General features: G+C 39.5%; 89 protein-coding genes and 3 tRNA genes. 43 read left to right on the plus strand and 49 right to left on the minus strand.

Annotation, left to right across the window (positions count from 1 at the left end; genetic code table 11):
- The first annotated feature begins 48 nt into the window (after window positions 1–48).
- The 9 genes from OA91_RS15735 (at window position 49) to OA91_RS15775 (ending at window position 12,418) form a co-directional block, all read left to right on the plus strand.
- Window positions 49–1,578, plus strand: coding sequence for a CoA-acylating methylmalonate-semialdehyde dehydrogenase (locus OA91_RS15735; protein ID WP_063339491.1), 1,530 nt, complete (start codon window positions 49–51; stop codon window positions 1,576–1,578).
- 61 nt (window positions 1,579–1,639) lie between these two features.
- Window positions 1,640–2,449: a 5-deoxy-glucuronate isomerase gene (iolB, locus tag OA91_RS15740; RefSeq protein WP_063339490.1), complete on the plus strand. Its 810-nt coding sequence runs from the start codon at window positions 1,640–1,642 to the stop codon at window positions 2,447–2,449.
- A 60-nt stretch (window positions 2,450–2,509) separates the two neighbouring features.
- The gene (gene iolG / locus OA91_RS15745) at window positions 2,510–3,502 is read left to right on the plus strand and encodes an inositol 2-dehydrogenase (RefSeq protein ID WP_063339489.1); all 993 of its coding nucleotides are present in this window, start codon (window positions 2,510–2,512) and stop codon (window positions 3,500–3,502) included.
- Between the two features lie 236 nt (window positions 3,503–3,738).
- A complete protein-coding gene (locus OA91_RS15750) occupies window positions 3,739–4,899 on the plus strand; it encodes an ABC transporter substrate-binding protein (RefSeq protein WP_063339488.1) in 1,161 nt (386 codons plus the stop codon).
- Between the two features lie 355 nt (window positions 4,900–5,254).
- Window positions 5,255–7,132, plus strand: coding sequence for a propionyl-CoA synthetase (locus tag OA91_RS15755; RefSeq protein ID WP_063339571.1), 1,878 nt, complete (start codon window positions 5,255–5,257; stop codon window positions 7,130–7,132).
- Window positions 7,133–7,292: 160 nt separating this feature from the next.
- Window positions 7,293–8,303, plus strand: a complete 1,011-nt coding sequence (gene ltaE, locus OA91_RS15760; protein WP_157203869.1) for a low-specificity L-threonine aldolase — start codon at window positions 7,293–7,295, stop codon at window positions 8,301–8,303.
- A 746-nt stretch (window positions 8,304–9,049) separates the two neighbouring features.
- Complete coding sequence (locus tag OA91_RS15765) at window positions 9,050–10,384, plus strand: NCS2 family permease (RefSeq protein ID WP_063339487.1); 1,335 nt, start codon at window positions 9,050–9,052, stop codon at window positions 10,382–10,384.
- A gap of 171 nt (window positions 10,385–10,555) precedes the next feature.
- Entirely contained in the window at window positions 10,556–11,005 is a 450-nt protein-coding gene (locus OA91_RS15770; protein WP_046017988.1) for a YaiI/YqxD family protein, read from the plus strand.
- Between the two features lie 123 nt (window positions 11,006–11,128).
- Window positions 11,129–12,418: an NAD(P)/FAD-dependent oxidoreductase gene (locus tag OA91_RS15775; RefSeq protein ID WP_063339486.1), complete on the plus strand. Its 1,290-nt coding sequence runs from the start codon at window positions 11,129–11,131 to the stop codon at window positions 12,416–12,418.
- Window positions 12,419–12,486: 68 nt separating this feature from the next.
- On the opposite strand, the gene OA91_RS15780 is transcribed toward OA91_RS15775, so the two are convergent.
- Window positions 12,487–14,250, minus strand: a complete 1,764-nt coding sequence (locus tag OA91_RS15780) for an alpha-glucosidase (protein WP_063339485.1) — start codon at window positions 14,248–14,250, stop codon at window positions 12,487–12,489.
- A 528-nt stretch (window positions 14,251–14,778) separates the two neighbouring features.
- Here OA91_RS15780 and OA91_RS15785 point away from each other — a divergent pair.
- The gene (locus OA91_RS15785; protein ID WP_046017985.1) at window positions 14,779–15,933 is read left to right on the plus strand and encodes an MFS transporter; all 1,155 of its coding nucleotides are present in this window, start codon (window positions 14,779–14,781) and stop codon (window positions 15,931–15,933) included.
- Here OA91_RS15785 and OA91_RS15790 read toward each other — a convergent pair.
- The gene (locus OA91_RS15790; RefSeq protein WP_063339484.1) at window positions 15,930–16,832 is read right to left on the minus strand and encodes a LysR family transcriptional regulator; all 903 of its coding nucleotides are present in this window, start codon (window positions 16,830–16,832) and stop codon (window positions 15,930–15,932) included. The genes OA91_RS15785 and OA91_RS15790 overlap by 4 nt on opposite strands.
- A gap of 188 nt (window positions 16,833–17,020) precedes the next feature.
- Here OA91_RS15790 and leuC point away from each other — a divergent pair, with 188 nt between their 5' ends.
- The 9 genes from leuC (at window position 17,021) to OA91_RS15835 (ending at window position 28,001) form a co-directional block, all read left to right on the plus strand.
- Entirely contained in the window at window positions 17,021–18,448 is a 1,428-nt protein-coding gene (leuC, locus tag OA91_RS15795; protein WP_063339483.1) for a 3-isopropylmalate dehydratase large subunit, read from the plus strand.
- 9 nt (window positions 18,449–18,457) lie between these two features.
- Window positions 18,458–19,105, plus strand: a complete 648-nt coding sequence (gene leuD, locus OA91_RS15800; RefSeq protein WP_063339482.1) for a 3-isopropylmalate dehydratase small subunit — start codon at window positions 18,458–18,460, stop codon at window positions 19,103–19,105.
- Between the two features lie 45 nt (window positions 19,106–19,150).
- Window positions 19,151–20,230 carry a 3-isopropylmalate dehydrogenase gene (gene leuB, locus OA91_RS15805; RefSeq protein ID WP_063339481.1) on the plus strand — a complete coding sequence of 360 codons (1,080 nt, stop codon included), beginning with the start codon at window positions 19,151–19,153 and terminating at the stop codon, window positions 20,228–20,230.
- A 132-nt stretch (window positions 20,231–20,362) separates the two neighbouring features.
- On the plus strand, window positions 20,363–21,481 hold the full coding sequence (gene asd, locus OA91_RS15810) for an aspartate-semialdehyde dehydrogenase (RefSeq protein ID WP_063339480.1): 1,119 nt from the start codon (window positions 20,363–20,365) through the stop codon (window positions 21,479–21,481).
- A gap of 167 nt (window positions 21,482–21,648) precedes the next feature.
- A complete protein-coding gene (locus OA91_RS15815; protein ID WP_063339479.1) occupies window positions 21,649–22,356 on the plus strand; it encodes a hypothetical protein in 708 nt (235 codons plus the stop codon).
- 207 nt (window positions 22,357–22,563) lie between these two features.
- On the plus strand, window positions 22,564–24,348 hold the full coding sequence (locus OA91_RS15820) for an ABC transporter ATP-binding protein (protein WP_063339478.1): 1,785 nt from the start codon (window positions 22,564–22,566) through the stop codon (window positions 24,346–24,348).
- Window positions 24,341–26,092 (plus strand): ABC transporter ATP-binding protein, encoded by a 1,752-nt coding sequence (locus tag OA91_RS15825; protein WP_231870388.1) that lies wholly within the window; start codon window positions 24,341–24,343, stop codon window positions 26,090–26,092. The genes OA91_RS15820 and OA91_RS15825 overlap by 8 nt, the downstream gene beginning before the upstream one ends.
- A 93-nt stretch (window positions 26,093–26,185) precedes the next feature.
- On the plus strand, window positions 26,186–27,190 hold the full coding sequence (locus OA91_RS15830; RefSeq protein WP_157203868.1) for a hypothetical protein: 1,005 nt from the start codon (window positions 26,186–26,188) through the stop codon (window positions 27,188–27,190).
- A gap of 94 nt (window positions 27,191–27,284) precedes the next feature.
- The gene (locus OA91_RS15835; protein ID WP_063339475.1) at window positions 27,285–28,001 is read left to right on the plus strand and encodes a YebC/PmpR family DNA-binding transcriptional regulator; all 717 of its coding nucleotides are present in this window, start codon (window positions 27,285–27,287) and stop codon (window positions 27,999–28,001) included.
- Window positions 28,002–28,063: 62 nt separating this feature from the next.
- On the opposite strand, the gene OA91_RS15840 is transcribed toward OA91_RS15835, so the two are convergent.
- Window positions 28,064–30,199 (minus strand): FAD-dependent oxidoreductase, encoded by a 2,136-nt coding sequence (locus OA91_RS15840; RefSeq protein WP_063339474.1) that lies wholly within the window; start codon window positions 30,197–30,199, stop codon window positions 28,064–28,066.
- A 288-nt stretch (window positions 30,200–30,487) separates the two neighbouring features.
- On the opposite strand from OA91_RS15840, the gene hpf reads away from it, so the two are divergent.
- Window positions 30,488–30,886 carry a ribosome hibernation-promoting factor, HPF/YfiA family gene (hpf, locus tag OA91_RS15845; RefSeq protein ID WP_046017973.1) on the plus strand — a complete coding sequence of 133 codons (399 nt, stop codon included), beginning with the start codon at window positions 30,488–30,490 and terminating at the stop codon, window positions 30,884–30,886.
- A gap of 78 nt (window positions 30,887–30,964) precedes the next feature.
- Window positions 30,965–32,307 (plus strand): IS1182 family transposase gene (locus tag OA91_RS15850; RefSeq protein ID WP_442919202.1). Its coding sequence is split into 2 segments (ribosomal slippage): window positions 30,965–31,535 and window positions 31,535–32,307, totalling 1,344 coding nucleotides; the frame shifts between segments, so codons are not numbered across the junction.
- 250 nt (window positions 32,308–32,557) lie between these two features.
- Here OA91_RS15850 and argH read toward each other — a convergent pair.
- Complete coding sequence (gene argH / locus OA91_RS15855; protein ID WP_063339977.1) at window positions 32,558–33,958, minus strand: argininosuccinate lyase; 1,401 nt, start codon at window positions 33,956–33,958, stop codon at window positions 32,558–32,560.
- A gap of 183 nt (window positions 33,959–34,141) precedes the next feature.
- Between argH and hemC the strand changes: the two genes are divergently transcribed.
- The 4 genes from hemC (at window position 34,142) to OA91_RS15875 (ending at window position 38,724) form a co-directional block, all read left to right on the plus strand.
- Window positions 34,142–35,068 (plus strand): hydroxymethylbilane synthase, encoded by a 927-nt coding sequence (gene hemC, locus OA91_RS15860; protein ID WP_269447913.1) that lies wholly within the window; start codon window positions 34,142–34,144, stop codon window positions 35,066–35,068.
- A gap of 72 nt (window positions 35,069–35,140) precedes the next feature.
- A complete protein-coding gene (locus OA91_RS15865) occupies window positions 35,141–35,902 on the plus strand; it encodes a uroporphyrinogen-III synthase (protein ID WP_063339979.1) in 762 nt (253 codons plus the stop codon).
- Window positions 35,903–35,911: 9 nt separating this feature from the next.
- Window positions 35,912–37,483 carry a uroporphyrinogen-III C-methyltransferase gene (locus OA91_RS15870; RefSeq protein ID WP_063339980.1) on the plus strand — a complete coding sequence of 524 codons (1,572 nt, stop codon included), beginning with the start codon at window positions 35,912–35,914 and terminating at the stop codon, window positions 37,481–37,483.
- Complete coding sequence (locus OA91_RS15875; RefSeq protein ID WP_046018888.1) at window positions 37,480–38,724, plus strand: heme biosynthesis HemY N-terminal domain-containing protein; 1,245 nt, start codon at window positions 37,480–37,482, stop codon at window positions 38,722–38,724. The genes OA91_RS15870 and OA91_RS15875 overlap by 4 nt, the downstream gene beginning before the upstream one ends.
- 41 nt (window positions 38,725–38,765) lie before the next feature.
- On the opposite strand, the gene OA91_RS15880 is transcribed toward OA91_RS15875, so the two are convergent.
- Entirely contained in the window at window positions 38,766–42,722 is a 3,957-nt protein-coding gene (locus OA91_RS15880) for a CHASE domain-containing hybrid sensor histidine kinase/response regulator (protein WP_063339981.1), read from the minus strand.
- Between the two features lie 286 nt (window positions 42,723–43,008).
- On the opposite strand from OA91_RS15880, the gene OA91_RS15885 reads away from it, so the two are divergent.
- Window positions 43,009–44,220: an ammonium transporter gene (locus OA91_RS15885; protein ID WP_063339982.1), complete on the plus strand. Its 1,212-nt coding sequence runs from the start codon at window positions 43,009–43,011 to the stop codon at window positions 44,218–44,220.
- 75 nt (window positions 44,221–44,295) lie between these two features.
- On the opposite strand, the gene yjjG is transcribed toward OA91_RS15885, so the two are convergent.
- Complete coding sequence (gene yjjG, locus OA91_RS15890; protein ID WP_063340021.1) at window positions 44,296–44,988, minus strand: pyrimidine 5'-nucleotidase; 693 nt, start codon at window positions 44,986–44,988, stop codon at window positions 44,296–44,298.
- 117 nt (window positions 44,989–45,105) lie between these two features.
- On the opposite strand from yjjG, the gene OA91_RS15895 reads away from it, so the two are divergent.
- The gene (locus OA91_RS15895) at window positions 45,106–46,035 is read left to right on the plus strand and encodes a LysR family transcriptional regulator (protein WP_063339983.1); all 930 of its coding nucleotides are present in this window, start codon (window positions 45,106–45,108) and stop codon (window positions 46,033–46,035) included.
- Between the two features lie 13 nt (window positions 46,036–46,048).
- Here OA91_RS15895 and OA91_RS15900 read toward each other — a convergent pair whose 3' ends face one another.
- Together OA91_RS15900 and nadE are read right to left on the minus strand one after the other, a co-directional pair.
- On the minus strand, window positions 46,049–46,723 hold the full coding sequence (locus OA91_RS15900) for a hypothetical protein (RefSeq protein ID WP_063339984.1): 675 nt from the start codon (window positions 46,721–46,723) through the stop codon (window positions 46,049–46,051).
- A gap of 135 nt (window positions 46,724–46,858) precedes the next feature.
- A complete protein-coding gene (nadE, locus tag OA91_RS15905) occupies window positions 46,859–47,677 on the minus strand; it encodes an ammonia-dependent NAD(+) synthetase (protein WP_063339985.1) in 819 nt (272 codons plus the stop codon).
- Window positions 47,678–47,943: 266 nt separating this feature from the next.
- Between nadE and OA91_RS15910 the strand changes: the two genes are divergently transcribed.
- The gene (locus tag OA91_RS15910) at window positions 47,944–48,417 is read left to right on the plus strand and encodes an FKBP-type peptidyl-prolyl cis-trans isomerase (protein ID WP_046018894.1); all 474 of its coding nucleotides are present in this window, start codon (window positions 47,944–47,946) and stop codon (window positions 48,415–48,417) included.
- A gap of 106 nt (window positions 48,418–48,523) precedes the next feature.
- Here OA91_RS15910 and OA91_RS15915 read toward each other — a convergent pair whose 3' ends face one another.
- The 3 genes from OA91_RS15915 to OA91_RS15925 all read right to left on the minus strand — a co-directional run bounded on the left by OA91_RS15915 (window position 48,524) and on the right by OA91_RS15925 (window position 50,967).
- Window positions 48,524–48,922 carry a hypothetical protein gene (locus tag OA91_RS15915; RefSeq protein WP_063339986.1) on the minus strand — a complete coding sequence of 133 codons (399 nt, stop codon included), beginning with the start codon at window positions 48,920–48,922 and terminating at the stop codon, window positions 48,524–48,526.
- 551 nt (window positions 48,923–49,473) lie between these two features.
- A complete protein-coding gene (locus OA91_RS15920; RefSeq protein WP_063339987.1) occupies window positions 49,474–50,217 on the minus strand; it encodes a substrate-binding periplasmic protein in 744 nt (247 codons plus the stop codon).
- Window positions 50,218–50,487: 270 nt separating this feature from the next.
- Window positions 50,488–50,967 (minus strand): DUF1203 domain-containing protein, encoded by a 480-nt coding sequence (locus tag OA91_RS15925; protein WP_063339988.1) that lies wholly within the window; start codon window positions 50,965–50,967, stop codon window positions 50,488–50,490.
- A gap of 322 nt (window positions 50,968–51,289) precedes the next feature.
- On the opposite strand from OA91_RS15925, the gene OA91_RS15930 reads away from it, so the two are divergent.
- Window positions 51,290–53,086 carry an FG-GAP repeat protein gene (locus OA91_RS15930; protein ID WP_082827972.1) on the plus strand — a complete coding sequence of 599 codons (1,797 nt, stop codon included), beginning with the start codon at window positions 51,290–51,292 and terminating at the stop codon, window positions 53,084–53,086.
- A 265-nt stretch (window positions 53,087–53,351) separates the two neighbouring features.
- On the opposite strand, the gene OA91_RS15935 is transcribed toward OA91_RS15930, so the two are convergent.
- Both OA91_RS15935 and OA91_RS15940 read right to left on the minus strand, forming a co-directional pair.
- Complete coding sequence (locus OA91_RS15935; RefSeq protein ID WP_063339989.1) at window positions 53,352–54,110, minus strand: hypothetical protein; 759 nt, start codon at window positions 54,108–54,110, stop codon at window positions 53,352–53,354.
- 34 nt (window positions 54,111–54,144) lie between these two features.
- Window positions 54,145–54,981 (minus strand): glycosyl transferase family 90, encoded by an 837-nt coding sequence (locus OA91_RS15940; protein WP_197477827.1) that lies wholly within the window; start codon window positions 54,979–54,981, stop codon window positions 54,145–54,147.
- A gap of 715 nt (window positions 54,982–55,696) precedes the next feature.
- Between OA91_RS15940 and OA91_RS15945 the strand changes: the two genes are divergently transcribed.
- On the plus strand, window positions 55,697–56,845 hold the full coding sequence (locus tag OA91_RS15945) for a TRAP transporter substrate-binding protein (protein ID WP_063339990.1): 1,149 nt from the start codon (window positions 55,697–55,699) through the stop codon (window positions 56,843–56,845).
- Window positions 56,846–57,117: 272 nt separating this feature from the next.
- Here OA91_RS15945 and OA91_RS15950 read toward each other — a convergent pair whose 3' ends face one another.
- Window positions 57,118–58,704 carry a leucine-rich repeat domain-containing protein gene (locus OA91_RS15950; protein WP_063339991.1) on the minus strand — a complete coding sequence of 529 codons (1,587 nt, stop codon included), beginning with the start codon at window positions 58,702–58,704 and terminating at the stop codon, window positions 57,118–57,120.
- A gap of 577 nt (window positions 58,705–59,281) precedes the next feature.
- Here OA91_RS15950 and OA91_RS15955 point away from each other — a divergent pair.
- Window positions 59,282–59,656 (plus strand): hypothetical protein, encoded by a 375-nt coding sequence (locus tag OA91_RS15955; protein WP_063339992.1) that lies wholly within the window; start codon window positions 59,282–59,284, stop codon window positions 59,654–59,656.
- A 28-nt stretch (window positions 59,657–59,684) separates the two neighbouring features.
- Here the strand turns inward: OA91_RS15955 and OA91_RS15960 are convergent, their stop codons facing one another.
- The 11 genes from OA91_RS15960 to uvrB all read right to left on the minus strand — a co-directional run bounded on the left by OA91_RS15960 (window position 59,685) and on the right by uvrB (window position 68,602).
- Complete coding sequence (locus OA91_RS15960) at window positions 59,685–59,972, minus strand: hypothetical protein (RefSeq protein WP_063339993.1); 288 nt, start codon at window positions 59,970–59,972, stop codon at window positions 59,685–59,687.
- Window positions 59,973–60,103: 131 nt separating this feature from the next.
- Window positions 60,104–60,517 (minus strand): hypothetical protein, encoded by a 414-nt coding sequence (locus OA91_RS15965; RefSeq protein WP_063339994.1) that lies wholly within the window; start codon window positions 60,515–60,517, stop codon window positions 60,104–60,106.
- Between the two features lie 145 nt (window positions 60,518–60,662).
- On the minus strand, window positions 60,663–61,001 hold the full coding sequence (locus tag OA91_RS15970) for an antA/AntB antirepressor family protein (RefSeq protein WP_063339995.1): 339 nt from the start codon (window positions 60,999–61,001) through the stop codon (window positions 60,663–60,665).
- 271 nt (window positions 61,002–61,272) lie between these two features.
- Window positions 61,273–61,974 (minus strand): HNH endonuclease, encoded by a 702-nt coding sequence (locus OA91_RS15975; protein ID WP_063339996.1) that lies wholly within the window; start codon window positions 61,972–61,974, stop codon window positions 61,273–61,275.
- On the minus strand, window positions 61,971–63,377 hold the full coding sequence (locus OA91_RS15980) for an ATP-binding protein (RefSeq protein WP_063339997.1): 1,407 nt from the start codon (window positions 63,375–63,377) through the stop codon (window positions 61,971–61,973). Before OA91_RS15980 ends, OA91_RS15975 begins: the two co-directional genes overlap by 4 nt.
- A 31-nt stretch (window positions 63,378–63,408) precedes the next feature.
- Window positions 63,409–63,951: a hypothetical protein gene (locus OA91_RS15985; RefSeq protein WP_063339998.1), complete on the minus strand. Its 543-nt coding sequence runs from the start codon at window positions 63,949–63,951 to the stop codon at window positions 63,409–63,411.
- A gap of 25 nt (window positions 63,952–63,976) precedes the next feature.
- Window positions 63,977–64,873: a DUF4747 family protein gene (locus OA91_RS15990; protein WP_063339999.1), complete on the minus strand. Its 897-nt coding sequence runs from the start codon at window positions 64,871–64,873 to the stop codon at window positions 63,977–63,979.
- Between the two features lie 119 nt (window positions 64,874–64,992).
- Window positions 64,993–65,544, minus strand: coding sequence for a hypothetical protein (locus OA91_RS15995; protein ID WP_063340000.1), 552 nt, complete (start codon window positions 65,542–65,544; stop codon window positions 64,993–64,995).
- 263 nt (window positions 65,545–65,807) lie between these two features.
- A tRNA-Val gene (locus OA91_RS16000) sits at window positions 65,808–65,884 on the minus strand.
- Between the two features lie 141 nt (window positions 65,885–66,025).
- Window positions 66,026–66,469 carry an acyl-CoA thioesterase gene (locus OA91_RS16005; protein WP_063340001.1) on the minus strand — a complete coding sequence of 148 codons (444 nt, stop codon included), beginning with the start codon at window positions 66,467–66,469 and terminating at the stop codon, window positions 66,026–66,028.
- Window positions 66,470–66,571: 102 nt separating this feature from the next.
- Window positions 66,572–68,602: an excinuclease ABC subunit UvrB gene (gene uvrB / locus OA91_RS16010; RefSeq protein ID WP_063340002.1), complete on the minus strand. Its 2,031-nt coding sequence runs from the start codon at window positions 68,600–68,602 to the stop codon at window positions 66,572–66,574.
- A 191-nt stretch (window positions 68,603–68,793) separates the two neighbouring features.
- Here uvrB and OA91_RS16015 point away from each other — a divergent pair, with 191 nt between their 5' ends.
- The gene (locus OA91_RS16015) at window positions 68,794–69,666 is read left to right on the plus strand and encodes an MBL fold metallo-hydrolase (protein WP_063340003.1); all 873 of its coding nucleotides are present in this window, start codon (window positions 68,794–68,796) and stop codon (window positions 69,664–69,666) included.
- A gap of 14 nt (window positions 69,667–69,680) precedes the next feature.
- Entirely contained in the window at window positions 69,681–71,390 is a 1,710-nt protein-coding gene (locus OA91_RS16020) for a SulP family inorganic anion transporter (RefSeq protein ID WP_063340004.1), read from the plus strand.
- Window positions 71,391–71,509: 119 nt separating this feature from the next.
- Here OA91_RS16020 and OA91_RS16025 read toward each other — a convergent pair whose 3' ends face one another.
- From OA91_RS16025 to ihfB, 5 genes are all read right to left on the minus strand, one after another.
- The gene (locus tag OA91_RS16025; protein WP_231870389.1) at window positions 71,510–71,866 is read right to left on the minus strand and encodes a ComEA family DNA-binding protein; all 357 of its coding nucleotides are present in this window, start codon (window positions 71,864–71,866) and stop codon (window positions 71,510–71,512) included.
- Between the two features lie 144 nt (window positions 71,867–72,010).
- On the minus strand, window positions 72,011–72,727 hold the full coding sequence (gene pyrF / locus OA91_RS16030; RefSeq protein ID WP_063340005.1) for an orotidine-5'-phosphate decarboxylase: 717 nt from the start codon (window positions 72,725–72,727) through the stop codon (window positions 72,011–72,013).
- A gap of 42 nt (window positions 72,728–72,769) precedes the next feature.
- Window positions 72,770–73,942, minus strand: coding sequence for a lipopolysaccharide assembly protein LapB (gene lapB, locus OA91_RS16035; RefSeq protein WP_063340006.1), 1,173 nt, complete (start codon window positions 73,940–73,942; stop codon window positions 72,770–72,772).
- Window positions 73,943–73,947: 5 nt separating this feature from the next.
- Complete coding sequence (locus OA91_RS16040; protein ID WP_046019663.1) at window positions 73,948–74,271, minus strand: LapA family protein; 324 nt, start codon at window positions 74,269–74,271, stop codon at window positions 73,948–73,950.
- 72 nt (window positions 74,272–74,343) lie between these two features.
- On the minus strand, window positions 74,344–74,679 hold the full coding sequence (gene ihfB, locus OA91_RS16045; RefSeq protein WP_269447917.1) for an integration host factor subunit beta: 336 nt from the start codon (window positions 74,677–74,679) through the stop codon (window positions 74,344–74,346).
- Window positions 74,680–74,859: 180 nt separating this feature from the next.
- Between ihfB and ppa the strand changes: the two genes are divergently transcribed.
- Window positions 74,860–75,390 (plus strand): inorganic diphosphatase, encoded by a 531-nt coding sequence (gene ppa / locus OA91_RS16050; RefSeq protein ID WP_046019665.1) that lies wholly within the window; start codon window positions 74,860–74,862, stop codon window positions 75,388–75,390.
- 75 nt (window positions 75,391–75,465) lie between these two features.
- On the opposite strand, the gene trxB is transcribed toward ppa, so the two are convergent.
- Both trxB and OA91_RS16060 read right to left on the minus strand, forming a co-directional pair.
- Window positions 75,466–76,416, minus strand: a complete 951-nt coding sequence (trxB, locus tag OA91_RS16055) for a thioredoxin-disulfide reductase (RefSeq protein ID WP_046019666.1) — start codon at window positions 76,414–76,416, stop codon at window positions 75,466–75,468.
- Window positions 76,417–76,660: 244 nt separating this feature from the next.
- Window positions 76,661–77,401, minus strand: coding sequence for a HesA/MoeB/ThiF family protein (locus OA91_RS16060; protein ID WP_063340007.1), 741 nt, complete (start codon window positions 77,399–77,401; stop codon window positions 76,661–76,663).
- 86 nt (window positions 77,402–77,487) lie between these two features.
- Between OA91_RS16060 and OA91_RS16065 the strand changes: the two genes are divergently transcribed.
- Window positions 77,488–78,786 carry an inosine/guanosine kinase gene (locus OA91_RS16065; RefSeq protein ID WP_046019668.1) on the plus strand — a complete coding sequence of 433 codons (1,299 nt, stop codon included), beginning with the start codon at window positions 77,488–77,490 and terminating at the stop codon, window positions 78,784–78,786.
- Window positions 78,787–78,877: 91 nt separating this feature from the next.
- Here the strand turns inward: OA91_RS16065 and OA91_RS16070 are convergent, their stop codons facing one another.
- The 7 genes from OA91_RS16070 to OA91_RS16100 form a co-directional block, all read right to left on the minus strand.
- Window positions 78,878–79,384, minus strand: coding sequence for a chemotaxis protein CheW (locus OA91_RS16070; RefSeq protein WP_046019669.1), 507 nt, complete (start codon window positions 79,382–79,384; stop codon window positions 78,878–78,880).
- Between the two features lie 99 nt (window positions 79,385–79,483).
- Window positions 79,484–80,332: a Tim44 domain-containing protein gene (locus OA91_RS16075; protein ID WP_063340008.1), complete on the minus strand. Its 849-nt coding sequence runs from the start codon at window positions 80,330–80,332 to the stop codon at window positions 79,484–79,486.
- 15 nt (window positions 80,333–80,347) lie between these two features.
- Window positions 80,348–81,358: a tryptophan--tRNA ligase gene (gene trpS, locus OA91_RS16080; RefSeq protein ID WP_046019670.1), complete on the minus strand. Its 1,011-nt coding sequence runs from the start codon at window positions 81,356–81,358 to the stop codon at window positions 80,348–80,350.
- A 163-nt stretch (window positions 81,359–81,521) separates the two neighbouring features.
- Window positions 81,522–83,573 carry an exodeoxyribonuclease V subunit alpha gene (recD, locus tag OA91_RS16085; protein WP_197477828.1) on the minus strand — a complete coding sequence of 684 codons (2,052 nt, stop codon included), beginning with the start codon at window positions 83,571–83,573 and terminating at the stop codon, window positions 81,522–81,524.
- Window positions 83,560–87,297, minus strand: a complete 3,738-nt coding sequence (gene recB, locus OA91_RS16090) for an exodeoxyribonuclease V subunit beta (RefSeq protein WP_063340009.1) — start codon at window positions 87,295–87,297, stop codon at window positions 83,560–83,562. The genes recD and recB overlap by 14 nt, the downstream gene beginning before the upstream one ends.
- Window positions 87,287–90,661: an exodeoxyribonuclease V subunit gamma gene (gene recC / locus OA91_RS16095; protein ID WP_063340026.1), complete on the minus strand. Its 3,375-nt coding sequence runs from the start codon at window positions 90,659–90,661 to the stop codon at window positions 87,287–87,289. Before recC ends, recB begins: the two co-directional genes overlap by 11 nt.
- 231 nt (window positions 90,662–90,892) lie before the next feature.
- Window positions 90,893–92,440, minus strand: coding sequence for a methyl-accepting chemotaxis protein (locus OA91_RS16100; RefSeq protein WP_082827977.1), 1,548 nt, complete (start codon window positions 92,438–92,440; stop codon window positions 90,893–90,895).
- Window positions 92,441–92,840: 400 nt separating this feature from the next.
- Here OA91_RS16100 and OA91_RS16105 point away from each other — a divergent pair, with 400 nt between their 5' ends.
- Window positions 92,841–93,305 (plus strand): YHS domain-containing (seleno)protein, encoded by a 465-nt coding sequence (locus OA91_RS16105; protein ID WP_063340011.1) that lies wholly within the window; start codon window positions 92,841–92,843, stop codon window positions 93,303–93,305.
- A 34-nt stretch (window positions 93,306–93,339) separates the two neighbouring features.
- Here the strand turns inward: OA91_RS16105 and OA91_RS16110 are convergent, their stop codons facing one another.
- Window positions 93,340–94,791, minus strand: a complete 1,452-nt coding sequence (locus OA91_RS16110; RefSeq protein WP_063340012.1) for a sensor histidine kinase — start codon at window positions 94,789–94,791, stop codon at window positions 93,340–93,342.
- On the minus strand, window positions 94,769–95,449 hold the full coding sequence (locus tag OA91_RS16115; protein WP_063340013.1) for a response regulator transcription factor: 681 nt from the start codon (window positions 95,447–95,449) through the stop codon (window positions 94,769–94,771). The genes OA91_RS16110 and OA91_RS16115 overlap by 23 nt, the downstream gene beginning before the upstream one ends.
- A gap of 177 nt (window positions 95,450–95,626) precedes the next feature.
- On the opposite strand from OA91_RS16115, the gene OA91_RS16120 reads away from it, so the two are divergent.
- Window positions 95,627–96,163, plus strand: a complete 537-nt coding sequence (locus OA91_RS16120) for a hypothetical protein (protein ID WP_063340014.1) — start codon at window positions 95,627–95,629, stop codon at window positions 96,161–96,163.
- A gap of 115 nt (window positions 96,164–96,278) precedes the next feature.
- On the opposite strand, the gene OA91_RS16125 is transcribed toward OA91_RS16120, so the two are convergent.
- Window positions 96,279–96,354, minus strand: a tRNA-Ala gene (locus OA91_RS16125).
- 230 nt (window positions 96,355–96,584) lie between these two features.
- Here OA91_RS16125 and OA91_RS16130 point away from each other — a divergent pair.
- The 3 genes from OA91_RS16130 (at window position 96,585) to OA91_RS16140 (ending at window position 98,927) form a co-directional block, all read left to right on the plus strand.
- Entirely contained in the window at window positions 96,585–97,499 is a 915-nt protein-coding gene (locus OA91_RS16130; protein ID WP_063340015.1) for an EAL and HDOD domain-containing protein, read from the plus strand.
- Window positions 97,500–97,516: 17 nt separating this feature from the next.
- Window positions 97,517–98,743, plus strand: coding sequence for an EAL and HDOD domain-containing protein (locus OA91_RS16135; protein ID WP_063340016.1), 1,227 nt, complete (start codon window positions 97,517–97,519; stop codon window positions 98,741–98,743).
- 99 nt (window positions 98,744–98,842) lie between these two features.
- Window positions 98,843–98,927: transfer RNA gene (locus OA91_RS16140), tRNA-Leu, on the plus strand.
- A gap of 90 nt (window positions 98,928–99,017) precedes the next feature.
- On the opposite strand, the gene OA91_RS16145 is transcribed toward OA91_RS16140, so the two are convergent.
- The 3 genes from OA91_RS16145 to OA91_RS16150 are packed head-to-tail and all read right to left on the minus strand — an operon-like array spanning window position 99,018 to window position 100,370.
- Complete coding sequence (locus OA91_RS16145; protein ID WP_063340017.1) at window positions 99,018–99,530, minus strand: DUF3299 domain-containing protein; 513 nt, start codon at window positions 99,528–99,530, stop codon at window positions 99,018–99,020.
- Between the two features lie 19 nt (window positions 99,531–99,549).
- Window positions 99,550–99,786 carry a DUF4437 domain-containing protein gene (locus OA91_RS24740; protein ID WP_269447914.1) on the minus strand — a complete coding sequence of 79 codons (237 nt, stop codon included), beginning with the start codon at window positions 99,784–99,786 and terminating at the stop codon, window positions 99,550–99,552.
- Window positions 99,783–100,370, minus strand: coding sequence for a DUF4437 domain-containing protein (locus OA91_RS16150; RefSeq protein WP_269447915.1), 588 nt, complete (start codon window positions 100,368–100,370; stop codon window positions 99,783–99,785). The genes OA91_RS24740 and OA91_RS16150 overlap by 4 nt, the downstream gene beginning before the upstream one ends.
- A 146-nt stretch (window positions 100,371–100,516) precedes the next feature.
- Between OA91_RS16150 and OA91_RS16155 the strand changes: the two genes are divergently transcribed.
- From OA91_RS16155 to OA91_RS16165, 3 genes are all read left to right on the plus strand, one after another.
- On the plus strand, window positions 100,517–101,470 hold the full coding sequence (locus tag OA91_RS16155; RefSeq protein WP_063340018.1) for a LysR family transcriptional regulator: 954 nt from the start codon (window positions 100,517–100,519) through the stop codon (window positions 101,468–101,470).
- 328 nt (window positions 101,471–101,798) lie between these two features.
- Window positions 101,799–103,133, plus strand: a complete 1,335-nt coding sequence (locus OA91_RS16160; RefSeq protein WP_063340019.1) for a dihydroorotase — start codon at window positions 101,799–101,801, stop codon at window positions 103,131–103,133.
- 44 nt (window positions 103,134–103,177) lie between these two features.
- A complete protein-coding gene (locus OA91_RS16165) occupies window positions 103,178–103,738 on the plus strand; it encodes a carbonate dehydratase (RefSeq protein WP_046019685.1) in 561 nt (186 codons plus the stop codon).
- A gap of 167 nt (window positions 103,739–103,905) precedes the next feature.
- On the opposite strand, the gene OA91_RS24850 is transcribed toward OA91_RS16165, so the two are convergent.
- From OA91_RS24850 to OA91_RS16175, 4 genes are all read right to left on the minus strand, one after another.
- A complete protein-coding gene (locus OA91_RS24850) occupies window positions 103,906–104,229 on the minus strand; it encodes a DUF7079 family protein (RefSeq protein ID WP_082827978.1) in 324 nt (107 codons plus the stop codon).
- A gap of 89 nt (window positions 104,230–104,318) precedes the next feature.
- On the minus strand, window positions 104,319–104,726 hold the full coding sequence (locus tag OA91_RS24455; protein WP_197477829.1) for an HAD-IA family hydrolase: 408 nt from the start codon (window positions 104,724–104,726) through the stop codon (window positions 104,319–104,321).
- A complete protein-coding gene (locus tag OA91_RS24460) occupies window positions 104,726–104,950 on the minus strand; it encodes a hypothetical protein (protein WP_197477830.1) in 225 nt (74 codons plus the stop codon). Before OA91_RS24460 ends, OA91_RS24455 begins: the two co-directional genes overlap by 1 nt.
- Window positions 104,951–105,056: 106 nt before the next feature.
- Window positions 105,057–105,473, minus strand: coding sequence for a VOC family protein (locus OA91_RS16175; RefSeq protein WP_063340020.1), 417 nt, complete (start codon window positions 105,471–105,473; stop codon window positions 105,057–105,059).
- Window positions 105,474–105,868 lie beyond the last annotated feature (395 nt).

The following is a 105,868-nucleotide window of genomic DNA, read 5'->3' on the forward strand; positions in this document are numbered from 1 at the left end:
CCCTTTTTGAGAATAAGTATCGCGAGCCTTCTCGCCATGGAGATATGAATGTCGTTTAACGTAAATAACCTTATCGGTAATTTTATCGATAACAAAATGATAGCGGTTGAATCCGATAGAAAAGCTAATGTATTTAACCCTGCAACAGGCGAAATTAGTCGTCAGGTTACGCTTAGTAGCGTGAAAGAAACACAAGATGCCATTGCTTCTGCTGAAAAGGCATTTGAAACCTGGTCACAGGTAACGCCGCTAAATCGCGCACGAATTTTATTTAAATTTAAAGCGCTTGTTGAAGAAAATAGTCATGAATTGGCCGAACTAATTTCCTCAGAGCATGGCAAGGTGTATTCAGATGCACTTGGCGAATTAACCCGTGGTTTAGAAGTAGTTGAGTTCGCCTGTGGTATTCCTCATCTACAAAAAGGTGAGCATAGCCTTAATGTTGGACGTGGTGTTGATAGTTACAGCTTAATGCAGCCATTAGGTGTTTGTGCTGGTATCAGCCCATTTAACTTCCCCGCTATGGTACCTATGTGGATGTTTCCTGTCGCCATTGCCTGTGGTAATACCTTTGTTATGAAACCGTCTGAAAAAGACCCAAGCACCATAATGCGTTTAGCTGAATTATTAAAAGAAGCGGGCTTGCCAGATGGGGTTTTCAATGTGGTAAATGGTGATAAAGAATCAGTAGATGTGTTACTCACTGACGATCGAATTGAAGCCGTTAGTTTTGTTGGCTCAACTCCCATTGCTGAATACATTTATGCGACCGCAAGTGCCCATGGCAAAAGAGTACAAGCATTAGGTGGTGCTAAAAATCATATGTTAGTCATGCCAGATGCTGACCCGTCACAGGTTGTTAACTCATTAATGGGTGCAGCATATGGTTCTGCTGGTGAGCGCTGCATGGCAATTTCGGTTGCAGTATGTGTTGGTGATGAGGTGGCAGATAACCTTATCAATACTTTGAAAGACAGCATTGCAACCATGACAGTTGGGCCTGGCCTATTTAAGCAATACGGATTAGAACAGGAACCTCATATGGGGCCTTTGATCTCTAATGAGCATGCTCAAAAAGTTCGTGCTTATATAGATTCTGGTGTTGAGCAGGGCGCTAAACTAGTTGTTGATGGTCGTGACTTTATTTGTGATAAACATGAGAAAGGCTATTTTGTTGGCCCAAGCTTGTTTGATCAGGTGACCTCAAATATGCGTATTTACCAAGAAGAAATTTTTGGCCCTGTGTTATGTGTCGTTCGTGTTGAAAGTTATGAAGAGGCGCTAGCGCTAATCAACCAGCATGAATATGGTAATGGCACGGCTATTTTTACCCGTGATGGTGATACCGCGAGACAATTTACTGAGAAAGTTCAGGTCGGTATGGTTGGTGTGAATGTTCCAATTCCAGTGCCTATGGCCTTTCATAGTTTTGGTGGTTGGAAGCGCTCTTTATTCGGTCCTTTACATATGCATGGACCTGATGGCGTACGTTTTTATACTCGTATGAAAACGATTACAGCGCGCTGGCCAACAGGCTTAAGAGCGGGTCCAGAGTTTTCTATGCCAACAATGAAATAATGTCTGATTAAGGAAAAAGGGAAGGCTTTAAAACACTCGCCTTTCCTTTTTAAAGGTATGTATGTCTTATTTATTGAGTAAAAACAAAAAAAACGATAACAACGGCTTGATTCAAAAAGTGACACCACAAAGTGCGAACTGGAAGTACGTGGGATTTGAAGTGCAAGCGCTTGCAAAAAGTGACTCTATTAACATAGAATCACTTAGCGATGAGATCTGTGTTGTGATTTTATCTGGGAAGGTTGATGCAAGTACTCGTACTGAGAGTTGGCAGAATATTGGTGAACGTATGAGTGTTTTTGAGAGAAAAGCGCCTTACTCAATTTACTCCCCCGCTGATGATTTTGTGTCTTTAACGGCATTAACTGACGTTGAAGTTGCTATATGTCGTGCACCGGGTAAAGGTGGTTATCAAGCAAAGCTTATTACGCCAGAGCAATGCCAGTATGAAACTCGAGGTATCAATACTAACACTCGACATGTATGTAATATTTTATTCGCCAATGAACCAGCAGATAGTTTATTAGTATGTGAAGTGATTACGCCAAGTGGTAATTGGTCTAGTTATCCTCCCCATAAGCATGATACGGATGCTGCACCAACAGAAACTCAGTTGGAAGAAACCTATTATCATAAAATTGATCCGCCACAAGGGTTTGTATTTCAAAGGGTTTATAACGATGACAGAAGTTTAGATGAAACTATGTCGGTTGAAGATGGTGATCTGGTAATGGTGCCCGAGGGCTATCATCCCGTTGGCGTTCCTCATGGTTATCAATCATATTATTTGAATGTCATGGCGGGACCAAGTCGTAATTGGATCTTTAATAATGATCCTGATCATGAGTGGATCATTGCTCAAGATATATAAAAAATAACCCTATGATTCACTCGTAGTGAAAACAAAAATAATACTTTAAGGACGACTACAATGCTTACTTTTGCCTTATTCGGTGCCGGTAGAATCGGCAAAATGCATGCTGAAAATATTCATGCATTCGCTCAATCAGAAATCAAATATGTATTTGATGTTTATACCCCAGCAGCACAAGAGGTCGCAGATCAAACGGGTGCTATTGTTGCTGATAATGTGGATATTGCTTTGGCTGATCCTGAGGTAGATGCCGTATTAATCGCAACCAGTACGGACACGCATGTAGGCTTAATCATCAAAGCTGCCAAGGCTGGTAAAGCAATCCTTTGCGAAAAACCAATTGATCTTGATACAAGCAAGGTAAACCAATGCCTTGAGGAAATTAAAGATTGTAACGTGCCGATCCAAATTGGCTTTAACCGTCGTTATGATCCGAGTCACAGTGCTGTTGCTAAAGCCGCTAAAGATGGCAGTATTGGTACACTAGAGCAGTTAATTATCACTAGCCGTGATCCTGGTATGGCGCCGGTTGAATATCTAAAATCATCTGGTGGTATTTTCAGAGATATGGTGATTCATGACTTTGATATGGCGCGTTTTGTTCTAGGTGAAGAAATTGTTGAATTACAAGCTTTTGGTAGCGCGCTAGTTGATGAAAAGATCACGGAAATTGGTGATGTTGACAGTGTTATGCTGGTAATGAAAAGCGAATCAGGCAAACTAATTCATATTAATGGCTCGCGCAGAGCAAGCTATGGTTATGATCAAAGAGTGGAAGCTTTTGGCTCTGAAGGTATGGTGATCTCCAATAACCAAACCCCGACTTCGGTAACACGCTATTCGGCTGATAAAACCAATGAAAAAGACCCATTGTATAACTTCTTTATTGATAGATATGAAGCCGCTTATAACCTTCAGCTTACTTCCTTCATTGAAAATGTATTAGCAAAGCAAGCTGTATCACCTAGCTTTGAAGATGGCAAAAGAGCTCAAATGCTGGCTGATGCGGCCCAGAAATCATTAGAAACAGGTCAAGTCGTGAAGTTGTAAGGGAGATGTTTTCTTAATACAACTGGATGATATTTCAACTAGATGTTAGTTTGCGTGCTTGTTTCGACTAGCACGCAATTTTGAAGTTTCATATAGAAAGCTCTAAGCTATAGTGGTTGTGTTATTAGAGCTGACCAAAGCATTGAGTGAAGGAAAAATATTTTGGTTTGAATTGTTTGTCCGTGAATTAACAAAGGGTTATTGTTTATTCTAATAAATATTAATCGGATTAATTTATGAACCTTAAGTTTCTACTGCCTAAGTGTCTGATTTTTTCACTTCTATCTTTCTTTGTTCTAATTAGCCAAAATATCTCAAACGCCTCAGAATACACAGCCCAAGCAAAGGCAACACCTCCCTATAAAGTCGCTATGTTCTATCCTAGAGATGCACCATTTTGGACAAACTTTATTAATTTAATGAATGAAGCTGCGCTTGATTTAGGTATTGAGTTACAAACTTTTTCTGCCAAGGGCAATAGAATTCTAATGAAACAACAGTTTATGTCTGTTTTAGAAGGGGAGAATAAAGTTGATGCTGTTATTTTTAACAATTATAAAAACTCAGCGGCTCAATTTATTAAGCTTGCGAATGAGGCCAAGGTATATTCATTCTTAGTAAATAGTGCCATGACGGCAAAGATAAGCAATGAGATGGGCTTGCCAAGAGAAAAATACCCTTATTGGGTAGGACAAATGTACCCTGATGAAAAGGGTGCTAACCAAAGAATCACCAATATATTAATTGATGATGCTAGAGATAAATACCCAGAGCAAGAGGTCAATATTATTGGTATCAATGGTCCTATTTCTTCTGGGGCAGCCATCATGCGGCTTGATGCTTTTAAAGAAGCGGTAGAACAACACAAAAATGTAAAATTACACCAAGTTGTGAATGTAGAGAGTTGGGATGAAACGGAAGCAAGTATTAAGTTTCAAGCGCTAATGAAGCGTTATAAACAAACTCATATCGTATGGGCTGGCAGTGCTAGATTAGTTGATGGGGTTCTCATGGGAGAAAAGTCATTAGGTTTAACCGCTGGAAATGATTATTTTACAGGGGGCGTTGGGTTTAAAAAGTCTATGTTAGACGCTATTCAAAAAGGTCAGGTTAGTGCTGCAGCTGGTGGCCATTATATTGAAGGGGCTTGGTCATTGGTGCTTATTTTTGATTACTTATCAGGTGAAGACTTTGTTGACCATGGTGTCGAGTTATTAACACCCATGGGGCTAGTCACTAAAGAAAATGTGCAGCTTTATATTGATAATTTGACCCAAGAAAAATGGACTAAGAACAATCTAAGAAAAATCAACTTTAGACAATACTCAAAAGTCATTAACCCTGAGTTGGATGAATATCAATTTAATTTTGATTCAATCATTTTCCAATTATATTAAGTGCTAATTTCATCAAATTAGTTAACTAATACCCTAAATTCCTTTGAAACTATCTTTTTATCAGAAGTGATTTTTATTGATATTTGTTAGCTTTTTTATCAAAACGATTCATACCTCCTTTCTGATTTTTAGCATTAATATCTAACTTCTACATAAATATTTTCTTCATAAGTGACTGATTAAAAAGAATAAAAATAAAACCCCTGTTGTGAGTAAGGCTATTTACTCATTGACCGTTAGACTATGGTCGAGTTGTCGAACTTAAGCTTCATGACCATGATGAAGCAATCGAGGTTATCCAAAAGGGTAACCCATTCATGACATGTTCAAAAAAGATAATAAGGGAACAAGTATTATGAGTTATGACAGCGAATATCAAGCCTCAATCGAAAATCCTGACGTTTTCTGGAAAGAAAAAGCAGATCAACTAGATTGGTTCAAGAAACCAAATACTATCTTAGCTAAAGACGAAAATGGCCTAGATAGATGGTTTGTAGATGGTGTGATGAATACCTGTCATATGGCACTTGATTACCATGTTGAGCAAGGTCGCGGTGATCAAATTGCTATTCATTATGATTCACCTGTTACTGATACAAAAGAATCCATTAGCTATAAGGATTTACGAGATCAAGTTGCACTTTTTGCTGGAGTACTTAGAAAGCAAGGAGTGAAGAAAGGGGATAGGGTTCTTATCTATATGCCTATGATTCCACAAGCCAGTATTGCCATGTTGGCATGTGCGAGATTAGGCGCAGTTCATTCGGTCGTATTTGGCGGCTTTGCCCCACATGAACTGGCTATTCGTATTGAAGATGCCACACCTGATGTCATTGTCTCAGCAAGTTGCGGTATTGAAGTTAGCCGAGTTATAGACTACAAGACATTACTAGATAAAGCGGTTGAGCTGTCTAGCCATAAAATTAAACATGCGATTATTTGGCAACGTCCTGAATCGGTAGCAAACCTTATAGAAGGTAGGGACATTGACTGGCAACTAGCATTGGAAACCGCGCAAGAAGCAGACTGTATTCCTGTGTTATCAACTGATCCTCTATATATTTTATATACCTCAGGTACAACAGGACGTCCAAAAGGCGTTGTTCGAGATAATGGCTCTCACGCTGTTGCAATGAAATACTCAATGAAAGCCATTTACGACATGGAGCCGGGCGATGTGTTTTGGGCGGCTTCAGATGTTGGCTGGGTGGTTGGGCATTCATATATTGTTTATGCCCCTCTGATTCAAGGTTTAACCAGTGTTTTATATGAAGGCAAGCCAATTGGTACGCCTGATGCGGGCGCATTTTGGCGAGTCTGTGAAGAGTATGGTGTCAAAGCACTGTTTACTGCTCCAACAGCTTTTAGAGCCATTAAAAAAGCAGATCCAGATTCGTTATGCTTAAAGCCGTATGACCTTTCAAACCTAAAAGCTATTTTCATGGCAGGTGAGAGGCTTGATCCTGCAACGTATCATTGGGTTAAAGACTTGCTTAATGTGCCAGTAATTGACCATTGGTGGCAAACAGAAACAGGATGGGCTATTTGCGGAAATTTAATGGGTGTTGAACTGAAAGAGGCGAAAGCAGGTTCGGCCACTCAACCCGTACCTGGCTTTAATGTGAAGATCTTAGATGATGAAGGTAATGAAGTCGGCGCAAATGTGCAGGGTAATGTGGCCCTAAAACTGCCATTACCACCGAGTTGCTTAGCCACTATTTGGGGGAATCATGACAGGTTTGTGGATGGCTACCTAAAAACATTTGACGGCTATTATACCAGTGGCGATGGCGGTTATATTGATGAAGATGGTTATGTTTTTATCATGGGGCGTACAGATGACATTATCAATGTTGCAGGACATAGATTAAGTACGGGTGAAATGGAAGAAGTGATCGCCTCTCATCCTGATGTTGCAGAATGTGCGGTTATTGGAATTAAATGTGATATTAAAGGGCAAAAACCTTTGGGTTTAGTCTTGCTTAAAGATGGTGTTCAGAAAAATGAAAATCAACTTGAAGCCGAACTAGTTTCGAATGTAAGAAGTGAAATTGGGGCTGTAGCAAGCTTTAAAGAAGCGAAAGTTGTACAAAGGTTACCCAAAACACGAAGTGGTAAAATACTGAGGAAGCTGATCCGTCAGATTGCGGATGGAGAAGAATTTAGTATTCCTTCAACAATTGATGACCCTGCAAGCTTAACTGAAATTGAGAGTGTGCTTTGTGCGCGTTAATAAAATAAGCTGATTAATAATGCTTATAGTTGGCCACTATAAGCATTTTTTTTGCTCTAAATTTATGACATAGCATTCATTTGTGAGATCTTTTATATTGAATACAATACCTTAGAGATATGTGAAGTTAACTCGTAATGTTAAAAAACAGGGACTTTAAATGATAGATTTACGCTCAGATACAGTAACCAAACCCACTCAGGCTATGTTAGATGTCATGTTCAGCGCTCAAGTTGGTGATGACGTTTATGGTGATGATCCAAGTGTTAATAAGCTTGAGGCTTGGGCAGCTGAGCGTCACGGTTTTGAGGCCGCTCTTTTTTGTAGTTCAGGGACTCAAGCTAATCTACTGGCTTTAATGGCGCATTGTGAAAGAGGGGATGAATACCTTTGTGGGCAACAGGCCCATAATTATATGTTTGAAGGTGGTGGTGCTGCTGTTTTAGGTTCAATTCAACCCCAACCCATTGAGAACGAATCGGATGGAACGCTTTGCTTTAAGAAATTGAAAGCCGCTATTAAGCCAGATGATTCACACTTTGCTAAAACTCGTTTGTTGAGCTTAGAAAATACAATTAATGGCAAGGTCATTCCACTTAGTTACTTACAAGAAGCACGTCGCTTTGCTGATGAAAACACGTTAAATCTACATCTAGATGGAGCAAGAGTTTATAACGCAAGCACAGCGTTAGATATAGATATTAAAGAGATAACCCAATGCTTTGATTCAGTATCAATATGCTTATCTAAGGGGTTAGGTGCTCCAGTTGGTTCCTTGTTATTAGGTAATCAGTCTCTTATTAATAAAGCTAGACGCTGGCGAAAAGTGCTGGGTGGCGGCATGCGTCAAGCTGGCTATCTTGCTAAAGCTGGTTTGTATGCTCTGCAAAACAATGTATCTAGGTTACAAGAAGATCATGATAATGCCCGTTACCTCGCTGAGTCTCTTAACAAATTAGATGCTTTCAATTTGAATACTGACTTTGTTGAAACCAACATAGTCTTTACCAAGGTCAGGGATGATGTTGATCAAGATGAGCTAGTGGCGTTTTTGAAGCAGAATAAAATCATTGTGAGTAAAGGCCAACCGATGCGTTTTGTTGCTCATAATGGTATTAGCCGTGAAGATGTCACCCGCTTGATTGATCTTTTAAAACAATATTTTTCATAGAAAAACATCCTTATTAAAGGGGAGTCTGCGTAGGCTTTCCTTTCTCTTCTTGTCTGACAATTTGATTCAATTAGGTCAAATTTTGCTCATTCTGAAATTTGATTCATATTACAAAAACGGCTTGTTAAGGACATAGAGCTAATTAATCTAGTCCATTCATTAGTGCTTATTTCTTGGTTAATAAATTAGAAAGTCAATTGGTTTAATTTATATAAATAAAGTTTTAAGCTGATGATTTATAAAGATTAAATAATCATTCTTCATTTCAAATTTATAACTTCTATTTTTAATTATTTGACTTTAAAGCAAGGAAAATAAACTTGTACTAAGCAGAAGAAATGTGCAAAAAATTAGTAAATGCGTATCACTTGATGAAAAATTAATCACACAAAACCTTAATGTGAAATTTATTTTGCTAATGGGGCTATGATGTCTTAGTTTGACAATGTATCCTGATCTCATTATTTCAATATCGCAATAATTGAAATTTAGTTATTAATTATGTTTTTTGTGAATACCACAGGTCTTATTTAATAACGATCTCTTCTATTTTACTCAAGAAGAGGGCAACCAAGCTCATAGTTTGAATCCAGTTTATACCTTGAGTTTGAAACATATATGAGGCTGCTATGCACCTTAATAAAAATAAAAGACTAACCTAGCTACCAAATTGGCTTAATTGGATATCAAGCAAGTTAGAAGCAGAATCCAATTCCAAATATGTTCATTAAAGAGGACTGTTCGTTATGATCAGCAGCAATTCCGAACCTAATTCAATACCTTCCAATTTTTTGGAGCGTTTTTTCAAACTTAAACAACACGGCTCTAACGTAAAAAATGAGATGATTGGTGGTATCACTACTTTTGCTACCATGGCATACATTATTTTTGTTAACCCGAGCATTATGGCTGCCTCAGGCATGGACCATGGTGCTGTGTTTGTTGCCACTTGCATCGGAGCCGCTATTGGTTGTCTTTTGATGGGGTTGTTTGCAAATTGGCCAGTTGGATTAGCGCCAGGTATGGGCCTTAACGCCTTTTTTGCTTTTACTGTCGTTGGTGAGATGGGTTATAGCTGGGAAGTGGCTTTAGGTGCAGTATTTCTCTCAGGTGTTATTTTTGTGGCCATGAGCTTTTACCGTGTTAGAGAATGGATTATAGAAAGCATTCCACAAAGCTTACGTTTTGCTATGACAGCGGGTGTTGGACTTTTCCTTGGGTTGATTGGGCTTAAAGGGGCTGGCATTGTTGTTGATAACCCTGCCACGCTTATATCTATGGGTGATTTTACTCAACCAAGTGCATTACTAGCAGGTGTTTGCTTTCTTATTATTGCTGTACTGAGCGAACGTAAGGTTTTTGGTGCCGTACTCATTGGTATTATTAGTGTCACTTTGGTTGGACTTGGGTTGGGAATTGTTGAGTACAATGGTATTTTCTCGGCACCACCTAGTATTGCTCCAACCTTTATGGCGATGGATATTATGGGGGCTTTAAACATCTCCATGGTGAGTGTCATTTTAGCCTTTCTTTTCGTTAATATGTTCGATACGGCTGGCACCTTAATGGGAGTTGCTGATAGAGCTAATCTAATAGATCCAGAAACCAATAAAATTCAGGGGCTAAGTAAAGCGCTTAAAGCAGATAGTGTTGCAAGTGTTGCGGGTGCGTGTGTAGGTTGTCCGCCTGTCACAAGTTATCTTGAAAGTGCTGCAGGTGTCGCTGCGGGTGGTCGTACTGGTCTTTCTGCTTTAGTTATCGGTGCTCTGTTCGTTTTAGCAATATTCTTATCCCCTTTAGCTGCAATGATTCCTGCTTATGCCACAGCGGGTGCGCTTATATATGTCGCTTTCGTTATGATTAGTAGCTTGCAGCATGTAAACTGGCGTGATTTTACTGATTCAGCACCTGCTGCTATCACCGCATTTATGATGCCTTTAACCTTCTCAATTGCTAACGGTATTGCCTTAGGCTTTATCACTTATACCGTACTAAAACTTGCTACAGGAAAATCAAAAGATGTTTCTGTTTGCATGTATGTTCTGACCTTAGTGTTTGTCGCTAAGCTTATGTTTTTATAAAGTTATTTAGTATCACTGAAAGCCCTTTAACTTAGGTTAAAGGGCTTTTTTTGTTTAAGTATGTAGGAAAACTGAAAAAAAATTGTGTGAAAAGAGGTAATTGACTAATTGTTACATTGTTTAGCTGGTCTATATCCTTAATAATGTCCCAATCATTTATAAGGTTTTATTATGAAAATATGGGTAGATGCGGACGCCTGTCCCAATGTAATTAAAAACATTCTATTTAAAGCGTCAGAGCGTACCAAAATAGCGTGTATTCTAGTGGCAAATCAAAAAATTAATACACCACCTTCTGCTTTTATATCGAGCCGACAAGTGAGCCAAGGGTTTGATGTGGCAGATGACTATATTGTTCAAAACATTGAAGCAGGTGACTTAGCTATTACAGCTGATATTCCCCTTGCCGCTGAAATCATAGATAAAGATGCCACAGCGATAAATCCTAGGGGAGAGATTTATACTAAGGAAAATATTAAACAAAGATTGGCCATGCGAGACTTTATGGAATCAATGCGTAGCTCTGGCATACAATCAGGTGGACCTGCTGCTTTTAGCCAGCAAGATAGAATGGCTTTTGCTAATTCGCTTGATAAGTTATTGGCCAATAAGGTTAAATAAATATGAGGGTGAATTGGTCGAGCGGTTAATATCACCCCATAAATAAAAAGAAAATTCAGCTAATAGCTTTTACTAGAGCTCATAAACCGAAAGTTATTTGCTGAATTTTATTGAGGATTAGTTATGAAACGCATAGTTGTAGTAGGTGGAGGCGCCGGTGGCCTTGAGCTTGTTACCCGATTGGGGCACAAGTTTGGTAAAACACGGCAAGCCGAAATCATTCTAATAGATAAAAGTCGTACTCATATATGGAAGCCTTTATTGCATGAAGTTGCGACAGGTTCTCTAGATATCAATACTGACGGCATTAGCTATCGTGCGCATTCAGCAAAACATTACTATCAGTTTCAACTTGGTTGTATGAATGGTATGGATGCTTCTAGAAAAGTGATCAAACTAGATGCATTGAATGATGATGAAGGGCATGAACTCTTGCCAGAAAGAGAGCTTAGCTACGATATTGTCGTATTAGCCATTGGTAGTGTGAGCAATGACTTTGGTACTCCAGGCGTTGCTGAAAACTGCTACTTCTTAGACTCTCATAAACAAGCTGAGCGCTTCCAACAAGCGTTATTGAATCAGTTCTTACGCATACAACAAGGAACGGATGAAGAGAACTTAAAACTCTCAATTGTAGGTGGCGGTGCGACAGGCGTTGAGTTATCGGCAGAGCTTTATCATGTTGCTGATCTGTTAAAAGCGTATGGTATGCCTGCGGTTTCAGCTAAACGTTTAGAAGTGGAGTTAATTGAAGCTGGTCAGCGCATTCTTCCAGCGTTACCTGATCGGATTGCAAATAGCGCCAGATCAGAACTGTCTCGTCTTGGTGTAAAGGTATCTGAATCAAAACGCATTATTCGTGCGGAAAAAGAAGGCTTCATTACAGCTGATGAAACCCTTATTAATGCGGATATGATGATTTGGGCTGCTGGTGTGAAAGCACCTGATTTTGTTGCACAACTAGAGGGGTTTGAAACAAACCGGAATAACCAAATTCTAGTTAGGCCAAGTTTACAGTCTCAGTCTTTCGATAATGTGTATGTGATTGGCGATTGTTGTGCTTGTGTGCAACCGGATGGTAGTTTTGTGCCACCAAGAGCTCAGTCTGCCCACCAGATGGCAAGCATGGTATTTAAAAACATCCAAGCCAGCTTCAGAGGGGAGCCGCTGCAAGATTATCTTTATAAAGACCATGGCTCCTTAGTGAACTTAAGCCGTTATAGTACGGTTGGAAGCTTAATGGGGAATTTGACAGCAGGCTCTATGTTTGTAGAAGGGCGTATTGCACGCTTAGTATATGTGTCTTTATACCGATTACACCTCATAGCTATTCATGGGTGGACGAAAGCCATGATAATCATGGCCGCTCAGAAAATTGGTAAAGTGGTTAAGCCTAAAATGAAACTTCATTAAAGGCTGATTATCACCTATCTAAATTTCGTTTATCTAAATAAATACGAGGTAAGTTCTTTACCTCGTATTTACCCTCCAACGCTAGCTATTGCTGCTTCTTCAATGGTTTCTTCCTCATCCATTTGCTTACTCTTACAATGGATTTTGATGCTTTCTCTCTGACGATCATGCTTATTTGATTGAGCGTGATCATTAACGACATCGGCGATAACGCAGGTATTAGCAAATAAACTGATAATCCCACCGTGTGCATTGACTGACGCTTTATATTGACCACCTGGAAGGCTTGGTGGCAAAGGACATAATTTGATATCAAAATTTAGAGCGAACTGGAAAGTATTGTCAGAAGTATTTAATGCAATTAAAGTCTCGTGATTTTCAAAAGTCCGAATAAAAATCAAACTCTTGTCATCGCTATGTATAAACTTGATATCACCAGAAATGAGCTCGGGCCTTAATTTGCGGAAATGCAAAAAATCCTGATAAGCCGTTAAAGTTGAGCCCGAATCATCTTCTTGTTTAGTGACATTGTTATCTATATGTTCGGCCGAAACGGGGAGCCAAGGTGTTGTTGAGGAAAAGCCGCCATTTTTTGAACCACTCCAAGGAATTGGTGTGCGACAACCGTCTCGACCTTTAAACTCTGGCCAAAAGGCGATACCAAAAGGATCAACTAATTGCTCGAAAGTAAGCTCGGCTTCTTTTAAACCTAATTCCTCACCTTGATACAAACAAATACTGCCGCGTAGGCACAAAAGCATAAGCATGAAAACCTTTGCTTGATTAGGATCTTGATTCCCTGATCCCCAGCGGCTAGCAACACGTTCTACATCATGGTTGCCAATTGACCAGCAAGGCCAGCCATCACCAAGAGCGTGTTCTATTGTCTCTATGGTGTGGCGGATATGATTCATTGAATTATCTTTGGTTAAAAGATCGAAGGAGTAACACATGTGAAGCTTGTCTTGACCTTGGGTGTATTCGGCCATGGTTTTTAAGGAAAAGTCACAGCCGACTTCGCCAACTGTTGTTGTACCTGGGTATTGATCCAATAAAGTCCGTAACCTTTTTAAAAAGCTGATATTAATAGGTTGAGATTTATCATAAAGGTGAAGTTGATAAGCGTAAGGATTATCAGGACGAACACCTATTCCGCCTTCTTCTATGATTTCTCTTGCAGGATTATCTTTCAATTCAATGTCATGATAATAAAAGTTGGCCGTATCTAATCTGAATCCATCTACTCCACGCTTAAGCCAAAACTCAACGGTATCAAGAAGGGCGTCAACAACATCAGGGTTATGGAAGTTTAAATCAGGCTGACTATCTAGAAAATTATGTAGGTAGTATTGACGGCGGCGGCTATCCCAATGCCAGGCGGGTCCACCAAAGACTGAAAGCCAATTATTGGGTACACTGCCATCAGGCTTAGGGTCTTGCCATACATACCAGTCATGTTTGTCGTTGGTTTTATCTTTACGAGACGCTGTAAACCAAGGGTGGGCATCAGAACTGTGATTTAATACCTGATCTATGATGATTTTAAGTCCAAGAGAGTGGGCTTTAGATATCAAATTATCAAAATCAGTTAATGTGCCAAACATAGGATCGACATCACAATAATCACTAACATCATAGCCAAAGTCTTTCATGGGCGAGGTGAAAAAGGGCGATAGCCAAACTGCATCCACGCCTAGGCTTGCAATATAATCCAGTTTTTCAGTGACGCCAGGTAGGTCACCAATGCCATCATTGTTAGAGTCAAAAAAGCTTCTTGGATAAACTTGGTAAATTACGCAACCACGCCACCATTGTGTATTCAATTCATTCATTTCTCTTATCCCTAAATCATGATGTAAATAATATATTGATAGTAAAAACCGAGTTTGTTTACGAATTAAGACGCATTATGAGCTTTAACGCAAATTCGTCTTCAGCTAGGGGGTCTGTGAATAAGGTCTCCCGTATCAGCATATGCTATAAGCGACTAGATTTATGGTGCAGAGCGCAACTTAGGAGTGACTTTATTGATAAGGCCCTAAAGATAATAGTAGCGCTTTTAGAAAATTAACTTCGGGTCTTCAAGAATACTTAAACGGTATTCATGGAAAATAACACCCTGCCTTGTCACTTTTCGAAAGGTAGCTAGATTAAGTCAAAGTTTTACTTTTTTGAGAAAACTGAGATGGGGTGGCTTAATCGCTGCTTCCTTAATAAAAACACTATAAATTTAAATTATTACTAAGATTAGATTAGTTGTGCCGCCCTTGATGGGGTAAAATAATCTATTAATCGTCTGTTACATTCATCAAGTGTTCTTAACCAAAAGTACAAGATGATTGCCTTGTTTGGAAAACATTATGTTCTCAGCCCGCTCACGTCATATTGCATGGCCCTTATTTAATTTCTATTTCTTTTTTTGCGCCATGATAGGTGTGTTTATGCCTTATATGTCAGTGTACTTTAAGTCGATAGGGTTTAATGGCACGCAGACTGGCCAATTACTTTCGCTGGTGACACTGTCTACCATTGTCGCACCGCATTTTTGGGGTTGGTTAACAAACACCTTAGGTTTACCTAAAAGGGCTCTGCAAATAGCGGTTATCGGTGCTTGCATCATGGCTATCTGTATGAACTTTGTTGAAAGTTATCAGGCTTTTTGGTGGATAATGCTGTTATATGCTGTCTTTTTTTCTGCCTTAACACCACTTAGTGATACTTTAACCTTGAGAAGTATTCGCAACCTTAATGTTCCTTATACAAGAATACGTGTCGGGGGCTCGATCGGTTTTATCGTTGCCGTAACTTTTGCTGGTTATCTGATTGAATCATTCGGACCGGTTGTTATTTTACCGAGTCTGACGGCTTTCTTACTTATCGCTGTACTGACAAGTTTTTATATCTATGAGCAACCAATAGATACCAATATTAAAAAGAATAAAGGCGACTTTGTTAATCTGATTAAAAATAGAGAAGTGATTTTCTTTTTGATTCTCGCATTTTTATCTTTTATGGCTCATGCACCATTTAACGTGTTTTTTGCTGTGCATTTAACGAATGCAGGCTTTAGTGGTGATCAAGTTGGGCTATTAATTGCCTTTGGTGTTTTAGTAGAGATCTTTGTTTTTATTTTCTTAGGAAATTTTTTCGCACGGCTTAATGTTGTATACCTAATCGCATTCTGTTTCATTTCTGGAATAGTGCGCTGGTATTTAATTGCTTGGTACGCAGACAATGTGATGATTGCACTTTTTACTCAATTGCTGCACTGCATTACTTTTGCCACTTTCCATATGGTATCTATCGCTCAGATAAATCGATTATTCCCAGAGCAATATGCTGCTCAAGGACAAGCTATGTATAGCGGCTTTGCAATTGGTTTAGGTGGTGGTGTTGGTATGGTTGGTTCAGGGTATCTATGGGATTGGTTTGGCGGGGAATGGACTTTTGCCGCAGCATCAATCGTAAGTCTCATTGCCCTGATTGTATTGATTATTAGCCAAAGAGTGCGTTAACTATCATGACCATGAGATATCTCTTTTTCCAGTAAAGACATCATGGCAGCAGCGCTACGACTTAATGTTCTTTGTTTGTGATAAATTACGCCTAGTCGCCTTTCTAGAATGAGGTCATTGGCAGCAAGTACCTTATGATGTTGATTTACTAAAGTTGAGGGGAGTAAAGACCAACCCCAACCAATGGAAACTAGCATGGTCAGCGTATCAAAATTGTTGGTACTCATTCTGACATTGGGTTTTAAACCCTGGCTCCCAAGCACCTTATCTACCATCTGTCTGGTAAAAGTATTTTGATCTGGTAATACACACGGCATGCTAGCCAATGCTTCTATATTAACTTCTTGGTTTGTTTTACTTTCATTGGTTGCCAGTTCGTGATCTTGCCCAACAACTAACATGAGAGGGTCTGACCAAATGGGTATCGACTCTATCATTGGATTTTCATCGTTCGATAGGGTAATGACGGCAATTTCTGTGTCACCCTTTAATACTTGTTGGTAAGCATCTTCTGATTGCGTGAAATCAATTTCGATTAATACATTTGGGTAATCATTCTGATATTGCTTCAGCGCTTTAGGTAGCCTGTGTAAGCCAATATGATGACTTGTCGCCATTTTTAATTCGCCGGTTATGACTTCATCTTGAGTTGTTAAACTTCGTTTAATATCACGAATGTCAGCAGTAATCTTTTTAGCTTTGGGTAATAGTTGATGGCCAGCTTCTGTCAGTTGTATCTGGCGACCAATACGATCAAAAAGCTTTAGCTCTAAACTGGCTTCTAAAGCGGCAATGCGTTTACTAACTGCCGGTTGAGTGACAAAGAGTTGTTCTGCAGCATCAGAAAATGAGGCGGTTTCTGCAACCTTTATAAAAGTCAGTAATTCTGAGATTTCCATTTGTCTATTTTCCCGAGTTCAGAGAGTCAAAATGCCAATTGAATTTGTCAATTTTGGTTTGATTTGCTCATAAATTAATCATTAATCCATCTATTCCAAAAAATAATCCAAAACATGAAAAATATGAATTTGAGTAATTTAGACATAAGCAGTAGGATTACGCAATCAGTTATGCAGGAGAGAATTCAATGTCAACGAAAACCTTATATGACAAGTTATGGGACCAACATCTTGTTAAGCAAAGAGATGATGGTAGTGCGTTAATTTATATCGACTTACAACTTCTACATGAAGTGACATCACCACAGGCTTTTGAAGGTTTACGTATGGCAAACCGTAAGCCTTGGCGTATCAGTGGTAACTTAGCTACTCCTGACCATAATGTTCCGACTACTAAGAATGAGCGTCGTGAAGGGGTTAATGGTATTGCTGATCCTGTATCAAAGATTCAGGTAGTTACATTAGATGAAAACTGTGATGAATTTGGTATTACTGAATTCAATATGATGGATGAACGTCAAGGTATTGTGCATGTTGTTGGGCCAGAACAAGGTGCGACATTACCTGGAATGACAGTGGTATGTGGCGATTCACATACTTCTACCCATGGTGCATTTGGTGCATTAGCCCATGGTATCGGTACTTCTGAGGTTGAGCATGTTTTAGCAACTCAATGTTTAGTTCAGAAAAAGAATAAAAACATGTTAGTTCGAGTGGATGGCGAACTATCACCTTATGTTTCTGCAAAAGATGTTGTACTTGCCATTATTGGTGAAATTGGTACGGCTGGTGGTACAGGTTATGTTATCGAATTTGGCGGTACAGGTATCCAAAGTCTTTCTATGGAAGGCCGTATGACTGTCTGTAATATGGCAATTGAAGCCGGTGCGCGAGTTGGTTTAATTGCAGTAGACCAAACAACAATCGATTATGTTGAAGGTCGTCCATATGCGCCAAAAGGCGAACAGTGGGATCAAGCTGTTGAAGCATGGAAAGATCTTGTGTCTGATGAAGGCGCACATTTTGATAATGTTGTTGTTCTTAAGGCTGAAGATATCAAGCCTCAAGTTACCTGGGGTACATCACCAGAAATGGTTATCGCAATTGATCAAGCCATTCCACGCTCTGAAGATCAAACTGATCCAGTGTTAAAAGAAGGTTATGCACGTGCATGGAAATACATGGGGTTAGAAGGGAAGTCAGTATTGGCTGACATTACCTTAGACCGTGTTTTCATCGGTTCTTGTACTAACTCTCGTATCGAAGATCTACGTATTGCCGCAGAAGTTGTTAAAGGTCGCCAAGTAGCAGAAAGCTTGAAACAGGCAATTGTTGTACCTGGTTCTGGTTTGGTTAAAGCGCAAGCAGAAGCTGAAGGTTTAGATGAAATCTTTACTCAAGCTGGTCTTGAATGGCGTGAGCCAGGCTGCTCAATGTGTCTTGCTATGAATGCTGATAAGTTAGGTAACGGTGAACATTGTGCTTCAACATCAAACCGTAACTTTGAAGGTCGTCAAGGCTTTGGTGGACGCACGCACTTGGTGAGTCCAGCTATGGCAGCTGCCGCAGCAATTGCTGGCCACTTTGTTGACGTTAATGAATTAGTAAAACACTAGGAGACAATTATGCGCGCTTTTACACAACACCAAGGCATAGTTGCCCCATTAGATTTAGCGAATGTTGATACGGATATGATCATTCCAAAACAGTTCCTAAAATCTATCAAAAGAACGGGTTTTGGTAAGAACTTGTTTGATGAATTACGTTATGAAGATGAAGGTCAGCCTGATCAAGAATGTACAGGGCGTCCATTGCGTGAAGACTTTGTGCTAAACCAAGCCAAATATGCAGGCTCAAGTGTTTTACTAGCCCGCCGTAATTTTGGTTGTGGTTCTTCTCGTGAACATGCACCTTGGGCCTTAGATGACTACGGTTTTAGAGTTGTCATTGCTCCAAGTTTTGCTGATATCTTCTTCAATAACTGCTTTAAAAATGGCCTTTTGCCAATCCAGCTTAGTGAAGAAAATGTAGAGCAATTATTTCAAGAAGTTGCTAACGAAGATGGTTATGCATTGTCTATTGATCTTGAAGCCCAAACAGTTACTACACAATCTGGTACAAGCTTTAGCTTTGACGTAGATGATTTTAGAAAGCACTGCTTGTTGAATGGTTTAGATGATATTGGTTTAACACTACAAGACCAAGATGCGATTAAATCTTACGAAGCAGAGCGTCAGCAATCAGCTCCATGGTTGTTTGTAAACAAAGGTTAATTAAATTTATTTAAAGCGTCCATAGGGCGCTTTTAGGGAATGATTATGTCTAAAAATATTCTAATTTTGCCAGGTGATGGCATAGGTCCAGAAATTGTTGCACAAGCGGTTCGTGTACTTGATCATGTAAATGACGCTTTTTCATTAAATCTGGCTCATGAAACAGCTCTAGTGGGTGGATCAGCTTACGATGAAACAGGGTCTCCGCTGCCAGAAGTGACATTAGACAAAGCAAAAGCCGCTGATGCTATATTGCTTGGCGCTGTAGGTGGTCCTAAGTGGGATGGTTTAGACATGGCTGTTCGACCTGAAAAGGGTCTACTAGGTTTACGTTCAAATCTAGAGCTTTTTGCTAACTACCGCCCTGCGATTTTGTACCCTCAACTAGCTGAAGCATCTAGCTTAAAACCTGAAATTGTTGCTGGCTTGGATATTTTAATTGTACGTGAATTAACAGGTGGCATTTACTTCGGTCAACCTCGTGGTATCCGTACTTTAGAAAATGGTGAACGCGAAGGATATAACACCTACGTTTACTCTGAATCTGAGATTCGTCGTATCGCTCATTCTGCTTTTGAAGCTGCTCGTCAACGCGGTAAGCGTGTGTGTTCTATTGATAAATCTAACGTACTTGAAGTGACAGTACTTTGGAAAGAAATCATGGAAGAAGTGGCAAAAGAGTACCCAGATGTCGAATTAAGCCATATGCTAGTAGATAATGCTGCAATGCAGCTTGTTAAGGCACCAAAACAGTTTGATGTAATGGTCACTGGCAACATGTTTGGTGATATCCTATCTGATGCCGCTGCTATGCTAACTGGCTCTATCGGTATGCTTCCATCAGCGTCATTGAATTCTAAAGGTCAAGGCATGTATGAACCTTGCCATGGCTCTGCACCAGATATCGCAGGCCAAGGTGTTGCAAACCCATTGGCGACGATTTTATCTGTTGCTATGATGTTGCGTTATTCACTAAATGAGAAGCAAGCTGCTGACGCTATTGAAGCGGCGGTAAGTAATGTATTAGACCAAGGCCTTCGTACGGGTGATATTGCCTCAGAAGGTTGCACAACAGTTGGTACACAAGCAATGGGTGACGCAGTACTTGCGGCACTATCCGCCTAGGGATTTAAAAACAGTCGTTTTTAATAATGGTAAAAAGACCATTTGGGTATTGTTAACCAATACCCACTATAGGCATAAACGGGTTAATACTGCTCTTGGTATGAGTGGGCCCATCACAAAAAGGTAATAAAAATGTCAAAACTTACAGTTGGTTTAGTTGGTTGGCGCGGAATGGTTGGTTCTGTGTTGATGCAAAGAATGCAAGAAGAAAGAGACTTTGATCTAATTGATCCTGTTTTCTTCACCACATCACAAAAAGGTCAAGAAGGCCCTGATATTGGAAAAGACATTCCATTATTGCAGGATGCTATGAGTATTGAAGACCTTCAAAAAATGGACGTTATTATTTCATGCCAGGGTGGTGATTATACTAAAGCTGTTTTCGGGCCTTTGCGCGAAGCCGGTTGGAAAGGTTATTGGATTGATGCTGCTTCTTCTTTGCGAATGAAAGATGACGCCATTATCGTACTTGATCCTGTCAATAAAGACGTTATTAAAAACGGTCTTAAAGATGGTGTTAATACCTTTGTTGGTGGTAACTGTACTGTAAGTTTAATGATGCTTGCCCTTGGTGGTATGTTTGAAAAAGGTCATATCGAATGGATGACTTCAATGACTTATCAAGCAGCCTCTGGTGGTGGTGCACGTCATATGCGTGAATTGATCAATCAAATGGGTCAACTTAAGCATAGCGTTTCTGATCAATTACAAGATCCAGCTAGTGCAATTTTGGATATTGACCGACAAGTTACTCAAACAATGCGTTCTAAAGAAATGCCGACAGATCAGTTTGGTGTGCCTTTAGCAGGTAGTTTGATTCCTTGGATTGATAGCCAACTTGAAAATGGCCAAAGCCGTGAAGAGTGGAAAGCACAAGCTGAAACTAACAAGATTTTAGGTAATTCTGGTGAGCCAATTCCTGTAGATGGTTTATGTGTTCGTATCGGTGCAATGCGATCTCACAGCCAGGCTTTCACTATCAAGCTGAACCAAGATATTCCAGTTTCAGATATTGAAGGCATGTTAGCTCAGCATAATGATTGGGTGAAAGTTGTACCTAATGATAAAGAATTAACAATGGCACAATTAACACCAACAGCAGCGACTGGCACACTAGATATTCCTGTAGGCCGAATTCGCAAACTTAATATGGGGCCTGAGTACATCAGTGCTTTCTCTGTTGGCGACCAGTTGCTTTGGGGTGCTGCAGAACCATTAAGAAGAATGCTTCGTATTGTGTTAGAAGCTTAATTTTCTTATTTTAAAAAGAAAGCCAATTAGTTGATTCTAGTTGGCTTTTTTTATATCTCAAATTTCTTCGAGACACTTTTAAAAAATACTTTTAATCTCTAAAACTGTCCAATAAATGCAAATTTGCCTCCTATAATGAAAAAATAAATTTTATTAAGGGGGAGTGTATGGTGCTTGAAAGGAGCATATACATATCGCAATTCGTCCTATTATCTGGGCTCGCTTTATTTATAGGCAACCCCGCAATTGCTGAAATTGATAACGAAGAGTTTGAGTTGTTAAATGATAGTGGTTCTGTAACGCTAGCCGATAGTATTGAGCCGAAAGATAATATTGACGTTGTGATAAACGCCGCAGATAAAGATGGCGAAGCTTTAGATGAACCTCTAGTGGAAGAGGGGGTATACCAAATAAAGTTTGGTGGATGGTCTGATCACTATATATCCGGTAATGCATCGAATTATGACTTCAATGAAAGTCATGAAGGTTTGGGTTTTGCCTATTCGTACTATGACGAAACAAGTGAACGCTTTTTCAATGGTTACAATTATGAATTTTGGTATATGAAAGACTCATTTTACAAAGATAATATTCAAGCCAGTTATGGGATTTTTCATCGGAAATTACTAGATAATTGGGGGGTTAAAAGCATTGATGTAGGGATCAACTTTGCTGCGATTAGCAGAAGTACAGCAGATATTGATACAAATACAGCCGAGCTTAAAAACCATGAAAGACTTCATACTTTGATGCTTATTCCTTCGTTAAGCGTCTATACCAAATATAAGTTCCATCTAGATTTTGTGTTTTTACCTGCGATTCCAAATGTCTCTGACTATAGTGTACTTTTCTTTAGAGCTGGCTTTAATCTATAAATTAGCGGCCTTGCAAAGATAGGTGTGCGCCATTCTATTTTTTGTGCCAGCTTAAGGGCTAATTAGTAGGTGAGGTCTTTTGCTTCTCCTTTTGTTCTTGTTTAGTTTAAATAAATGAAGGACAGCCAAGGTTCAGGTACGTATAATCAAAATGTATACATTTGCATGTAGCATACTCTTTATTATTCCATATAGGTTTTTATCATTTTGGCAGAACTAAGGCTGTTTTTTAGCTATGTATTAGTGCATAAGTACTCATATTTACTGGGTATTGCCTTCTTATTTTCGACAAACTGGCTCGCGGTTAATATTCCAATTTATATTGGTAATAGCATTGATATCCTGACAAAGATGACATTAGACCGGTATGATTTACTAGTTTCGAATATTTATTATGTTATTGGTTTTGCTTTACTGATGATGCTAAGCCGTACCATTTCTAGAATGTTGTTTTTTAATCCGGGACGATTGGTCGAAAAGGAAATTAAAAATCACGCTTTTACTAAGCTTACCCAGCTGCAACAAGGGTTTTACCAAAAAAATCCTGTCGGTGGTCTTATTTCAATCGTAAATAACGACATTAATGGTATTCGTGCTATGGCAGGTGTTGGCATGATGAATATTTTTAACATCATGTTTACCTTATCTATGACACCGTTAAAAATGTGGCAGATCTCACCAAGTTTAACCCTTTATTGCTTAGCGCCCATCATATTGTCATTTTTTATCGTTAATCATGCCATTAATAAAATGCGCCAATTACTTAAAGAAAGAATGCATCACCTTCAGTCATTATCGACTCAGACAGTGAATTATCTAAATGGCGTAGAGGTGATTAAGTCTCATCAAATACAGCCTTGGGTTGTTGATAAATTTGATGAAGATAACCAAGCTGTTTTAGATCTCTCTATCAGGCAACTTCGCATTCGTAGCTTTTTTATTCCTTTATTGGAGTACACAGATGCGGGCGTAAAAATATTAATCTTGTCTTTGGGCGGATTAATGCTAATCAGGTCAGAGTTAACTTTAGGGCAGATAACCGCCTTTCTAACTTATGCTGCATTATTTGCTATGCCTATGATGTCTCTTGGAAGGTTGATGGCCACGATACAAATGGGGTTAGTTAGCCTTAAAAGTATGTCTAGAATTTTATCTGAAGAAACGAAAATTGATGAAGGTTTGAATAAGTCAGCTGAGTTCAAAGAAGTCATCAAGGTGAGAAATTTAAATTTCTCCTATCCTGATCTCTCTATACCTTCCACAGAAGAAAGTGATAAAGCCAAAAAGCAAATACTTAAAAATATTAACTTTGAAATCTTTAAAGGAGAGAAAGTTGCTTTGTTAGGTCGAGTTGGTAGCGGTAAGACAACCTTAGTGAATTGCCTTAACCACTTTAATGAAGTCGATAAAGCGTCGATTTATATTGATGATATAGATATTACTAAAATCACTAAACAAGCGCTTAGGCAGCTTGTAAGAACGGTAACTCAAGACCCTTTTCTATTCTCAGATACCTTAAAAAATAATATTGAATTTGGAGCTGAAGAGCAAAAAATCAAACAGCCAATTAATCAAGTGTTAAAGCAAAGTGCAATGGCACAAGAAGTTCAAAACTTTAGCCAAGGTTTAGAAACGATAGTAGGGGAGAAAGGGATTCTATTATCGGGTGGTCAAAAGCAGCGGATCAGTTTAGCGCGTGGTATCTATACCCATAGCGAGCTTTTGATTTTAGATAATGTGCTATCAGCTGTAGATAATGAGACCGAAAGGTTCTTGTTAAATCAGCTATTAAGTAAAGAGAACGAATTAAGTTGTTTGATTGTGTCTCATAGACAGGCAGTTCTTGAAAGAGTGGATAAAATTTTAGTTATGGAAGAAGGTGAAATTGTGGCAATTGGTAGTCATGCAAACCTGATGCAGGAATCTGAATTTTATAGGAACACTTGGCAATCATTACAAACAGAAGAAAATGTTGGAGCTGCCCTTGTCTAAATTTAGCTGGTTAGGGGCTTTTGCGCACTTCCTGCCTTTTATTAAAGCCTATCGAAAAGATTATATTTTAGGGCTTTTGCCTGTACCCATTTCGGTATTTTGCAATATTGCGTTTCCTTGGCTGATTATTCAAATTATTGACCAGCAATTGGTTTTGAAGCAGTGGGAAGGAATGAGTTATTGGACAAGCCTTATTGTGCTTGTTCTTATCTGTAATTATTTATCAAGTTCTTTCTATAACTACTTTGTTCAAAAAGCCGCTTTGCAAACGATTACCGATATACGTAAGGACCTTTTCGATCGTGTTTTGCATTTTCCGAAATCATTTTACGATAAAACCCCAATGGGAAGTGTATTGACACGAATCACTAGTGATCTAGAGGCGATTACTGAGTCTCTAGCGTCTGGGGTTCTGGCAATGGTTAAGGATGTTCTAGTTACCATTGCACTCTTTATTTTCTTAGCCAGTATTAGTTGGAAACTAACATTGCTGACTTTGATTATTGCGCCACCTATGTATTGGATTACAAGTCGTTTGAGACGTAGCCTGCAAAAGTCTCAGCTTGGGTCTAGGCGTGTTTTGTCGAAAAGTACGGGGTATTTGCAAGAAAGCTTACAGGGGATTAAAACGGTTCAGTTATACAATGCTGAGAGTGAGAGCCAAAGCAAATATCAAGGTTTTACTAAGATTTTCTTTAAGCATCAGTCTAAATCTAACTTGATTGATGCAAGTCTTTTTTCGATTATTGAAGGCATTACAACCATTAGTATGGGCCTTATTATTTGGTATGGTGCGAATGAAATTCTGTTAACCTCATTGTCAGTGGGGGTCTTAATTGGCTTTATACAAACACTAGATAAAATATTTGTACCTATCCGTGATTTCACTTCGCAAATCGCCTCTATTCAAAGAGCTGTTGCCGCTTTAAACAATATAGAAGGGCTTTATCTACAAGAAACTGAATCATCCAATAATAAAGTGACAACTTCAGAAGAAGGGTTTAATGGACGTGAGTTTCAAAGCCTAGTTTTTGACAATGTTTTTTTCAGGTACAAACAGGATATGCCATATGTGTTAAACGGAGTATCTTTTAACTTGAATAAAGGTGAGAAAATAGCGCTTGTCGGTAGCACTGGTTCGGGTAAGTCAACCATTATCCGCCTTTTAACGAAAGTCTATGTTGGTTATGAGGGCAGCATTAAACTTAACGGATTTGAACTAAAAGATATCAATAAAAACCAATTAATGGACTTTTATTCTTTGATGCAGCAGGAAGTGTATCTTTTTAATGAAAGCATCGAATTTAACATTTCCTTAGCAAGAAAAAATATCAGCCTTGATAAGGTCAAAGAAGCTGCTGAATATGTATTTGCAGATGGTTTTATTCGTTCATTACCTAGCGATTATCAATTTCAAATTACAGATAATGGTGGCAACTTATCAGCTGGTCAAGGCCAGTTAATTGCGTTCGCAAGAGCAATGGCAACACAAAGCCATCTTGTGTTACTGGACGAGGCGACAAGCTCAATCGATTCAGTTACAGAACAGATGATTCAAAAGGCAATTGAGCAGGTGTTTAAAGAGAAAACCCTTATCGCAATTGCTCATAGATTAAGTACTATTCAAAACTCGGATCAGATTCTGGTGCTAGATAAAGGTAAGGTAATAGAAGTCGGTGACCATAAGAGCTTAGTTAAGTTAGAAGGAACCTACGCAAATTTGGTAAATGCTGAGAAAAAATAAAATTACATTTTTTGAAGATTTCTTTCATTATTCGAGCTAGATATCATTCCATTATGTTCTATATTTCTAGAGAGTCATTCGGCTTTTAATCAAATGATTAAAAGGATTGTTATCTTTGGAAAAATGGACTTAGCCATGCGCAAAATTTTCAATAAAAAGCTTCATCGCTATACTCTTGTGATTAGCATATCTCTATTTTGTGCTTTGATTTTTCTACAGGTAAGGGAATCAAAGCTTGGAACCTCATTTTTTGGGAATGAAAGTCCTGTTCTCGATAATATTTATCAAGGTTTGACTAGCTCGCCGTTGCTTAGTAGTTTTTTAATGGCGGTTTTAGGCTTTTTTATTGTCTCAAACGTGATATTAAGCTTGTTTGAAAAGCAAATTATCCCTGTGTTTGGTTTTCGTTCTGTTGATCAAAGTAGTGAGTCAAATATAGCCACCAAGACTCAATTGAGACATGGTATCCCATCTGGTCAAAGTGAACCCAACCTACCATTAAACTCAAGTCTTTCTATTTTTGATGCGGTAATAAAATGTGAACTAAGTCGGCTTGAAGATGAAGTGTCAAGACTTAAGGTGAATGCAACCTCTATTGCTCAAACAAACCAAGTCATTGATAGTTTAATGGTTAGGATTAATACAATTATTCTTGATACGCAAAAGAATATTGATAACTTTCACGTTAATGTTCCAGCAGCACAAACATTACTTAAAGAATTAGACTTATTATCAATAAAGGCAGATACCTTAACGAAGGAGATAGCTAAAGCTATCGACAAATTACTTTTGGAAACAGATAAAAGAACAGCAAAGGTAAATAGCATAATTAGCCAAGTATTATTGGTGCCAAAAGATGGACAGATACCCGAAATTAATGATTATCTAAATGATTTTGATGGTGCTAGTAAATTGACGAATGAGCTGGCGTTAGAGCAAGCTGAGATAGCTCAAGATGTTAAAATGAAGCTAAACGAGTTGAGTGATATTGCTAAAGAGACTAATTTAAAGTCTCAATGCATAGTGAATTCGATGCGTGATATATCAAACACTAAACAAGAACATGAATCTAAAGCTACCAATATTGACGGCCATTAAACGAAAGTTGAGAATGAAATCTTAAATAGGTTTCCTAGACAAGAGCTTATCTGTAAAATAAACGCCTTTCTATGTATATGAATAGGGCAGAATAATGGGTAGAGCCTACCAAAACCGTAAAGAGTCCATGGCAAAAACATCTGATGCCAAGGCAAAAGTTTATAGTAAATACGGACGTGAAATTTATGTATGTGCGAAATCGGGCGGTATAGACCCAAATGGTAACCTTTCTTTGCGCGGTTTGATTGAGCGAGCAAAAAAAGATCAGGTGCCAACACATGTTATTGATAAAGCCATAGATAAAGCAAAAGGTGGCGGTGGTGAAGATTTTGATACCGCACGCTATGAAGGTTTTGGTCCAGGTGGCTGTATGGTTATTATTGATTGTCTAACAGATAACCCTAATCGTACCTTTGGTGATGTTAGAACCTGCTTTAACAAGGTTAAATGTAAAATCGGTACTCAAGGTAGTGCGAGTCATATGTTTGAGCATAGCGCTATTTTGTCCTTTGCTTGCGATGATGAAGAAGCTGTTCTTGATGCGCTCATGATGGCTGATGTTGATGTTGCTGATATTGAAAACGAAGAAGGTAAAGTGACTGTCTTCGCTCCTAATACGGATTACTTCAAAGCTAAAACCGCATTACTTGAAACTTTTGGTGAAATTGAGTTTGATGTAGATGAAATTCAGTTTTTACCACAAACGGTTTCTCCAATTGCTGAAGATGCGATGGAAAACTTTGAGCGTTTTGTTGATATGCTAAATGACTTAGATGATGTTCAAAACATTTATCATAATGTAGAACTTTAATTTTTGAGTTATTAGAAATAAAAAAAACCAGCTTCGGCTGGTTTTTTTATTTATCATTTTAATTAATTTCTGCGCCAAGTATGGAAGCGTTTTAACCATGACATCGTTTTTTCTGGAATGTGAGCTCGTTTCCACTCGCCTGCCGCATACTTGTTTGCTTCAGCCATAGTTGGGTAGATATGTATTGTTCCAAGTATCTTATTAAGTCCTAAGCCATACTTCATTGCTTGAACATATTCAGCGATAAGATCTCCGGCGTGGTTGCCGACAATTGTAACACCTAAAATTTTGTCTTTTCCTGGTACTGTGAGCACTTTCACAAAGCCATCTGTTTGACGATCTGCAATGGCTCGGTCTAGTTCCTCTAAATCAAATTTTACGATCTCATATGGGATTTCCTGTGCTTTGGCCTCATCTTCACTTAGTCCCACTCTTGCAACTTCTGGGTCGGTAAAGGTTGCCCAAGGAATAACACGATAGTCGACAGCAAACTTTTTAAGGCTACCGAATAAAGCGTTGACGGCCGCAAACCAAGCTTGATGGGCGGCAGTATGTGTAAATTGATAAGAGCCAATAACATCACCAACACCAAATATATTTGGAATATTTGTTCTTAAGTAATCATCGACTACTAATGCGCCGTTAGCTGTCGTTTCAACACCTAACTCTTCAAGACCTAATCCTTTAGTGTTTGGCGTTCTACCAACAGAAATTAAAAGGTTATCAAAAGGAACTCTTACTATCTGGTCATTGTGTTTGCATAGTAGGATTTTTTCATTACCTTCAAGAATCACTTCACTTGCTTCATGTAAAGTTAATAGGTTAACGCCTTCATTTTTAAACTTATTTGTTACCCATAATGATGCGTCATCATCCTCACGCGGTAGGATTCTTGGGCCTCTTTCAATCTGTGTTACCTCAGCACCTAAACGATTAAATGACTGGGTAAGCTCACTCCCAATAGGGCCTCCACCTAGGATAATAAGACGCCCTGGGTTTTCACGTATAGACCAAATAGTGTCACTAGTATGGTAGTTAACAAGTTCCAGTCCTTTTATATTTGGGATGAAAGGTCTTGCACCCGTTGCTATTACGATATTTTTAGTTGTAATTACCTTGCCATCAATTTCAACTTCGTAAGGTGAGATTATTTTTGCTGTGGCAGCGATGCATTCGACCCCAAGACCTTCATAGCGCTCTACAGAGTCGTGTGGTTCAACCTGCTTGATAACCTTGTCTATGCCTTCAAACACTTGGTTAAAGTCGATAGTAACAGATTCTGTATTAACCCCTAGATGACTCGCATCTCTTACTTCTTGGGCTGCATGAGCAGAACGAATTAAAGCCTTACTTGGCACGCAGCCGGTATTTAGGCAGTCACCACCCATTTTATGCTTTTCGATTAATGCTACTTTTGCTTTCACTGCAGCGCCGATATAAGTACTCACTAGACCGCCTGCACCTGCACCAATTGCGACTAAATTATAATCATATTTTTTTGGCTTTTTAAAATGGGCGAAGGCTTTGCGGGATTTAATTGCTTCAACAATTTTTTTAGCCGCAATCGGTAAAATACCTAATAGGGCAAATGACAAGAATAAATCAAAGGATAAAATGCCAGATAAACTGTCAATTTTAGCAAGTTGAGTGCCCGCATTTACAAATACGGCAGTGCCAGCAAGCATGCCAATCTGACTAACAAGATAGAAAGTTTTTGTTTTTATCGTAGTCAAGCCCATTAATAGGTTAATAACAAAAAATGGGAAAGCAGGTACCAATCGCAATGTAAATAAATAGAAAGCACCGTCCTTTTCAATGCCTTTATTAAAGGCCCTTAATTGATTCGAGAATTTAGTTTGGACGGTGTCTTTAAATAGGTATCTTGATGCAAGAAAGGCTAGAGTGGCACCGATCGAACTTGCAAAAGAAGCAATGAGTAAACCTTGATATAAACCAAAGATAGCACCAGCAGCTAAGGTTAATATTGCTGCACCTGGTAAGGACAATGCTGTAATTAAAACATAAGACAAGAAGAAGCCTGCTGCAATGAGAAAGGCATGCTCTTGCTTAAGTTGTGAAAAATAATCCTGTTGAGATTTTAGAGCATCAAGATTTAAATATTGTTGTATATCAAAAATAACGAAAACAGACACCATGATGGCAAAGAGTAAGAGGATTAGAAGTTTGCTTTTTTTCATGTAGGTTCCTGAAAGTAATCAATGAGATATAGCGTAAATGCTGAGTGCAATTTTACATTTTTTTTACATACCCTTTATGACTATGGCAAAGTAAACAAGTTCAAATTATGTTTGTTAAAGCAAAATAAATTAACCTTTTCATCAAAATGAAACATAAAGAGCAAAAAGAATTTAAAAAATGGGTTGAAATTGTGCCTTATAAACCATAGGTTATTAGTAACAGCATTGAAAAGGAGCAAATGGTAAGCAAAGTAAGTTTTAGTTAAATAGAAAAAGGAAATAGATTATATGTATACACTTAATATCAGTGGTCACCATGTAACATCAGGCCAAGAAGTCCAATCTCTAGTTAAAGATAAGATGGATAGTTTAAGTAAAATTAATCATCAAATTACGACAATTAAAGTCATACTCAATTCCGAAAAACATGAAACAAATAAACTAATTGTTGAAGCCAGCGTTCATATTCCTGGCCATGACCTATTTGCTACCGTTAAAACAGATAAACAAATTAGCCCAGCACTAGATATGTTGGTTGCAAAGCTAGAAAAACAACTTACCAAATACAAAGCCAGACACAGTGTCGGTAAAGTACATAAAAGCAATGCCAAAGATCACGAGTCATTATTTGAACGTGAATATCAAGCAGAATTTAACGAACTTGTTGAGAGGGAAGTGCTTCAATAAGCTTCTGTAAAAAAGTGAAAGCCCCAGACTGCTGACAAAGTCCTCGCCAACCTAGGCGGGGATTTTTTATAATAAGCCATGCTTAATTCTCGCCCCCAAACTCAGTCTTCTCTTGAGTTCGTTTGTATTGACGAGCTTGTTCCTAAAGATCATTTGCTTCGCAAGATAGATAAGCAAATCGATTTTTCATTTATTCATGACTTAGTAAAAGATCTTTACTGTCCAGATAATGGTCGTCCTGCACTTGATCCTACTCTCATGTTTAAACTCTTACTGCTTGGTTATTTGTTTGGTGTTCGAAGCGAACGCCAGCTTATACGTGAAGCGCAAGTCAATGTAGCCTATCGCTGGTTCCTCGGTTTAGGGCTCACCGATAAGTTACCTGATGCTTCTACGCTAAGCCAAAACCGCCGCAGACGTTTTAATGATTCGGATGTTTATCAGCAAATTTTTGATGAGATTGTGCTTCAAGCTATGCGCAAGAAGCTCGTATCTGGCACGGTGCTTTACACCGACTCAACTCATATCAAAGCTAATGCAAATAAAAATAAACATCTTAAAGTGACAGTAAAAGAAGAACGACAAGCTTACTTCGATCAACTCGACGACGATGTTAAAACAGAGCGAGCCCGCTTAGGAAAAAAGCCTTAGAGTCATCCAAAAAGGCGCAACCTGAAAAAACGATCAAACAAAGCACAACCGACCCTGATAGTGGCTACATGGTGCGAGATCAAAAACCTAAAGGCTTTTTCTATCTCGATCACCGTACTGTTGATAGTAAAGTCAACATCATCACGGATGTGCATGTTACATCGGGAAATGTACATGATGCGCGCCCTTATATGGCAAGATTAAAACGACAGGAGGATCGGTTTGGTTTTGATGTGCAAGCCGTTGGACTCGATGCAGGCTATAACACAGCAGCGCTATGCAAGCAGCTGGAAGATAAAGGGATCTTCCCTGCGATCGCTTATCGCCGCTTAAATCATAAAGCAGGCATGTTCTATAAAAAGGATTATCAATACGATCCTGACACGAATACCTATCAATGCCCACAGGGCCAATCTCTTATCTATAAAACAACGACAAGAGAAGGGTATCGCCATTATCAATCTAACTCGGCGGAATGTGTCGCATGCCCAACGCTGAAGCAGTGTACGAAGAACGCGAAATATGTCAAAACAATCACACGTCATCTCTGGCAAGACAGCAAAGAGAGAGCGAATTTAAAACGTCTGAGTGAACGCGGTAAGAGAATTTATAAACGACGAAAAGAAACAGTAGAACGCAGTTTTGCCGATGCAAAAGAGCTGCATGGTTATCGTTATGCACGCTTCAGGGGTCAGCCTAAGGTCCAAGCTCAAGCATTAATGACAGCCGCAGCGCAAAACATAAAGAAAATAGCCATGCTAACGGGCTAGAAAGAGAAAAGACTTGATAATGACCATGACGGCATCATTTTGCGTTTTATAAGCGTAATAGAAAGGCAAGTAAGTACATTAAAAGGGAAATAATTTAAATAGAGAGAAAAGGTTTCAAAATAACAAACCCCAGATTTTAACTGGGGTTTGTCACTAATCTGAAAAGCCAAACATAAGTTTGGCTTTTCAAGTAACCTACCTTCTTGTCCTAATTAGGGATTAAGAAGCACGAGTTTATTAGAACTTATTATTAACGCTTAGCGATTTCAGCTTGAGCGCGGGCAACTGCAGCACGTACTTGAGCAGGTGCAGTTCCACCGATATGATCACGAGCTGCCACAGAACCTTCTAGTGTTAATACATCAAATACATCTGCTTTGATCATGCCACCAAAACCTTGCAGCTCTTCTAATGTCATCTCAGAAAGGTCACGACCTTGTTCAACACCAAAACCTACCGCCTTACCAACAATCTCATGGGCATCACGGAAAGCAACACCTTGCCCTACTAAATAGTCAGCTAAATCAGTTGCAGTTGAGAAACCACGACGAGCTGCTTCATACATATGGTCTTTACGAGATTCGATTGCAGGAATCATATCAGCGAAAGAGCGTAGTGAACCTTTTAAGGTATCAACCGTATCAAACAACGGCTCTTTATCTTCTTGGTTATCCTTGTTGTAAGCCAAACATTGTGACTTCATCAAGGTTAATAAGCTCATAAGATGGCCATAAACTCGACCTGTTTTACCACGTACCAGCTCTGGAACATCTGGGTTTTTCTTCTGCGGCATAATAGAAGAGCCGGTACAGAAACGATCTGGTAGGTAGATAAAATTAAATTGAGCCGATACCCAAAGTACCATTTCTTCTGCCCAACGGGACATATGCATCATGATAATAGCTGCAGTTGAGGTGAACTCAATTGCAAAATCTCTATCACTGACTGAATCAAGCGAGTTATAAGTAGGACGCTCAAAGCCTAAAAGTTCAGCAGTCATATTACGGTCAATTGGGTAGGTTGTTCCTGCTAGTGCAGCCGCGCCCAGTGGTAAGATATTAATACGCTTACGACAATCTAAAAGACGCTCATAGTCTCGCTGAACCATTTCATTCCAAGCCATGAGGTGATGGCCGAAAGTAACAGGTTGCGCAGTTTGCAAATGAGTAAAGCCAGGCATTATGGTGTCTGCTTCTTTTTCTGCAAGGCTTAAAATACCTTGTTGTAAACGCGTTAGTTCTTCTAAAAGGAAGTCCACTTCATCACGCATGTAAAGGCGTATATCTGTAGCAACTTGGTCATTACGTGAACGGCCTGTATGCAGTTTCTTACCTGTAATACCAATTTTTTGTGTTAAGCGAGCTTCAATGTTCATATGTACATCTTCAAGCTCAACCGACCAATTGAATTCGCCTTTTTCAATTTCTTCTTTAATTTCAGCTAAACCTTGGATGATCTGGTCACGTTCTGCGTCAGTTAGTACACCCACACTGGCTAACATTTTCGCATGAGCAACAGAACCTTGAATATCTTGAGCAGCCATACGCTGATCAAATTCAACCGATGCCGTAAAACGTGCTACAAACGCATCAACAGGCTCAGAGAAACGCCCACCCCATTGCTGGTTAGTGGCTTTATTCGTGTCAGTCATTTATTCCTTCCCACATAGTAATTTAAGGCTAGCTTTAAAGACTGCAAGATTACCTGATCCAAGACCACATATAAAGCACCATAAGGATGACGCTTAGACGCATTCTTAGTATCATGGTCGCAATTTAGTTAGAGGTTTTTTAAATCTTCTAACATTCATTCTCTATCAATGTCAGGATGCCTAGTGAAAGATAAAATCATCATCGCCACCCGTGAAAGCCAGCTAGCCCTTTGGCAAGCTAATAATGTTAAAAACTCCCTAGAAGCACTTTACCCAGATACACAGGTTGAGTTACTTGGCATGACGACCAAAGGTGACCAAATATTAAACTCACCGCTTTCTAAAATTGGCGGTAAAGGCCTGTTTGTAAAAGAACTAGAGCATGCGCTATTAGAAGGCCGCGCCGATATCGCAGTGCATTCAATGAAAGACGTACCTATGGCCTTCCCTGAAGGTTTAGGTCTTGCTGTTATTTGTGAGCGAGAAGACCCAACTGATGCGTTTGTTTCTAACAAATACGATAACCTTGCATCATTACCTCAAGGTGCCGTTGTGGGTACTTCAAGTTTACGCCGTTCATCTCAACTTGCCCTCGCTCGTCCTGACCTTGTAATAAAGGACCTAAGAGGTAACGTTAATACGCGCTTACGTAAACTGGATAATGAAGAATATGATGCAATCATATTAGCCACAGCAGGTCTAATGCGTCTTGAAATGACAGATCGCATTAAAGAACGTATCTCTGACCTAGACAGCTTACCTGCAGGCGGACAAGGTGCAATGGGGATCGAGTGCCGTAGCGATGATGCTGACATGATCAAACATCTTGCGCCACTACAACACCAAGAGACCTATTACCGAGTAACTGCAGAGCGTGCAGTTAACGAGAGACTAAATGGCGGTTGCCAAGCACCTATAGCTGCTTTTGCACTACTTGAAGGTGATGAGTTGTATTTAAGAGGGCTTGTGGGCTCTGTTGACGGGTCTGTGATTTTACGTGATGAGATACGTGGATCTAAAAATGATGCTCATGCACTGGGTGTTCAACTAGCTGAAAAGCTAATCGCAGCAGGCGCAGACAAGCTACTTGCAGAGATTAATAAAGACTAAGCGATATTTTGTTCTAACTAAATGGGGGAATTGGCAAAGCCGATTACCCCATTGATATATTAAAGGCATTCGATGCAACTATCTGGCAAACACATTTTAATTACACGTCCTCAGCCTGAGAACCAAGTTAGTTGTGAGCGATTTCAACAATGGGGTGCAACCCCCTTCCCCTTACCCATGATGGAAATTTCGGCTTTAACAGATCAAAAAGCCTATATTCAATCTCAAATTTTCGATCTAGACCTTTACGACAAAGTCATTTTTATCAGCAAGAACGCAGTACGTCACGGAGTTGAATGGATAGAAGACTGTTGGCCCATGCTACCCGTTGGCATTACTTGGATAGGGATAGGGAAAGGCACGAGCCATTTTTTAAATGAGCTTGGACATGATTTAGGCATTCAAGCCTTAGCAATGGACCAATCAGGCCATACTTCGGAAAAGCTGCTCAACCAAGCCTGCATGCAAGAGGTTACAGGGCAAAAAATATTGATCATGGCTGGCGAAGGTGGCCGCAGTAAATTAGAGACAAGTTTGATTGAACGCGGTGCCCAAGTAAACCATCTCCCCCTCTATTCTCGAAATAAGATTGACTATAAAGCAGAACAGGTTGCCGAGGCCGAAAGCTGTGAAGTAATATTGATTACAAGTGGTGAAGGGCTAGAAAATCTAGTTGATACCCTCTCCCAACATGATACAAACTGGTTTAATAAGCTGATACTCACGCCTAGCCAAAGAGTGACGGATATTGCTCTGCAACTTGGTTGGAAAAATGCCGTTAATGCAAATGGTGCCGATGACGACAGCTTATACGCCACCCTAACTCAGTTATAGGATTCATAGATGGCCGACCAAATCGAACACAAAGAAAAAAGTGCAGAAGATAAAGAAACGCAATTAGACCAAGATTCGTCAGCCACAACCAGTCAAACACAAAACCAAGACACCAATATGACGCCCAATAATCAAACACCTACCAGCACATCAAACAATGCTAAAAATGGCCTTATTTATGCCACCCTTTTACTCAGTGTGGGTGCTTTTGGTTTAAGTGGTTGGCAGTTCTATCAAGCAGAATTACAAGAATACGACACCAAACTTGCTCGTATTAGTCAAAGCAATGCCAAACTAGAAACCATTCTGGCACAACAAACCCAAGCGGTGGCACAGGTTGCGCCAATTCAATCGTCTTTAAGCAAAGTTATTCCGGCGTTAAAAAAACTGGAAACTGATGGTCAGAATATTCAGGAGAATAGCGCTAAGCTAGGCTCTGAGATCACCTCAGTCAGAAAACAACTTAGCCGCTTAAAAAACACCAGCAAAGAAGACTGGAAGTTAGCTGAAGCAGAATATTTAGTACGTCTAGCAAATCAGCGCCTATTAATGGAAAAAGACATTAGTGGCGCAGAGCAATTATTAGTAAGTGCAGATACCATACTTGCAGAAATGAAAGACCCTATTCTTTTTGATACAAGACGGGCACTTGCTAAAGACATTCAAGCTCTCAAATCAACTCGCTCTTTCGATTTAGAAGGGGTTTACTTGCAGTTAGATGCACTTTCTTCCTTGGTAAATAGCCTACCTCAAAAAGAACCGAGCAAGCTTTTTAGCCAAAATACGGAGAAAGCAACACCTGAAGACATAAATGAAACAGGTGAAGTCAGCTATGCAAAAGCATTAGCGCAGGACATTTGGCAAACTCTTAGGTCTTTAGTTGTCATTAATTACAACAGCAAACCTATTAAGCCATTATTACCCCCCACAGAATATCAGCAACTTATTACTGGTATTCAGTTACAAGTCAATGTAGCTCAACTTGCGTTAATGAAGCAGGAAAGCAGTGTTTACCAGATCGCACTTGAACATATTGCCAATGCGGTTAATGAGCACTTTGATATTGATTCAGCAGCGGTATCAGGTTATCTCACCAGTTTAACTGCATTACAACAAATCAATGTGTCACCTGAATTACCTTTACCTCGCGGTTCTTTAGCAAGCATGAAAGATTTGATGCAAAACTGGAATGGCACGGGGAAAAACAATAGACAGGCAATTCAAGCGCCTGCAGAAACATTAGGCATAACACAAGAGCAAGACATAGTCGCTAAACCACAAGCTCAGGACGTACCAGAGTTAATTAAAGTCGTCCCTAAAAGCGCAGAGGCTGTAGCAGGATCGCAAGTCGAAGAGCAAAACGTGGTTGCAACAAAAGCAGAAGAGCTCACTCCTGAGCCTGATACACAAACACCTTCAGTCGATGTTCAAACAGAACAGACCACTAATCAGCAAATACCTGGCTCTTCAGAAACTAGTGCTTCAGAGACAAGTGCTACAGAGCAAACTGCAACAGAAGCAGAGACAGAAGAAGCGACTATCCAAGCACCCGCTACCTCTGAACAGGAGACTAGCCTATGAGACGCTTATTCCTAATTATCGTTTCGGTTTTAGTGGCCGGCGGTACCTTAGGCCTGTTGATGAAACAAGATACAGGCTATGTTCTAGTATCCTATGGCAACATCACACTAGAGACGAGTATCTGGGTATTTGCTTGTTTTATCTTGGTGCTGCTATTTGTTCTTAGTTGGGTTAAACGTATTTTGTTTGCTAGCTTAAGGCCTGGCAGTTCACTCGCTAAACTAACGGGCAATATGCATCAAAAACGCGCATCTCGAAATACCATTCGAGGCCTGTTAGAGCTAGTAGGTGGTAACTGGTCTAAAGCTGAAAAGCTTCTAACCAAGAGTGCGAACAATGTCTCCTATCCACTTATCAACCATATTGCAGCAGCCTATGCAGCTAGTGAGCAAGATGCCCATGAGAGATCAAAAACCCTATTAAGGGAAGCTCACCGTTCATCACCTGAAGCTGAGTTTGCTATTAGTTTTGCTCAAAGCCAAATTCAAATGCGCCAAGGTCACTTTGAAAGCGCCCTAGCAACATTACTCCGCCTTCATAAGATCCAACCAAAGCATAGACAAGTTCTCAAAATGTTAGTGCAAGCTTATAGCCAGCTAGAAGATTGGCAAGCGCTGCTAAACCTAACACCAATGCTGAAAAAAGAAGGCATTCTGAATGATGAGAACATGCTAGACCTAGAGAAAAAAGCGTTTAACGCCTTGCTTGAGCACTTTAAACATAAGTCTCTACAAGGCCACAGCCATGACGAGATTCTTAAAACGGTTGAATCTGTTTGGCAAAAGCTCGATGGTTTAGAAGATGATGAAAGCATGCGTATTACTTATGCTAAGGCAATGACACAATTTGGTGACGAGACCAAATCAGAAAACTTCATTCGTAAATGCTTGAACAAGCTTTGGTCAGATCAACTTGTCCTTGTGTATGGCCAGATTAATCACAAGAATGCGAAAAAAGCACTACAACAAGCAGAGTCTTGGTTAGGCAAGCATTCAGATAGCGCTGAACTATTGCTTACCTGCGGTCGCCTTAGCCAGAAACAGCAACTTTGGGGTAAAGCCAGAGACTATTATCAATCATCTATTGATATACAAGCCAAGCCTGAAGCTATCTCAGATTTAGGTCGCTTACTTAATGCATTAGGTGATAATGAAGCAAGCCAAGCACTCTTTTTGGCGAGTTTAAATGGCCAAGGAAAACCGCAGCAAGCTCTCCCTCTTCCAACAAGTCATCAGCACTAATAAGCTACAAACCTAAATAAAGAGGCGAAACTTTCGCCTCTTTATTCCACGTCTTCCGTTTCTAACATCTTTTGAATCGTGCCTACCAAATGGTGTAAATCAAACGGCTTAGGAACGTGGGCATTCATACCTACAGTCAAACAATGCTCAATCACTTCTGATTGAATATTGGCAGTCATAGCAATAATAGGCAGAGTTAACCCCAACTCCTCTCGAATCACAGCTGTGGTCTGATAACCATCAAAGTCCGGCATTTGAATATCCATCAAGATTAAATTGGTATCATTGTCTTGGCTCAAATAAGAAAGAGCTTCAACTCCAGACTCAACGGATACAACATTTGCACCAGCATGTTGCAACAAACCAGCCGCAACAAGACTATTTATCGGGTTGTCTTCAACTAACAGCAAGTTGATTCCCACTAGAGACGCTTTATCTTCACCTGCCAAATCATCAAGGTAAGCATAATCATCTGCCAACATATCGCAGATTTCTTGATTCGTCTTGGCTAATTTAAAGGTATTAAGGTCCATTTCACTAAGGTAATCTACCTCAAGTAAATCGGTTTTTTTCACACTTTTCAAAGTAAAAAAGAGGCGTTTAAGTGCTTTCAACAAAGCGGTTTTTGTAACAGGTTTATCTAAGGTAATTGCACGATAATTATCTAAAACCAAGGCTTTTTCTAACAAGTTCTGTTGATCAAATGCCGTCACCATTAATAAACACGCCGGCATAAGCTTATTGTCTAGTTGATGAATCTGTTCAATCACATCCAAACCATTAAATGCAGGCATATTGTAATCTAGAATAACGAGGTCGTAGTCAGTTACACTCGTCAGTTTGGCAATGGCTTCTAATCCGGTTTTCACTGAGTCTATCTGACAATCAAATTGATCCATTTGATGCTCAAGTACATTAATAGAACGCTCATCATCATCGACAATCAAAACCTTGTGAATACGCTCTTGCAAAGAGGTAGATACCAAGGTTTCTCTTTGCACTGGATGCACCTGTAACGGCAATAGCACATGAAATGACGTTCCCTTGCCTACCTGACTTTCAACTCGGATGCTTCCACCCATTAACTCAATCAACTTTTTAGTAATCGCAAGACCGAGTCCGGTACCACCAAAGCGTCGATTAATTGAAGCTTCAGCTTGCTTAAAGTCAGTAAAAATATGCTCTAGTTGATCTGAGTTCATCCCTATACCAGAGTCTTCAACACAAATTGCCAGCTCTTTTTCTGACACCATTTTCAGACTGATTAATACATGGCCTGATTGTGTAAATTTAATCGCATTACTGCCCAAATTTAATAATATTTGTTTTAGCTTAAGAGCATCTGTCTGCACCTTATTGGGCAAGCTTTTATCTATATCGAATAAGACTTCTATCTCTTTGTTATTTAGGCTTGCTGACAGTATTAATGCCATTTCATCAATCAAACTAAAAAGCTCAAACTCATGCTTTTCAATCAACATAGAGTTCGCTTCAATTTTTGAGAAGTCCAAAATATCATTAAGTATTTTTAAAAGAGAATTTGCTGCCACTTGGGTTTTATCAATAAAGTCTGATTGAGTAGGTGACAAAGAGGTTTTCTTGATCAGCTCAAGCAAGCCGATAACCGCATTCATTGGCGTTCTTAATTCATGGCTCATATTAGCTAAAAAGCTTGATTTTGCTTCACTAGCAATATCGGCTCTGTCTTTCGCTCGGGCTAATTCATGCTCTTTTTTAAGCCTGTCGCTAATGTCTCGTGCAACAAGGTGGACGTACTCCTTACCATCTAAATAAATTAGGTTAGCATTGACTGATACATGCTTTTCTTCACCTTGATTATTCACAAAGCTGGTATCAAACCAGACTTTTTTCGATTTCTGTAATTCGACCTGATAAGGCTGCCACCAGCTAAAAGAGTGATCTGGGAAAATATCGAATAACTTACGGCCAAGCAACATTTGACTCTCGACGCCAAGCGCTAAACAAGCCGCTTGGTTAACCTTAATCATATCCCCTCTTTCATCCATCCAGAACACAGCATCAGACGTTGCTTGAGTCGATACTTTTTCAAGTTGCCATTCAAACTCTAGATACTTTTGCCGAGTTAAATCCGTCACTATAGCAAGATAGCCCATATTTTCCCCTTGATCGTTATGGATCAAGCTCACACTTAAGTTACCTGGAAATTGGCTAAGGTCTTTACGTAAAAAGATTCTTTCCTGATCTTCATGATTATGCTGCTGCTTACCCCTGTGTAATAGCTCATTTTCAATCAGGGTACGCTTCATATATCTCGCCAACTGAGAGCCTTGGCTATAATAAGTGGGATAATCAACACCAAGTTCATCAGCAAACAAAACGCTATCTGGTTTGCCGATGACATCCTGCTCTGTATATTGAAATAAGAATTTAGTCGCGGGATTGATAAAGGTAACCAAACCCTCTAGATCTGTTGCTATTACGGCAAAGGCAGTACTGTTGAGAATGCCAGACTGTAGGTTCAGCACGGATTTCATCTGCTCTGTTCTTAGCCTAACCACTTCTTCTAATTCTTCATTAGAACGCTGTAGTGCTTTCTCAGCTCGCTTCATATGACTAATATCAACTGCCGCAATTGTCATTCCCATAGGGCGATTTTTACTGTCAATCATGGGAGTCACATGTAAGCCTAAAGAGAGTAAGCGACCATCCTTATGCAGTCTTTGAGTATCTAGAATATTGTAAGACTGACCTTTTTCGATAAAGCCTTTGCCCATATCATATTCGGCCCATTTATCATTTGGTAATATCATGGCGGGCAAAAAGCGACCTAAGGATTCTTCTTCACTATAACCAAAAAGCAAGGCTGCGGCGGGGTTCCAACTCAGTACGCAATCATCATTATCTAGGCTAATAATGGCTTCATTTACACTGGTTAAAATAGAATTAAGTCGGATACTCTGGCGAACAACTTGTCGACGTCTGGTTAAAGACGTGATTAAAAAGAAGATAACCGCAGAAAAAAGAAGTGCGCCAGCTAAGACAGTTTTTTGCACACTACTCTCATCAACAAGGTGCATAGCATCAATATAATCTTGTCCTGCAACTAGCTCTATGTGCCAGCTTCGATTATAAAAATTAAGATCAGCACTTACTTTATACCTTGTTGGGTCAGCCACCTTTTGTTGATAAAACACTTGGTCATTCAAATTAGTAACATCACGCATACTAAAAGCCAGAGCACCAGACTTTATACCAATTGCTTGCGCTAGATTTTTACCCAAAAACTTAGCGTAACTCCAACCGATTAAATCCCTTTCATTAAACTCATTTGCCTGTGTATAACGGGACTCTTTATACATAGGAAAAAAAATCAGGAACCCTCTTTCATCAATTGAAGCTGTTTTCTTAAAAAAGATAGGAGGTGTGATTTGAAAGTTATTATGTAAAGCCGCATTTAATGCCGACTCATGACTCACAGCATTAAAAGCAAAATTATAACCTTGCATGGATTGTTCAAGTGGGGCATTCGTATACTGGACAGCAAAATAGTTTTCAGCATCTTCACGTGCTGGGGTAATAATGTATTTGCTACCAAGTTGATCTGACATCCACTTTTCAAAGTCTTGTTTATCATTACGAGGGACAAACCTAACAATGCCAAAGCTGGTTATATTGGGAAATTCTCGAGAGTAGTTTTTTGCTTTTGAAAACTTTTTAAAATGTTGTTGGGTCAATATGTTGTCTTCAACGCTATTCACCAATGCCTGCAAATCTGTCAGAGCATATTCATAATAACGAAACTCATCTTGAAGCCGTTTCTTATAGTTCTGTAATTGAAGGTTTAAATCAAATTCAATTCGTTTCGCATTATTTATCCCCTGTTGCTGCGCAAGGTAATTGGCGACAGGAATACCTAAAAGCAAAACAACTAAAGCAACGCCATAGTTAGGCAACCACGCCTTAATAGATTTACTTGTCGCTCGATTCAGCAATTGGGACACTTGTCCAAACAACATCCATTAACCTCGCCCACTTATTGAGACAAACAGCTTACCAAACTCAAGAGCCCGCTTTTATTCCTTTTTTAAATATATCTTGATTTAGCATAACTTTTTAACGCCACGCCCTACCAACAAGCATTAAATAACTCAAAAGCACCAAAAAAGCACATTGGGCACACTAATTGCAAAATATGCCCCAGAGTGCACCAAAACAATAAAGGCGCACCAAACCAAAACAAAAAACGATAAAAATAAGTGCAAAAATACTTTTTGCGCACCGAAATAAAGCAAGGGAAAACCTATGACACCTATTAACAGTGCTGTTGAGATACTCGTCTCAAGTTCAAACACTATGTTTATTCTACTTGGCGCCATTATGGTCTTCGCCATGCATGCAGGCTTTGCCTTCTTAGAAGTTGGAACAGTACGAAACAAAAACCAAGTAAATGCGCTAGTCAAAATTATGACAGATTTTGGCGTTTCTGCTGTGGTCTATTTCTTCGTTGGCTACCAAGTTGCCTACGGCGTTAGCTTTTTTGCAAGTGCAGAGACTTTGGCTCAAAACAACGGCTACGAGCTAGTTAAGTTCTTCTTTTTAATGACATTTGCAGCAGCTATCCCTGCCATCATTTCTGGTGGTGTAGCGGAGCGCGCTAAGTTTTACCCTATGTTAATCTCATCAGCCATGGTCGTTGGTCTGGTTTACCCTTTCTTTGAAGGCATCATCTGGAATGGTAATTATGGCTTCCAAGCTTGGCTTGAAAATCAATTTGGTTACGGCTTTCATGACTTCGCAGGTTCAGTTGTTGTTCATGGTGTCGGTGGTTGGATAGCTCTTGCAGCTATCATGTTATTAGGTTCACGTAATGGCAGAATGCGTGGTGGTAAGCTAATGGCATTTGCCCCATCTAATATTCCTTTCCTTGCGTTAGGCGCTTGGATTTTATGCATAGGCTGGTTTGGCTTTAATGTCATGTCTGCTCAAACACTTGATGGTATCAGCGGCTTAGTTGCTGTAAACACCCTAATGGCCATGGTTGGCGGCATCTTGAGTGCTATGGTCTTTGGTAAGAAAGATCCAGGCTTTATCCACAACGGTCCATTAGCAGGTCTAGTGGCAGTATGTGCGGGCTCAGACGTAATGCACCCAATTGGCGCATTAATAGCAGGCGCTATCGCAGGCTTCCTTTTCACTTGGTTGTTTGTTGTTATCCAACAAAAAATGCCAAAGGTAGATGATGTATTAGGTGTATGGCCTCTTCATGGTATTTGTGGTGCTTGGGGCGGTATCGCCGCTGGCATTTTTGGCAGCCAAGCATTGGGTGGGTTAGGTGGTGTGAGCCTTGCGTCTCAAGTGATTGGGACACTCGCGGGTATTGCTGTAGCACTAATAGGTGGCTTTATCGTATATGGCGTAATGAAAGCGGTAACAGGCATTCGTCTCAGTGAAGAAGATGAATTTAGCGGTGCTGACCTTTCTATCCATAAAATTAATGCCATGAATAAAGACTAAAAGAAGCAGTCATTAGCGACTTAAAGCGCTTAACTAAAACGCCCTACTTGCTAGGGCGTTTCTCATCAAAGCGCATTAGGCCTTCGTTAAGACATCATCCAGTAACAAACACCTCAATTGATCTAAATTAGCCACTTCATAGGTAGGCTCAATATTGTCAGGCACAGGTTTATTATGGCGATTCAACCAACAGGTATCAATTCCTGCCTGCATTCCACCTAATATATCCGAGTGCGGGTTATCTCCAACCATGAGCACAGAAGCTTTATCCTGATGATTCAACTTAGCCAGAGTATGCTCAAAAATAGCCACATCTGGTTTCGCTAAGCCTACCTCTTCAGAAATGACCACATCCTGAAAATAGTGCTTTAGGCCTGTATTCTCCAACCTAGCTTGCTGTAACTCTGTGAAACCATTGGTAATAATGGCCATATTAACTCGACTTGATAAGCTCTCTAACAGCGCAAGAGCACCAGGTAACGGCGCACATATTTGGGCCATAGCATTTAAAAAGCCAGAGTTAAGCTCATTCGCACTCACTCCCAGCTTGTCAGCCCAAAGACTAAATCGTTCTGTTTTAAGTGTTTGTGCACTAATTTTTTGTTCCTGATAGGCTGTCCATAAGGGCTTATTGACCTCCTTATACTCATAATAATCCTGTTCAGAGAACTGAATATCATAGTCAATAAATAGCTTTTTTAAGCCTGCGAAATCATCAAAAGAAAACAAGGTTTCATCGGCATCAAACAAAAGCCATTGGTATTTCATTAACATCTTACTCCTTAAAAAATGCAGTATATAATTCTGATTTAATACTAACAATTCTGATTTAATGACACATATTGTTGCTATAATCTCAACAATGTTTATTTTCTTTGGTGCCAAATGTCGAACTTTAATACCTTACCTATTTTTGTTGCCCTAGTAGAAGCAGGTAGTTTCTCCAAAGCGGGTGAGCAACTTAATACTTCGAAGTCAGCTGTTAGTAAACGTATTAGCCAATTAGAAAGTGACTTGGGTGTGCGTCTTTTTAATCGAACCACTCGCAGCCTGACTTTAACAGAAGCAGGAGAAGAGTATTATGACTATGCAAGCCAAGCAATTAGCCTAGCAAAAGAGGCTGAATATGCGGTGAGTCGATTACAAGCAAAACCCAAAGGGAAACTCAAAATTAGCGTTCCCATGACCTTTGGAAGACTTTACATTAGTCATTTAATACCTAAATTCCTCGCACTTTATCCAGACATTCAAATTGAAATGATCATGGACGACAAACGCCAAGACTTTATCAAGCAAGGGTTCGATATAGGCATACGCATAGGGCAGCTTGAAGATTCCAGTCTAGTCGCAAAAAAAATAGCCCTTTGTCGCAGTGTTATTTGTGCCTCAAATGCCTATTTATCAAATAGTGGAACCCCTCAAACCCCAAGTGATTTAAGCCAACATAACTGCCTTTATTATTCATACTTTAGAGCAGGGCAAGATTGGCTTTTCCATAAAAAAGCTGACAAGAAAGAGAGTGACTTTATTAAAGTCACTCCTAAAGGTAATTATCGAGTTAATAATTCTGAAGCCCTACATGATGCCGCTTTGGCAGGGCTTGGCATAGCTAACATGCCAACCTTTATTGTCGGGCCAGACCTTGTGAATAAAAAGCTTACTCAAGTCTTAACAAACTACCCTCAACCTATCCATGGCATTTATGCCATTTTTCCAGAACGTAGGCATCTCGCTGCTAAAGTGAAAGTCTTTATTGAATTTCTTCAACAAGAGATAGGAGGAGATACGCCTATTTGGGATCAGGGTTTGTCTTAGAAAATAAACTTATCTAAAAAAGATAATTAACACCTAGCATAGCACCATCATTGATGCGGTCAGAGGTAAAATTATCCTGCCACAAGTTTTCATAGTAATACTTAGCAAACAGGTTTAATTGTGGTGAGAATTGATGATTTATTCCTAACTCATAACCAGATTCGGTAATCACACCTTCATTCCAATCAAAGGCAAGAAACTCAGGTCGAAAGCTAAAGCCAATTATCATTGAAGTTGATTCGTTGAAACTCTCATAAAAGCTTAACGCGAACTCTATCCCTGTTCTTTCATAACTACCAGCTTTGGTCTGATTAATACCTAAGTGCAAATCAGCACCCACAGTATCATTAATCGGCGAACTGTATTTCAAACCACGAATACCAATGGCAGTCATAGTTGCGGTTTCTGATGCTGTCATATCATATTCAGTACGAGAGAAATACAAACCCGCAAACCCCATACTTTGCTCTTTTTGGAAATCCATACCGATTTCAACATGACTCATATCAGGGCCATAACCTATCTCTAACAAGAAATCAGGTTGATAAAAACCCGTTTCTGTCTCTACCTCATCAATACTTAAAAAGGTGCCTTCAGCCTGCGCTGTGACACTAAAAGATAAGCACAAAAAACCACTAACAGCGCCCAATAAAAGCGACTTAAAACGAGGTAAAACAAGAGCTTTCAAACTAATTTCCTTGTGATGATAAAGCAGAATTAAATAACGAAAACAGACCATAACACTGGCATTAGCAAACCGCAAAAGCCAAACAAAGAGAGCAAGTTAGTATGACAATAACTTTACCCTCTTTACGCCTATTGCTTAGGGCGTTGGAATATCATCACGTTTATGGCGAGTTTTTAAATAGTTAGCCAAGATAGTTTCTTCTGCTTTAGCATTCACTTCACGACCTTCTAAAAAGTCATCAATCTCATCATAAGTAACACCTAAAGACACCTCGTCTAATAATTGAGGTCTATCATCTTCGAGGTCGGCTGTTGGCGCTTTACCATGAACCGAAGCAGGTGCACCCAGAGTTTGTGCTAACAACCTAACTTGGCGTTTATTAAGGCCAAACAAAGGTGCAAGGTCACAGGCACCGTCGCCATGCTTGGTATAAAAGCCTGAGATGTTTTCCGCGCTGTGATCAGTACCAGGTACTAAGCCATTATACATGCCTGCCACTTCATACTGTGCAATCATGCGCATACGTGCTTTAGAGTTTCCTTTGGTGAAGTCTCGCTTGAAGTCACTCGGCGCTTCCATACCAGCCTCAACCACACTTGCCATCACAGACTCATGAATACCATCTGTACCAGACTTAATATTAATTGCTAAGGAGATATCTGGTTTAATAAAGCTAAGCGCCAGCTGCGCGTCGTCTTCATCTGCCTGAACACCGTAAGGTAACCTAACAGCAATAAACTTATATTCGTCACCCAATTCTTCACAAGCTAACTGGCATAAACGACCGCATAAAGACGAATCAACACCACCACTAATACCTAGCACGAGTACTTTCATACCAGATGCTTTAAGTGTGTCTTTAATAAAGTTTACACGTCGACTTATCTCTTGATCCGGATCAATGCTAGGTTGAACACGCATCTCTGCCACTATTTGCTGCTTTAAGGCTTCCATTAATCTGTCCTGTTCATGGTTAATTCAGATTCTTCAAACTCACTAAAACAAAGCATTTATCGGGCCACACTTATCCACCAGATAATCTTTTACTAAAGCTTGTGCTTAGGGAGTGTATGAAAATAATATGACGCTATTTTAAAAGTGATAGTGAATGGGTGCAAACGCCTATTTGTCTGAGGAAGAACTAAATTCCCCCTTGAGCAAATGCATTAACCCAGATAAAGTGCTCATTCCTTTATTTTATGGTGTTTTGAGTTAAGCCTATGTCTAAAATTATCCTACTCGTGATCATAGTTGCCCTTGCCTTTTTATGGTTTAACAAGAGCAAGAAAAATAAACAACTGGCCATAGAAAATGCCAGTGCTGGTAGTGCTTTTTTAGCTGAAAATGCAAAAGACCCAGATGTTGTAACAACAGATTCAGGCCTACAATTTAAAATCTTGCAACAAGGCACAGGTGATGTGCACCCAAATGCCACAGACCAAGTAAAAGTGCACTATCATGGCACCTTAGTTGATGGCCGTATTTTTGATAGTTCAGTCGATCGTGGAGAGCCAATTTCATTTGGTTTAAATCAGGTGATCAAAGGCTGGACTGAAGGGGTACAACTTATGGTCGTTGGTGAAAAGCGTCGCTTATTTATTCCAAGCGAACTTGCCTATGGCCAAAGCTCAGCCGGTATTATCACACCAGGTTCCACCCTAATTTTTGATGTTGAATTACTTGAAATTAACTAAATAAAGTATCAAGAAAAAAGCCATCACTTGATTATAAGTGATGGCTTTTAAGTTTTAATTCTCGTTTTAAATCTTTGGCATTTTTCATACGCCAGCATGGGGCTTATTAGCCATTTATTAATATACCAACAACTTGGAAATTGAGTGTCAGTGGATTCAAGCTCTTAGCATTATCAATTGTTACATGCGCTCTGGTATTTGGAGATTGAAAATGTCCCTCTCCTAAACTACTCATACCTAACGAACTAAAGCCTGCGATGATATGCCAACTACCTTCTAGCCCAACTGAATCAGAATGAGACTGACATAAAGCTTTAATATCATTTGCAGCTAAAGCGTAATCCATTGTTTCCATTGTGATATTTTGCTGGTTGAAGTCATATATGGCCATAGACCAAACTATCTCTGCAATACCATCGTCACTGTCCAGCTTAGTAATTTCAGCCATCAAATTTGGCTGATCATTTACAATTAAAAGTTCCTTTTTATAGCCTGACACCAACATACTTCATTCCTACTAAAAATCTTATCCGCTTATTAAACCAGATATAAGCAATAAAAAAACAGAGATAAACCAACAATAAGAAAAATAAATAAGGAAGAGCCATAAATAAACTGCATTAAACCGAAATTCAGAAGAGTTAGTTCTCAACAGGATGGAGAATTAGACCTCACTTAGCTTAGCCATGGTCCAATGAAACCTTAGTAAAACACACAAATAGACACCTATAATATGCAGCGTTTAAATTGTTATTGGACCTTATCGCTTAAGGAACCTACGAATAACTCCTCCCGCCTCAGCGTGTGAATAAAAACCGCTAGATTTATGGCGAGGAGCGCAACTTAATAGTTATTCTATTAATAAGATTCTCAACATAAAGATAGGTTTTTTAGACCACGCCCTTCGGGTCTTTGAAGAATACCTAAACGGCATTTCAGAGAAAGTAACACCCTGTGTTGTCACTTCTCGAAAGGTACCTACATTACGTCAAAGTAACGCCTTGTGTGACACTTTTCCTGAAAAGACTGAGAAGAGGTGACTTAATCGCAGGTTCCTTAATATTCAGGAAAATAACGAGATAGGATTTTTTGATATTGGCCACTCTCTTTAATAGCCACTAGACTGTCTTTTAACGTTTGAATTAACACAGGGTCGCTTTCAGGGTGCATAGCAAGATAGAGCTCCTCAGATAAGTCATCTATCCTAAGTACTCGTTCAATCAGATCAAGATCCAACCCAGCCTCCTTCACCTGATAAGGAAGAGATGCCTCATCATAAGCAATTAATTCCATGCGTCCATAAATCAGCATACGCACAACAAATTGATCAGCATTTGCGACTTCTAAGTGCTTAAAGCCACGGTTTTCCAAATACATTTTTATGGCATCTTCCTGAGACACACCAATTTTATGCGATCTAGCTTCGTCAAATGAATGAATATGTAAATCTGTATTCGACTTTAACTTATAAAAAGAGGTTCTATAGGGCGCGATGGTTCCCAACCAAGCAAACATGGATTCACGTTCAGGAATACGAGCAATAGAATAAATTAAAGTATTAGGTTCAAGCTGAGCCGTTCTATAAGCTCGCGGCCAAGGAAGGAACTCAATATCAGCATCAAGATTTGCGTGTTCAAGCACAGCTAACACCACTTCGCTCGAAACACCTTCTGCCTTGTCTTTAACTTCAAAATTATAAGGCGGGAAATTCTCAGTAACGATTCTTAATTCTAAATGAGGGTCAGCACGAGCAAAATTGCTCAACAAGATGAGTAAAAGAGATAACAAACGCAAGTGCATGTAATTTAGCCCCTCTCAAAAACTGTCGATGCTCTCCTCACACCTTTAGCCTAGTTGTGTCATTTAAATAATGCGATCCCTAGCATTAGTACACTTTATCAAAGTGCCATTCTGCCCTAACTAATCAAGTTTTCATATGTTGTTAGCATAGCGGAGAAGCACAACCTTTGCTCTTGCTTCTCCGTAATAAGCAGCCCCTCATACACAATTCATCTAGCTATTTAAGGGTAAAAAATACCCAACTCAAATTCAAAAAGCTCTACTCCCCTTTTAACGACAAAGCTCCGCCCTAAGGCTAAAGCATCCAAAAGCCGCATATCTCGCAATGACAAAAGCCACTCGCTCATGTGAGAGATAATCAACCAGATCGGCTTCAGCTTCTTCTAAGCAAGTTAACTTGGCATCTAGTATTCGCTCATCTTTAGAGTAGGCTTTTAGAACAAATGGGCCAGAAAAATAACCTACCTTATCATCATTCAAATTTGATAGGGTCAAATCTCCAGTGTCTTCATTACTCGCATTCGCTAGTACAAATATTGGCCCATATTCCTTATAAGGACCCGATACATTAAAAGGACAATAACTTGCTAAAATTAACTTCTCTCCAGCTTTAGCACGCCTAAATACATCTCGACATGGCTCGCCACCAGAAGCCGTTATTATCTCAACCGCTTGGTTTTGATCATCCAACCCTTCAACCCTAACTTTATCTAAAAACTCAGGCTTAATTGGTTTTATTTGATACTTCATCTTTAACCACTCATCGTTGTTACTATCATTCAAACAAATAAGTGATCATTAATAACTGAGTCTTTAAGGCAAAACATCCAGATATTGTTTTTGTATTTTAGAAGCAAAATTTGACTTTATTTGACCACATAAAACTATAAATTTTGAATTTTTTGATATAAGCAGTAAGGATAGAGAGATAGTTTTGTCATTATTTTGATTGATAACAATTTAATTTATTAATAATCTCTTTTGCCAATTAAGAGTGAGTGATGAATGACAGCATTTTTGTCTCACTCTCTCCTAAATTGATTGTTAATTTTTTAAAGGATGTTTTTCAAGGATGAGAAAAGCCATATTCATTGCTATGACTTTTATACTAACTGCTTGTGGAGGCAGCTCAGAAACAAATAATAATGTTTCAGGATCGAACTTCACCTTAGGCTTCTCTTCCATTAAAAGTTTTGACTTTAGCTGGCAAGTTCAAAGTGGAGCAACTCACTACAAGCTATTAGAAAATAAAGACTCTAACTCTGGCTTTATCCAAGTAGGTACTGACATTTCAAGCAATACACTAAGCTATAGCCACTTAGTACCACTCTATTCAAGAATAAATGCCCAATATATTTTACAAAGTTGTAACGCAAGTGAGTGTATTGATTCTGACACACTATCGGTTAATAACGCCTTAACTGACAGCATTGGTTATGTAAAAGCAAGCAATACTGATATCGACGACAATTTTGGCAAAAGCTTATCTCTATCAGGTGATGGGCTGACATTAGCTGTTGGGGCTTATGCAGAAAATAGTAGCAGCACAGATATAAATGGAGACCAGACTGATAATACGTCAAACAACGCTGGAGCCGTCTATATCTTTGATAAAAGTTCATCTGGCAATTGGACTCAACACACTTATTTAAAAGCCAGTAACGCTGAAGCAGGAGATTTTTTTGGTTTTAGTGTAAGCCTAACAAGTGACGGTAATACACTCGCTGTTGGCGCCGTTTTAGAAGATAGCAGTTCAACAGGCATAAATAGCGACCAAATAAATAATGCCGCTATAGATTCAGGTGCCGTCTATCTTTACTCACGGGATAATAACAACGTATGGAGCCAACAAGCTTATATAAAAGCCAGCAATACAGACAGTGAAGACTATTTTGGTGAGAACCTTAAACTGTCTTCTGATGGAAGTACGTTAACTGTTAGTGCCTCTTCCGAAGACAGCAGTTCAACAGGTATTAATAATATACAAACCGATAATACAAGCTCTGATTCTGGCGCTGTTTTTGTCTTTACACGTGACTCAAATGATAACTGGAATCAGCAAGCTTACATAAAATCAAGCAACACTGGCTCAGGTGATTTATTTGGGAGCAGTGTGTCACTATCTAGCGACGGGGACTTACTAGCTGTTGGGGCTTTAGACGAAGACAGTGGTTCAACAGGCATTAATGGCGACCAAATGGATAATTCTACAGATGGATCAGGTGCCGTTTATATTTTCTCAAGAGATACTAATGCCTTATGGACACAACAAGCATATTTAAAAGCAAGCTTTAAAGATAGAATCAACCTCTTTGGAGATCATTTAGCACTTTCAGCAGATGCTAGTACACTCGCGGTTAGCTCACCTTATGAAGATAGTGATTCAATAGGCGTTAATGGTGACCAAACGAATAAAAATGCACTTTACTCTGGTGCTGTCTATATTTTCGCAAAGGACATGAGTAATAACTGGGAACAAGAAGCCTATATAAAAGCCAGTAACACCCAAGCTGACGATCAATTTGGTTATCACCTAGACATTTCTTCAGATGGAAATATTTTAGCTGTCTCGGCTATCAGTGAAAGCGGCAATACAGATGGGTTAAATGGAGATCAAAATGATAACTCTCAGAACAAGTCTGGTGCGGTTTATACCTTTGTGCGAAATGGCACTGTTTGGAGTCAACAAGCTTATTTAAAAGCAAGCAATACAGATAAAGATGACAAGTTTGGAGAAGCTGTCTCTCTAGCAGCAGATGGATCAATTTTAGCTGTCGGAGCCTATTTAGAAGACAGTAATGCGATAGGCATTAATGGAGACAAAACAAAAAACAATGCCAGTGCCTCTGGTGCAGTATACTTATACTAAAGAGGTAAAATTAATCCGAAATTAGTGAAGGTAAACTCACTCTAAAAGCTTTCTTAATCGTGTTATTTACATAACCTTCACTAGGACTAACTTATCAAAACGAGAAGATTAGGGAGAACCTTATCAATTGAATAAGGATTAAGTTTCGACCCAATCCATAAATCTAGAGACATTTCCACACACTGAGGCGGGAGGACTTATTCGCAGCGTCCTTAGTCCTATGTCACTAAAAATGTGATAGAGCCTAAAAATTAAAGAAAACCTGTTACACCCAACCTAAAATTCTATCTTTAATCTTAGCTCTAAAACTTGCTCTCACCTTATTGATAAGAGGCATGACATAAAACAAAACAAACTCATTCACTAAAAAGTGTTTAGTACTTTTTCTCAAAGACAAGTCACTTTCAAACCGACCTGTCTTAGAGCCTTGCCAAACTAAAGGCTTAACAGACCAAAAGATATTTAGTTCGACTTGCTCCCAACAGGCAGTCACAAATGCGTCCGCTGGATAATTAAAGGCTTCTTGTCGAGCCAAATAACCTTCTATCACACCACAAAGTTTTTCCGCCGCTAAAGGGCTCACCAAATAACCCGCCGCCCTTTTTGTGCCTTTCATTTTCACTAAGGTTTTATTTAAATACCAAATCGGCACATCATAGCTGCAATATTCAATATTGATGTAATAATTATCTTCTCCATCCAATGCGTTTAATAAGGTTTTACAATCACGCACAATCGAGGATTTAAAAGCGGCATCATCCTCAAGCACTAAACCATGAGTATCGCTATTCGAGATTCTTTTCAGCGCATCATAATGCTTCCAAAAGCAAGATTTCTCCGCTTTATTCCGAGATAAATGCAAATTATTAAATGGGGTATAACAACCATGATTAAAGTCTTTTGCAGGAAATGAATCGACCCAACTTAAATTATATTCATCTTCGATTTCACAGAGCTGCCTTTGAATATTAAGCATTCGGTTTTCATACTTATCGAGGCGTTCATGGATACAATAAATATTCATAAAATTAAAACCTAATATCAATTTTGACTCAGCACTAAAGCTGGCCAGATAATTCGAAATAGCGCTGTAAAAGTAAAATAGAAATAGCGTCTTCCACTTTAGGGTTTTGAAACTGCGCTATAAATTGATGGGCATTTTTTATGATCATTTCAGCCTGCTCAGGATGAGCAAGGTAGTAATCCATTTTTTCATCAAGATCTGAATAGTCTTCTTTAAGCTCCACATAATGCACGCCAGAAACTAACGTACCTTCCATAAACCAGGTTTCAAATTTAGGCTTAACCATGAAGCAAAGAGAGTTAGAGGACATGCTCCATTTCAAGCTAGTCGCAACATCATTGCCCTCTATAGATAGAATGAACTTATATTGCAGCTGTTCATCAATGGTTAATTTTTCTTTCTGCCAAACCACATCCTCGGTTGGTTTATTAGTTTGCCCAATCTCGCATCTAGGATGATCATGAAACGCCCTCATAAACTCTCTACGATGCTCTTGATAAGCGGCACCGCGCCAAACTAGCATGTCTTTTTTCTGGCGAAATGAGTAGGGATCATCAACAAACTGGAAATGCCTATGCTTATCTAGATTCATCAAAATGGCATGCTTATTATCCCCTTCAATAGGCCTAGCTTTAACGATATAAGGATAATCTTCTAAATACGTCTCATCGCCAAACCTATGATTAAACTTCAGATCACTCGAAAAATAATAAAGGTACTGCTTTAGGTCGTAATAATAAGCGCTCGGTTTTTCTTTTTTGAAATCACCAATCAACTTAGCATTATCAGGAGTAATAAAAGGTGTATTTTGTTTTAGATAATAACGAATACGCCTTTCAACCGTCTGAGTATTAGCATCACTTATTGCCATTAAACGCTTCTTTCTTTTTTTAAAGAAGTAGCAAGGAATGGATAGCCTTATAAAAGCCCCAGTATAAAACATCAGTTTAGATGTTTTATTATAAGAAGATGAAAAAAACATAAGTACCCAGAGAATAAATTTTATTGAAGCAGAATTCATTTCAAAACCACCTGGATAACTTAACATACTGATTTTAAATAATTTTATTAAAAAAATGTAATCTAAAAAGAAAACAGAATACTTAACTAAACAATAAACAATGAGCCAATTAAGATATAACCCATTGAAAAATAAAGATTTTATAAAATATCTTCATCAAAATCGAACATTAACTTTTTTTAATGTTAAGGTAAGATTAAATTTTTGTAATCTTTATAAAGCTAAAAATTAAGAATTAGCTTTATAATATTCAATTCGTTTATATTCATATTATTTTTTAATAAAAAATAAGCTATTAATGGATAGTGAATATTTTATATAAAAAGATAGTAAGTAACTTATATAAAAAGATAAAAAAGCTAATTAGAAGTAATTAGGACCGATTAGCTATAACGGTTCACACTCGAGACTTTCGGAAAGTCTCTGATACGGGTACAAAAAATCACACCTAAAGATGCGTAAACAATCTCAATTAGGAAACTATATTCTAAAGTAATAAAGCAAACCTATTTAGCTTGTCTATACTAAGCTCTAGACAAGCATATATTCACCTGATGGGAGACTAATGGATAAAACCAGACGCCTTTGGATTTCAAGGCTTATAAAAGGCAGTGGATGCGCAGCGTTATGTACAAACCATCCTTTGCTGACAGCCATTGAGTCGAGCTCTGAAGCTGATATTGCAATTCGAAACTCCGCTGAATACATAATGACTTATGCTTCCCCCTACGCAACTGATGCCTACAAATACTGCCCTCATATGCACCTTGAATTTAAAAAGAATATTGAAGAGATGTCTTCTGGCAGAATCTACGTTGATATCAAAGACAAAGGCATTTTAGGAACAGGTCATGAGCTAATGGCGAAAGTGGCAAGAGGCGCTATCTCAGCAGGATTAGTCTCAGTTTCCAACTTAACACCCGCAGCCCCCGAGCTCGATATTCTTAATATTCCATTTTGGTCCGCTAAAGACCAAGCTTACTTAAACCTTGTTACCTCAAATACTTGGAAAGAGCTCATTATTGATAGAGTAAAATCTCAAGGTAAATTAGATGTTTTATTCCATTACTTACCGGGGTCAAGAACAGCCAGCTCAACAATGAAATACGGTAAAGTCATCAGACGGCCCGACGAAGTTAAAGGCACCATCTTTCGTATACCTAATAGCAAGGCACTCAAAACCTTTTATGAACTAGCAGGCGCATCACCTGTCGATGTTGACTGGGTGAGCGTTGCTTCCATGGCCAAACATGGTCGGATTCAAGCATTAGACCCCAGCGTGATTGGCCTACATAACGGCCCTCGTGGTTTACGCCATCACGTTGGGAACATCTCACAAATTCAAAGTGTATATGACGGTTGGATAGCAGTAGTAAGCCAACAATGGTTTAACCGCTTACCTTTAGAATTAAAACTAGCACTCAAGGATGCTTCTGAAAAAACCTTTAGAGAACATTTAAGCAGTATCAGCCAAGTAAGAGCAAACTGTACAAATAGCTTCGAAGACTTAGGCGCTAGCATTTATGTCCCCACCCATGAAGAAAGAGAAGAATGGATTAGACGATGTGGACCGAATAACGAAACATGGACCGCAATCAAAAGAAATATATTAGGAGACGATAAAACTTTCCAAAAGCTCGTCGATGCCACAAAAACCAATAATGGTTATAGCATTACCTCTTTAAACAATTTAGAAGGTTATTCATACAGTTAAACGGTAAGGCTAGGCAGATTCGAACTTTGACCTCATCCATGTCAAAGTCAATTCAGAGCCGGAATAAACCTTTGAATCTAAAGGATTTTCGAGAATTTATTTCCAATTTTTTCTAGAAATCGTGCCCTTATAAATCAAGCACTTAGATGCAGAGTAGAAAACTCGTTTCCGAAGCTTTATTCTAGTTTACATTAGCACGTGAGTAAATAAAAAATACTTTGCACTGACGGCTTTCTATTAAGGAGAAGCCATCATTGAAACAACAAAAGAGACTAAGAGCAGCTCGTAGTGTCCTTTATCACTAAAGTAGGGTTTTGGCCCATAAGCTCATTAATTTGATAGCAAGTTATTTTATTAAGACCGCTAATATCCAACGTTTTCAACTTTTGTAATGAATATAAAGGGCTAATATCCTCAACTTCATTGTCGCTCAAATCTAACTCTTCTAAATCAGATAACTTAGCTAATGATGAGATATCCTCGATTTGGTTGTATTTCAAATTCAATTTAGTAAGGCCTACAAGCGATTCTAAAGCACTAATATCGGTAAGATTGTTAGTAGAAACATTTAGGTTTTTTAAACCCACCATTCCTTTTAGATCATCAATGTTATCCAACTTCATCGTATCTAAAAAAAGGGTCTCAAGTGACATTTTTGAAATATCAGACAGAGGTATATCTGAGCCATACAACTCAAGCTTAGTAACCGTGTTAAGAGTTTCTAGTTCCTGACTTCTAAAATTTGAATCTACATAATAAAGCTGCAAGCTTTCTAAAGTGTTCAAATTAGCAAGACTTGAAATATCCGTTACATCTGTTCCATTAAGAGCTAAGTCAGTTATATTTTCCAAGCGGCTAATACGCTGAATATCAGTATTCTTCGTATAATAAAGCGTTAATTTAGTTAAGTTTTTAAGGCTCTCTAAAACGCCATAGTCAGCAAAGTCCAACTGTTCTGTTCTACTGTGACCACCGAGCCAAACTTCTTCTAGACTTGTTAAATTCGTCAAAGGGCTAAAGTCAGTAATCATATTACCGTCCAGCATGATGGCTTCTAAAGTTGGGTACAAACTTACCCACTTTAAATCGCTTAAACTTGTATTAATTAAATCAAGTGTTTTTAAATTCGGAAAAGGAGAGTCAAAGTTTGATACTAATGCAAGATTATTTACCTCACGGTCCCTTATCCCAAGAAACTCTAACGAAGGTAATTGACTTAAAATATACAGGTCATGGTCTGTAAGAGGGTCACCAAAATCATCACTAAAAGTACGAAGTTCGAGAAATTGCTCTATCCCTACCAAAGTATCTAAAGCTCTAAAGCCACAATCCAAAGTAATCACCTCAGACATATATACCCAGCCCTCACTCCGAAGGTAGCCATCTAAACATTGCTGCAAACCAATGCCTTTCATTCTGCCTAAGTCAGAAATTTTAGGGTTAGGTAACAAGGCAAAACTCACCTCTTCACTCGTAACAACTTTATTGTTATGAATAACATCTAATGCAAAACTAAGATTAATTTCATGAATCGAATTTGGCAGCGTTATAGTGGCAGAAGTCTCATTCTTACCAGACTTAAAGCTTGCTTGAGGAGCGATCTTTCCAGTTTGCTTCCATTCATACGAAAACTGATTACTTTTGATATTTCCAATAGCAGCATTCAGGTTTAAATCTAAATTTGAATAAACAGGTAATACGCTATCTATCTTTACTGTTGGAATATCATCTAGAGGCAAATCAGTTGAACTACCAGAAGATGAGCTATCTGTCGCACTGCTGCTGGAACTATCATTTTCTGAAGAGCAGGCACTCAAAATACCAAAAACAATACAATACTGAACTAAGCGTAAAAACATCCATGTCACCTATAACCAACGCAATATTGCGTACAAAAAACAAGGTGAGATTTTATTTTTTAAGGTGAATACGATCTATTAGAGTTGGTATTAGATTTTTTAGTATTTAGTAACACTCAAGCCTTATACAGCACACCGCACTTCTGTAGTAACGAGAATTACCTGCAAACCAAGTATAGCAATCAATCAAATGACAAACAGTATTTAGCCTGCTTGTCTAAGTAAGAAAGCGCTTTAATGTTTATCTTGCTTGGACGCTCGTTAGCCTCTGATTTTACAGCTTTTATTGAAGAAGCCCACAGCCTATTCCTACTAAACACACAGAAAATGTGGACTTTTCTTTGAGTTATTCATCTGATCACACTCGTTTTTATTGTCTAAAAGTCACTACAAAAAATCCTTTGAGCAACTGGTATGGAAAGTTATATAAAGATAAAAAATGTCAACTTGTTAGACACTTAGCTATTACCCAAAGCACAATGTTAAGAATAGATAACGCCCCTTGAACAACTCAAACTTCTCACCTAGCTTTTTAAGACAGCAGTAAAAACATATGAACTAAAAAAAGAGAGTTACAATGAATACTCAAAAATTACTGTCGATGACAATCAATGAGTATGAAAACTTAGAAAGCCAGATAAGTTTCATCATAAGCTCCCACGAGCCTCAAAACAGTTTAAAAAATGTTGTCATACATAATTTAAATTTTTTTGATGACTGGCTAATGAATGACATCAATGAAAGCATAAAAACAGATCAAAACTACCTAAGATCGGTCTGGCTTCATTCTGAACTGATACATGAAGTAAAAAGCATACTAGAAGATGCTGAAAATAATTACACAGAGGCCGTGCACACCAGATTAGAAGAAAATAGTAAGTATAAAGTATTGTTTAAGAGACTATTATCGACATTAAAAAACTTGCAGGTCAGCCTAAACGACATCGAATAGAATAAGTTCTAGTAGGTTAGATCCCACCTTACCCAAAATCATTATTTTGCTGCTTGCCTAGCTTGTACATTAAATAAGTAAAATAAACCGTGTTGAAAGCAACAAAAATGAGGTTTGGCAAGTTGTCAGATATCGCACCGACTTGTACAAGTGTTAGCGGGATAGCGACAACAGCCATGCACATAAACAACATAGCCGGATACAGCCACCTATTTGTTTTAACCAATTTTGTCACGAATAAAACAGATACTCTTACCGCCAAAAGGGACAGTATCAAGAAAAATAGCTCGAGATACTCACTCTCAAATAACGCCATACATTGCCTTTTCGGTTGCCATAACAATAAACGTCAGATTTTAAACAGCATCATAGCAAAAGCCTAACACTTTATTAGGCTTTTCTAATATTCTAAATTACAGCCCTTATCGCCTGCTCTAAGCAGTCTTATCAATAAACTTTACTGTTCATGTGTGCGACGTGCAGGCGCTCTCTGGCGATGCCGTATAGTCTGGGGTTGGTTGTTTTGAGTGTTGGGAAGATGGCGTCTTCGAAGTCTCTTTTCATCGCAGTGGTGTGGGAGTGGATGAGTTTCATATTGTACTCATAGAACTCTATGCGGCGCTCCATTGAGGCGACGTATTCGCTTGTAGGGCTGTCTGCTCTGCCTAGGTACTCGCCTTCTAACGCGGTTTGGATAAAGATTAAGCCTTTCTCTAATTGTGCTGGGGTTGCCTCATCCAACTTACTTACACCTAGATAGTTATTCACCTCTTCGCCAATTTTAGCGCGCTCGACACTCATATGGTGTTTAGAGCGTTTATTGGCTAGCGCTAAGATATTCCCTTCTAGCAAGTTGGCCATGGTTCTCGTCGCTTCGTTTGCTTGGCTATGTTGGGTGGGGTCGATCGCTGGGCTTTCTATTGCTGGAGAATGCGAGTTAGTGGCTTTGAGTTGGCGTTCATATCTAACAAAGAGCCGATGAAGTTGTGGCGGGCTTCGCGGCCTTTTAGTGCAGCTCTACCATGGCAAGCTCTTTCGCCATATCGAGAGTGATGAAGTAGTCTTTTGTTGGTCTACCGCCCGTATTTAGGGTTTTCGCCCGTTTTGGCGAAAACCCATTTTGATCATTTAAAGAGATCAAAATGAAGTCTTCATCTTCAACAAATTTATATTGATTGATTCTGGCTTTCATCCAATTAGAAAAGTCACGACCAACTTCTAAAAAGGTATGTAAATCGCGTGCGTTAACTGTATCGCAGTTTTGATTGTTTATTATGTGAGAATATAGTGGAAGGATTTCGGTTGAGTTCAAGCGTTCTGCTTGTATTGCAGATTGCATAGCCATCTGTGGCCTCCTACGGTCTAATATTGACCACCGGATGAGGTACTAATCTCAAAAGGAGGTGGGTCTGAATTAGGTTAGTACTACCGCCCGTAGGAACGGCCTAGCCGAAGCTAGCCCAACAAAGACCCACCATAACAGGCGGATTCCGGCCACAAAAAAACACGCGGTGCGTGTTTGAGGCCGCTACGGAGAAACGGGGTACTAATCCCGACACTGGATTTTGCCAGTGCATTTAAATGGTAGACCTAAGAGGGTTTGGGTGTCAATGAAATTATAAATTGTACTTACTAAGCTCATTCCCTGATAGTTTAGCTAGGCCAATGTTTGTAACATCATTTAATAGTTTTAAACAGTGTGCTTTTTCAAAGTTTGTTTCAGCTTCTTGAACCCTATTATTTAAATCATTTATAGCTTCAAAATACCCACTATCTAAATCTTCCCCATCTAAATTAATTTTTTTAAATAAGAATCTATCTAATCGACAAACTTCAATAGTATTTACTCCTTTAGCATTATTTTCTTTTGGGTAGTAAATCATTGATTTCTCCAGCCAACTAATATGTTCAAAATAATGATCAAAATGAGGATGTACAATAATGTAATCAGACGATAAATCAGGGAATGTTTTTCTATTAGGGTTTTTCAGAACATTTTTCGCACCTTTAATAGTGTTACAGTCCTTACATGACAAGGCTAAGTTTTCTGGAGTAAACATAAATTCTTCTTTTACACTTTTAGAAATAATATGCTCTATATCCCAGCTACCACCATGATCAACAATAATTGTTTGTTTGCAATAACAACATGTATAGTTTTGAATCTTCAAATAATATTTTTTTATCTTTTTTTTAAGGTTCTCTAAGTTCTTATTATCTTGTAAATTCCAAAAAGAGGAGCATTTATTTTCATCATTTTCATACTCTTCAACAACTTTATTATCGTTTTCATCATAGACAATAGGCTTAGATATCACTTAGCAGCCTCCTCTACTTTAGACAGCACCTCTTCAAGCATAATCATTAAGTCGTACACAGGATCGTTCTCTAAAATAACCCCTTTTAAATCAAGAATACCTTTAGCATCAATTATCTGATCTTGATTTAGATTACCACTAGATCCAAAACTTGTTAAGAGCTTGATAATTGTTCTTGTTAAAAACTCATTTTTAAATCCTGGAGTTTTAAAAACATTTGCCAATTGAAAATCAACAGACCTTTTATTATAATCAGTAGAAGGATGTAGTTTACGATCTGACATTGACATAACAAAGCAATTTCTGTCACGTAACTTAGATATCATTAAGGGTGAATGAGTTGCAATTATAAAGTGGCAATTTTTATACTCTTCAAACGTTTTCATCAACAGTTCAATATATCTCTCTTGCCATTTTGGGTGTAAGCATACTTCTGGCTCATCAATAAAAATCATTGAACTTTCACATATCTTACTTGCGATGCCAAGAATACTTAAAATCACACTTTGCTCACCAGAGCTTGCTTCGCCAATTAAAAACGGTTCCATTTTATTTTTCTTAGTTAATTTAATCTCCTTTAGAGAAATAATCCCACAGTTCAATATTAAATCTAAATAATCTGAAACATTAAAATATGAATCAGACCTAACACCTTTATCACTCAAACTTATATCGAACTTTCCTCCGCTGTAATTTAACAATATCAACTCAACAAAATCTAAAAAATGTTTTATCCTTTCAAAATTATAAACGTCATATTCATTCTCATAGTTATCAAAAAGTTCTTCATGAAAAAAGTAGGTATTTTGTTTATATTTTTGCTTTAAAATAGGTCTCAAATACTCATAAATAAAATTTTCAGTAGCATTACTTGACAATGATTTTTTTTCATAGTTTATAAAAGAATGAGAAAATTCAAATATTGCATTTATTTTCCTTTCAAAACCAATAACATCAAGAGCTTTTGTGATATTTATACAAATAGATTTATTATTAATCGCAGACTTTAAAAGTGAAGAATAAAGGCTCTCCATATAAATATGACCTAAACCATTGCCGTCACTTGATATATTAAATAACTTTCTCAAACCTAAGTAATGATAATCATTATTTTTACTTTCATTTAGCGGAAACCTGTCAAATGGACTCATAGATGCTGAAATTATATTTTGGGGTAATTTTTCGCCATAAAAGTTAAGTTTGAATAATAAAGCTAATTTACCAGCAATTATAGGTTCAAGGTTATTCTTAGAGCAAATACAATCCTCAATAATTTTTTTTAAAAGCCTACTTTTACCAGATCCATTTTCACCAACAATTATTGTAAATAAATTATCTATACTACTTACATCATTAGGTAATAACTGATAATTTTTTTCCTGAAAGGTAAAATTCTTCAACATTACAAATATAATCCTTTAATAAATCACACTATCATTTATTCTTATCTGTCTGATAAATGTCATACCATCTTCCGACTCTAAGAAGAGCAAAAGTTGCAGCTAATGTTAAAGATAATGCATATATAAACACCCAATATCCTATGAAATTTCCAACAATAATCATATCGTGAAAATATCCATTAAAAAATTCAACAAAGGGATGATCTAACGGTAAACTAAAATCATATGCTTTCCTAAACAAAGCTATAAATAAAGCAACTACCTGCAAAACTATAAAATGAACAAAAGCACCGTTTAACGATAAAAACGGTGATGCACCATCTTCATCACCATCATCACCAGCAATTAAACTTCTAAATTTTTCATCGCCAATTGCTAAAAACATTGCATACCCACCTAATGAAAATCCCAATAAGTTCGGCATAATTGACAGAACATCATCCCACCAACCTGAAGCAGACCAATGAGGAAATAGTGCAATACTTATGAAAAAGGAACCATAAAGGTAATAGCTCTTAAGCAGAGCTCCAAAACCTCCATATGCTTTATAATAAACACTTAGAATGTTACTCATAGCATCTCTCGACTATAAAATTTATTCACTTTGATAGTTTATTACTCAGTATAGTTTTAAGTTTGCTAGTCATCCTATACATAAAAGCTATGGGCATTGACTCTTCTGAAGGGTCATACATTTCAGTCTCTTTGAAAGGCTGGCTTACAGTAGAATATTCAATTGGTTTGCTAGCATGGTCACGACCCTTTATTTTAAGGCTTCCATTTTTTGCAGCTATATGGGCTAAAACTTTTAAGCCATCATCTACTTCAATGCTTTGCTCTGCATCTGCAATGAACTTTTGCTCAATTCTTTGAACTTTATTTTTCTTCATCCTATTCAGAAATGCTGCTTCTTCTTTTGCGAATGAATCTGGATTCGGCTTTTTAAAAACTGTCTCGATACTTCTCTTAAAAGGAATATTTAACGCTTCTTCTAAACCATTAATATCAGGTAAATGCGTTACCTCTACTTCTCCAAATTTTTCTACTATTTCTTCTTGAGAAAATAACTTATTAAAAAAATCTGTAGCCACAGTTGGACCTAAAGTTTTTTTGTCATAATAAGACTCATAAAATAGCATGTGTTTATCCGGATAAAATATATAGGAAAACCTGCTTCCATTTGGCCTTAAGTTTGGTGGAATATTTAGACTCTCTTTATCATCATCAGTAGCTATGTCATTGGTTTCAATATTTATCCATGGAGCATCAGTATCTATTTGGGTAAACCGCCAAATGTCACCAGTTACAGGCTTAATTGAATCATCACACCAAGGGTAACTTCGTACTCCAGCTAACAAAGCACCCGATGTAGAGTTCAACTTAACCACTCTTTTCAATTTAAATGCAGCCTTAAATAAATCTACATATTTTTTCTCGCTGTGCGGCTGAATTGTTATGTTTATAGCTCCAACAGACATTCTTTTCAGACTTGCCATGATTAATCCTTATCATCCTTTTAATTGTCGAAACTTTACTGAGCCACCATATTCTAAGCAAGAAATTTCCAAATTTATTTGAAAATCATTGATAAAATTGCATTTTTAAAAGCCAAAAATCATCCTACACTCGCCCTCACCAGCACCCTATAGCCCTGCTTATTCCCACTGGCGGTGACGGACTCTATTCGCCACTCTCCAGCTAAAATCGTAGGGAAACTCCCATCTAATATCAGCTGAGCCCCTACGACTAGCGCCTTGTGATCTGGTATGTTGCTTGGTACTTCTAGGGTGAGCTTAGACCCTTGCTTACGCTGTGTTTTTAAGAGCTCGTCTTTGGCTGCTTTCATGGCGGTGGCTTGGGTTGAATAGGCTTGCCGCAATTTCTTAAAAGGCGCACTGCCTGTGCTGATGGTGTGCTCCTCCCCTGTTTCGCTGTCGGACCAGCTGGCTTTGATGCCGCTCACGGTTGTGCGACTTGATTGCTCTAGTTGGCAGTTGATAAAGCCGCTGTCGCTGGGTGTGTTCTTGCTCGGCATGGATAAGGTGACTATGGGTAGACGCTGGCCTGAGAGGGTTTTCTCTCGTCCTTTTGGAGACAAGACGTATAAATCGTTAACCGGCTTTGCGATGGCGTCTCGCTCTCTGGCAAGCCTTGTCAGAAAGGCCACGTCTGTTTCATCACTTCTCTTCTATAAAGTGCGTCTAGGTGCTCGATGAGTTCGTCTTCATATTCGGAGGCGGCTCTGGGGCTAAAGCCGTGGGCGGTGACTATATATCAAAAGAGATCGGCAAGACCTTGTTTTGCTGTCTTTAGTTAAAACTGTAAAAGAGTTAAAGATTACTTTTCTTATAAGCACAAAAAAGCCCCTTAGAAACGAATCTAAGGGGCTTTTTAATGTATGAATAACCAAAGCTACTAATACATTTAATTTGGTAGGGCTAGGCAGATTCGAACTGCCGACCTCATCCATGTCAAGGATGCGCTCTAACCAACTGAGCTATAGTCCTATAAACTTGATGGCGAGAATTATACCTATGCAAAATAGCTTGGCAAGCTTTATGCCTAAATTTTATTTAAGCGTTTGTCACTTATTGTTGATATTTAGGTTCAGCTATTTTTGTTTAACATTCAATATCTTGCCTTTAGCTTTATATACCTGCCCCATGTGTCCAGTCATGAACATAGTCGGGTAATTCTGACTCTTTTGGTACTGGCGTCGATTTGCCATTTTCCCCTATGGCGACAAACTTAAACACGCCTTCGGTTACTTTTTCTCTTGTGCCGATGCGATTTCGTCTCACCCAAGCTTCAACTAATATTTCCATTGAAGAGCGCCCTACTTTTATCACACTGGTGTAGACACCTAAAATATCACCAACTTTAACGGGTCGAATAAAGCTCATACGGTCTATTTCGACTGTGACAACTCGGCTTTGTGCTCTTTGTCCTGCACATATACCGGCTGCGATATCCATTTGAGATAACACCCAGCCTCCAAATATATCGCCTGCTGGGTTAGTATCTCCCGGCATGGCAACAGTGCGTGTCGTTAGCCTACCTTTTGTTTCTTCTGTCTCTGTTTGATCTGACATTGTCTGCCTTTCTCTGTCTGCTTATTTTTCACTTCCCTGTTTAGTATTGTCCAAATTTATATTTATTCGAGCTTATCGCCGAATTAGGTAATAAGCGGGTGTTTAAAGCTCACCCACTTCTTTCAACTTTTTCTGTAAAGCTCGTATCTGATCTCGGTAACCTGCTGCTAGTTCAAACTTAAGATTCTCTGATGCTTCTACCATTTCTTTTTGAAGGTTCACTATGGCTTTACGAACATCTGCCACATCATCCATACTTTCAACTTTGTAATCAGCTGAGGTTTCCGCCACTTTTTTGGCTTTACTCTGCCTACCTTTACCTGCACCTGGGTTATATGAACCTTCCATAATATCTTGTACAGACTTAGATACCCCTTTAGGCACTATGCCATGCTCTTCATTATGAGCAATCTGCTTGGCACGACGCCTATCTGTTTCTGCCATGGCACGCTCTATTGAGCCAGTAATTTTATCGGCATATAAAATAGCGCGTCCGTTAATATTACGAGCTGCACGACCTATGGTTTGTATCAGTGACCTTTCCGAACGTAAGAAGCCCTCTTTATCAGCGTCTAAGATAGCAACTAAACTTACTTCGGGTATATCTAAACCCTCACGCAGTAAGTTAATGCCCACTAACACATCAAACTCACCTAGCCTTAAGTCACGAATGATCTCAACTCGCTCTACCGTATCTATATCAGAGTGAAGGTAACGTACGCGAACCCCATGTTCGTAAAGGTAACTGGTTAGATCCTCTGCCATACGTTTGGTTAAGGTCGTGACAAGGACACGTTCACCGTTTGGGATACGTTTGTTAATTTCTGATAAAAGATCATCAACCTGAGTGGCAACAGGTCGTATTTCTACTGGAGGGTCAATCAAGCCAGTCGGTCTTACGATTTGCTCAACAACCCAATCTTGGTGCTCTGCTTCATACTTACCAGGCGTTGCCGATACCAAAATAGTTTGTGGTTTAATTTGTTCCCACTCTTCAAAGCGCATAGGTCTATTATCTAATGCTGATGGCAAACGAAACCCATATTCCACAAGGTTCTCTTTACGAGATCGGTCACCTTTGTACATGGCGCCTATTTGGGGAACTGTCACGTGAGATTCATCAATAACTAAGAGTGCATTTGCAGGTAAATAATCAAATAAAGTGGGCGGTGGTGAACCTTCTGGTCGGCCTGACAAATATCGAGAGTAGTTTTCTATACCAGAGCAGTAGCCTAGCTCTTGCATCATTTCTAAGTCATAACGTGTTCTTTGCTCTAAACGCTGTAGCTCAACTAATTTGTCTAGGGATTTTAGTTGTTGTAAACGCTCATCAAGCTCAACTTTAATACGTTCGATGGCATCCATTACGGTTTCTCTTGGTGTGACGTAATGGGTTTTCGGATAAATAGTCAGCCTGGGGACTTTACGAATCGTTTTATTCGTTAGCGGGTCAAAGAACGAGAGGTTTTCGATTTCATCATCAAAGAGCTCAATTCTTACCGCTGTGTCTTCTGAATCAGCGGGGAATACATCAATCACATCCCCTCGCACTCTAAAGTTGCCGCGTTCGAACACCACATCATTGCGACTATATTGCAGTTCGGCAAGGCGTCTTAAGATATCCCTTTGATCAATACGGTCACCTCTGTCTAAGTGCAACATCATTTTTAAATATGACTGAGGGTCTCCCAATCCATATATGGCAGATACAGTCGCCACTATGATGACATCTTCACGCTCTAATAAGGCTTTCGTCGCGGAAAGTCGCATTTGCTCTATGTGTTCATTTACCGAAGCATCTTTTTCGATAAAAGTATCTGAGGCGGCTACATAGGCTTCTGGCTGGTAGTAGTCATAATAAGAAACAAAATATTCAACCGAGTTATTAGGAAAGAACTCTTTAAACTCACCATAAAGTTGAGCTGCAAGTGTTTTGTTATGGGCCATAATAATAGTAGGCCGTTTCGCTTTCGCGACCACATTAGCAATGGTAAAGGTTTTACCAGAGCCTGTTACTCCTAACAAAGTCTGATGAGCAAGACCGGCTTCTATCCCCTGGGAAAGCTTTTCTATCGCTTTTGGTTGGTCTCCGGCAGGAGAGAATTGCGATACAACTTCAAACTCTTTAGACACGGCGTTATTCCTAGCATTCTAATAATCACTGAATCTATCAGTTTAACAAAAACTGCTTAAGCTGACCGCAATGAGGAGAATTATTTCATCTTATATCAAAGGATTATTAGAACTTTTGAGAGTGGAGATGAATTTTAAAAAAAATCATATATACTATTTAGAAATAACCTTATTCCATTTAGAGATATATTATGAAAACAACTCAGGTTACCTCTTTCTTTGATCATGCAACCAATACTGTTTCCTACATAGTGACAGATAACAAGAGTCGTACTTGCGCCATTATTGACTCGGTACTGGACTATGATGCGGCATCATCTCAGACTAGCACTCAATCTGCTGATGTACTTATTGAGCATATCAAGGAAAATGTACTCACACTGAAGTGGATTCTTGAAACCCACGTCCATGCGGACCACTTATCGGCAGCACCCTACCTGCAAGAGCAACTTGGTGGTCAGGTCGCTATTGGCCAAGAAATCACACAAGTACAAGGTATTTTTACTGATTTATTAAACCTCAAAGACACCTGTGCCACAGATGGCTCACAGTTTGACTTATTATTAAATGAAGATGATGAACTCGCTCTAGGCGACACTCTCATTCAGGTACTACACACACCTGGCCACACACCTGCCTGCATTAGTTATTATGTGGATGGCGCATGCTTTGTTGGCGACACTCTATTCATGCCTGATTATGGCACTGCTCGCTGCGACTTCCCCGGTGGAGATGCCAATACTCTGTATCACTCTATTCAGAAGATACTTTCTCTACCAGATGAAACACTTATTTTTACCTGCCACGACTATAAAGCAGAAAATAGAGATCACTATGCTTGGCAGTCTAGTGTACTAGAACAAAAACAATCAAACCTTCATATTAATCACAAGATTAATGAAGCTGAATTCACTCAGATGCGTAGCACTAAAGATGCAACATTGAATATGCCAAAGTTGATCTGGCCTGCGGTGCAAATCAATATGAGAGCAGGCAAACTACCAGAATCAGAAACCAATGGCGCGAGTTACTTGAAGATTCCAGTTAGTCATACAGCTAAATAATATAGGGACTAAGTATGACTAAATTAGCTTATTGGATACCAGGTATCGACCAGATAAAACACTACAAGCGTAAAAACTTTGGTGCGGATTTAGTGGCTGGAAGTATCCTATCTATCATGCTGGTTCCCCAAGCACTTGCTTATGCATTATTAGCTGGTTTGCCACCAGAAATGGGCCTTTATGCCAGTATACTCCCTCTTTTCATTTATGCTTTTTTAGGCTCTAGCCGCACTATGGCTATTGGTCCTGCGGCCTTAATCGCCATGATGTCCGCATCCTTTAGCAGCCAATTCGCCTTACAAGGTACACCTGAATACAACACGATTGCGCTGATCCTAGCTATGCTTTCGGGTGTCATTCTTTTACTACTAGGCTTTTTAAAACTGGGATTTTTAGCAAACTTATTAAGTCATCCTGTCATTTCAGGTTTTGTCACAGGCTCTGCCATCATCATAGCGGCAAGTCAGATAAAACACTTTTTAGGAATATCTGTATCAGGTGCTTCCTTACTTGAGATTATCGAGGGAACCTATTATCAGCTCGATAACATTAATCCAATTAGTTTGATCATTGGGCTAAGCTCCTTAATCTTGCTCCTTTTATTAAAACGCTATGCATCGAGATTTCTAGAGGTATTGGGCTTATCAAAGGACACGGCAGCACTATTAAGCAAAGCAGGGCCTATTCTCGCCATTAGCTTATTTACTTTTATTAGCTATAAATTCGCTTTAGCCTCTCACAACCTTGCACTAGTTGGCACAGTACCCAGTGGTTTACCACTTTTATCCATGCCAGATTTTAGTTTTAATCTAGTATCAGATTTATTACCAGCGGCTGCTATTCTCGGTCTGGTCAGCTTTATAGAGTCCATTTCAATCAGCCAAGCCTTTGCTACACGAAAACGACAAAAGATTGATTCAAACAATGAATTAGTTGGTTTAGGCGGGGCAAATATAGTATCGGGATTAAGCGGTGGATTAGCTGTCGCGGGCAGTTTTTCACGCTCTGCAATTAATGATGAGGCGGGTGCAAAAACACAGCTATCCGGTTTAGTCTCAGCAAGTTTTGTGCTGCTAACACTCTACTTTTTAACAGATCTATTCTTTTACATGCCAAAAGCAGTATTGGCCGCGACTATTTTGTTAGCCGTATTTGCCTTGATCGATTTTAAAGCCATTATTCATGCTTGGCATTACTCTAAGCATGACGGTATTGCCATGCTAGGCACACTAAGCATCGTATTACTCTTTGGTGTCGAAACAGGTATTTTGGCAGGGGTTTGTCTATCTATCTTGCTCTTCCTTTGGCACACAAGTCATCCTCATATTGCCATTGTCGGCAACCTCACAGGCACTGAGCATTATCGTAATGTAGAGCGCTATGAAGTAGAGGTAGAGCCAAATATTCTCACCCTTCGTATCGATGAAAACCTCTTCTTCGCTAACTGTCGAACCCTTGAAGAAAAAGTCACTGAACTCATTTCCGAACGACCTGATGTCGAACATCTGGTACTTATGTGTAATGCCGTCAATATGATAGATATAAGCGCGCTGGAAAGTCTGGAGACCATGATGCAAAGATTGAAGTCAGCCAATATTGCTCTACATTTCTCAGAAGTTAAAGGCCCTATTATGGATAAACTTAGAGATACGCACCTAATATCCGAGTTAACAGGTGAAGTGTTTTTAACTCAGCATCAAGCGATAAAATCCATTAAGAATTAAGTATTTAAAAGAGGATAAAAACTAAAAAGCCCCCAAGCTCCTTGCCTGGAGCTTGGGGTAAAAACCCTAACGAGGAGACTATCTACATCAGTAGATAAACATAGAAGAGGTTCTTAGATTTATAAAGGTAAATCAGCCAATTTCTCTTCTTTATATTCCTCTCCTGGCCCAATCGATAAATAATCACGATTCTTTTTAAGTAAAGATGGTCCAATTCCTTTCACAAAAATAAGCTCATCAACTTCTGTAAAGGCGCCGTTTTCATTACGATATTCGACGATTGCTTGGGCTTTTTTACGGCCGACACCCGTCATGACAGCGGCAAGTTGCTCTGCAGTTGCCGTATTGACGTCAAGAGGCGTTGCACTAAATGCTGGCGTAAAAACACACGAAAGTAGAAAAATTGATACCAAGAACATGGTTTTAAGAGAAGTACGGATATTACAAATATACGAGACGCACACGAGATTCATCATAGAAAACTCCTTTTTCTATTGATGGCACAAAGGCCTAGTTATCATAAATCACGAAGATTTACTGAGCTGATCAACCCCTTGTCAATCAGCTAGTTAACTATAATCTCTCTTTCTGGATTCTCAAGTCGAGAAAAGTAATTTTGCTTATTTATTGACTAAACTTTGATTCACACTTGTTAGCACAGCTACTGGATCAGCTGCTTGAGTAATAGGACGGCCCATAACAAGATAGTGACTACCCGCCGCCATTGCTTCTTGTGGTGTCATAATACGCTTTTGATCGCCTTGTTCTGCGCCAACCGGACGGATACCTGGCGTAACTAAGGCGAAGTCTTTACCTAGCTCTGTTGATAGCATTTTCGACTCTTGTGCTGAACACACAACTCCATCCATACCAGATGATTGAGCCAGTTTCGCCAAACGGCTTACATGCTGCTCAGGTGTTAAATCGATACCAATTTCAGCAAGATCAGATTGATCCATACTGGTTAATACAGTAACAGCGATCAATAAGGTCTTATCCTTACCAGACTGTGAAGCGATTGACTCTAGTGCATTCGCTGAGGCTTCCATCATACGACGGCCACCGGTAGCGTGAACATTCACCATCCAAACACCCGCCGTTGCTGCAACACTCACTGCATTTGCGACCGTATTTGGAATGTCATGAAACTTAAGGTCTAGAAAAATATCAAAACCCAGTTTATGTAGTTCATCTAAAATAACAGGACCCGCTGTGGTAAAAAGTTCTTTCCCTACTTTCACTCTACATTGGCTAGGATCAAGGCGTTTAGCCATTTCAATTGATTGCGCCATGGTTGGGTAATCTAGAGCAACTACGATAGGAGATTGGCAGGTCATTTAGTATCCTCATACAAGAGATGTTGAAATTAACAGTATTACTTATTCACCTTCTAAGCCGTGAATCGGTTTAACGGTTCCCCAACTTTTACAACTTGGACACTTCCAATGTAGTTGAAACCCCGAAAAGCCACATTGGCGGCAAAGGTATTTATGTTTGTTTTCTGTGAGTTGGTCTAGCAACTCATAAAGCACTTCAAGGTGCTCTTTGGCTTCATCAGTTGCTTCATTAAGTTGCATTTGAACCAGCTCACGAAAACCTTTAATCGTTGGGTGCTTGCGTAACTGATCGATCAGAAAGATCTCAGCATAATCTTTATTGTCTTTCGATAGGCGCTGAGCTAACGCTAAAATAACAGTGGCTGATGGTGATGTTCTGTTTTGTTCTTGCAAGAACTTGGTAAAACCACTGTTACCCCAGACCTTTTCATAGCAATCTCTTAGCAAGTCTACGGTAATAGGAACAAAGTCTTTATCTTGATTAGCAACCTGCTTTAACTCTTTGATTGCGTCTCGATAACGCTTTTGCGCAATAAAAACATCGGCTGCACCCATGCTAGCGCGAACACACTTCTCATCCATATCAAGTGCATTTTGATAATCTTGTAAGGCCTCTTTTGATTTATTCTTAGCATGCTTCTCATCTGCGATTTCACAATGAAAATGAGCAAGGCGTTTAGCCAAAGCCTGCTTTTTATTCAGTTGATATAATTGATGACCAATTTGTATTGCTTGATCCCAACTTTGCTCAAATTCATAAAGATCGACCAAAAGGGCTAATACAGTCGGCTGAAACTCTGTTTGTTTCGCCGCTATATTAAGTAACAGTCTTTCTGCTCTATCCAACAAACCTGCAGACATAAAGTCACTGGCTAACTCAAGCTGCACCAAACGCATTTCACGGGGTGTGATCTCTGGACGAGCAAGAAGGTTTTGGTGAACATTGATGGCTTTTTCTATTTCACCTTTTTTACGAAAAAGATTTCCAAGGGTAAGGTGAATATCAAAGGTTTCTGAGTTAACTTGAAGCGAGTCGACAAAGGCATCAATCGCTTCAGAATGTTGATTATTAAGTAAGTGGTTTAAACCACGAAAGTAATCTGGAGGTACAGCCGATTTACTTTTATCAACTGCAGACGAGTTCTTGCGTCGACCCATTATCCATCCGGCTAAAAGCGCAACGAATAGAACAATGAAAAGCAAAATCTCGGACAACCCTATTACTCCCTACTGATGTCTAAATCTTTCGTTAATGTAGCTTTGCGCAAAGAATCCAATTCTTTTTGTGCATTTGTACAACGACGGCTAAGTACTCGAACATGATTTTCGGCTCTTAAAAGCACAACACTGCTCGCAATGATGGCCACAAAAGCACCAAGTGCAAAGGCTAGAAGAAGGTAAAGCGAGACACTGAATTCAGGTGCCTGCCAGAAAACCAGATCTAAACTCACTGGTTGTGGGTTACGGACAGCAAAGAATATCCCTACCAATAAGAAAAAGATAAGGACTAGGGCAAAAATCACACGCGAAAACCACTTAAGCATACAACACCTACAAGATGGATATTGGCGTCATTATGCCGTGATCTTGAATAGATTTCGAGTTAAAAAATAGAATTAATTTAGCTCGTCAGTCTCAATCGCTGGCGAATTAACCAATTCTCTTAATTCTTTACCTGGCTTGAAATGCGGTACATATTTCGCCACAAGTTCAACAGATTCTCCGGTTTTAGGGTTTCTGCCAACTCTCGGCGCTCTATAGTGCAAAGAGAAGCTGCCAAAACCACGGATTTCGATACGTTCACCATCTGCTAATACTTCTGACATATGCTCTAGCATAGCCTTAATAGCTTGCTCTACATCTTGAACAGGCAAATGAGATTGCTGATCTATAAGCAGCTCTATAAGCTCTGATTTAGTCATTTCTGTCCTCGCGACTAGATTTTGATCTATCCATAAGACTAGCTAAATTTAGAAAGAAAGCAATAAGTTAAGTAGATTTCTTCACATTTTTATTGAGAAATTAGCAATAAGATTGGGGATTATTCCCAAACACAACCAAAGTCGTACTGGCATCAGACTATACGAACTTTTATAATATTGCTCATATATTGGCCAGATGGAAGAAGAAGCATGAGCTACTCACAGATACCTGCGGGCAAAGATGCGCCGAATGATATTTATGTCACAATTGAAATTTCGGCTCAAAGTTCGCCAGTAAAATACGAAATTGACAAGGACATGGACGCCCTACTCGTAGACAGATTTATGGCGGCTCCTATGTTCTACCCTGCTAACTATGGTTACATTAACAACACCCTTGCTGATGATGGTGATGCGGTAGATGTATTGGTCATCACACCACACCCCATTTTGCCTGGATCTGTTATTCGCTGTCGCCCTGTTGGTGTATTAAATATGACAGATGAAGCCGGTACTGATGCGAAACTACTGGCAGTTCCCCATGATAAATTAACCAGTATTTATACTGATGTTAAAGACATTGATGACGTGCCAGAATTACTACGCAATCAAATAGAGCATTTCTTCGAAAACTACAAAACACTAGAGAAAAACAAGTGGGTTAAAGTAGAAGGTTGGGCAAATGCCGAAGAAGCTAAAAAAGCGATTATAGAAGGCATTGAAACCTATAACGCGCAATAAAATAAGCATTCTAAATGATTAAATTTTAGACATAAAAAAACCAGCATTAAGCTGGTTTTTTTATACTCACAAATACTAGTCGTTATCTAGGAAACGCTCAGCATCCAATGCAGCCATACAGCCAGTACCAGCTGATGTGATAGCTTGACGATAAATGTGATCACTTACATCACCCGCTGCGAAAACACCTTCAATGCTTGTCTGAGTCGCATTACCGTGGGAACCTGACTCTACTTTCAAGTAACCATCTTTCATTTCTAGTTGACCAGCAAAAATATCTGTATTTGGCTTATGGCCAATTGCAACAAAGACACCAGCAAGATCAATCTCTTTCTTCTCGCCTGTTTCATTGTTCAGGATACGCATACCAGTTACACCAGCATCATCGCCAAGCACCTCATCTAGTTGAGAGTTCCACTCAATCTTGATGTTACCGTTTTCCGCTTTTTCCATAATTTTGTCAGCCAAAATCTTTTCACTGCGGAATTTATCGCGACGGTGAATAACAGTCACAGACTTAGCAATGTTAGATAGGTATAGCGCTTCCTCAACAGCCGTGTTACCACCACCGATTACAGCAACGTCTTGGCCACGATAGAAAAAACCATCACATGTTGCGCAAGCAGAAACACCACGGCCCATAAATGCAGTCTCACTTTCAAGGCCTAAGTATTGAGCACTTGCACCAGTACAGATAATTAACGCATCACAAGTATAAACACCGTCATCACCTTCTAGGCGGAATGGGCGGTTTTGCAGATCGACTTTACCAATTTGGTCAAAAATGATTTCTGTTTCAAAACGCTCAGCATGCTTACGCATACGCTCCATCAACTCAGGGCCTTGCACACCTTGATCATCACCTGGCCAGTTATCAACATCAGTCGTAGTGGTTAGCTGACCACCCATTTGCATACCAGTGATCATTACAGGGTTTAGGTTTGCACGCGCAGCGTATACAGCAGCGGTGTAACCCGCAGGGCCAGAACCTAGAATCATTAATTTTGCGTGCTTAACGTCACTCATTGATGCGCTCCTTGAAAGCTAAATCTTGTCGTATATGTTTAGGTTAAAGTCATAATTGCTTTGCGTATCAATTCTTGCATGACACTGAGGTTATGAGTTTGAGCCTATTAAATCGGATCGTTAGTCTACCCAAATTCACCAAGTATTATTAGCGAATTTTAACTATTAGAGAGATAGAGTTCTTCTATCGTAATTCAACCCTGGCATATGCCTTTTTCATAAATTTATTTTATAAAGTCTGAGTTTAAGCACAGATTACGCACTCAGGGTCTTGGGTTAAATTAATATCTCGCCAAATACCATCGAACCCATCAAAAACTCTGAGTTTGGCATGTTGAACTCGACCACAACCAGATAAGATTTTTATGGCATCTAATGACTGAAGCACACCAATAGAGCCGACAACTGGACTAATAATACCGGACTGTGAACAGTTTAAATTAGTGTCATTAAGATTAGGGTAAAGACACTGGTAACAAATCTTACTATGTTCAGCAAAAAGAAAAGATTGTACTTGCCCTTCCCAACGAATAGCAGCGCCAGAAACAAGATTTATCTTATGTTGATGGCATAATTTATTAACAATTTGACGAATTTTAAAGTTATCAGTGCAATCAAGTACCAGGTCGTAAGCTGTCACTCTCTGAGCTAATGACGCTTCATCAAGGCGTTCAAGTAAAACCTCAACCTCGACCTCATCATTCATTTGAGCAATTTGCGTCTTGGCAGCTTGGGCTTTAGCAACACCAACATCATCTTGCTTATAAAGCACCTGTCTTGCCAAATTACTTAATTCAACCACATCATCATCAACTAAGGTTAAGTGCCCAACACCGGCTGCGGCCAAATAACAAGATGCGATATTACCAAGTCCACCTAGGCCAATCACCATGACTCTCGCATTCATCAGCTTTTGCTGACCTTCGATATCAAAATTGGGGAGTAATATTTGACGACTATATCTTTCTAACTGTAATTCGTTCATTAATTTGCCATTTTTTTAGAATAAGCCATATTAGCTTGGCTCAATTTTTTGATAAAATGTTTTTTTCCCTATGTTGGATATTGAACATGAAATTCCCTGGTCGTCGCAAGTTAAAGCATTATTTTCCCGTTTCACAACCTAAACCTGCTTTACCTACTTCTGAAGTACAACCTAATAAAGACACCTATGTGGTTGGTCTTGATGAAACCATTGTCGACGTTATCGCGAATGTAAATGATGATTTTTTAACAAGACATAAGATCACAAAAGGTCTTTCCAATCTTGTTGATCATGATACTGCAACTGAGATTTATGCAGAACTTGTTGCACAAGGCTCTATCTCGGATCATTTTGCAGGTGGCACCATAGGTAACACCTTACATAACTATTCGGTACTTGCTGATGACAAGTCAGTTTTACTGGGTGTGATGTCTGCCAATATTCAATTAGGTTCACCTGCTTATCACTATATTTGCCATACCAGTAGCAAGGTTGATATGAATCATTTACAAGGTGTAGAGGGCGATATTGGCCGTGGAATTACGCTCATCACTGAAGATGGTGAACGCACTTTCGCTATAGCGCCAGGAGATATGGATGAGCTAAATGAGCAGCACATCCCTGATGAAATTATTTCTCATGCAGCAGCCTTTGTGGCTTGTGCTTATCCAGTACGCCATCAAGATAAACCGATTCACAAAGCCATGCTGGCGGCAATCGAGTCTGCCAATAAACATAATGTACCTGTTGTATTAACACTAGGAACACAACACCTGGTCACAGATAACCGCGACCTACTCATGTCATTAATCGAGAATTCAGTCGATGTCTTAGCGATGAATGAGTTAGAGGCAGAAGCTTTAACTGGCTATGATGATCCACTACAAGCGGCGGATTACATTCTTGATTTTGTTGATATGGTATTGATTACAGCTGGGCCTCATGGGCTTTACTTATGCGGCCATACAAGTGCCGAATTAGCTCGCGAAACAAGCAACCCAATCAAATCAGATAGCTTAGAAGACTTTAACCTTTACGAGTTTAGTCGCCCTATGAAGCGCCGAGATTGCCATGCGCCTATAAAAGTATTTTCACACATTGACCCTTATATGGGTGGCCCAGAAAATATTAAAAATACCAATGGTGCAGGCGATGGTGCGCTTTCAGCATTATTACATGATATCTCTGCTAACTACTTCCACCGCTCTGCTGTACCTAACTCTAGCAAGCATAGAGCTGACTTTTTGTGTTATTCCTCTTTTGCTCAAATCTGTAAATATTCCAACAGAGTGAGTTATGAGATTCTGGCGCAAAACGCACCACGACTATCACGAGGTTTACCTGAAAGAGAAGATAGTTTGGAAGAGAGTTACTGGGAAAGCTAGCTCCTATTTAAGCCACGCGCTTAAACAAAGCATTAGACATAAAAAAACCATGCCTAGGCATGGTTTTTTTATGTACTAGAAAAGTGCTTTATTAAAGCGCTTCAATACCTAGCGTGTCATTACTTTCAAAGAATCTATCAAGCTCAAGTAAGATAACTAACTCATCTTCTTTTTGATAAACACCTTGAATAAACATAATCGCTTCGTCATTACCAACACTAGGACTTTGTTCGATTTCACCTTGGTATAGATAGAACACTTCTTGTACCGCATCTACCAACAAACCAACTTGCTCATTATCATGCTCAACAATAATGATACGAGTGTCATCAGAAATAGTCGCATCAGGCAAACCAAAGCGAACTCGAGAATCAACAACAGTAACAACGTTACCACGTAGGTTCACGATCCCCATTACATATGAAGGAGCCCCTGGAACAGGTGCAATTTCGCTATATCTTAAAACCTCACGAATTTGCATTACATTAATGCCGTAGGTTTCATCAATTAGCTTAAAAGTAAGGTATTGAAGTAACTCACCTTTGGCGCTTTCAGAAACGCCTTTTTTAGAGTCATTTAATGTGGCAATTTCAGACATAGTGACTTCCGTTTTGAATCATTTTATTAACTTATGCCATTAACAATATACTGAAAACCAGTAAACTTGTAATGGCACAGCTCAACTTTTAAGTAACAATTAGTTATCTTGTTGGATACCAACAATGGTCCAATTGCTAGATTGTTGCGACATGTTTTTCTCTAAGTGCCAGTACTCAGTACTATCACTTGTGTCTTCACCTTCTTTGATCCATCCAGAGAACTTCAAGGTAATAGACGAGATAGAACCTTGGTATTCACCACGAACAAGCTCTACATCCAAAGAAATAATCTCTGTCTTTGGTTTATCAGCACCATAGTTAGCGCGTTCAGCTTGTAACATAGCAAGTAGTTCAGGTGTCACATAATCAGAAATTTCTGCAAAATCATTTTCGTCCCATGCTTTTTGCAAAGCAGCATAATGATTTTTTGCCTCTGCAACAAAAGCTGCTTCATTAAAATCAGGTGGCAACTGCATTGCAGGGTCTTGAGCCTTAAACGGGTTCGCAGACGCTGTTGGTGCTTGTTGGAAAGAGTCAGCACCTGGCATTTGACGGAACTGCGTATTATTAGCCGCAGCAGCCGCTTGGCGTTTTGGTGCAATGAAGAATTTGTAGATTAAGAAACCTACTAGCGCAAACAGTAGGATATCGCCAAATGCGAATCCATCAAAAGCACCACTTCCCATCAATGCAGCGAAAATACCACCAGCCAATAAGCCACCCATAAGGCCACCCATCAAACCGCCGCCAAATAGGCCGCTTTTCTTTTTAGCAGCCGAGCTAGTCGTTGTCGCCGCTTTATTAGCCGACGTAGACTTAGGCACAGAATAACTCTTACCGAAACTCTTACCACCACCAAATTTTTTGGCCTCAACCTCTGCACTAAAACCACCGAAACCGATAGCTAGTACAAATGCCATAAGGACAGCATAAACACTCGTTTTCATTTTCTATACTCCAACTTAACTAAACTTCACTAACCCCATTGATTCTCTCAATGGCGTTACAATTGATTGAGCACGACTACGGGCTTTCGCGGCACCAGCCTGCAGAATGTCTTCTACATCGTTTGGTGCTGCCATAAGCGCATTGTATTTTTCACGTGCTTCACCTAGCTCTTCATTCACTAGGGCAAATAATTCTTTCTTCGCTTCACCCCAAGCTATGCCATCTAAAAATTTCTGATGCATTTCTGCTGTTTGTTCTGCCGTTGCAAACGCTCGGTAGATATCAAACACAGTTGAGTCATTAGGGTCTTTCGCTTCACCAGGCTCCAACAAGTTTGTCTTAATCTTGTTGATTGCTTTCTTCAGCTTCTTCTCACTTTCAAACAAAGGAATAGTATTATTATAACTCTTACTCATTTTACGGCCATCAAGACCTTTCAAAAGTGCCGTTTCCGAATCATCAACCACAGCTTCAGGTAAAACTAATTGTTGTCCATAAAGATGGTTCAAACGACCCGCTATATCACGTGCCATCTCTATGTGTTGAATCTGGTCTCTACCCACAGGCACCTTGTTTGCGTTAAAGGCTAAGATGTCAGCTGACATAAGTACAGGGTAACAAAATAATCCCATGGTAATACCAAGGTCAGCATCTTGCTCAGCATTCACATTTACATCAACCGCCCCCTTATAAGCATGGGCGCGGTTCATCAATCCTTTTGCAGTTACACAAGTAAGTAACCAATTTAATTCGGCTATTTCTGGAATATCTGATTGACGGTAAAAACACACCTTTTCAGGATCAAGTCCACACGCTAGCCAGGTTGCTGCAATTTCTTTACGAGAGCTTTTTACTCGCTCTGGATCCTGACATTTTATCAAAGCATGATAGTCAGCTAGAAAAAAATATGATTCATTATTTTCATCTAAACTTGCTTCAATTGCGGGACGAACTGCACCGACATAGTTACCTAAATGCGGTGTACCACTAGTGGTAATTCCTGTTAAAACAATCTCTTTAGCCATTATTCCTACTCAGTCACGACAAATGTGCGCCTACCCTAACACAAAACTTTCTAATCAAAAATTACTCAATTTAGGGTAAAGCTTAAATACTGAATATTGGGGTTCTAATCTTAGAATCAAGTCTTAGATTACCACCTTTTTGATAACAGCAACTTATGACACTTTAATGACACCAAAGTTTATCTATTAATCCAGAATAACGTGCGACTTGAGTCGAAATACCTGCTCGCATGGAATCAGGTGTCGCCCACAAACTAAAGAAAGACTTAGCCCGAGTAATACCCGTATAAATTAGCTCTTTGGTAATAACAGGACTTTCATAAGGGGGTAAGACTAATTCAACACGCTTAAACTCTGAGCCTTGTGATTTATGTACTGTCATCACAAATACCGCTTCATTTTCACTTAAACGGCTTGGTAAATAAGCTTTCAAACTTCCATCAGGCAATTCAAACCATACCCGCATACGCTCTTTATCATCCACATCAGGTAAGCAAATGCCAATATCACCATTAAACAAACCTAAACTCGCATCATTACGAGTGATGATGATGGCTTTTCCAGGATACCAAGCAAGTGGGTTGATCATTCGCCCCCTTTGATAAAAAAAGTCCTGTAAACTTTGATTCAGCTGCTCAACCCCATATTCTCCCGTTCGTACAGCCGATAAAATTTGATAGTTAGCAAACTCCTCAAATAAAGCACTTACGCTGATTTCTCCTTGCAAAGCTTGTTTAACCGCTCGCCAATATGCGTCATACCCTCTGGCCAAAGTCGCGATATCTAATGCTTGCTCCTCTTGATCTAGTTTGTGCCAATAAAGATCTGGGTAGCTTGCCCCTGCCCCCCCTAAAATAGAAAAACTGCTATTCACATCACCTCTATTCACAGCGCCGGCTAAATGTCCTATGCCGCTATCTTGGTGAAAACGATAACTTTTCGCTAACAGAGACAAGTTCTGACGAATAGGAAAATCTATGCGTGTATCTAACGAAACCACACTACTTAGATCTGTTTCACTTAGCGGCTCTAACACCTTGGCCCACTCAGGCGCTAAGCTTACAGGTTCAATACCATGAGTTAGGTCGGCCAATACACTCCCCGCTTCAACAGAAGCAAGCTGGTCTTTATCACCTAATAGAATCAATCTTGCTTTCGCAGGCAGAGCCTCTAATAACTTAGCCATCATAGGGAGGTCGACCATAGAAGTTTCATCCACCAGCAAGATATCAAGATGTAAAGGGTTCTTATGGTTATGCCTAAAACTAGAGCGTCCGTATTCGCTGCCTAATAAACGGTGCAAGGTAGAAGCTTGCTCAGGTATTAGGTCAAAGACGCCCTCTGGGAACTCGGTACTTTCCCTTAACTTAGCTTTGGCTTGAATAATAGATTGAGTCAAGCGGGCCGCCGCTTTACCTGTTGGCGCTGCAAGCTCTATGATTAATCCTTGTTCTTTTGAATGAGCCTGCAGGGCTAACAAAAGTAAAAGCTTGGTGACTGTAGTTGTTTTACCGGTTCCGGGACCACCGCTAATCACAGCAAAGCTTTGTAACCCCGCATTGGCAACTGCAATTTTCTGCCAATCGATGCTTTCTTGTTGAGGTAAATCATCAGGGAATAATTGAGCTAGCCAGCTAGCCTCAAACTCGTAATTAGCTTGGCTTTGAGCTTGGCGAATATAATTAACGACTTGTGACTCAAACCCATAATAACGAGCTAAATACAGGCGATTATCTTGTAGTACATAGGGTTTAGTTACCAGTGTACCCTGCTGACCATGAGATGATCCTTTCGCCTCAACTAAAGGTGAATCCATCAAGTCTGCCAATAACTCCTGATAAGAATTTATCCCCAAAGCCAATAAACAAGCAGCCCACTGTTTAGACGTAATCGCTTGAAAAGGGCAAGAATACAATTTATCTAAAGGTAAACAGCTATGTCCTTGGCCTAAATAAAAGCTGGCGACCAAACTTGCTAATAGCACACTCGCTCTTGTTTCTTGGCAATGGCTAGCCAACCTTAAACTAGTATGAAGATCTAGTCTTCTTATCAAACCTAGCTCAGGCCAATGGGAGATTTGCTGAAAGAAGCTGTCTTTCGAGTAATTCGCGCTATCTAACACGAGACGATCACTCTCTAGCACCAAGCTTCTATCGCTTTCTAAAGTGAGACTCATTTGTGCGGCTACTGAGGTATTTTGCTTAGAAGAGTTCAATTTGGGGAACCTCCTCATTGGTTTCATTCAACATATTATCAAGCGCATAAACATGCTCACGGCTTAATCGAGTGGTAAATACCCCCGTATTGCTACCTACTTCACCTTTATCATCTTTAGCTTTCATACCACGTAAAAATAAATAACAAACACCACCGATGTGCTTATCATAATCGTAATCTGGCAGGCGCTGGGCTAAGAGCCTGTGTAGAGCAAGTGTATAGAGCTGATACTGCAAGTCATACCTGTGCTCTGCTATAGCGTGAGCCATATGCTCCGCTTGATAATCCTCGTACGCCATACCTATGTGGTTTGATTTATAGTCGAGAACATAATACTTGCCCTCATGTTCAAACAAGAGATCAATAAAGCCCTTTAGCATTCCCTTTAAAGACCTTTCTTGAATGGCTGGGGCATGTAGGGAAACTGGATCATATTGTCTAGCAATTTGATCCAGCGTTCTGGCATTAAAACCAGCTACAGGTAAGAAGAATTCCATTTCCTTTAGACACTGTTGCGGACTTAATTGTTTTAAGCTCACATTGGGGTATAAAGATGTCGCTAAAATATCCTCCAGCCAAGAGAACAAGACATCTTGCCAATCCTCATAACCCTGCTTAACGAAGTATTCAATCATTTTACCTTGATACTGAGTCTTTAGAAGGTCGGCAAAACTTACCTCTTCCAAACTGCCAATAAGTGCATTACCTTCTAGCAAATCATGTAAAAAGGTACCGGGCTTAGCCCCTTTTGGAAAAGTAAAACAGGTCTTTTCATCACTGACTAATACATCCTGTTGGGCTACTTCATCAACAAGCTGAGGTTGGCTTTGCTCTAGTGTCTCTACTTTAGTGAATTCATCTAAACCTGGCTCACTGTGCTCAGCCTCTTGCTCTTTAGCTAAAGCAGACTGCTCTACCACCAAAGAAGAGTAGCTCCCGACCCACCAGTCTCTCTCAATATTTCCTGAGAAGGTTTGTGCCGCAACGGACTCTTCTTTACTGCCTTGGCTTAGGTTAAGCAATAGACTCTTCTCCGATACTAAAAGTGATTGGCCCATCTTGTCGCTCTCACTTGTTAGCGCTTGAAGTTTAGTTTCAAGTTCACCAAGTTCGATAGGTTTGCCATGGCAAATTAAAGCCCCTATACCACTTAGGTGCAGTGATAACTCAGCCTCTTTCGATTTAGTCGCCGCTTTACCAACTTGCGCACAGCCAATATAACAAGCTTCACGAGCACGAGTCAGCGCCACATAGGCAAGTCGAATCTCACCTGCATAAAGCTCTGTTTCATGTTGTTCTAACTGATTCTCGTCTGGCACAGGAGCATAATTTAGTTGATGCTTATCATCATGGTATAAGGCATATTTGCCATTATTTCTAAAAGGTGTAAAAGCAAAAGGCAGATACACTATGGGATATTCAAGGCCCTTACTCTTATGAATGGTAATAATACGGACTAACTCATCATCACTTTCTAGGCGTATTTTCTGTTCATCACTATCACCATTGGGTGCTTGAATCGCTAACGTGAGATAGCGAATAAGACCTTCTTTTGACTCTAACTCTTTCGCTTTTTGCTGTAGTTTTTCACCAAGGTGTAAGAGATCAGTTAAGCGGCGCTCACCTTGCATTCCTGTTAATAGTTTCGGAGCAAGCTCTAAGGTTTGTATCATGGCTCTAATCATGGGGAGCACCCCATCTTTATGCCAAATTTCAAAATAGTCTTTAAACCTATCTACCCAAGTTTCATACAAGACATCATTTTGGTTAAGCTGATCTAATTCATCCACTTGCCAACCTAATAGGTTCGTTGCCAAAGCAGACCGTATGGCAGACTCTTTACCTTGGCTCAAAATGGCATTAAGCACTAGCAATAACTCTCTTGCTTCAGTACTGGCAAACACCGACCCCCTATCACTTAGGTAAACACTGGCGACACCCCGTTCACTTAAGGCCGCCTTCATTAACTGGGCTTGGCGATAACCTGATACCAAAACAGCAATATCACCAGAACGAACCGCTTGGCCTGAAATTAACGCCTCACCTTGCTGAGCTTGAATAAGGGTTTTACAAATATGTTCGGCGGTTAGATCTGCCATTTGTATCTGATATTGGGCGCTCGTTACTATCCCATCATCACTATAAGCCTCTTCTGGCAATAAAAACTGCACCGCTTTTTCAAGCTGATCATGACGATAAAACTCACCCGGAGTTTGTCTGTCTTGCACCTCAACAAAGGGAATTCCATCTACCAGAAAAGGGTTAGCCTGAGCAGCAAACAAAGCATTAACTGATTGGATCATAGCGGCAGAAGATCGATAGTTTGTTGCTAAAGAATAAATCGCATCAACTTCTTGCTTAGCCGCCAAATAGGTATAGATATCAGCCCCTCGAAAGGCATAAATAGCCTGTTTTGGGTCACCTATCATAATAAGGCCTAGGCTATTTTCATCTTGACTTGCGGGTTGATAGATCTGACTAAAAATCCGATATTGCACAGGGTCCGTGTCTTGGAACTCATCTATCATGGCTAAGGGATAGAGCTGGCGTATTCTTAATGCCAATGCATTCTCAGCTCCTTCTTCTTGGCCAGGGAGACTAAGCGCTTCATCTAGGTTGGTCAGTAAATCCGTAAAGGTTAGCTTCTGAGTTTGCTGCTTCCAATTAAACAGCCGTGTTTGAGTTTGTTGCCATAAATAAGCCATCAAAGGCGGTTTAATTTTATCGACACTTGGATAGGACTCAAAAAGGCTTGTCACTAATTCAAAAAAAGCATGATTTGGCTGGGCACCATTTTTCTTTAACTGATTAACATGCTCTTTCCCACTGAATTTCGCGAGCTCTTTCGGTAAACCCGTTTCATCAGACTGAGCCCATTCGAGAATAACATCTGGAATACCTGCTTGGCGTTTCCCCCAAAAAGTCCCCTTAATGCCGCTATTTGTTAAGGCATCCAAAATGTTCGCGGCCTGCTCAAGCCACATAGCCTTAACCTTATGCATGGTTTCCAGTGCATTAGACATCAAGCTCTCAAGATCAAAGTCTTGAGCTTGATCCAAATCTTTCCCTCCATCCTGAATCACAGCATCCGGCTGGTTTTGCAATAAACTAAGCTCTTTTTGCAGGGCTTCTGGACTTGGCCAAATAGGTTTTACTAAGGCTGCAATATCCGCTTTCATTGGATAAATATTAGCTCGCCATACATCTTTAATCGCCAAAGCTAAAGGCGCCTGTTCATCCGTTTCAATTTCTTGTTGGAACAACATACGGCTTTCAAACGCATTCTGGCTTAGCATTCTTTGGCAAAAACCATGGATAGTGAAGATGGCCGCCTCATCCATTTGCTTTTCAGCATAAAGCAAACGCTCAACCCCAGAGGCGATATTTTCAGCTGTCATTGAATCTAATAGCTGCGCTAAAAAGACATCATTAGACTGCCCTAATAAAAGCGCTTTACGGGCATCTCGAATACGGTTTCTAATCCTAGCTTTAAGTTCTGCGGTTGCCGCTTCGGTAAAAGTTACGACAAGAATTTGATCGACCGTTAAAGGCTTTTCAAAGTCCGCATCAGAAGAGACTGGCAGCAGCATTCTTAAATAGAGATTGGCTATGGTATAGGTTTTACCTGTCCCAGCGCTGGCTTCAATCAATCGCTTACCATACAAGGGAAAATGCAAAGCATCTAAAGGCAGAGCATCTTGTAACACTGCTTTATTGCTCATCTGTTTTCACCTTTAATAATTCATTCATAGGTAGCCAAGTTGCCTTCACATATTCGACAAAATCATCTTGATAAAGAGCTAGATCAGCAAAGAAACGCTGCCAATAGGGATCCTTACCGTCGGAAAAATCATTAAAGTCATCGTTATAGGTTTTAAGTGCCATCTGCCAAGCCGCTTCCTCTTCGTTATCTTGGTTTTTATCATTCAGATAGGCGGCACACCAAGCATCAGAGGTTCTAGCCGGTATCACTAAAGGCTGACGATCTCCTAACCTAAAATAGGTGAGATACTGGCTTAAATAGTCAGTAGCGGATTCAACCGATAAGGTTTCAAACACATGAGTAATGACTTGATTAGATTTTGCATTCTTAAAGCTTAAGATGTGAGTTTCAATCTGTTCACCTTGAGCACATAACGCCAAATGAGATAGCCACGCCTGTATTTTCTTACCAGGGCTAAGTTGACCTAAGTGATAGACCAAATACAGCTGACGATTAGCCAGCTCCAACCATGACTGCACTCGGCCTTCTTCAAGCTGTAAATCAATATTAATGGCGTCTAATTTCTGGTGGGCATACTCATTGATGTTGAGCGCCATAATGCGGCTTTGCTTAACCAAGTCGTTAACTTCCATATCGCCAAATGCACCATAAGGATATCTACCAGACAACTTCAATTTGGCAATAAAACTTTCTAATGTATCTTCTTGAATCGCTATCAGTAACTCTTCTTTGAGTTGGTAACGAGTTAAAGCATCTAGATTAAATGGCTCGTCTTCATTTTCTTCAATTTCCTGCAATTTAAGATAAGCCTTGAGCCTATGTTGCATAAAATAGCGCGCAGGATTGAGGTAAAAACGTATCAACTGATTAAGCTCAAGCTGATGTTGCTGATCTTCTATTGCCTGTAACAAAGGCAAAGCTTTCAACTCCGTTTTCTGCTTGGTCACAGTCACAGCATCTAACCAGGAAGCATCATAGCTTTTAAGCTGACCGCTAAAGGCTTCTTTATTTGAGTAATACCCTTGATGAAAAGGCTGTAATTTATGCTCTTGTACCAGTTTTTCAAGCAGTGCGGCTTGGCCTTCTTCTACTGGAACTTTTATGTCTTTTTCTAAAACGCAGCTTTGGGCGATGTAATCAACCAACTCACTTACTAAAATAGAAGGATTAAGCTCACTATTATCCTTCACACTGCGACCAACATAACTAATATAGAGATGCTCTCGCGCTGACATGAGCGCTTCTAAAAATAAGTATTTATCATCTTCTCGACGGCTACGATCACCACTACGATAATCACCCACCATTAAATCAAAGCCCATTGGCACCATAGACCTTGGGTAAGCGCCTTCGTTTAGCCCTAAAAGACAAACCACCTTGAATGGCACAGAACGCATTGGCATTAAGGTGCAGAAATTCACTTTACCCGCTAAGAATCGCTGACTGCCCTGTGCTTCTTGCAACCTTGGAATCAGCAGCTGCTTTAGTACATTCACATCTATGGTTTGATCAAATTGAGCATGCTGCCATTCTTCACAGATTGCCTCCATATGCTTACTTAACATAGGCGGAAAAGCATCATCCTCATCAAGGGTAAAAAAGCGATCACTTACTTGATATAAAAAATTCACCCAATCACTAGGTTTCTTATCCAGTAAAAGTGCCTGCTGAGTTTCACGAATAGCCTCTAAAAATGCGGCTAATTGGCCTGCTAACTCAGCCTCTAAGCCTTCTACTTCGCCATAACTTAACAGGGACTGCCAAATATTGTCATTGCCCATGGCGTAGCCCAACAACATACGGTCTAATCCATTTTGCCAGGTATTATGCGCTTGGCTGGGTAAGTCTAAATCTGTCGCGGTTGACTCATCCAACCCCCAACGAATACCAACCTCACTACACCATTGACGAATTCGTTCCACTTGATGCACTTGTATCCCAAAGCGCGCCAATACAGCAGGTACTTCTAACACGCTCACTAGCTCAGATAAGGTGAAACGGCTATCAGCCAAGCTAAGTAAGGTGACATAGGCATCAACCACTGGGTTTTCCATCCCAGCTGCTTGGTCTATCAAGGAGTATGGAATAGATTGCTGTTGTGGCGCTTGACCAAATACGGCCTGTACAAAAGGACTGTATTGGTTCACATCTGGCAGCATCACAATGACATCTTTAGGCGTAAGGTGAGGGTTCTTTTCAAACAAGGCCAACAAACTATCATGCAGCACTTCAACTTCTCGCAACGCGCTATGGCAAACTTGAACCGCAACACTATTATCATCATTCGCAATAGGATATTTATAGTGAGAGTCTGAACTGCTTAAACTTCTCTCTTCTAAAGCACCGTGATTATTCAGCTCTAACACATCTTGTTGTATACGGTTCAATAGGGAAGCTTGAGTGCCATCATCACAATAGCTTTCAAACACCTCTAATTGTTGATTCGCAAAAGCTTGCAACTCACCAATATAGTCTCGACCAAGGCGTCCCCAAGAAGCTAATAATGGATTGGCATCTAGGTGCAATGTGTCCTGATTCAAGCCGGGTTTATTCGCCTGTTTATTCAGCACTCTACCCAGATAGTTCTTATCAACAATATCGCCCCAGTAATACTGGCAAGGGTTCTGCAAAAATAGATGCATATCTATCCAATTACTTTCAGCTAATAAGCGAAGGGATTGCAAGGTATTAGGTGGCAGAGCCGATACACCAAAAATATAGACTCGTTGCGGAATGGAAGGGGGTTTAGGCTTAGAACGAACAACTTCTTCTAAGGCTTCGAGTAAATTGGCTCTGTGATACAAAGATTGGTCATAGGAAGCAACATCGGCAACGAGGTCACGCCATAAGATAGATTGCCAAGCTTGATCTTGATCCTTGCTTTTTGGTAAATCTTTGGCTTGATTACCTTCTTCCCAAGCAGCGATCCAATCAGGACGATAAACAAGGTATTGGTCATAGATATCAGCAATGCTAGAACATAATTGAAAACGTCTTAGTTGGCTATCATCTTCAGCCAAGTACCAAGCAAGTTGCTGAAACTCGACCTCTTCTAATCTATTGTCTAGTAGACGCATTAAGCGCCAAACTAAAAAGGGTTTATTAAATTCGCTTTGTCCCGGTATATCTTGTAAGGCTTGCTGAAAGCAGCGCCAAACAAACGTAGAAGGTAGAGGAAATTCATAGCCTGCAGCAATTCCCTGCTCTTGGGCTAACTGCATTTTGAGCCATTGAGCCATGCCTGGACTCTGCACCAATATGTGCTCTTTAGCGAAAGGACTCTCTGGCAAAGATAAGGATAAAATACGCGCTAAAATGCTCGATAAATCTTCTAAGCGATTACCCGTATAAAGATGAAACATATATAAACCCAGACCTAGTTCAAAGCAAAAATCAGATGAAAAGCAAATAGTTAAAGCATACCAGCTTGCCAAAAAGAAGGCTCATAAATAAATACGTGAGCATGCGAATTTAAGTGTAAGAGAAAGCCTTTAGAAAGAGCACAAAAAAAAGCGCTAAAGTCTTGGGGATGACCTTAACGCCTAAAGTAGTACAGAGGGATATAATGAAAATAGGTTACTTATTAACTCAGGTTAAATATTAAAACTAGACATCAGTTCCTTCATTTTTAACGTGGTATTAGCTAGGGACTCACTTGACTGACGAGTTGTGACGATTTCATTATTACTTTGATCCGCCAGTTTTGAGATATCTTGGGTTAAGTTATTTAAATGTGTCACAGCTTGATGCTGATTATTAATGCTCTCAGTTATCACATCACTGGCTTGGCTAATTGCGGTAACCGATTGCGCAATATCAGCTAATGCCTGATCCGTTTGAGTAATGTCTTGTGTTGTTCGCTTAGAGTATTCATGGCTTGAATTGATTTTACTTTCAGCTTCTTTCGCGCCCGCTTGCAAACGATTTATCATGCCTTGTATTTCATCTGTCGAGCTTTGAGTTCGACTCGCTAAGCCTCGGACTTCATCAGCAACCACTGCAAAACCTCGACCTTGTTCGCCCGCCCTAGCCGCTTCAATAGCAGCATTTAATGCTAATAAGTTGGTTTGTTCTGCAATACCACTGATTACATCCAGAACGGCCCCAATATTTTGAGACTCCTGTGCAAGCAAACTCACTGTTTGCACACCATCGTCTAGCTCGCTAGAAAGAATTTCTAAAGATTCCATGGTTTGTTTAACCGAGGTTTTACCTAATTCGGTACGCTCCTGGGTTACCTTGGCAGACTCATAGGTTGCTTGGCTATTTTCCAATACTTGCTCTTTCTGCTCTGATACTTCAGCTATCGCAACTGTCATTTGAGCAATAGTATCGAGCTGAGTTTGGGCAAGTTCAGTGGTATTACCCGCCACACTTCTCAACTCTTTACTGTGTTCATAAACACTATGATTGAGTTGGATCGCTTCTGCTAAGGTGCTGGAAATTTTGTCACTGAAAGCATTAAATGCGACGGCAATATGAGTAAACTGATCACGGCCTGAAACTGGTAGCCTATGCTTTAAATCCCCTTCTGCTGCTGAGATATTATCAAGAGCATCTAGACTGGCTTGCAAAGGTTGAGTGATAGAGCGCACGATAAGGATAGATAAAATAAGACCTAAAATAATAATAACACCAGAGCTACCGCCAACAGTGAGAAGCTCATCAATAAACTGGCTTTCAACATCATCAAGGTAAATACCTGAACCGATAATCCATCCCCAGGGCTCAAAACCTTTTACAAAGGAAACCTTCTCCACCGCAGCTTCAAAACCAGGTTTAGGCCAAAGGTAACTCACGAAACCTTCTTTTTGCGCTTTGACAATATTAACGAACTCAGTAAAAAGTTTTTTACCATTTGCATCTTCTAAGTTACTCAAGTCCTTGCCTTCTAAAGCAGGTTTTATAGGATGCAAAACAATATTTGCTTGATAATCATTAATCCAAAAATATTCAGTACCGCCATAACGAGCCATTCGGATTGAGGCTTTAGCCTGTTTTTGTGCTTCGGCTCGAGAAAGCTCGCCAGATTGCTCTAATGAATAAAAGTAATTAATGCTCGAATGGGCGAGATCCACGACATGGCGTGTTTTTAAGGCTTTTTCTGAATTTAATGAGTGTTTGAAAGATGCAAGTGACATGGCTAGCACCACAACTAAACCAAGACAGAGAAAAAAAACAAGACTATTAAGTCTTAAATTAATTGAGAAATTTCGTAGAAATTGGGTCAATGTTTGGCTCCTATCTATGAGTTTGATTGGCAATTAATCCTTTTCATGTTCGTCATACAGCCAACTTTCAAAATATTTAAAACACCTCTTCCTGAATAAGTTTTAAATAATCAGGCTAAAACACTAAAACTTAAAAAGAAAAATAGGAAGCTAGGCCAGATAAGACATTAGTCTAAGGGGAGGCTGACCTAGATCACATCGAAGTCATTCTGTTGGGTTAGATAATATTTTGAACTATATGAGTATTTTCTAATCTAGATTTGAGACATATTTAATGCGCTGACTCAATTCATTTATGTAAGGAAAGACAATGAAAAAGCTCTTTTTAGGCCTGATATTACTCACCTGTCATAGCCTCTTTGCTAGCGAACCTGTTAGTACAAGCTTTTGGAATAATATTGCTATAGGCAAACATGATGCCTTGGGTTATTACCAAGAGGACTTAACAGGTAGCACGCCAACGACAAAAGGTGTCGAGCACTTCACTGTTAATTGGCAAGATGCTGAGTGGCGCTTTGCTAGCCAAGCATCGGCGGATAAATTTGCCGAGAACCCGCGTAAGTATGCCCCTAGATACAATGGTCACTGTGCAAATGCTTTGAGTTTAGGTGAAGGTTTGATTAATACAGATGGTACTGTATGGGAGTTTTTTGGTGACAAGTTGCATTTATTTTATGCTGAAAGAGGCAGACAACGCTGGCTAAAGGGCGACTGGCAAACTTATCAAGCAGAAGCAGATCAAGCTTGGTTAGAAATATTAAATAAAGAGAGCTAACTCAAAGAAAGCTCTCTTTATTTGGCTCGTTTCACTAAGCTTCGGTTTGAATAATGATTTTGAGCCCCGGATGCGCATTTGCCAGACTAATTTGCCACTGATGGAAGTTAAAAATAGCCTGTGCTTGAGTCAAACCAAGACCATGGCCTTTACTACCTCTATGCCTTTCTAGTCGGTACATACGCCTAAATACCTTGTCATAATCATCTGCATCTATACCGGCACCCGAATCCTGCAATACGATCAAACCGGGCTTGCAGCAAAGTTTAATATCCGTATCTTGTGCACCGTATTTAATGGCATTATCAAATAGGTTAGAGAATGCCTGAAAGAGCAAGTCACCATTAGCAACGACTTGATAATCATGTAAATCCAACTGGACCTTCATTCCCTTCTCTTGCGCTAAAGGCTCATACATTTCTGCAATGTCGGCCAGTAAGGATGCTAAGTTAATCGACTTCATCGGAATATCAACAGCACTCTTTTCAAGCTTGCCAATGTTTAACAAGGCATTAAAAAGCTTGAGTATTCTGTCTGTGTCTTGTGTGGCTTCTTCTTTGAACTTAGCAAGCTGAGCTTGAGATGCATCTGGTGCAAAGGACTCCAGTCTATTATGTAAATGGGTGAGTGGCGTTCTCATATCATGGGCAATATTATCTGACACCTCTTGAACGCCTTGCATCAGGCTCGCAATTCTATCCAACATACCATTAATATTTTTTGCCATATGATCATAATCATCATTGCGCTGACTTAATGGAATCCTCTCATCAAGTTGGCCTTCTATGATGGTATCGCAAGTTTGATTAATCACAGTAAGACGAGTAACCGTGCGTCTTGTAAGAATCAAGGTACCAGCTAACAGGATGATAAAGCTTAATATCAAACCGATTATCAAGGCACTATATAGCACACTGTCTACTTCTTTCAGGTAACTAATATTGTATGAGAGAGTGACGTAATTACCGTCTGCTAAGGCAAGTTGTGCAATGCGGAATTGCTCAGGATCATCCGCCTCAAACTCTTCCCAATAGGCATCTTCTGCCAGAATAAAGTCGCCCGATGATGGGTCAAACTCAGCACCTTCCATTTCTAAATGATGTATCCAATGCTCAAATTCTGCCGCGCATTCTGACCAGTTATCGTCCTCTTCATCATAGGCATCTATTTCATCAATATAGGCTTGATCCTCTATTGGGTTCAGTAGCGTTAAGTCAATTTCCACACCGGCTTGATCGCCAATTTCTCTCAGTTTTTGACGAAGAACGGCTAAGTTTTCAAAGTTATCAAAATCTTCAAACAAGGCTTCAACTTGCGCTTCTTGTCGCTCGAATAAAATATCAACGTTTTCCCATAAACTGGTTTTTACGATTTGATAAAGAGCAAAAAGAATAAGCGCAAAAGTGAGCCATAAAGTCCCCATGACGGTAAGTGAAAACCGAAAACTAGAACTTTTAACAAGATTAAGAAGCCGCTTTAACAACATAGCCTCTCCCTCTAATCGTGTGTATCAAGGTGTGGCTAAACGGCTTATCAACTTTATTTCTCAACCTAGAGATATGAACATCTATTACGTTCGTTTGTGGATCAAAATGATAATCCCACACAGCCTCAAGCAACATGGTACGAGTAACAACCCTGTCTTGATGCCTCAGCAAATACTCTAATAGACGATATTCTCTAGGTTGTAAGTTAATCGTCACACCATCACGTTTTGCTTCTTGCGTGAGCAGATTCAAACTTAGATCATCACAGTGTAGGACGGTTTGCTCGCCTGGCTCTTGGGTAGCTCGTCTAAACATCACATCTAAACGAGCCTGTAGCTCAGAAAATGCAAAGGGTTTAGTCAGATAATCATCAGCACCAGCTTGTAACCCTTCTACTCTATGACTAACCTCTGCCATCGCGCTCAATAGAATAACGGGGACTAAAGACCCTGTTGCTCGGATTGTTTTAAGAAGAGTGATGCCATCAAGCTCAGGTAACATTCGATCCAAAATAATGGCGTCATAAGTTTCTGTTGTTGCTTGTAGTAGCCCTTGTTTACCACTGTGACAAACATCAACCACGTAACCTAGCTGCTTTAAACTTGTACAAATAAATTTAGACACATCTAGGTCGTCTTCAACTACCAATACTTTCACGCTGTTCACCCTATTCTTTTAACTAGCCTAAGGATACCAAGGCTTTCGTCATTATTTCATTACCAAAAGTTAATATTCAGGCAAGACTTAAGTAAGACCCTACTCACTAAGCTTATCTTCATCGACCATGAAGGCATTCATCATGGCGAAATAAAATTTAAATAGGAGCTTATTAAGATGAATAAACTAATTGCAGCAAGTTTAACTCTAGGCGGTGTTTTATTAGCACCAATGACATTTGCAAATGATGCTTGTAGCCCAAACAACCCTTCAGCATGTAAAAGCAAGCTAGAAAAAGAGTGTCTTTATTACTCCGTTGATGAGTTTGAAATGGATGAAGACTTGGTTATTTTTGAAGAAGGCTACATGGATTATAAAGACCAGCATCAAGGTCATGATGAAGAATTCAAAGAAAGCGACTTATTATTAAGTGACTTAAACGAACTTTCTCTGACAAGTGAGCAGCAAAGCTTAGTAAATGAGTGGCAAGCTTATAACACCCAATTTGATAAAGATTGGATGACGCTTTGTATGTCATATCCAAACAAAGAGAAGAGCATTACGAATCAAATTGACTGGGAAGAAGCTAATTTAAAAAACGACTTAACTTATCTAAAAGAAAGCCGTGTTTTTGTTAATAAGATGACAGCAAGTTTAACTGAGCCTCAAAAGCAGCAACTGGTGCAATTAGGTCTAATGCAACTACTACCCTAGGGAATAAGCAAGAGCTTGCTAAAGCAAAAAATCGCCAGAAACAAAAAAGCCTCGTATCAACGAGGCTTTTTTCGTTTACCTAATATTGAAAACAATATTAGGTAATAACAGAATTTGGTGGAGCCTAGGAGGATCGAACTCCTGACCTCAACGCTGCCAGCGTTGCGCTCTCCCAGCTGAGCTAAGGCCCCAAAGTGTTAAGCATTTTAGGTAGGATAAAAACCTGTGTCAATAAAATTTAGCATCAATCATTTCCTTTTATTAATTAAAACAAGCATTAAACAATAATCAGTAGATGGATTTATCTGAATTAGTTTTAAAAAATATCGCCTCTTCAAACCACTAGCTGCATGCAAGAATAAAACCTCTTGATAAAACTTATGGTATTCTAATTTTAATAGGCGACAAAAAAGGACTTCTAATGTCAGAAACATCCTCTGCTTTAACCAAGTTAATGATGGCGCATCAGCCCATTATTGATGCCGAAGGGAATACAGCTCATACAGAGCTAATTTTCCAACGTAAACCAGGCACGCCTGGTTATGAAGGCTCAAAGGATGCAATAAACCAAAAGTTAGCTCACATTTGCATAGGCGTAAGTGAGCTAAAAGATGAGTTTAATACGCCCCTATCGATCAGATTAACCAGCGCGATTTTAATGTCTGATATCCACTTTCCTATTGCAGCGCATCTTATCTATATTGAGCTACCAGGTAATACCGCAATTACTCGCTCATCAATTGAAGCCTTAAGAAGATGGTACCAAGCAGGCTACCGTTTCATTTTAAGTGGCTTTCGTTTCGATATCGATTACAGCCATATTTTGCCTTTTATCCATATGATCAAAATGGATGCAGTTAAATTAATAAACAATAAACAAAAGCTAGAACCTCTTAAGAATTTAGAACGTCAGATCATTGTTCGTAAGGTAAATGACAAAAAGACCTATGAAGCATGTAAGCATCTTGGGGCAACACACTTTCAAGGTAATTATTTTAAAGCTATACAAAAAGTGGATAAAAAAGGACCGAGTGCAGAAATTTTAACCGCGAAAAAAATTGTGTCTGAATTAAGAGATGATAAAGCTAATCTTGATAATGTTGCTAAACTCATCAATGATAATCCTTATATAACTTATCAATTACTTAGAATTTTAAACAATCCGATCAGTGGTCTACCAAGAAAAATCACAGATATTCGTGAAGCCATTGTCATGATAGGCTTAGAACAAATCAAAAAGTGGGCCATACTTATTTCACTATCAGCGACAAAAAAGCAGCAAAATGAGCTATTTAGTAGCATTGTAAATCGTCCGAGTAAGATGAGCGCTGAATAACAACATAAAGGTACTCTATGTCTTTGCCCTCTGTATTCAATGACTTAATGATGGCTCAACAACCCATCTTTGATATAAATAACAAGTTATTTGCCTATGAGTTACTTTTTAGAAGTAGTGATGAAGAGATGGCAAATGTCATTGATGGCGAAGGAGCAACTAGCCAAGTACTCATTAACTTATGCATTGGTATTACTGAGTTAGAAGCACAAATGTGCACCCCTTATTTTGTTAATATCACACGTGAGCTGCTCATGTCTGATGCCTTTTTTCCGATCGAACCAAAACTTGTTTATATCGAAATTTTAGAAGATCAAGAAATCACCCCTGATTTTGTCGAAGCAGTTGCCCGCTGGTATCAAGCAGGCTATCAATTCGTTCTAGATGACTACAACTTTGACCCTAGCTACACACAGCTATTCCCTTATATCAAAATGATAAAAATTGATGTGTTAGCGACAGACCCTGAAAAATATAAATCCCACATACAAGTATTACAAAAAAAGAAAATCATCTTGTTAGCAGAAAAAGTTGAAAACCTTGAAATGTATGAGTGCTGCAAGAAGCTTGGCTTTCAATTATTCCAAGGTTACTACTTACAAAGGCCGAATATCATTAAAGGTAAACGTATTACCTCGGGGGTTGAGAGTGCACTAGAGCTTATTAGTGAGCTTCAGAATGACAATATTTCAATTGATAAAGTTACCCAACTTATTAGCAAGAACCCAACCTTGTCTTATCAATTGCTCAGAGTACTAAATAGCCCTATTTGTGGCATGACTCGTAAAGTCACCGATCTCAAAGAAGCCGTCGTTTATATCGGCTTGAGCCAAATAAAAAAATGGGCAATGCTAATTACCATTAGTTCTTCCTCTCAACCACCTAGAGAGCTTTTTAGATTCTTATTAATTCGAGCAAAATGTTGCGAAGCACTTGGTATACAAGAAAACTCAGACAACCCTGATGCTGATTTTATGGCGGGTATGATGTCAGGCATTGACCTTATTTTACAGCTAGAGAAACAAATGGTGTTCGACCAAATCAATATTGATGAAGAGGTTATTAATGCCATACAACACCATCAAGGCCCCATCGGACTGAGACTTAAAAAAGCCTGCGCACTTGAGCAAAGTGATTGGGGCTATATTGGTAAGCTTCCGAGTAACGAGAAATTAGTATTAAGCCGCTCCTATGGCGAAGCGAGCTTATGGGCGGACGGCACCCTCAAGAGTATCCATATGTAAAAGCAGATATCTGATTAAACCTTTAGCTAGATTCAAAATAAATTAATATAAACCGTTGACATAGTTAGTAAAACACATAGAATACGCTCCACGTTTCAAGCCAGTGTGGTGGAATTGGTAGACACGACGGATTCAAAATCCGTTGCCGAAAGGCGTGGCGGTTCGAGTCCGCCTACTGGTACCAAATTAAAAAGAGCTTCAGATCTTCTGAAGCTCTTTTTTTTGCTTTTAACAAAGTAAGCAAATCACTTTGACAACTTTCATAAGCGCAGTTTTAGCTTTCCTTATACTCTTCTAAATAAGCGTCTTCTATCGAATATCCAGACTCAATATCAAAGCTATGGCTTACCAAAGGTATTGTTTTCAATTTCCCTGTTATATAAACCACATCCCATAGTGCTACTACGGGAGCGGCTTTATCAAATTTAACATGAATAATTTGATTAGGTGGCGGCGGAGGAACATGAATACAGGCGCCATAAAATGGAACCAATAAAAGCTCTGAAATGGTTTCTGAATCTCCCTCTAAAGGAATAACAAAACCAGGAATCCTCACTGTTTTTTCATTCAGTTCATCACGGACTCGTCCTACCTTCGGCTGTGAAGCCTTAGTTGCGCCATGTTCAATAAGAGCTTCTGAAGTTTTACTTTGTCTTCTATCACTTTCAGGAATAAGATCTAGCCACTTAAGTTCCATGACCTGCTTATTACTAACTTGCAAGGCTACTGCACTTAAAGGTGTAACAAGAGAGAAGAGCAATGTCATGGCTAAAAATACTATTTTCATATGCCTATTCACTTAACCGTTAGTTCACTTGATACCTAGCATCAGTGCGAATATAGATAATGGCATCACGACTGCTATCATTTTCCAATTTATGGGTAAAACGCCCTTCTGACTCGAGGTAGCTACCCGCTTTTAGTAATTGTGGTGCCGTTAAGTCCTTTGAACTGTAGTTAATAGCCCCCGAAATAACGACAGCACGAAACTCATTCGCTTTAGTGGTTAAACTTCCTTTAAAACCTGCAGGTAGCTTAATCATAGAGCCCCCATTTTTGCGGTGCTACCCCAAACATAAGTTGTTAATACACCTTTCGTTTTAATGTCATGTAGGTCGCTATTCGTTAACCAAACAATATTATTGTGATGTAGATTTAAAGGTCGTTCTCCATTATCAAACTTTTCTGTTGAGGGCTTAACTAAGTAGGGCCCAGAGTCTATCTCTAGGTAAATAAGGTTGGTTTCACCATTGGCAGCGGTTGTGTGATCTTCCCCTGCTGGCTGAGTCCAAAATGAACCTGTCGGCATCCACATTTTTTCTGCTTTAGGATCATCGTTATGCAACAGACCATCAATAACTATGCCACGATAAGTAATATTGTGGATATGCGGAGGTGACTCAAAGCCCTTATTGAAACGGACTAACATGCCTGTTGCTGTAGCTGTTGTTCTATCACCCCAAAGGTCTGCAGCACCTGGGCTAAGTGCTCCTCGTAGCGGATTAAGATAACCCCATTCAATATCATCTGATGCAACAACTTTTGAAGCTACTTCAGCAGCAAATACCTGTGAGGAAATAAATGTCGTTACTAGTGCAAACTTGGATAACTTTTTAAGAATTTTCATGCAAAACCTTGTTTCATAATTAAATAAAAATTTTATGCTGTGTTATTCGCCTGATAAACAGTTAAATATTTAATAAACTTTCGCTAAAACGTGGATAATAAACATTAAATTCAGAGTATGATTTATCGAAATTACATGAGAAATTTATGAAAATTGCAGACCTACAAGTACTCATAAAAGTGGCGGAACTTCATTCGATAACTGCGGCGGCCAATCAACTAGACATGAGCTCATCTGCAGCCAGTGTTGCATTAAAGCGAATTGAAACGTCTCTTGGAGCGCAGCTGTTTGTACGTACAACACGCCAAATAAGACTTTCACCTGAAGGGGAACGCTATCTTCCTATTTGCCAACAAGCGCTAGATTTACTTCAACAGGGACAGATGACAATCAACGAAGAACTTCAGTCAATTAATGGTGAAGTAAGAATGGCCATGTCATCAGAAATGGGCCGAAACTTAATGCGCATCTTGCTCAATGACGTAATGAGTAAACACCCTGACCTAAGACTGCGTTTGCATGTGAGTGACAGTAGAGTAGATTTTTACCGAGACGGTGTCGATGTTGCGTTAAGAGCAATGACTAAAGAGGCCGTTCAAAACTTGAACCTTTATGGCTTTAAAATTTGCAACATTCCACACTTTTTATGTGCTTCTCCTAGCTATATCTCAGAGTTTGGAGCACCAGATACACTAGAGGAATTATCAGAGCACAACACATTACTTTATAAGCTTTACGAAGTAATGCACGATGCTTGGGAGTTCTATCAAGGTGAAAACAAGTACAAAATTAAAGTTAAAAGCGATCGAGTTGTTAATGATGGCGATATCGTACGCCGTTGGTGTGTAGATGGCGCTGGTATTGCAAAGAAGTCTGCAATAGATGTATCACAAGATTTACTGGCTGGACGCCTACAAAGACTGCTTCCTGACTATCAAATACCTATCACTGAGATGTGGTTAGTCCTACCTAGCCGTCAGTTAACCTCACCTGCTATTCGCCTCATTCGAGATGAATTAAAACAAAATGTAAATGAGCTAAGACACAAACTTATTCACGCAGCTATTGTCGACGATAGTGAATGGCCTATATCAGATTAAAATGAATAAGCAGCTTTGCTTGTATCCTTTCTAAGCACTCAATTTAAAACAAGGTAAAGGTACCTGCATTAGATTAAAGTTGCTTAAGCAGTTTAGACTAATCCGTTCCTATCTTTTTCAGCCTATCTTTTCTTAGCCATTGTTTTGGTAATAGATACCTTAGTAATATAATGTCATTCAATAAATGTTATGATATAACATATCATAATTTATAAAACATAATACCTATTTCAAATATTGAATTTAGCTAACCCATAGCAAATCCAAACCCTAGAGAATTCCCATCAAATACTTAATCCCTTTAAACATATTAGGAGACTGAAAACTCATGTCTATCACCCTCATAAAGAATGCTAGAGTCGTCAATGAAGGCCAGATTACAGAAACTGATGTGCGCATTGTTGGTCAAAGGATTGATGCTATCGACAGCAATATTAGCCCAGGTCCTAACGATAAAGTTATCAATGCAAATGGATGCTACTTACTACCAGGCATGATTGATGACCAAGTACATTTTCGTGAGCCTGGGCTGACTCATAAAGGCTCCATTGCCACCGAATCTCGTGCCGCTGTAGCAGGTGGTATTACCAGCTATATGGAAATGCCTAATGTAAACCCTGCCACTACCACCATCGAAGCCCTAGAGAAGAAATTTGATATTGCTAAAGAGAGCTCGCTAGCAAATTACTCTTTTTATCTGGGTGCTACCGAAGATAACCTTGAGCAAATTAAACGCTTAGACCCTAGTAAACACTGTGGTGTGAAAGTCTTTATGGGGGCATCAACAGGTAACTTATTAGTTGAAAAGCCAGAAGCGTTAGAAGCAATCTTTCGTGACTCCCCTGTCCTTATCGTAACTCATTGTGAAAGCGGCCCAGTAATCGCCCAAAACGCAGAAAAGCTACTGGCAGCTAAAGATACTCTTACGATTGAAGATCACCCTATTTTAAGAGATGACGAAGCCTGCTATGCCTCTTCTTCTTATGCCGTGTCTCTTGCTAAAAAATACCAAAGCAATCTACATGTTCTGCATATTACGACAGAGAAAGAGCTCGCACTTTTTGAAGCTGGCCCAATTCAAAATAAACAGATTACTGCAGAAGCCTGTGTGCACCATCTTTGGTTTAATAATCAAGACTATAAAACACTAGGTAATCAAATTAAATGTAACCCTGCCATCAAGTTTGAAAGCGATCGTACTGCGATTATCCAAGCCTTAAAAACAGGTCAAATTGATATTATCGCCACAGACCATGCACCACACACTTGGGAAGAAAAACAAGTCGAATATAATCAAGCACCCGCAGGCTTGCCGCTTGTACAGCACGCATTATTAACCTTGCTTGATCAAGTAAACAGGGAAGCCATGAGTATTACTCAGGTCGTTGAGAAAACAGCACACAATCCGGCTATTCGTTATGCCATCCAAGATCGTGGCTTTATTCGAGAAGGTCACTATGCAGATTTAGTGTTAGTCGATACCGACTCTTCTACACTTACTACACATGAAAACAGCCTTTATAAATGCGGTTGGACACCTTTTGCTGGTCACACTTTTTCAGCACAAATAAAAAGCACTTGGGTCAATGGCAATTTGGTATTTGATAACCAAGAGGTAAAAGCGACAGATGATTCAGCTATGCGACTGAGCTTCAAACGTTAACCTTTTTATTCAAAAGAAGATTTAATCTAGATCGAGAAATCAATATGTTAAGAAGAAACCCAAGTGGTCATATGCCGCAAGTATCAGAAACGGCATTTATTGATCCAACAGCCATCATATGTGGCAAGGTAATCATTGAAGACAACGTTTTCATTGGCCCTTATGCGGTAATTCGTGCCGATGAAGTTAACGAACAAGGTGAGATGCAAGCCATCCTTATCAAGCGTGATACCAATATCCAAGATGGAGTGGTCATTCATTCAAAAGCAGGGGCTTCTGTAACCATTGGCGAGCGTTCATCCATTGCTCACCGCTCCATTATCCATGGCCCTTGTGAAGTGAAAGATGATGTCTTTATCGGCTTCAATTCAGTGGTGTTCAACGCCCTTATCGGCAAAGGCTGTGTAATACGCCATAACTGTGTTGTCGATGGGCTCGACCTGCCTGAGAGCTTTCACGTGCCACCTATGACCAACATAGGTAAAGGTTTCGACCTAAACAGCATATCCAAAGTCCCTCCTGAATATTCCGCCTTCTCTGAGTCTGTTGTCTCAGCTAACCACACACTGGTACAAGGCTATAGAAGAATCGCTAACGAGCTTTAAGGCAAATAGCAACGCGAGTTACTGAATAGGTGCTCGCTCCTTGCTTTGCGTGAGAATGTATAGCCTTGAGCTCCAGCTCAAGTTTGACGGAAAGGATTGGAATTAATGCGACTGTATTTCCACGGAGGACCATGGGAACGAGAAAATAGTACTATTAGTAATAATTATTAAGCATTTTGGTTTTCATGTGCTTTAAGCACTTCTTGCCAACAGCGCTTTATCTCTTTAATTATTAACGACTCTCCGTGAATAACATTTGGTCTTATTGGTGCAGGTAAGTTTTGAAGTAGCCATTCATCCGTCCACCCTTCCCAATTACCAGCAACATTTCTAAGGTTACTCTCTAATACCGGATAAACTTCATACCAGAGTATCTCTTCAACCTCTGATACAGATAACTTACTTTCTATAACTGTTCGAGCGATGTAGTTAAAAGTAAAATCACCAATATCAGTATCAAGAAATAGATCTGATAGTGCTCTCCAGATTATTAATTTTCTTCTGCAATCAAGGTTATTCCCATACTAAACTAATGCTTATACTTAGTTAAAATCATCTTACAATGCTGTAATAATCTTCTTTATTCCGCATAAATAAGCTTTGGCAATTCCTTCATTGAGCCAAAGCTTATCACCGATGGGTAATCAAGAGCTTCATTAAACCGATTAAAAAATAGCGTTTTCATCCCCGCTTTATAACCTGCCTCAACGCCAACAGGGCCATCATCAATAACAACACAGCACTCTGGTTTGAACCCCATACTATTAGCTGCGTATAAAAAAATGCTAGGATCAGGCTTCCAAATTTTCACTTCATATGAACTATAAATGTTACCTTCAAAGTACTTAGTCAAACCACATACTCTAAGAGCCTGATTAATTTTGTGTACCGGTCCACTCGATACTACTGCTTTGGGTTGCGATAGGCTCTTTAACGTTTCCTCGATATGGTCCACAGGCTTTAGCTCAGTTTCAAAAAGATCTGTCACTATCGCACGGTAACTAGCAACAAAGTCATCAGGTAAACCAATGCATATTCGATCGATAATGTGTCTAGAATGTTTGCTAGCTTCCAGCCTCTAAACCTTATAACAAGTTCATCCGCATCTAGCTTAATCCCTAGCTCTTTAAACTTAACGACAAGACCAGTATTACAAAGCAGCTCACTGTCTACCAAGGTTCCATCGTTATCAAATAAAAGGCATTGACTCATAGTGGCCTCTAAGGTTTCGCGCCTGTATAACAGGCTGTTTTTTTATAGATTAAAAGCAAGCGAAACTAAATTAACTCAGGTTAGAAAACTCATCTTAAACTTTCGGTTATTTACCTTGCTCTATTTCTGCACCGTAACTGTCTGAACCAACGGCTATTTCCCATAAATACCCATCTGGATCAGAAAAGTATCCTGAAAACCCACCCCAAAACACAGGTTGGCCTTCTTTAACAATTTTTCCACCGTTTGCTTCGGCACAGCTCAATAAACGAAGAACTTCATGAGACGATTCAACATTCCTTGCAAGTGTAATCCCCGCAAAACCAGAACTATTAAGCTCAACACCAACATCTTTCGCTAACTCGGATTTGGGAAATAGCGCTAACTCAGGGCCATCAACATCCATGAAGACAATTTCATCAGATTTATAGTCAGTGCGCTCTAACCCAAGCACAACCTCATAGAACTGAGCTGACAATTCGATATCTGATACACCTAGTGTGATGATTGATAATTTTCTCATTGTCCCCCCTCTCTAATAATACTCATGTTAGATTTGTCCAACTTATCAATTAAAAGCTTTCCTAGCTAAACGAGAGTGTGTGTTATTTAAATAACTATTTATACCTGTCTAGCGCGATCATTCTTGCGCTTTTCACATAACTAATTGATTCTAATTAATTAAAAACTGAACACAATCACAAAGACTTTCACTCAAGGCAAATGTCAGCACAGAGTGACTAAAAGAAAGTATGCTTCTATTTAAGCTGCGTGAGAGTGCATGACTTTAACATACCGTCCCATAAAGTGTGTCTAAGGGGTATATAAAAGGCGCCCCTCTTTCGTTAAATTAATTCTGTTTCGACCAAAAAACGAACAAATTTAACAAAGAGAGACTATGGACAATTTAAAGCTAAA

The organism is Marinomonas sp. SBI8L, from assembly GCF_001624705.1.
Lineage (GTDB): Bacteria > Pseudomonadota > Gammaproteobacteria > Pseudomonadales > Marinomonadaceae > Marinomonas.

What these genes read in the sequence shown, in the direction of transcription:
- OA91_RS15735 (WP_063339491.1), top strand. Translation starts at nt 49, where the DNA reads ATGTCGTTTAACGTAAATAACCTTATCGGTAATTTTATCGATAACAAA.
- iolB (WP_063339490.1), top strand. Translation starts at nt 1,640, where the DNA reads ATGTCTTATTTATTGAGTAAAAACAAAAAAAACGATAACAACGGCTTG.
- iolG (WP_063339489.1), top strand. Translation starts at nt 2,510, where the DNA reads ATGCTTACTTTTGCCTTATTCGGTGCCGGTAGAATCGGCAAAATGCAT.
- OA91_RS15750 (WP_063339488.1), top strand. Translation starts at nt 3,739, where the DNA reads ATGAACCTTAAGTTTCTACTGCCTAAGTGTCTGATTTTTTCACTTCTA.
- OA91_RS15755 (WP_063339571.1), top strand. Translation starts at nt 5,255, where the DNA reads ATGAGTTATGACAGCGAATATCAAGCCTCAATCGAAAATCCTGACGTT.
- ltaE (WP_157203869.1), top strand. Translation starts at nt 7,293, where the DNA reads ATGATAGATTTACGCTCAGATACAGTAACCAAACCCACTCAGGCTATG.
- OA91_RS15765 (WP_063339487.1), top strand. Translation starts at nt 9,050, where the DNA reads ATGATCAGCAGCAATTCCGAACCTAATTCAATACCTTCCAATTTTTTG.
- OA91_RS15770 (WP_046017988.1), top strand. Translation starts at nt 10,556, where the DNA reads ATGAAAATATGGGTAGATGCGGACGCCTGTCCCAATGTAATTAAAAAC.
- OA91_RS15775 (WP_063339486.1), top strand. Translation starts at nt 11,129, where the DNA reads ATGAAACGCATAGTTGTAGTAGGTGGAGGCGCCGGTGGCCTTGAGCTT.
- OA91_RS15780 (WP_063339485.1), bottom strand. Translation starts at nt 14,250, where the DNA reads ATGAATGAATTGAATACACAATGGTGGCGTGGTTGCGTAATTTACCAA.
- OA91_RS15785 (WP_046017985.1), top strand. Translation starts at nt 14,779, where the DNA reads ATGTTCTCAGCCCGCTCACGTCATATTGCATGGCCCTTATTTAATTTC.
- OA91_RS15790 (WP_063339484.1), bottom strand. Translation starts at nt 16,832, where the DNA reads ATGGAAATCTCAGAATTACTGACTTTTATAAAGGTTGCAGAAACCGCC.
- leuC (WP_063339483.1), top strand. Translation starts at nt 17,021, where the DNA reads ATGTCAACGAAAACCTTATATGACAAGTTATGGGACCAACATCTTGTT.
- leuD (WP_063339482.1), top strand. Translation starts at nt 18,458, where the DNA reads ATGCGCGCTTTTACACAACACCAAGGCATAGTTGCCCCATTAGATTTA.
- leuB (WP_063339481.1), top strand. Translation starts at nt 19,151, where the DNA reads ATGTCTAAAAATATTCTAATTTTGCCAGGTGATGGCATAGGTCCAGAA.
- asd (WP_063339480.1), top strand. Translation starts at nt 20,363, where the DNA reads ATGTCAAAACTTACAGTTGGTTTAGTTGGTTGGCGCGGAATGGTTGGT.
- OA91_RS15815 (WP_063339479.1), top strand. Translation starts at nt 21,649, where the DNA reads ATGGTGCTTGAAAGGAGCATATACATATCGCAATTCGTCCTATTATCT.
- OA91_RS15830 (WP_157203868.1), top strand. Translation starts at nt 26,186, where the DNA reads ATGATTAAAAGGATTGTTATCTTTGGAAAAATGGACTTAGCCATGCGC.
- OA91_RS15835 (WP_063339475.1), top strand. Translation starts at nt 27,285, where the DNA reads ATGGGTAGAGCCTACCAAAACCGTAAAGAGTCCATGGCAAAAACATCT.
- OA91_RS15840 (WP_063339474.1), bottom strand. Translation starts at nt 30,199, where the DNA reads ATGAAAAAAAGCAAACTTCTAATCCTCTTACTCTTTGCCATCATGGTG.
- hpf (WP_046017973.1), top strand. Translation starts at nt 30,488, where the DNA reads ATGTATACACTTAATATCAGTGGTCACCATGTAACATCAGGCCAAGAA.
- argH (WP_063339977.1), bottom strand. Translation starts at nt 33,958, where the DNA reads ATGACTGACACGAATAAAGCCACTAACCAGCAATGGGGTGGGCGTTTC.
- OA91_RS15865 (WP_063339979.1), top strand. Translation starts at nt 35,141, where the DNA reads ATGCAACTATCTGGCAAACACATTTTAATTACACGTCCTCAGCCTGAG.
- OA91_RS15870 (WP_063339980.1), top strand. Translation starts at nt 35,912, where the DNA reads ATGGCCGACCAAATCGAACACAAAGAAAAAAGTGCAGAAGATAAAGAA.
- OA91_RS15875 (WP_046018888.1), top strand. Translation starts at nt 37,480, where the DNA reads ATGAGACGCTTATTCCTAATTATCGTTTCGGTTTTAGTGGCCGGCGGT.
- OA91_RS15880 (WP_063339981.1), bottom strand. Translation starts at nt 42,722, where the DNA reads ATGTTGTTTGGACAAGTGTCCCAATTGCTGAATCGAGCGACAAGTAAA.
- OA91_RS15885 (WP_063339982.1), top strand. Translation starts at nt 43,009, where the DNA reads ATGACACCTATTAACAGTGCTGTTGAGATACTCGTCTCAAGTTCAAAC.
- yjjG (WP_063340021.1), bottom strand. Translation starts at nt 44,988, where the DNA reads ATGAAATACCAATGGCTTTTGTTTGATGCCGATGAAACCTTGTTTTCT.
- OA91_RS15895 (WP_063339983.1), top strand. Translation starts at nt 45,106, where the DNA reads ATGTCGAACTTTAATACCTTACCTATTTTTGTTGCCCTAGTAGAAGCA.
- nadE (WP_063339985.1), bottom strand. Translation starts at nt 47,677, where the DNA reads ATGGAAGCCTTAAAGCAGCAAATAGTGGCAGAGATGCGTGTTCAACCT.
- OA91_RS15910 (WP_046018894.1), top strand. Translation starts at nt 47,944, where the DNA reads ATGTCTAAAATTATCCTACTCGTGATCATAGTTGCCCTTGCCTTTTTA.
- OA91_RS15915 (WP_063339986.1), bottom strand. Translation starts at nt 48,922, where the DNA reads ATGTTGGTGTCAGGCTATAAAAAGGAACTTTTAATTGTAAATGATCAG.
- OA91_RS15920 (WP_063339987.1), bottom strand. Translation starts at nt 50,217, where the DNA reads ATGCACTTGCGTTTGTTATCTCTTTTACTCATCTTGTTGAGCAATTTT.
- OA91_RS15925 (WP_063339988.1), bottom strand. Translation starts at nt 50,967, where the DNA reads ATGAAGTATCAAATAAAACCAATTAAGCCTGAGTTTTTAGATAAAGTT.
- OA91_RS15930 (WP_082827972.1), top strand. Translation starts at nt 51,290, where the DNA reads ATGAGAAAAGCCATATTCATTGCTATGACTTTTATACTAACTGCTTGT.
- OA91_RS15935 (WP_063339989.1), bottom strand. Translation starts at nt 54,110, where the DNA reads ATGAATATTTATTGTATCCATGAACGCCTCGATAAGTATGAAAACCGA.
- OA91_RS15940 (WP_197477827.1), bottom strand. Translation starts at nt 54,981, where the DNA reads ATGGCAATAAGTGATGCTAATACTCAGACGGTTGAAAGGCGTATTCGT.
- OA91_RS15945 (WP_063339990.1), top strand. Translation starts at nt 55,697, where the DNA reads ATGGATAAAACCAGACGCCTTTGGATTTCAAGGCTTATAAAAGGCAGT.
- OA91_RS15950 (WP_063339991.1), bottom strand. Translation starts at nt 58,704, where the DNA reads ATGTTTTTACGCTTAGTTCAGTATTGTATTGTTTTTGGTATTTTGAGT.
- OA91_RS15955 (WP_063339992.1), top strand. Translation starts at nt 59,282, where the DNA reads ATGAATACTCAAAAATTACTGTCGATGACAATCAATGAGTATGAAAAC.
- OA91_RS15960 (WP_063339993.1), bottom strand. Translation starts at nt 59,972, where the DNA reads ATGGCGTTATTTGAGAGTGAGTATCTCGAGCTATTTTTCTTGATACTG.
- OA91_RS15965 (WP_063339994.1), bottom strand. Translation starts at nt 60,517, where the DNA reads ATGGCCAACTTGCTAGAAGGGAATATCTTAGCGCTAGCCAATAAACGC.
- OA91_RS15970 (WP_063339995.1), bottom strand. Translation starts at nt 61,001, where the DNA reads ATGGCTATGCAATCTGCAATACAAGCAGAACGCTTGAACTCAACCGAA.
- OA91_RS15980 (WP_063339997.1), bottom strand. Translation starts at nt 63,377, where the DNA reads ATGTTGAAGAATTTTACCTTTCAGGAAAAAAATTATCAGTTATTACCT.
- OA91_RS15985 (WP_063339998.1), bottom strand. Translation starts at nt 63,951, where the DNA reads ATGAGTAACATTCTAAGTGTTTATTATAAAGCATATGGAGGTTTTGGA.
- OA91_RS15990 (WP_063339999.1), bottom strand. Translation starts at nt 64,873, where the DNA reads ATGGCAAGTCTGAAAAGAATGTCTGTTGGAGCTATAAACATAACAATT.
- OA91_RS16005 (WP_063340001.1), bottom strand. Translation starts at nt 66,469, where the DNA reads ATGTCAGATCAAACAGAGACAGAAGAAACAAAAGGTAGGCTAACGACA.
- OA91_RS16015 (WP_063340003.1), top strand. Translation starts at nt 68,794, where the DNA reads ATGAAAACAACTCAGGTTACCTCTTTCTTTGATCATGCAACCAATACT.
- OA91_RS16020 (WP_063340004.1), top strand. Translation starts at nt 69,681, where the DNA reads ATGACTAAATTAGCTTATTGGATACCAGGTATCGACCAGATAAAACAC.
- OA91_RS16025 (WP_231870389.1), bottom strand. Translation starts at nt 71,866, where the DNA reads ATGATGAATCTCGTGTGCGTCTCGTATATTTGTAATATCCGTACTTCT.
- pyrF (WP_063340005.1), bottom strand. Translation starts at nt 72,727, where the DNA reads ATGACCTGCCAATCTCCTATCGTAGTTGCTCTAGATTACCCAACCATG.
- OA91_RS16040 (WP_046019663.1), bottom strand. Translation starts at nt 74,271, where the DNA reads ATGCTTAAGTGGTTTTCGCGTGTGATTTTTGCCCTAGTCCTTATCTTT.
- ppa (WP_046019665.1), top strand. Translation starts at nt 74,860, where the DNA reads ATGAGCTACTCACAGATACCTGCGGGCAAAGATGCGCCGAATGATATT.
- trxB (WP_046019666.1), bottom strand. Translation starts at nt 76,416, where the DNA reads ATGAGTGACGTTAAGCACGCAAAATTAATGATTCTAGGTTCTGGCCCT.
- OA91_RS16060 (WP_063340007.1), bottom strand. Translation starts at nt 77,401, where the DNA reads ATGAACGAATTACAGTTAGAAAGATATAGTCGTCAAATATTACTCCCC.
- OA91_RS16065 (WP_046019668.1), top strand. Translation starts at nt 77,488, where the DNA reads ATGAAATTCCCTGGTCGTCGCAAGTTAAAGCATTATTTTCCCGTTTCA.
- OA91_RS16070 (WP_046019669.1), bottom strand. Translation starts at nt 79,384, where the DNA reads ATGTCTGAAATTGCCACATTAAATGACTCTAAAAAAGGCGTTTCTGAA.
- OA91_RS16075 (WP_063340008.1), bottom strand. Translation starts at nt 80,332, where the DNA reads ATGAAAACGAGTGTTTATGCTGTCCTTATGGCATTTGTACTAGCTATC.
- trpS (WP_046019670.1), bottom strand. Translation starts at nt 81,358, where the DNA reads ATGGCTAAAGAGATTGTTTTAACAGGAATTACCACTAGTGGTACACCG.
- recB (WP_063340009.1), bottom strand. Translation starts at nt 87,297, where the DNA reads ATGAGCAATAAAGCAGTGTTACAAGATGCTCTGCCTTTAGATGCTTTG.
- recC (WP_063340026.1), bottom strand. Translation starts at nt 90,661, where the DNA reads ATGTTTCATCTTTATACGGGTAATCGCTTAGAAGATTTATCGAGCATT.
- OA91_RS16100 (WP_082827977.1), bottom strand. Translation starts at nt 92,440, where the DNA reads ATGTCACTTGCATCTTTCAAACACTCATTAAATTCAGAAAAAGCCTTA.
- OA91_RS16105 (WP_063340011.1), top strand. Translation starts at nt 92,841, where the DNA reads ATGAAAAAGCTCTTTTTAGGCCTGATATTACTCACCTGTCATAGCCTC.
- OA91_RS16110 (WP_063340012.1), bottom strand. Translation starts at nt 94,791, where the DNA reads ATGTTGTTAAAGCGGCTTCTTAATCTTGTTAAAAGTTCTAGTTTTCGG.
- OA91_RS16120 (WP_063340014.1), top strand. Translation starts at nt 95,627, where the DNA reads ATGAATAAACTAATTGCAGCAAGTTTAACTCTAGGCGGTGTTTTATTA.
- OA91_RS16130 (WP_063340015.1), top strand. Translation starts at nt 96,585, where the DNA reads ATGTCAGAAACATCCTCTGCTTTAACCAAGTTAATGATGGCGCATCAG.
- OA91_RS16135 (WP_063340016.1), top strand. Translation starts at nt 97,517, where the DNA reads ATGTCTTTGCCCTCTGTATTCAATGACTTAATGATGGCTCAACAACCC.
- OA91_RS16145 (WP_063340017.1), bottom strand. Translation starts at nt 99,530, where the DNA reads ATGAAAATAGTATTTTTAGCCATGACATTGCTCTTCTCTCTTGTTACA.
- OA91_RS24740 (WP_269447914.1), bottom strand. Translation starts at nt 99,786, where the DNA reads ATGATTAAGCTACCTGCAGGTTTTAAAGGAAGTTTAACCACTAAAGCG.
- OA91_RS16150 (WP_269447915.1), bottom strand. Translation starts at nt 100,370, where the DNA reads ATGAAAATTCTTAAAAAGTTATCCAAGTTTGCACTAGTAACGACATTT.
- OA91_RS16155 (WP_063340018.1), top strand. Translation starts at nt 100,517, where the DNA reads ATGAAAATTGCAGACCTACAAGTACTCATAAAAGTGGCGGAACTTCAT.
- OA91_RS16160 (WP_063340019.1), top strand. Translation starts at nt 101,799, where the DNA reads ATGTCTATCACCCTCATAAAGAATGCTAGAGTCGTCAATGAAGGCCAG.
- OA91_RS16165 (WP_046019685.1), top strand. Translation starts at nt 103,178, where the DNA reads ATGTTAAGAAGAAACCCAAGTGGTCATATGCCGCAAGTATCAGAAACG.
- OA91_RS24460 (WP_197477830.1), bottom strand. Translation starts at nt 104,950, where the DNA reads ATGAGTCAATGCCTTTTATTTGATAACGATGGAACCTTGGTAGACAGT.
- OA91_RS16175 (WP_063340020.1), bottom strand. Translation starts at nt 105,473, where the DNA reads ATGAGAAAATTATCAATCATCACACTAGGTGTATCAGATATCGAATTG.